The 115,343-nt window shown below is 60.8% G+C and carries 94 protein-coding genes and 7 pseudogenes (1 of these 101 cut by a window edge); 61 read left to right on the top strand and 40 right to left on the bottom strand.

What is annotated here, in order from left to right:
- Window positions 1–15: 15 nt before the first annotated feature.
- The gene (locus CP557_RS20560; RefSeq protein ID WP_097381890.1) at window positions 16–801 is read right to left on the bottom strand and encodes an SDR family NAD(P)-dependent oxidoreductase; all 786 of its coding nucleotides are present in this window, start codon (window positions 799–801) and stop codon (window positions 16–18) included.
- Window positions 802–925: 124 nt separating this feature from the next.
- Here CP557_RS20560 and CP557_RS20555 point away from each other — a divergent pair, with 124 nt between their 5' ends.
- The gene (locus CP557_RS20555) at window positions 926–1,309 is read left to right on the top strand and encodes a VOC family protein (protein WP_097381889.1); all 384 of its coding nucleotides are present in this window, start codon (window positions 926–928) and stop codon (window positions 1,307–1,309) included.
- Between the two features lie 213 nt (window positions 1,310–1,522).
- On the opposite strand, the gene CP557_RS20550 is transcribed toward CP557_RS20555, so the two are convergent.
- The gene (locus tag CP557_RS20550; RefSeq protein WP_097381888.1) at window positions 1,523–2,488 is read right to left on the bottom strand and encodes an asparaginase; all 966 of its coding nucleotides are present in this window, start codon (window positions 2,486–2,488) and stop codon (window positions 1,523–1,525) included.
- Between the two features lie 207 nt (window positions 2,489–2,695).
- Between CP557_RS20550 and CP557_RS20545 the strand changes: the two genes are divergently transcribed.
- On the top strand, window positions 2,696–4,045 hold the full coding sequence (locus CP557_RS20545) for a dihydroorotase (protein ID WP_097381887.1): 1,350 nt from the start codon (window positions 2,696–2,698) through the stop codon (window positions 4,043–4,045).
- Window positions 4,046–4,221: 176 nt separating this feature from the next.
- A complete protein-coding gene (locus tag CP557_RS20540; protein ID WP_097381886.1) occupies window positions 4,222–4,713 on the top strand; it encodes a VOC family protein in 492 nt (163 codons plus the stop codon).
- A gap of 91 nt (window positions 4,714–4,804) precedes the next feature.
- Here the strand turns inward: CP557_RS20540 and CP557_RS20535 are convergent, their stop codons facing one another.
- The 4 genes from CP557_RS20535 to CP557_RS20520 all read right to left on the bottom strand — a co-directional run bounded on the left by CP557_RS20535 (window position 4,805) and on the right by CP557_RS20520 (window position 9,440).
- On the bottom strand, window positions 4,805–5,221 hold the full coding sequence (locus CP557_RS20535; protein WP_097381885.1) for an EamA family transporter: 417 nt from the start codon (window positions 5,219–5,221) through the stop codon (window positions 4,805–4,807).
- A 106-nt stretch (window positions 5,222–5,327) separates the two neighbouring features.
- Window positions 5,328–6,596 (bottom strand): FAD binding domain-containing protein, encoded by a 1,269-nt coding sequence (locus CP557_RS20530; RefSeq protein WP_097381884.1) that lies wholly within the window; start codon window positions 6,594–6,596, stop codon window positions 5,328–5,330.
- 750 nt (window positions 6,597–7,346) lie between these two features.
- Window positions 7,347–8,051 carry a cyclase family protein gene (locus CP557_RS20525; protein ID WP_097381883.1) on the bottom strand — a complete coding sequence of 235 codons (705 nt, stop codon included), beginning with the start codon at window positions 8,049–8,051 and terminating at the stop codon, window positions 7,347–7,349.
- Between the two features lie 159 nt (window positions 8,052–8,210).
- Window positions 8,211–9,440, bottom strand: a complete 1,230-nt coding sequence (locus CP557_RS20520) for a LeuA family protein (protein ID WP_097381882.1) — start codon at window positions 9,438–9,440, stop codon at window positions 8,211–8,213.
- Between the two features lie 295 nt (window positions 9,441–9,735).
- Between CP557_RS20520 and CP557_RS22835 the strand changes: the two genes are divergently transcribed.
- The 3 genes from CP557_RS22835 to CP557_RS20510 all read left to right on the top strand — a co-directional run bounded on the left by CP557_RS22835 (window position 9,736) and on the right by CP557_RS20510 (window position 12,158).
- The gene (locus CP557_RS22835) at window positions 9,736–10,440 is read left to right on the top strand and encodes an aminopeptidase P family N-terminal domain-containing protein (protein ID WP_211290268.1); all 705 of its coding nucleotides are present in this window, start codon (window positions 9,736–9,738) and stop codon (window positions 10,438–10,440) included.
- Entirely contained in the window at window positions 10,395–11,075 is a 681-nt protein-coding gene (locus CP557_RS22830) for a M24 family metallopeptidase (RefSeq protein WP_211290267.1), read from the top strand. The genes CP557_RS22835 and CP557_RS22830 overlap by 46 nt, the downstream gene beginning before the upstream one ends.
- Window positions 11,076–11,267: 192 nt before the next feature.
- Entirely contained in the window at window positions 11,268–12,158 is an 891-nt protein-coding gene (locus tag CP557_RS20510) for a DMT family transporter (RefSeq protein WP_169924426.1), read from the top strand.
- A 75-nt stretch (window positions 12,159–12,233) separates the two neighbouring features.
- Here CP557_RS20510 and CP557_RS20505 read toward each other — a convergent pair whose 3' ends face one another.
- Window positions 12,234–13,409, bottom strand: a complete 1,176-nt coding sequence (locus tag CP557_RS20505; RefSeq protein ID WP_169924425.1) for an MFS transporter — start codon at window positions 13,407–13,409, stop codon at window positions 12,234–12,236.
- 200 nt (window positions 13,410–13,609) lie between these two features.
- Here CP557_RS20505 and CP557_RS20500 point away from each other — a divergent pair, with 200 nt between their 5' ends.
- From CP557_RS20500 to CP557_RS20490, 3 genes are all read left to right on the top strand, one after another.
- Window positions 13,610–14,236, top strand: a complete 627-nt coding sequence (locus tag CP557_RS20500; protein WP_097381879.1) for an MBL fold metallo-hydrolase — start codon at window positions 13,610–13,612, stop codon at window positions 14,234–14,236.
- Between the two features lie 68 nt (window positions 14,237–14,304).
- Window positions 14,305–15,093, top strand: coding sequence for an MBL fold metallo-hydrolase (locus CP557_RS20495; RefSeq protein WP_097381878.1), 789 nt, complete (start codon window positions 14,305–14,307; stop codon window positions 15,091–15,093).
- Window positions 15,094–15,317: 224 nt separating this feature from the next.
- Window positions 15,318–16,274 (top strand): NADPH:quinone reductase, encoded by a 957-nt coding sequence (locus CP557_RS20490; RefSeq protein WP_097381877.1) that lies wholly within the window; start codon window positions 15,318–15,320, stop codon window positions 16,272–16,274.
- Window positions 16,275–16,368: 94 nt separating this feature from the next.
- Here the strand turns inward: CP557_RS20490 and CP557_RS20485 are convergent, their stop codons facing one another.
- Window positions 16,369–16,587 carry a hypothetical protein gene (locus CP557_RS20485; RefSeq protein WP_097381876.1) on the bottom strand — a complete coding sequence of 73 codons (219 nt, stop codon included), beginning with the start codon at window positions 16,585–16,587 and terminating at the stop codon, window positions 16,369–16,371.
- Between the two features lie 488 nt (window positions 16,588–17,075).
- Between CP557_RS20485 and CP557_RS20480 the strand changes: the two genes are divergently transcribed.
- Window positions 17,076–17,624 carry a carboxymuconolactone decarboxylase family protein gene (locus CP557_RS20480; RefSeq protein WP_097381875.1) on the top strand — a complete coding sequence of 183 codons (549 nt, stop codon included), beginning with the start codon at window positions 17,076–17,078 and terminating at the stop codon, window positions 17,622–17,624.
- Window positions 17,625–17,820: 196 nt separating this feature from the next.
- Here the strand turns inward: CP557_RS20480 and CP557_RS20475 are convergent, their stop codons facing one another.
- Both CP557_RS20475 and CP557_RS20470 read right to left on the bottom strand, forming a co-directional pair.
- Entirely contained in the window at window positions 17,821–18,612 is a 792-nt protein-coding gene (locus CP557_RS20475; protein ID WP_097381874.1) for an SDR family NAD(P)-dependent oxidoreductase, read from the bottom strand.
- Between the two features lie 171 nt (window positions 18,613–18,783).
- A complete protein-coding gene (locus CP557_RS20470) occupies window positions 18,784–19,566 on the bottom strand; it encodes an SDR family NAD(P)-dependent oxidoreductase (protein ID WP_097381873.1) in 783 nt (260 codons plus the stop codon).
- Window positions 19,567–19,735: 169 nt separating this feature from the next.
- Between CP557_RS20470 and CP557_RS20465 the strand changes: the two genes are divergently transcribed.
- On the top strand, window positions 19,736–20,713 hold the full coding sequence (locus CP557_RS20465) for an amidohydrolase family protein (protein ID WP_097381872.1): 978 nt from the start codon (window positions 19,736–19,738) through the stop codon (window positions 20,711–20,713).
- A gap of 1 nt (window position 20,714) precedes the next feature.
- Here the strand turns inward: CP557_RS20465 and CP557_RS20460 are convergent, their stop codons facing one another.
- The gene (locus CP557_RS20460; RefSeq protein ID WP_097381871.1) at window positions 20,715–21,590 is read right to left on the bottom strand and encodes an NAD(P)-dependent oxidoreductase; all 876 of its coding nucleotides are present in this window, start codon (window positions 21,588–21,590) and stop codon (window positions 20,715–20,717) included.
- A 178-nt stretch (window positions 21,591–21,768) separates the two neighbouring features.
- Here CP557_RS20460 and CP557_RS20455 point away from each other — a divergent pair, with 178 nt between their 5' ends.
- The 4 genes from CP557_RS20455 to CP557_RS20440 all read left to right on the top strand — a co-directional run bounded on the left by CP557_RS20455 (window position 21,769) and on the right by CP557_RS20440 (window position 25,201).
- Window positions 21,769–22,197, top strand: a complete 429-nt coding sequence (locus CP557_RS20455; RefSeq protein ID WP_097381870.1) for a cupin domain-containing protein — start codon at window positions 21,769–21,771, stop codon at window positions 22,195–22,197.
- A gap of 595 nt (window positions 22,198–22,792) precedes the next feature.
- Window positions 22,793–23,476, top strand: coding sequence for an AzlC family ABC transporter permease (locus CP557_RS20450; RefSeq protein WP_169924424.1), 684 nt, complete (start codon window positions 22,793–22,795; stop codon window positions 23,474–23,476).
- Window positions 23,473–23,805 (top strand): AzlD domain-containing protein, encoded by a 333-nt coding sequence (locus tag CP557_RS20445; protein WP_211290266.1) that lies wholly within the window; start codon window positions 23,473–23,475, stop codon window positions 23,803–23,805. Before CP557_RS20450 ends, CP557_RS20445 begins: the two co-directional genes overlap by 4 nt.
- A gap of 199 nt (window positions 23,806–24,004) precedes the next feature.
- Window positions 24,005–25,201, top strand: coding sequence for an MFS transporter (locus CP557_RS20440; protein ID WP_169924423.1), 1,197 nt, complete (start codon window positions 24,005–24,007; stop codon window positions 25,199–25,201).
- A 55-nt stretch (window positions 25,202–25,256) separates the two neighbouring features.
- Here the strand turns inward: CP557_RS20440 and CP557_RS20435 are convergent, their stop codons facing one another.
- Entirely contained in the window at window positions 25,257–26,261 is a 1,005-nt protein-coding gene (locus tag CP557_RS20435; RefSeq protein ID WP_097381866.1) for an amidohydrolase family protein, read from the bottom strand.
- Window positions 26,262–27,269: 1,008 nt separating this feature from the next.
- Window positions 27,270–28,952, bottom strand: coding sequence for an acyl-CoA synthetase (locus tag CP557_RS20430; RefSeq protein ID WP_097381865.1), 1,683 nt, complete (start codon window positions 28,950–28,952; stop codon window positions 27,270–27,272).
- A gap of 434 nt (window positions 28,953–29,386) precedes the next feature.
- Between CP557_RS20430 and CP557_RS20425 the strand changes: the two genes are divergently transcribed.
- On the top strand, window positions 29,387–30,190 hold the full coding sequence (locus CP557_RS20425; protein ID WP_097381864.1) for an N-acyl homoserine lactonase family protein: 804 nt from the start codon (window positions 29,387–29,389) through the stop codon (window positions 30,188–30,190).
- A gap of 1,025 nt (window positions 30,191–31,215) precedes the next feature.
- On the top strand, window positions 31,216–32,025 hold the full coding sequence (locus tag CP557_RS20420) for an aldo/keto reductase (protein WP_097381863.1): 810 nt from the start codon (window positions 31,216–31,218) through the stop codon (window positions 32,023–32,025).
- 349 nt (window positions 32,026–32,374) lie between these two features.
- Here the strand turns inward: CP557_RS20420 and iolM are convergent, their stop codons facing one another.
- The 5 genes from iolM to CP557_RS20390 all read right to left on the bottom strand — a co-directional run bounded on the left by iolM (window position 32,375) and on the right by CP557_RS20390 (window position 40,009).
- Window positions 32,375–33,529 carry a scyllo-inosose 3-dehydrogenase gene (gene iolM / locus CP557_RS20410; protein ID WP_097381861.1) on the bottom strand — a complete coding sequence of 385 codons (1,155 nt, stop codon included), beginning with the start codon at window positions 33,527–33,529 and terminating at the stop codon, window positions 32,375–32,377.
- 121 nt (window positions 33,530–33,650) lie between these two features.
- On the bottom strand, window positions 33,651–35,393 hold the full coding sequence (locus CP557_RS20405) for a thiamine pyrophosphate-binding protein (RefSeq protein ID WP_097381860.1): 1,743 nt from the start codon (window positions 35,391–35,393) through the stop codon (window positions 33,651–33,653).
- Between the two features lie 232 nt (window positions 35,394–35,625).
- Window positions 35,626–36,645, bottom strand: a complete 1,020-nt coding sequence (locus tag CP557_RS20400) for a TIGR03557 family F420-dependent LLM class oxidoreductase (RefSeq protein ID WP_097381859.1) — start codon at window positions 36,643–36,645, stop codon at window positions 35,626–35,628.
- Between the two features lie 113 nt (window positions 36,646–36,758).
- Entirely contained in the window at window positions 36,759–37,997 is a 1,239-nt protein-coding gene (locus tag CP557_RS20395) for a mandelate racemase/muconate lactonizing enzyme family protein (protein WP_097382063.1), read from the bottom strand.
- A 512-nt stretch (window positions 37,998–38,509) separates the two neighbouring features.
- On the bottom strand, window positions 38,510–40,009 hold the full coding sequence (locus tag CP557_RS20390; RefSeq protein ID WP_097381858.1) for a CoA-acylating methylmalonate-semialdehyde dehydrogenase: 1,500 nt from the start codon (window positions 40,007–40,009) through the stop codon (window positions 38,510–38,512).
- A gap of 1,194 nt (window positions 40,010–41,203) precedes the next feature.
- On the opposite strand from CP557_RS20390, the gene CP557_RS20380 reads away from it, so the two are divergent.
- Window positions 41,204–42,223 (top strand): C-terminal binding protein, encoded by a 1,020-nt coding sequence (locus CP557_RS20380; protein ID WP_097381856.1) that lies wholly within the window; start codon window positions 41,204–41,206, stop codon window positions 42,221–42,223.
- A gap of 68 nt (window positions 42,224–42,291) precedes the next feature.
- Window positions 42,292–42,960, top strand: coding sequence for an O-methyltransferase (locus tag CP557_RS20375; RefSeq protein WP_097381855.1), 669 nt, complete (start codon window positions 42,292–42,294; stop codon window positions 42,958–42,960).
- 194 nt (window positions 42,961–43,154) lie between these two features.
- Here the strand turns inward: CP557_RS20375 and CP557_RS20370 are convergent, their stop codons facing one another.
- Window positions 43,155–44,255, bottom strand: coding sequence for a Gfo/Idh/MocA family protein (locus tag CP557_RS20370; RefSeq protein ID WP_097381854.1), 1,101 nt, complete (start codon window positions 44,253–44,255; stop codon window positions 43,155–43,157).
- A 206-nt stretch (window positions 44,256–44,461) separates the two neighbouring features.
- Between CP557_RS20370 and CP557_RS20365 the strand changes: the two genes are divergently transcribed.
- Both CP557_RS20365 and CP557_RS20360 read left to right on the top strand, forming a co-directional pair.
- The gene (locus CP557_RS20365; protein ID WP_097381853.1) at window positions 44,462–45,277 is read left to right on the top strand and encodes a sugar phosphate isomerase/epimerase family protein; all 816 of its coding nucleotides are present in this window, start codon (window positions 44,462–44,464) and stop codon (window positions 45,275–45,277) included.
- A 173-nt stretch (window positions 45,278–45,450) separates the two neighbouring features.
- The gene (locus CP557_RS20360) at window positions 45,451–46,524 is read left to right on the top strand and encodes a Gfo/Idh/MocA family oxidoreductase (protein ID WP_097381852.1); all 1,074 of its coding nucleotides are present in this window, start codon (window positions 45,451–45,453) and stop codon (window positions 46,522–46,524) included.
- Between the two features lie 182 nt (window positions 46,525–46,706).
- Here the strand turns inward: CP557_RS20360 and CP557_RS20355 are convergent, their stop codons facing one another.
- Window positions 46,707–47,711, bottom strand: coding sequence for a Gfo/Idh/MocA family protein (locus CP557_RS20355; RefSeq protein ID WP_097381851.1), 1,005 nt, complete (start codon window positions 47,709–47,711; stop codon window positions 46,707–46,709).
- 65 nt (window positions 47,712–47,776) lie between these two features.
- Window positions 47,777–48,502, bottom strand: a complete 726-nt coding sequence (locus tag CP557_RS20350) for a ThuA domain-containing protein (RefSeq protein WP_097381850.1) — start codon at window positions 48,500–48,502, stop codon at window positions 47,777–47,779.
- Window positions 48,503–48,613: 111 nt separating this feature from the next.
- Between CP557_RS20350 and CP557_RS20345 the strand changes: the two genes are divergently transcribed.
- Entirely contained in the window at window positions 48,614–49,693 is a 1,080-nt protein-coding gene (locus CP557_RS20345; RefSeq protein ID WP_097381849.1) for a glucose 1-dehydrogenase, read from the top strand.
- A 219-nt stretch (window positions 49,694–49,912) separates the two neighbouring features.
- Entirely contained in the window at window positions 49,913–50,710 is a 798-nt protein-coding gene (locus tag CP557_RS20340; protein WP_097381848.1) for an HpcH/HpaI aldolase family protein, read from the top strand.
- A gap of 88 nt (window positions 50,711–50,798) precedes the next feature.
- Here the strand turns inward: CP557_RS20340 and CP557_RS23345 are convergent, their stop codons facing one another.
- Together CP557_RS23345 and CP557_RS23340 are read right to left on the bottom strand one after the other, a co-directional pair.
- Entirely contained in the window at window positions 50,799–51,473 is a 675-nt protein-coding gene (locus CP557_RS23345; RefSeq protein WP_342746485.1) for a zinc-binding dehydrogenase, read from the bottom strand.
- Window positions 51,450–51,695, bottom strand: a pseudogene (locus tag CP557_RS23340) (alcohol dehydrogenase catalytic domain-containing protein); the annotation flags it as partial. The gene CP557_RS23345 and the pseudogene CP557_RS23340, both read right to left, overlap by 24 nt.
- 449 nt (window positions 51,696–52,144) lie before the next feature.
- On the opposite strand from CP557_RS23340, the gene CP557_RS20330 reads away from it, so the two are divergent.
- From CP557_RS20330 to CP557_RS20290, 9 genes are all read left to right on the top strand, one after another.
- Entirely contained in the window at window positions 52,145–53,518 is a 1,374-nt protein-coding gene (locus CP557_RS20330) for an extracellular solute-binding protein (RefSeq protein WP_097381846.1), read from the top strand.
- Between the two features lie 52 nt (window positions 53,519–53,570).
- Window positions 53,571–54,515, top strand: coding sequence for a carbohydrate ABC transporter permease (locus CP557_RS20325; protein WP_097381845.1), 945 nt, complete (start codon window positions 53,571–53,573; stop codon window positions 54,513–54,515).
- On the top strand, window positions 54,512–55,426 hold the full coding sequence (locus CP557_RS20320; protein WP_097381844.1) for a carbohydrate ABC transporter permease: 915 nt from the start codon (window positions 54,512–54,514) through the stop codon (window positions 55,424–55,426). Before CP557_RS20325 ends, CP557_RS20320 begins: the two co-directional genes overlap by 4 nt.
- Before the next feature lie 79 nt (window positions 55,427–55,505).
- Window positions 55,506–56,672: an ABC transporter ATP-binding protein gene (locus tag CP557_RS20315; protein WP_097381843.1), complete on the top strand. Its 1,167-nt coding sequence runs from the start codon at window positions 55,506–55,508 to the stop codon at window positions 56,670–56,672.
- Between the two features lie 143 nt (window positions 56,673–56,815).
- Window positions 56,816–57,748, top strand: a complete 933-nt coding sequence (locus CP557_RS20310; protein ID WP_097381842.1) for an EamA family transporter — start codon at window positions 56,816–56,818, stop codon at window positions 57,746–57,748.
- 299 nt (window positions 57,749–58,047) lie between these two features.
- Window positions 58,048–58,482 (top strand): universal stress protein, encoded by a 435-nt coding sequence (locus CP557_RS20305; RefSeq protein WP_097381841.1) that lies wholly within the window; start codon window positions 58,048–58,050, stop codon window positions 58,480–58,482.
- Between the two features lie 365 nt (window positions 58,483–58,847).
- The gene (locus CP557_RS20300; protein WP_097381840.1) at window positions 58,848–59,615 is read left to right on the top strand and encodes an IclR family transcriptional regulator; all 768 of its coding nucleotides are present in this window, start codon (window positions 58,848–58,850) and stop codon (window positions 59,613–59,615) included.
- A gap of 835 nt (window positions 59,616–60,450) precedes the next feature.
- Complete coding sequence (rdfA, locus tag CP557_RS20295; protein ID WP_097381839.1) at window positions 60,451–61,095, top strand: rod-determining factor RdfA; 645 nt, start codon at window positions 60,451–60,453, stop codon at window positions 61,093–61,095.
- Between the two features lie 84 nt (window positions 61,096–61,179).
- On the top strand, window positions 61,180–63,138 hold the full coding sequence (locus CP557_RS20290) for an archaea-specific SMC-related protein (protein WP_097381838.1): 1,959 nt from the start codon (window positions 61,180–61,182) through the stop codon (window positions 63,136–63,138).
- A 653-nt stretch (window positions 63,139–63,791) separates the two neighbouring features.
- On the opposite strand, the gene CP557_RS20285 is transcribed toward CP557_RS20290, so the two are convergent.
- Window positions 63,792–65,072 (bottom strand): MFS transporter, encoded by a 1,281-nt coding sequence (locus tag CP557_RS20285; RefSeq protein ID WP_097381837.1) that lies wholly within the window; start codon window positions 65,070–65,072, stop codon window positions 63,792–63,794.
- A 175-nt stretch (window positions 65,073–65,247) separates the two neighbouring features.
- Between CP557_RS20285 and CP557_RS20280 the strand changes: the two genes are divergently transcribed.
- Window positions 65,248–65,967, top strand: a complete 720-nt coding sequence (locus tag CP557_RS20280) for a helix-turn-helix domain-containing protein (RefSeq protein WP_097381836.1) — start codon at window positions 65,248–65,250, stop codon at window positions 65,965–65,967.
- A 239-nt stretch (window positions 65,968–66,206) separates the two neighbouring features.
- Here the strand turns inward: CP557_RS20280 and CP557_RS20275 are convergent, their stop codons facing one another.
- The 5 genes from CP557_RS20275 to CP557_RS20255 all read right to left on the bottom strand — a co-directional run bounded on the left by CP557_RS20275 (window position 66,207) and on the right by CP557_RS20255 (window position 70,629).
- Complete coding sequence (locus CP557_RS20275) at window positions 66,207–66,695, bottom strand: acyl-CoA dehydrogenase (RefSeq protein WP_097381835.1); 489 nt, start codon at window positions 66,693–66,695, stop codon at window positions 66,207–66,209.
- Window positions 66,692–67,687, bottom strand: a complete 996-nt coding sequence (locus CP557_RS20270; protein WP_097381834.1) for a ParA family protein — start codon at window positions 67,685–67,687, stop codon at window positions 66,692–66,694. Before CP557_RS20270 ends, CP557_RS20275 begins: the two co-directional genes overlap by 4 nt.
- A 689-nt stretch (window positions 67,688–68,376) precedes the next feature.
- On the bottom strand, window positions 68,377–68,904 hold the full coding sequence (locus tag CP557_RS20265; RefSeq protein ID WP_097381833.1) for a hypothetical protein: 528 nt from the start codon (window positions 68,902–68,904) through the stop codon (window positions 68,377–68,379).
- A 25-nt stretch (window positions 68,905–68,929) separates the two neighbouring features.
- Window positions 68,930–70,363 (bottom strand): sodium:solute symporter family protein, encoded by a 1,434-nt coding sequence (locus CP557_RS20260; RefSeq protein ID WP_097381832.1) that lies wholly within the window; start codon window positions 70,361–70,363, stop codon window positions 68,930–68,932.
- Window positions 70,360–70,629 carry a hypothetical protein gene (locus tag CP557_RS20255; RefSeq protein ID WP_097381831.1) on the bottom strand — a complete coding sequence of 90 codons (270 nt, stop codon included), beginning with the start codon at window positions 70,627–70,629 and terminating at the stop codon, window positions 70,360–70,362. The genes CP557_RS20260 and CP557_RS20255 overlap by 4 nt, the downstream gene beginning before the upstream one ends.
- Window positions 70,630–70,813: 184 nt before the next feature.
- Here CP557_RS20255 and CP557_RS20250 point away from each other — a divergent pair, with 184 nt between their 5' ends.
- From CP557_RS20250 to CP557_RS20235, 4 genes are all read left to right on the top strand, one after another.
- Complete coding sequence (locus tag CP557_RS20250) at window positions 70,814–72,490, top strand: class I adenylate-forming enzyme family protein (protein ID WP_097381830.1); 1,677 nt, start codon at window positions 70,814–70,816, stop codon at window positions 72,488–72,490.
- Window positions 72,487–74,058, top strand: coding sequence for an acyl-CoA carboxylase subunit beta (locus CP557_RS20245; protein ID WP_097381829.1), 1,572 nt, complete (start codon window positions 72,487–72,489; stop codon window positions 74,056–74,058). Before CP557_RS20250 ends, CP557_RS20245 begins: the two co-directional genes overlap by 4 nt.
- Before the next feature lie 176 nt (window positions 74,059–74,234).
- Entirely contained in the window at window positions 74,235–75,026 is a 792-nt protein-coding gene (locus CP557_RS20240) for an enoyl-CoA hydratase/isomerase family protein (RefSeq protein ID WP_097381828.1), read from the top strand.
- Between the two features lie 197 nt (window positions 75,027–75,223).
- Complete coding sequence (locus CP557_RS20235) at window positions 75,224–76,129, top strand: IclR family transcriptional regulator (protein ID WP_245853124.1); 906 nt, start codon at window positions 75,224–75,226, stop codon at window positions 76,127–76,129.
- 1,866 nt (window positions 76,130–77,995) lie between these two features.
- Here CP557_RS20235 and CP557_RS20225 read toward each other — a convergent pair.
- Window positions 77,996–79,423 (bottom strand): orc1/cdc6 family replication initiation protein, encoded by a 1,428-nt coding sequence (locus tag CP557_RS20225; RefSeq protein ID WP_097382062.1) that lies wholly within the window; start codon window positions 79,421–79,423, stop codon window positions 77,996–77,998.
- Window positions 79,424–80,482: 1,059 nt separating this feature from the next.
- On the opposite strand from CP557_RS20225, the gene CP557_RS20220 reads away from it, so the two are divergent.
- Window positions 80,483–80,848 carry a class I SAM-dependent methyltransferase gene (locus CP557_RS20220; protein WP_097381825.1) on the top strand — a complete coding sequence of 122 codons (366 nt, stop codon included), beginning with the start codon at window positions 80,483–80,485 and terminating at the stop codon, window positions 80,846–80,848.
- A gap of 90 nt (window positions 80,849–80,938) precedes the next feature.
- On the opposite strand, the gene CP557_RS20215 is transcribed toward CP557_RS20220, so the two are convergent.
- The 4 genes from CP557_RS20215 to arsN2 all read right to left on the bottom strand — a co-directional run bounded on the left by CP557_RS20215 (window position 80,939) and on the right by arsN2 (window position 83,978).
- On the bottom strand, window positions 80,939–81,184 hold the full coding sequence (locus CP557_RS20215) for a DUF7861 family protein (protein WP_097381824.1): 246 nt from the start codon (window positions 81,182–81,184) through the stop codon (window positions 80,939–80,941).
- Window positions 81,185–81,268: 84 nt separating this feature from the next.
- Window positions 81,269–82,081, bottom strand: a complete 813-nt coding sequence (locus tag CP557_RS20210) for an ABC transporter permease (RefSeq protein WP_097381823.1) — start codon at window positions 82,079–82,081, stop codon at window positions 81,269–81,271.
- Entirely contained in the window at window positions 82,078–83,106 is a 1,029-nt protein-coding gene (locus CP557_RS20205; RefSeq protein WP_097381822.1) for an ABC transporter ATP-binding protein, read from the bottom strand. The genes CP557_RS20210 and CP557_RS20205 overlap by 4 nt, the downstream gene beginning before the upstream one ends.
- A gap of 425 nt (window positions 83,107–83,531) precedes the next feature.
- Window positions 83,532–83,978, bottom strand: a complete 447-nt coding sequence (gene arsN2, locus CP557_RS20200; RefSeq protein WP_097381821.1) for an arsenic resistance N-acetyltransferase ArsN2 — start codon at window positions 83,976–83,978, stop codon at window positions 83,532–83,534.
- Window positions 83,979–84,088: 110 nt separating this feature from the next.
- Between arsN2 and CP557_RS20195 the strand changes: the two genes are divergently transcribed.
- From CP557_RS20195 to CP557_RS20170, 5 genes are all read left to right on the top strand, one after another.
- Window positions 84,089–84,766, top strand: coding sequence for an IS6 family transposase (locus CP557_RS20195; protein ID WP_097381719.1), 678 nt, complete (start codon window positions 84,089–84,091; stop codon window positions 84,764–84,766).
- Between the two features lie 705 nt (window positions 84,767–85,471).
- A complete protein-coding gene (locus tag CP557_RS20185) occupies window positions 85,472–86,545 on the top strand; it encodes a hypothetical protein (RefSeq protein WP_143825108.1) in 1,074 nt (357 codons plus the stop codon).
- 47 nt (window positions 86,546–86,592) lie between these two features.
- The gene (locus tag CP557_RS20180) at window positions 86,593–87,267 is read left to right on the top strand and encodes an IS6 family transposase (RefSeq protein WP_097381818.1); all 675 of its coding nucleotides are present in this window, start codon (window positions 86,593–86,595) and stop codon (window positions 87,265–87,267) included.
- A gap of 352 nt (window positions 87,268–87,619) precedes the next feature.
- Window positions 87,620–88,006: a hypothetical protein gene (locus CP557_RS20175; RefSeq protein ID WP_097381817.1), complete on the top strand. Its 387-nt coding sequence runs from the start codon at window positions 87,620–87,622 to the stop codon at window positions 88,004–88,006.
- Window positions 87,993–89,486 (top strand): ComEC/Rec2 family competence protein, encoded by a 1,494-nt coding sequence (locus CP557_RS20170; protein ID WP_097381816.1) that lies wholly within the window; start codon window positions 87,993–87,995, stop codon window positions 89,484–89,486. The genes CP557_RS20175 and CP557_RS20170 overlap by 14 nt, the downstream gene beginning before the upstream one ends.
- Window positions 89,487–89,496: 10 nt before the next feature.
- Here the strand turns inward: CP557_RS20170 and CP557_RS20165 are convergent, their stop codons facing one another.
- Entirely contained in the window at window positions 89,497–90,267 is a 771-nt protein-coding gene (locus tag CP557_RS20165) for a hypothetical protein (protein ID WP_245853123.1), read from the bottom strand.
- Window positions 90,268–90,525: 258 nt separating this feature from the next.
- On the opposite strand from CP557_RS20165, the pseudogene CP557_RS23520 reads away from it, so the two are divergent.
- Window positions 90,526–91,071: pseudogene (locus CP557_RS23520) on the top strand (RNA polymerase subunit sigma-70); the annotation flags it as partial.
- Between the two features lie 147 nt (window positions 91,072–91,218).
- On the opposite strand, the pseudogene CP557_RS20155 reads toward CP557_RS23520, so the two are convergent.
- A pseudogene (locus CP557_RS20155) lies at window positions 91,219–91,353 on the bottom strand (IS6 family transposase); the annotation flags it as partial.
- A gap of 36 nt (window positions 91,354–91,389) precedes the next feature.
- Window positions 91,390–92,223, bottom strand: a pseudogene (locus tag CP557_RS20150) (IS5 family transposase).
- Between the two features lie 457 nt (window positions 92,224–92,680).
- Between CP557_RS20150 and CP557_RS20145 the strand changes: the two are divergent.
- The 6 genes and pseudogenes from CP557_RS20145 to CP557_RS20120 all read left to right on the top strand — a co-directional run bounded on the left by CP557_RS20145 (window position 92,681) and on the right by CP557_RS20120 (window position 97,893).
- On the top strand, window positions 92,681–93,838 hold the full coding sequence (locus CP557_RS20145; RefSeq protein WP_097381814.1) for a Fic family protein: 1,158 nt from the start codon (window positions 92,681–92,683) through the stop codon (window positions 93,836–93,838).
- Between the two features lie 48 nt (window positions 93,839–93,886).
- Window positions 93,887–94,122, top strand: a pseudogene (locus CP557_RS23180) (transcription initiation factor IIB family protein); the annotation flags it as partial.
- A gap of 206 nt (window positions 94,123–94,328) precedes the next feature.
- Window positions 94,329–94,733 carry a VOC family protein gene (locus CP557_RS20135; RefSeq protein WP_097381813.1) on the top strand — a complete coding sequence of 135 codons (405 nt, stop codon included), beginning with the start codon at window positions 94,329–94,331 and terminating at the stop codon, window positions 94,731–94,733.
- A 31-nt stretch (window positions 94,734–94,764) separates the two neighbouring features.
- Window positions 94,765–95,718 carry a glutathione S-transferase family protein gene (locus CP557_RS20130; RefSeq protein ID WP_097381812.1) on the top strand — a complete coding sequence of 318 codons (954 nt, stop codon included), beginning with the start codon at window positions 94,765–94,767 and terminating at the stop codon, window positions 95,716–95,718.
- A 54-nt stretch (window positions 95,719–95,772) separates the two neighbouring features.
- The gene (locus CP557_RS20125; protein WP_097381811.1) at window positions 95,773–97,212 is read left to right on the top strand and encodes a pyridoxal phosphate-dependent decarboxylase family protein; all 1,440 of its coding nucleotides are present in this window, start codon (window positions 95,773–95,775) and stop codon (window positions 97,210–97,212) included.
- Between the two features lie 288 nt (window positions 97,213–97,500).
- A complete protein-coding gene (locus CP557_RS20120; RefSeq protein WP_097381810.1) occupies window positions 97,501–97,893 on the top strand; it encodes a winged helix-turn-helix transcriptional regulator in 393 nt (130 codons plus the stop codon).
- A gap of 304 nt (window positions 97,894–98,197) precedes the next feature.
- Here the strand turns inward: CP557_RS20120 and CP557_RS20115 are convergent, their stop codons facing one another.
- Together CP557_RS20115 and CP557_RS20110 are read right to left on the bottom strand one after the other, a co-directional pair.
- Window positions 98,198–99,220 carry a nuclear transport factor 2 family protein gene (locus CP557_RS20115; protein ID WP_097381809.1) on the bottom strand — a complete coding sequence of 341 codons (1,023 nt, stop codon included), beginning with the start codon at window positions 99,218–99,220 and terminating at the stop codon, window positions 98,198–98,200.
- A 30-nt stretch (window positions 99,221–99,250) separates the two neighbouring features.
- A complete protein-coding gene (locus CP557_RS20110; protein WP_097381808.1) occupies window positions 99,251–100,462 on the bottom strand; it encodes an MFS transporter in 1,212 nt (403 codons plus the stop codon).
- Window positions 100,463–100,785: 323 nt separating this feature from the next.
- Here CP557_RS20110 and CP557_RS20105 point away from each other — a divergent pair, with 323 nt between their 5' ends.
- The 6 genes and pseudogenes from CP557_RS20105 (at window position 100,786) to CP557_RS20080 (ending at window position 105,300) form a co-directional block, all read left to right on the top strand.
- Complete coding sequence (locus tag CP557_RS20105) at window positions 100,786–101,160, top strand: winged helix-turn-helix transcriptional regulator (protein ID WP_097382061.1); 375 nt, start codon at window positions 100,786–100,788, stop codon at window positions 101,158–101,160.
- A gap of 35 nt (window positions 101,161–101,195) precedes the next feature.
- Window positions 101,196–101,735: pseudogene (locus CP557_RS20100) on the top strand (VirB4 family type IV secretion system protein); the annotation flags it as partial.
- A gap of 212 nt (window positions 101,736–101,947) precedes the next feature.
- Window positions 101,948–102,679, top strand: coding sequence for a DUF4129 domain-containing protein (locus CP557_RS22825; protein WP_211290264.1), 732 nt, complete (start codon window positions 101,948–101,950; stop codon window positions 102,677–102,679).
- Window positions 102,651–103,292, top strand: a complete 642-nt coding sequence (locus CP557_RS20090; protein WP_211290263.1) for a DUF7269 family protein — start codon at window positions 102,651–102,653, stop codon at window positions 103,290–103,292. The genes CP557_RS22825 and CP557_RS20090 overlap by 29 nt, the downstream gene beginning before the upstream one ends.
- Complete coding sequence (locus tag CP557_RS20085) at window positions 103,289–104,575, top strand: DUF58 domain-containing protein (protein WP_097381806.1); 1,287 nt, start codon at window positions 103,289–103,291, stop codon at window positions 104,573–104,575. Before CP557_RS20090 ends, CP557_RS20085 begins: the two co-directional genes overlap by 4 nt.
- Window positions 104,575–105,300, top strand: a complete 726-nt coding sequence (locus CP557_RS20080; protein ID WP_097381805.1) for a DUF7519 family protein — start codon at window positions 104,575–104,577, stop codon at window positions 105,298–105,300. The genes CP557_RS20085 and CP557_RS20080 overlap by 1 nt, the downstream gene beginning before the upstream one ends.
- A gap of 1,243 nt (window positions 105,301–106,543) precedes the next feature.
- Here the strand turns inward: CP557_RS20080 and CP557_RS23175 are convergent.
- Window positions 106,544–106,790: pseudogene (locus tag CP557_RS23175) on the bottom strand (PadR family transcriptional regulator); the annotation flags it as partial.
- Between the two features lie 368 nt (window positions 106,791–107,158).
- Here CP557_RS23175 and CP557_RS20070 point away from each other — a divergent pair.
- The 5 genes from CP557_RS20070 to CP557_RS20050 form a co-directional block, all read left to right on the top strand.
- On the top strand, window positions 107,159–108,403 hold the full coding sequence (locus CP557_RS20070; RefSeq protein WP_169924422.1) for an ABC transporter substrate-binding protein: 1,245 nt from the start codon (window positions 107,159–107,161) through the stop codon (window positions 108,401–108,403).
- Between the two features lie 162 nt (window positions 108,404–108,565).
- Complete coding sequence (locus CP557_RS20065) at window positions 108,566–110,416, top strand: IucA/IucC family protein (protein ID WP_097381804.1); 1,851 nt, start codon at window positions 108,566–108,568, stop codon at window positions 110,414–110,416.
- 256 nt (window positions 110,417–110,672) lie between these two features.
- Window positions 110,673–112,040: a diaminobutyrate--2-oxoglutarate transaminase gene (locus CP557_RS20060; protein ID WP_097381803.1), complete on the top strand. Its 1,368-nt coding sequence runs from the start codon at window positions 110,673–110,675 to the stop codon at window positions 112,038–112,040.
- Window positions 112,037–113,551 carry a pyridoxal phosphate-dependent decarboxylase family protein gene (locus tag CP557_RS20055; protein WP_097381802.1) on the top strand — a complete coding sequence of 505 codons (1,515 nt, stop codon included), beginning with the start codon at window positions 112,037–112,039 and terminating at the stop codon, window positions 113,549–113,551. Before CP557_RS20060 ends, CP557_RS20055 begins: the two co-directional genes overlap by 4 nt.
- Window positions 113,548–115,343, top strand: the 5' portion of a protein-coding gene (locus tag CP557_RS20050) for an IucA/IucC family protein (RefSeq protein ID WP_097381801.1). Its footprint extends 4 nt past the window's final position; only the first 1,796 of its 1,800 coding nucleotides appear in the window; it begins with the start codon at window positions 113,548–113,550; the stop codon falls past the right edge of the window. The genes CP557_RS20055 and CP557_RS20050 overlap by 4 nt, the downstream gene beginning before the upstream one ends.

Genomic DNA, 115,343 nt, shown 5'->3' with positions numbered 1-115,343 from the left:
TACCGGAAATCCGAGTTACTTGTAGAGGCCTGCGGTAAACTCGACGCCGCCGTCGACGAGGAGGTCCTCGCCGGTGACGTAGTCCGCGAGATCCGATGCGAAGAAGAGACACGCGTTTGCGACGTCTCGAGGCTTTCCGACGCGGCCAAGCGGGATCCGATCGAAGTCGAACAGTTCGTCGCCGTGTTCCTCCATGACCTGTTCCGTCCGTTCGATTCGGACGAGTCCCGGCGAGATCGAGTTGACCGTGACGCCATCGGGAGCGAGCTCCGCCGCCATCCCTTTGGTTAGTCCCCGCACCGCGGATTTCGTCCCCGCATAGACGGTCATCGCCGGCACGCCGAGATCCGCGACGACGCTCGAGATATTGAGTATTCGACCGGATTCGAGCGAGGACTCCCTGACGGCTCGTCCGAACTCCTGCGAGAGGAGGAAGAGCCCGCGAACGTTGACGTCGAACATCGTGTCGACTTCGTCCGCGGTCATGTCGAGCGGGGGCCCCGCGATGTTCGCGCCCGCGTTGTTCACGAGCACGGACGGCGTCCCGAACTCGTCGACCGTCGCGTCGACGAGGGCCGCGATCTCGTCTCGATCCACGAGATTCGTCGGGACTGCGGCGGCACCGACGTCGAACTCGGTCCTCGCTCGCTCGGCTACCCGCGAAATCTCGTCCTCACTCCGTGCCGCGACGACGACATCAGCGCCCGCCTCCGCGAACGCGTACACGATTTCTTCCCCGATACCACGGCCGCCGCCGGTCACGATCACGGTGTCGTCGGATAAGTCCAGTTGGATAGTCATTTCGACCTACCTGCTCCTAGCGTTCACGTGTGTCTATAAGTAACGGTTCCCACGACGGATTGCCTGCTCTCCAATGCGGAGTGGTAACGAATGGTATAAGTGGATGTGCGGACACGTTCCCGGTATGCAGGTTATCCACACAGCCATCTGGACGACCGATCTCGAGCGAATGAAGGAGTTTTTCATCGACGAGATCGGCCTCGAGCATACGAAAGACTTCGTCGGCGACGACGGCGTGACCAACTACTACGTCGGCGGCGAGGACGGCGCGACGATCCAGCTCAAGCACGATCCCGACGAGGACACGACCGTCGACCCGAGCGGGGTCGCACACATCGCGATCTCCGTCGACGACAGCGAGGGGCTCGCCGATCGGCTCACCGAGCGAGACGATTGTCGGATCGTCGACGGGCCGAAAACCTTCGACGACGGGGTCAGCGAAAAGCGAATCGCGTTCGTGGAAGGCCCCGACGGCTACGTCTTCGAACTCGAGCAGACGCTCGAATAGGACCCCCTCTCGGGTCTCGCATCGTCGACTGACAGCCGAACCGCTATTTTGTCCCGCTGCGTCAGGCACGCTCCGAAGGGTACCGAGGACGGAATCCACCGGAGGCCGTCGGTAGCGGGTCCGCTTCGCGTCATCCGGTCTGCCGTACCGATGTCCTGGAGTGCCCGCGAACCGTCTCGCGGGCACGCCGTCACTGACGGACAGCGGACCGTCTCAGGGGCTGTCGAACGCGTCGGGCAACCGATCGGCCGCCAGCGCGACGATGGTCTTGATCCGCGTCTTCTGGAGGTTGCGCTCGCTGTAGTAGCAATCGAGTTCCCGAAGCGTCGCCTCGCTCCCCCGGAAGCCGTAGGTGTCGCGGGCGAGTCGGCCCTCCGGACACCGGGTCGTCGCGACGATCGGGACGGCTCGATCGCGAAGCGACTCGAGTGCCGGGATGATCGTCGGCGGGATGTGACCGGCACCCGTCGCAGCGAGACAGAGCGCCGCGCTGTCGGCCGCCGAACTGACGGCTGCCTCGGGCATATCGGCCGTGGCCGTGACGGCGAAGACGTCGTTCGTGAGCCGATCGGGATCGGGATCGAACGTCGGTTCCTCGCCCTCGGTCGACCGCCGCCAGGTCACTCGGTCCTCGTCGCGGACCGCGAGGGGGCCGAACTCCGGCGAGCGGAAGGTATCGACGTTCATCGAGTTCGTCTTCGTCACGTCCCTGGCGGCGTGGACGCGGTCATTGAACACGACGACCACGCCCGCGTCCGCGGCCGCCTCGCTCCGGACGGTCTGAACGCTCGCCAGGAGGTTTGCGGGGCCGTCGGGGCTGGCCAGGGACGGGTTGCGCATCGCGCCGGTGAACGCGACCGGCGTCGTCCCATCGTAACAGAGGTCAACGAAATACGCCGACTCCTCAAGGATGTCGGTCCCCTGGGTGACGACCAGTCCATCCACGTCGGGGTCGTCGTCGAGTTCGCGAATCAACTCGACGAGCTCGTACATCTGCTCGATCGTAAAGTGCGGGCTCGGCACGTTCGAGAAATCGTGCGTCTCGATGTCGACGGTCTCCTCGAGGCCGGGGACGGCCCCGACGAGGGTCGCTGCCGTGAGCTCGGGAGCGGCACCGCCACCGTCCGAGCTGTCGGTCGACGCGATCGTTCCGCCGGTCGAAATTACTGTGACGGCCATGCCCCGGCTTTTTGTGGCATTCGCTTAAGTTTTGTCACCGAACCCCGACTCCGGCCGTCCCGAGCCGGCAACGAACGGTCGGCCCGAACTGGCGACTGCGAGCGTGCCTGTACGATGGAGACGCAGTAGCGACAACAGTACACCCCACAGCGAAAACACCCACAGGTGAAAACACTCAATTACCTCGAGCGTGTTGGTGGTTCGTATATGACACACGATGTCACAGTGACGGGTGGAACCATCGTAACCGCCGACGACTCGCTCGAGGCGACGCTCCTCGTCGACGACGGGACGATCACGGGATTCGTCGATCCGGACACCGCCGTCGAGGCCGAACGGGTCGTCGACGCGGCCGGCAAACACGTGTTGCCCGGCGGGGTGGACCCGCACGTCCACATGATGGATCCGGGCGACACCGAGCGGGAGGATTTCCCGACGGGAACCGCCGCAGCGGCGGCGGGCGGTATCACGACCGTCGGCGAGCACCACCGAACCGATCCCACGGTGTTGACGGCCGAGATACTCACCGACAAACGCGAGTACCTCAGCGACCGCGCCCGCGTCGATTTCGGGTTGCTGGCCGGCGGCCATCCCGACAACGTCGACGAGATCGAGGGTCTCGAAGCCGCCGGGACGATGGCCTACAAGAGTTTTACCTGTGAAGTCCACGGCGTCCCCGCGCTGTTGAGCGATTACATGGCCGAGGTGTTCACCGAGGTCGAGCGCGTCGGCGGGATCAGCATGATCCACCCCGAGGACGAACGACTGCTCAACGCAAACGAGGAGCGAATCCGTGAGAGTGGCCGCGCCGACGGGAGCATCGTGCCGGAGTGGCGCTCGAAGGAAGCGGAACAGCTCGCCGTCTCGACGACCCTACAGATCGCGAAACAGACCGGGGTATCGCTGTGGTTCGCCCACCTCACTCATCCCGAGCTCGTCGATCAGGTCAACCACGCCAAGGCCCAGGGCGTCGACGTCTACGCGGAGACCTGTCCGCAGTACTTCTATCTCACCCGGGAGGACGTCGAGCGCGACGCTCCCTACACCATGTTCACGCCGCCCGCACGCGAGGAGAGCGATCGGGAGGAGATGTGGAACCGACTCGCGAACGGCGAGATCGACATGGTCAACGCGGATCACGCCCCGAGTACGAAAGCCCAGAAAGCCCAGGGAGAGGACAACGTCTTCGACGCCCCCTTCGGCATTCCGGGGGTCGAGACCGTCCTCCCGCTGTTGCTCAACGGCGCCAGCGACGGCAAGGTGACGCTCAACCGCGTAGCGGAAGTGTTCGCGACCAATCCCGCGAAGATCACCGACATCTACCCGCGGAAGGGGACCCTCCGCGTCGGGAGCGACGCCGACTTCGTCGTCGTCGACATGGACCGCGAGCAGACGCTCCGAGACGAGGACGTGGTTGCCAAGTGTGGCTGGACGCCCTACGACGGACTCACCGTCACGGGCGTACCGGAGACGACCTACGTCAGAGGCGAGCCGGTCGTCGAGAACGGCGAGATCGTCGGCGAACCGGGATACGGCAGCTTCGTCGCACGCCCATAGGCGGGCAGTCGGTTTACAACGACCACGACCCACCCCGTCGCTGCGACCGGCGGACGATCCCAGCGACCCCGTCCCGGCCGGCTCCCGTTCTCGAGCCCGATTCGTGGCGACGAGCGTCGATTGCCGGAAAACGTCAACACTTATATTTCTCCTAGTCGTGGGTAGTCCCACGTCCAATGAACGCTGCACTCAACCACGTGAGCGTCCTCGCACTCGACATCGACGAATCGGCCGCGTTCTACACCGACGTCCTCGGGATGGAACGCGTGCCGACGCCGAACTTCGAAGTCCCCGTCCAGTGGTTACAGACCGAATCCGGGCAACTCCACCTGTTCGAACGCGATATGGAGCCCGTCGGATCCTACCACTTCGGCGTCACCGTCGACGATTTCGAGGAGGTTTACCGCCGAGCGAAGGCGGAAGGGTTCCTCGCCAACTGGGACGACGGAACGGACGCCAGCCTGTACGGCCTCCCGGACGGAGCCGTCCAGCTGTACCTCACCGATCCGACGGGGAACCTCGTGGAAGTGGACTATCCGAACGTCGACGACCTCGCGGACGATATCGTCGAGGACGTCCTCGACCGAGAGGAGGTCCAGCCCCAGACCGGCGAGGCGAAGAACGCGGCGCTCGATCTCGCCCCGATGGCCGAAGACACGGCGGAGTGAGCGGTCGATACCGGGTCGGAAACACGGCGTTCGGCTCGGGTCGAGGAGGCGAAGAAACCGGATGCGGTCGACTCGGAAGCGAGAACGGATTCTACTCGAGGGAGAGGAGCACGATGGCGAGCATCGCCAGCAGCACGCCCATGGCACGTTGGATCGTCATCGGCTCGCCGAGAACGATGACGCCGATGACCGAACTCGTGACGAGAAAGAGGCCGAAGATAGGGGCAACGATGCTCACGGGGCCAAGCGAGAGTGCCCGAAAGAACGAGAGGATACTGACGGTGAGAAAGCCACCGGCGGCGAGGACGTACCAGCCGTGTGCGCCCGCGAGGGATCCGACGATCGGTTCCCGACCCCACAGGGAGAGGGCGAGTGCAGTCCCCGCGAGCATGCTCGCGGCAGCGAACGTCGCGACGGTGCTCGGGATTTCCCGCGTGGCGAGGTTCATCAGCGGCGGGACGAACGTATAGCCCACGAGTGCGATCAGCGTCCAGACGAGATAGCGCATAGTGGCACCTGTACTGAGATCTATACAAATCTTACGACGCTAGGAACGTGGCAACAGCGCACCGAACGGAACCGGAGACGGCCGAGGACGGGTCCGGGAGCGCCGGTTAGAACTGTCCGGTGTAGCGGTCCCCGCGCCGGCTCGCCTCCTCGACGAGGCGGTACCCCATCTCTACCTGGTCGGTCTCCCACTCGGCGAGGGCAGTCTCCAGGTCGTCCGTGTTGGAGATCGATTCGGCCAGTTCCAGGGCGTCAGCGGCGGCGTGTGCCGTCCCCGCCGCCATGTGTGGTCGGATGAAGAACGCGGCGTCCCCGATAACGCACACGTTGTCGAAGACGAGTTCGGGAATCGCGAGGTCGTAGATACACTGCACGAACGGTTCCGTCGTCGCCGAGACGAGCCACTGCAGCTGTTCGGGGAGGACGTCGCTCGCGATTTCGATCTGTTCGTCGTGGACTTCCTCGCGCATCAGTCCTGGCGGCAACGAATGGGACCGCTGTCGGCCCTGATCGTCGAGCAACAGGTTATCGAGGGCCTCACCTTCCTCGAACGGATAGTACCAGACCCAGTTGATGCGGCGCTCTCCCCGTTCCATCTCCCCGTTCGGACCGGGAACCGGGTACGTGAGGAACTGCGACTGCGGTGCGTGGTAAAGGTTGTAGATGTCGCCGAATCGCGTCTCGTACTCCGCTGGCACCTCGTCTTCGGGGACGACGCCCCGATAGGCGACGTAGCCGGCGTATTCGGGGCTGCGATCGGGCAGGAATTGCTCGCGAGTGTGGGACCGATACCCCTCCGCGACGATCAGCAGATCGCCCGTTTCGGTGGTGCCGTCCTGGAACGTCACCGTAACGCCGTCGTCGTCCTGGTCGACGTCGACGATCTGTTTGCCCATCCGATACCGATCGTCGGGCACCTCGGCACGCAGATTTCGGTAGACGGTATCCCACGACGTGGTATAGGTCGCACGTCCTTCAGTATCGATCGGCTCCCCCTCTCGATTCAGGTGCTGTGTACGGTTGGTTACCGTCGCCAACTCGTCCCAGTCCGCGATGTTTTGACTTTCGAGGTAGGCGAGCATTTCCGGGTGGGCGATGATTCCGGCACCCCGATCTTTCATCTTCCCCGCTTCCGTCCGTTCGTAAACGGTGGCGTCGTGACCGGCCTGGCGCATGGCCGTGGCGGCGAACAGTCCGCCCATCGACCCGCCGGAGATGATCACGTCGAGGGGCTCGTCGATCGACGCTTTGGTTCGGTCGCGGTCCTCGAGGGGAGGCAGCTCGTAGGCTTCCCGCATGACGTGTTCGTTATAATAAACGTGCCCGTCGTGGCAGACTCGCGCCGGGCCAGTGTAGTCGTAGATTTGATCAGCCATTGCCGATACACAACTTCTCGCTGGTATTAAAGGTGTGGATTACTAGCAAACGTACCGATTCGGCCGTCATCGACGGCGATCCCTCACTCGCTGGCCCACGCTGGTCGATCGCGAGTCAGCGGTGAGTGACTCGTATTCGATCATCACGTATCGATACGATCCGACCGAGTGACGAGCCCGTGGTCGGACGAGTCCCGAAATGCGGGACAGAAATGTAATCGACCGTCTCGATACCGTTGTGCCGATCGTTTCGGACCGGTGATAGCTTTGTGGGAAGTCATCCGAGAATGCCACGGAAACGGGCGCTATGGCCGACTGAGCCGTGGGTTACACAGGTCTTACCGATTCCGTCGGTCCGGGAGTCAGCAGCCAACCATGCATTTACATCAGTACGCTCGTAAAACCACTGCGTGCACTAGTCCAACAAATACCATATCGCGGGACGACATAATTCCAACAGGTTCGGGCCGTGGGGGTGGTATCCAGTGGTTGGGGAAAGAGACTGCACTCGAGGGATCGCCGGTTGGGGCGTATCGACACCGCGGTCGCTCTCCGGCAGTACCCCGCAGTCGGCGGTCCCCGGCAGTACCAGGATCCACTCGATCGGTCTCGACGAACGTCACATCCGGCGACGGCGAAGCATTTCTGTGCCCGCGAGAAGTTTCCGAGCGCCGTGGAAACCGTCCGCCGAACGGGATACGGGCGGCGAAAAACGGTGGCCGACAGTTCGAGCGACCGAGGGGCCGTCGCTCAGTCCTCGAGGACGGCGACTGGTCGGATCGGCGAGCCGGTTCCCTCGCGGATCGCGAGCGGGAATCCGATGAAGGTGAACTCCTCGCCGATCACGCGATCGATATTCCGCAAGTTCTCCATGTGCGGGACGTCGTTTTCGCGACACAAGGTGTGACACGGATACGTTGGATCGTCAGGCGTGTCGGGACTTGGCTGGTCGACGCCGAAATTGACGACCCCCTGGTCGATGATCCACTGGGTCGCGTCTTCGCTGAGTCCCGGATAGTTCTCCGCGTACTCCCGTGACGGATGCGTCCGATCGTAGTGGCCCGTCCGAATCAACAGCGTGTCTCCCTCGTCGACGGTCACGCCCGCGTCGTCACACGCCGACTCGAGGTCCTCGACGGTGATGTACTCGCCCGGATCACGGTGGGTGACTTCGATGGCGGTCCCCGGCGTGTGAAACTGCTCGAGGGGCATCTCGTTGATCGGGTCCCCCTCGGGGCTGAAGTGTCGAGGAGCGTCGACGTGGGTCGGTCCGTGGTCACACAACAGGAGCGCCTTGGTCTCGAAGGTAAACGGCGGCTCTCCGCCGACCTGCTTCTCCAGGGCGTGTCGGGCATCCTCGTGGGAGGTATCCGTCCACATGGCGGTCTTCTGGTGCGTATGATACACTGGCTGGTCCTGGTAAATCTCCTGTCCGAGGTCGATGTACGATGCCATACAGGTGAATGTTTCCGATCCATTATTAGTGTTGTTGTCAGTCACACCGGTCCCGAAGGAGGTCGTGGACCGAAACGGGTTCGAATCGAAACCGGTACTGGTGTCGTCAGGACGAATCCGCGGGGACGACGCTCGAGAGAACGGGACCCACTGTCGACCCTAGTTCTCCGGGTTGTACGTGTCGCGGTAGATATCGACGAATTCCTCGGGGGAGAGTTCCCGTTTCTCGCCGATGGACGTCCCCTTGATCGACTGGAGGATGTCCTCCTGTACGTCTTCGGGCGGGGCCTGCAGGCCGAGTCGGTCACACCAGTATTCGATCGTCGCCAGGCCGCTCATCTTGCCGATGGCGATCCGGGGTGCGTTCTGTCCGACGAGGTCCCAGTGATAGGGGTACATCGCCAGGGGCATCTCCTGTTCTCGAAGGCGGTTCCACCAGGCGGCGATGATACCCGCCTCGATGCCGAACTGGTTCTGGCCGACGACGGGTTTGCTCTCGTGGATATCGACGCCGCTCGCATCGGACGTCACCTCGGCGATCTCTTTGACCTGGCTCAGGTCGAGGTTCAGGTCGTAGTCGTACAGCGCCGTCAGCGCGGTTGCCACCTCCTCGAAGTTCGCGTTGCCCGAGCGCTCACCGAGGCCAGTGACGGTCGTGTGTGCGATTTCCGCGCCTGCCTGGATTCCCGCCAGGGTGTTGGCCACGCCGAGTCCGAAGTCGTTGTGAACGTGGATTTCGATCGGGATGTCGAACTCGCCGGAGACGAGGTTCACCAGCGACCGGGTGCCCGCGGGCGACAGCGCCCCGAACGTGTCGACGACGTTGAGCGAGTCCGCGTGCCCTTCCTCCTTGACCCGGCTGAGGATCGTAATGAGGTCGTCGGGGTCGGCACGCGAGGAGTCGATACAGAAGAACGAGACGTCGATTCCCTGTTCGTGAGCGTACTCCGTCGCTTCGATCGCGTACTCCAGAGCCTGCTCGTAGCTCCAGTCGTAAGCGTGTTCGATCAGGTGGCGCGACGAGGGAACCTCCATGACGACGCCGTCGACGTCGCAGTCGACGGCCACTTCGACGTCCTCTTTCACGCACCGAGTGAACGCGTAGACGTCGGCGTCGAGTCCCTCGTTGGCGAGTCGTTCGATCGCACGCTTGTCGTCGTCGCTGACGAGGGGGAGGCCGGGCTCCAAGCGATCGATCCCCATCTCGCTGTAGAGCTTCCCGAGTTCGACTTTCTCGTCCTCCGAGAAAACCACGCCCGGCTGTTGCTCGCCGTCTCGAAAGGTCGTGTCGTGGAACTTGATCTCGTCCGGCAGCTCCACGTCCTCGTTCCAGTTATGATGACTCGTCCAGTACTGGCTCGACTTATACGGTTCGCTGGCGTCTGGCATACATCCGACCCGTGGCGAAGGAGGTGTATAAATATTATGTCATAATTATGAGACATGCGCGGCGATAAGGGACGCCACGAACCGTACGTCGGAACCCCGGCCGAGAGTGTCCGTCCGTCCGGCATCACCGCCGACCGAGGGCACGGATATCACGGAGGGATCACCACCCGGCTGGGGGCGTGCGTTCGCCACCGTCGAGGACCGTCTCCGCCCGATGAACACCCCGACAGGAGGGTCGAGGTACTGACAAGAGCAAAGCTTTTATGTGCTTAGCCGAAACCACCGAGTGGTTACCATGGGTAGCAACGGAGAGGGTAGTGACCTTCGTACACACGACTTCATCGGAGAACCGCACGAATACAACCCGCGACGGCTGTTCAGCAAGACGGGGACGGACTACTGGGGCCAGGTCGATTTCGATCAGCTCCGAGAGGACCGACTCGCCAAGGCACGCAAGCGAATGGACGAGGAGGGACTCGGTTCGCTGCTGCTGTTTGCCGGCGAGAACATCCGGTACGTCACCGGGTCCTACCAGGGCAACTGGAAGTACAACATCTTCATTCGGTACGCGGTCCTGCCGAAAGGCGGCGACCCCGTCCTGTTCGAAACCGTCGGCAGCGACCTGATCCGTTCGGAGATGGACATGCCGTGGCTCGACGACGTCCGTCCCGCGATGACCTGGCGGTGGGCGGAAGGCGCAGAAGGAATGATGGCCGAGAAGATGGCCGAGGGCGTTCGCGAAGTGCTCGAGGAAAACGGCGTCGAGGACGAACCCGTCGGTGTAGACGCCTACGACCAGACCGCATACCACGCGCTGCAGGATGCCGGACTCGAACTCGAGAACGCGTGGTCGGCGATCAGCAAGGCTCGCGTCCGCAAAACGCCCGACGAACTCGAGCTGTTGAAGATGTCGGCCGCCTACGGCGACGGTGCAATGTGGCGGGCGATGAACGAGTGGACGAAGCCGGGGATCCCGAAAAGGAGATCACCGCGAAGGTAAACGAGTATCTCTACCGGAACGGCTTCGACCACGTCTACGACATCATCGTCGCCAGCGGTGGCCGGACGAACCCCTACGGTCGGTGGGCAACTGACAAGATCCTCCGACAGGGCGACCTCGTCATCGCCGACATCAACGCGGTCGGCCCCGGCGGCTACTTCATCGACTACGTGCGAACGTGGAAGGTCGATGCGGACCCGACCGAGGAGGAGATCGCCCTCTACGAGCAGTGTTACGATCAACTCTACAGCGCGATCGAGCAACTCCAGCCCGGCAACACGACGAAAGACGTCGCCGAACAGTTCCGGGAATACGACGACGACGAGTACGGCAGCGTGAGCATTCAGCAGGCGGCCCACTCCATCGGGATCTCGCTGTACGAAGGGATGTGGGTTTCCCGTGCCTACTCGCTCGACTACCCCGCCGAACTCGAGGAGGGAATGTACTTCGCGATCGAGACCTTCGCCGGTCACGAGGATCTCGACCAGACCGTCCGCCTCGAGGAGAACGTCATGATCACGGACGAAGGGCCGGTCATCACGACGCTGTGTGAACACCCCGACTACTTCACCGACCACTTCGACCACCGCGACTACGACTTCCTGCAGCGCCAGCCCGGACACGGCCCCGCATAATCGGCTTCCCGGTCGGTCCCCGGCAGGGAATCGATTCGGTTCGACCGTGGCGGCGTTCCACGACCACCGATCCGTTCTCACGGTTCATCGATTCGAGCGTCGGACAGCGACCGTGAGCGCTGAGCACGTGGCTCTCGAGTGCCCGCCTCATCTATCTCGAAAATCATGTATAGATCGAGTGTCGAAAGCGAAATGACAATGGATATCGGTATCGCGTTCGCGATCGTTGCTGCACTCGGGCTCGCCGTTCAGGCACTCACCGTGCGGGTTGCGACTCTCCAGGGACGATCGTCCGATGTCCTGTTCGTCGTCTTGGTCGTAAACACCGTTCTCCTCGCCCCGATAGCCGCCTTCTCGTCGCTCGATTCGCAACTGCCAGTTTCCGGTATGGCGGCGTTCGCCGTTGCCGGCATACTCGGGACGGCGGTCGGCCGGGCCTTCCTCTTCGAGGGCATCAAAACGGTGGGGGCCAGTCGTGCCGAACCGATAAAGGCATCTACCCCGCTGCACGCGACCGTGCTGTCGGTACTCGTCCTCGGTGAATCGGTCACCGGTCTACAGTTCGTCGGCGTTCTCACCATCATCGGCGGAATCGCCGTCATCACGTGGGACGGGTCGGCAGCGTCGAGAGCGACTCCTGAGGGCGTTCCCTGGACCGGACTCGCGCTGCCGTTTGCGGCCGCGTTTTGTTTCGGTCTGGAGCCGATCTTCGCATCGATCGGGTTCAGGGAAGGGGTGCCCCTGTTCGTCGGCCTCGCGGTTCAGGCTATCGCGGGACTCCTGGCGTACGCCGTTTATCTGACGTGGATCGGGTCGCTGCCGACGGTTGGACGGCTTCGAGCTGCCGATCTGCGGTGGTACGTGTTTGCGGGCCTCTCGAGTACGACGTTCATCTTCGCCTATTACGTCGGTCTCAGTGTCTCTACCGTCGGCGTCGTCGTGCCGATTATGCAGACGAGTCCACTCGTCGTCGTTTTGCTCTCGGTGATCTTCCTGCGAAAACTCGAGCGCGTCACGCCGACGGTCATCGCTGCCGCCGGAATCATCGTCACCGGTGGCGTGCTGGTCGCACTCGCCGGCTGAGCGAGGGAGTGCGTCGGACGCTTCACGCGGCAATTTACCCACGAGAAGGATTCACAGCTCGGCGAAACGCCGGCGTTAGCCGAGGGTGCTCGAGTCGACCGATTCCGGGCTCAGAAGTATCGCCACGATACCCACAAGGCCAAGCAGGATATTGAACGCGAACGCGGCGGACCACGAGATGGCGTTGATGAGCCAGCCGCCGACGATCGGTGCGACCAGCGCTCCGCCGATCGCGAAACTCGTGGCGACCGCGAGACTCGTCCCGGTGACGTTCGGCGGGACGATTTCCTGGATGTAGATGAAGTACAGTCCCCCGGCCAACTGCAGACTGAACCCGACTGACAGCAGGAAGAGCGCGAACACGGACTGAGTGACCGTTTGGGTCAGCACCGCAATGACCGGGACCGAGAGGAGAAACGACGCGATGATCACCGGCCGTCGACGGGTTCCGAGACGGTCCGAGAGCCAGCCACCGCCCGGACGCGCAACGATACCCATGAACGGGATCAGGGCCGCAATTCCCCCTGCTCCCGCCAGCGACAGTGCATGGACCTCGGCTGCGAACGTCGGAATCCAGGTGTTGAGAAAGAGATACATCGAATTAGTGCACAATGCGGCTAGGGAAATCAGGAGCACGGCCGGGTTGGAAAGGGTCTCCGCGAATCCACGGAGGGAGATGCTCTCCGCATCGTATGACTGGTCCTGTTGGATTCGTCGGAAGAGCAGATAACCCAGGAGCGTAATCGTCGCGTAGACCGGAAAGACGGCTTGCCATCCGACCCGTTCTGCGATGAGCGGCGACCCGAGTTGACCCAGTACGAACCCAACCGGACCGCTCGCGGTAAACGCCGTTACTGCCGTCCCTTGATATCGTGGCTGGACGACCTGTCCGACGATCCGGGCACTGGCGGTAAAGAGAACACCACCAGTTATTCCCGCGACGAATCTGACGGCGAGAAAGGACTGATAGCCGGTGAGAGCCGTCCCGACGAAAACGGCGGCGACGAACACCGCAACGCTCGCGAACATCAGGGACCGAACGTCGACCCGATCGATGAGGTATCCGGTCGGAAGCTGAAAGACCAGCCAGCCCAGGTAGACAACGCTAATCGAGAGTCCGGCGTCGGTTCTACTGATATCGAACTCGGACAACAGGAGGGGCAAAACGCTCGCCGGCGAAATGAGATACGAAAAGAACCCGGCGGAGATGAGCGAACACGCGAGGACGGAGAGGACGGCCGTCCTCTTCATACTGGGGCCTCCATGTGTTGGAGGCAGTCTCTCCTCCCCCGGCTTAAAACCATACGAAAGGGTCGTCGAAAAGGGCTCGTTTGCCCCTCTCGTCCGTGATACGAACGCGGTATGGCCGCCGCGACATCCGGCGTTGCGCTCGTAGTGTCCCCCATCATACATAAACAATTGTTTTATATTTGCGGGCGAAATAGCGGAGTGTGCCAACAGAAGTAGTCGACGGTGTGTTCGACATCACGAGCCTGGTAGAAGAGAGCGGCAAGCGATATCGCGTGTTCCTGTTCGCCGAAGGGACGCCGACGATACTCGATGCCGGATTAGCCCAATCGGCGGAGACCGTGATCGACGCCATCGACGACCTCGGCGTCGTCCCCGAGCGACTCATCATCACGCACGGAGACGGGGACCACATCGGCGGCTTCGACGCACTCGTCGACGAATACGACCTCGAGACGTGGGTGCCCGAACGGACGACGGCCGCGACCGAGACCGAGCCGACGCACAGGTACGGCGACGGCGACACCATCGGCCGCTTCACCGCGGTTCACGCGCCCGGACACGAACCGGACAATCACGCCCTCATCGACGAAGACGCCGGCATCGCGGTAATGGGCGATGCGGCCTCCGGCGCGGACCAGCGGGGGCTTCCAGCGGGCTACTTCCACCTACCGCCCGCCTACTACTCGAAGGACCTCAATCGCGCCGAGGAGAGCCTCGAGCGATTGCTCGAGTACGAGTTCGATGTCGGGCTCGTGTTCCACGGCTCGTCGGTCACCGAGAACGCTCGAGAAAAACTCGATCGGTACGTCAACTTCCCCGGAAAATAGCGCCCGCTTCGTCGTTCCGAACTGGGAAAAACGATCGTTTGAAGGGGCGGCCGGACGAACGACGGGGTATGGTAGAGGTAACCGTTCTCTCGGACAACACCGTCGCCGAATCCCGGCCGGTGGGATTGGTCGGCGAGTGGGGATTCGCGGCGGCTGTCGGCGACGTACTGTTCGACACTGGACAGTCGGACGCGGCGTACCACAACGCCGGACTGCTCGACTGCGAAACCCGATTCGACACGATCGTACTGAGTCACGGACACCAGGACCACACCGGCGGCCTGCCCGAGTTCCTCGTTGACGAGCCCACGGTCGTCCTCCATCCAGAGGCCTGGACGCCCCGATACAATCACGGCGACCACATCGGCCTTCCGTACGCTCGAACGAAGATCGAGCACGAGGCCGACGTCGTCGAACACCGAGACCCCCGAGAGGTGTCGTCGGGAATCTGGGCGCTCGGGGAGATTCCACGCGAGTACCCCGACAATCCAGCGGGAGAGAAACCCGTCGACGGCACACGGGTCGGAGATCACGTCGTCGACGACCAGTCACTCGCGATCGAAACCGACGACGGAGTGGGACTCGTCCTCGGCTGCTGTCACGCCGGACTCCGCAATACCGTCGAATACGCAGAAGCAGTGCTCGAGGACGACGTTCGAGCGATCATCGGCGGAACGCATCTCTCCGGAATGGATCGAGCAGACGTCGTCGAGACCACGGACTGGCTCGTCGAGAAACAGTCGGTGGACCTCGTGGCTCCGGGTCACTGTACCGGCTTCGAGGCGGAGTCGATCCTGCGATCGAAACTGAACGATCGGTTTCGCTCCATCGGCGTCGGGACGACGATCGACCTGTAACACCAGCGTTCCCACGAGTCGCCGTGTTCCTGACCCCTCCTCGCGAATTCACGGCGGAACGTCGCGACGGGACCCGTTTCGTATCCGATCCGAGGGTGTGACGGCTCGATGGTCGGTACGGACTGTTCGAATCGACAACCGAATGGGCTGGGACATCGGGCGGAGAGACGGTCCGTCGCAACGATATCTGTAGGATTTTATAGTTTGCCGACAGAGGATACCGTATGCGTGCTATTCGATACCACGAACACGGCTCACCGGACGTGCTACGGAGCGAGGAGATCGAACGACCGAGCCCGAAACGAGGCGAGGTGCTCGTCGCTGTCCGCGCAGCAGGCATAAACCCCGTCGACGCCAAATTTCGGGACGGAACGTATCCGCAGGGACCGCATCCGAAGATTCCCGGCTCCGACTTTGCCGGCGTCGTCGAAGCCGTCGGCGACGACATCGACGAGTTCGCGGTCGGCGATCGCGTCTTCGGGACGGGACTGGGTATCGACCGGCAGGGAACGTGTGCGGAGTACGCGGTCGCGACGACGACCCACCTCGCAAAGCTCCCCGACGGGATCGCGTTTACCGTCGGTGCCGGAATCGGCTTGGTCGGCGTGACTGCCTGGGAGGGACTGATCGAAACCGCCGGGCTCGCCGTGGGGGATCGCTGTCTCGTCCACGGCGGGAGCGGCGGCGTCGGACACGTCGCCGTGCAACTCGCGTCCGCAGCCGGTGCCTCCGTCGTCGCGACTGCCGCCGAGCAGTACCACGATCGCGTTCGAACGCTCGGCGCTGACACCGTTCTGTCGTACGATCGACCGGACCTCGCGAGTGCAATCGGCGATGCGGGTGCCCCAGACGTCGTTCTCGATCATCGAATCGATCAACACATCGAGTTGAACACCGAGATCGCCTCGCAGGGAGCGCGGATCGTCGCGATCGACAGTACGGCACCGGAACTGCGGTATCCGGATAGCGGCCTGGCTCGAGCGAAGATGCACACGTTACATCACTTCGCGATGATCTCGCTGTCGGACTACTCGTCGGCGCTGAAACTGATCGCACGCCTCCTGGAGTCGGGGAACGTCACCGCCGAGGTGGCACGGACCTACGACCTCGCCGACACTGGCCAGGCCCACCGCGACGTCGCCGAGACGAGTTTCCTCGGGAAGGCCGTCGTCGTCCCCTAGTCCCTCGAGTCGACGGAGGCCAGCAGGGGACGCCACGGGGGCAACGGGTGGAAGGCGGGCTTCGAGAATCACTCGAGCGGCGACAACCGTCGTGTTACTCCGTCGAACGTTCGCCGCGGTCCGGAAGGCTCCGGTAGGCGAAGTAAAAACAGGAGAGGGCGAGGAACGCGTTCCAGAGGATCACAGTCGTCGGCGATGCCGCCATCCCGAAAATCGTCCCCGAACCGGTTCCCAGGATAGCAGTAACGAGATTGCTCAATCCGAACAGTCCGACGAGGATCCAGAAAACGGTGTTCCATAGCGGTGAAACCATTACGCTCGATACTTGTACCTCCGGCGTCTTGAAGACTTGCATCCCTCCTCCGGCGTCTCGAAGACTTGCATCTCCGCTCCGGTGTAGACGACTCGTCACCCTCCGGTCGGAGGGGCGCGTCGTCCCCGAGCCAGCAGTAGTCGCGTCGGTCGCGCCGGTGGGTCAGCGATCGTTCGGGGAGTGTCCCGAAACCGCCATCCGCTCCGGACCGATCCCGACGAGCGACGCCGCTGTTCGGCCTCGAGTTCCTGCTGTGTCCCTATCCCGAAACGCCGGGAATCCGCATCAGCGACCACGGGCTCTACGATGTGGGCGAGCGAGAGCAACTGGACCTGTCCATCTGATCTCGCTCGCCGCCGTTCCGAAGACGGACCCACGAAACGACCTGTTTCGATCGATCGGAAACTGACCGAGACCGTGTCGTAACCGGAACCCGCACCTCCGCGGGAACGGGAAGGACTATTGGTTCGGATGCGGATGAGAGGAGTATGTCTCGAGTTCCGTACGTGACGGCAACGGACATCGATCCCGAGTATCGCGAACTCATCGTCTCGTCGCTCCAACCCGGAAAGACGTTGAACGTCTACAGCGCGGTCGGCAACAACGAACGGGTCCTGGAAGGACTCCGAGGGTTCCTCGGCGCACTGTGGAATCACTCCGGGCTCAGCGACCGGCAGCGAGAGATCGTCATCCTGACGACTGCCTCGGAAATAGCGGAGCCCTACGAGTGGCACCAGCACGTCGCTATCGCGACGAACGCGGGTCTCGTGGCCGAAGAGATCGACGCTATCGCTCGCGACGATCGCGCAGTCTTCCCGACGACGGAGCAAGCACTGATCGCGTACACGCGGGCCGTCGTTCGGGGACGCGTCACGGAGTCGCTCCACGAGGCAGTCGCCGAGCGGTTCGACGAGAACGCGATGGTCGGGATCGCAGCCACCGCAGCGGGATACCTCGCGCTCGGCCGTGTCATAGACGCGTTCGAGATCGAAATCGAGGCCGACGACGAGTTCGTCGGCTGGGAAGTCGACGACTGACTGGCGGGCGCTCGGCTCGCCGACCCGGAGCAGTAGTCCATCGCGTCGCCTGTGGCTCGATCGATTCGGCCCTGGATTCGAACCGTCGTCGAGCGGACTCGCACAACACTCCGTCCGTTGACAACACGTCGTCCGTTGAACCCTCGAGCCGAGAGGTCTCGGAACGGCCGATGGCGAGTCGAGCGGGTGACCGCGCTCACATCGTATAGGGAGATCGCGTGAGTTCCAACCCGCCGTCGACGAGGATACTGGTGCCGGTGATGTAATCCGCTAGATCGTACGCGAGGAAGAGACACGCGTACGCGATCTCCTCGGGCTCGGCCGGGCGATTCAACGGATGGTTCTCCAGCTGGTGGATCCGATCGATTTCGCCGCGTTCCTGTTTCTCCAACAGCTCCTCGATGCGGTCGACGCGGGTCAGTCCCGGAACGATCGAGTTGACCGTGACCCCCTCCTCGGCCATGGTCGCGGCGAAGCCGCGGGTCAGCGCGAGGACGCCGGCGTTCGTGCCGCCGTAGAACGTCATCGCAGGGATGCCGAAATACGCCGAGTTGCTCGAGACGTTGATCACCCGCCCCCGATCGGCGCTCGACGCGACGAACTGCTCCCGCCATCGCTGGGTGAGCAGAAAGACGGCTCGGAGGTTGACGTCCATCATCGCGTCGACCTCCTCGAGGGACTGCGCTTCGGGCGGGTTCGTGAGGTTCAACGCCGCGTTGTTGACCAGGATCTCGGAGCCACCGAACTCGCGGACCGTCGTCTCGACGAGGGTTTCGATCGCCTCGACCGATCTGAGATCCGTCGGAACGGCGAGTCCCTCGACGCCGTGGGCTTCCACGTCGGCTACCGTCTCCTCGATCTCCGACTCCGTGCGAGCCGCCGCGACGACGTTCGCACCTGCCTCCGCGAACGTCAGCGCGATCTCTTCGCCGATGCCGCGGCCGGCACCCGTGATGAGTGCCGTCTGGCCGGAAAGGTCTAACTCCATAGGACACCGTTTCCGACACTGTCGTATAGAGGTTACTGTCACGATAGTGAGTTTTCCGAAGGCGGAACCGAAATGACGTTCGACGGCCGGCACGGACGGAATCGACCCTCGAGCACGAACCGGTAAACGACGGGAGTCGCGGTTGTCGTCGAATCGAACGGGTGGCGACCCTTACTTGTAGAGGCCCGCAGTGAAGCCGACGCCGCCGTCGACTTTCAGCTGTTCGCCGGTGATGTACTCGGAGAGGTCGGAGGCGAAAAAGAGGCAAGCATCGGCGATGTGACGTGCCTCTCCGAGCTTCCCGAGTGGAACGCGATCGAGCGCGTAAATCTCGTCTCCCTTCCGCTCGATGAGATCGGCGATCCTGTCGATTTCGATCAGCCCGGGGATCACCGCGTTCACGGTAACGCCGTCGTCGGCGAGTTCGGCTGCCAACCCCCGGGTGATACTGTTCACGCCGCCGTTCGTCCCGGAGTAGAGCGTCATCTGTGAGACGCCGAGTTTCGACGTCAGACTCGAGATGTTGATGATGCGCCCCTGTTCGCGATCGCTCTCCCGGAACGCCTGGCCGAAGCGCTGGGAGAGCAAGAACAGGCCGCGAACGTTCACGTCGAGCATCGCGTCGACTTCCTCGAGCGACTGGTCGAGGGGCGGACTGGTGAGGTTCAACGCGGCGTTGTTGATGAGGATCTCCGGCGTTCCCCACTCCTCGAGTACCGTATCCATCAGCGAATCGATCTCGTCGACGTTCCGGAGGTCGGTCTGGACGGCCATCCCGTCGACGCCGTACTCCTCGACTCGTTCGACCGTCTCTTCGATTTCCGACTGCGTTCTCGCTACTGCGACGACGTCCGCGCCTGCTCGTGCGAACGTCGTCGCGATCGTTTCACCGATGCCGCGGCCGGCTCCGGTCACTATCGCTGTCTGTCCCGAGAGGTCTATCTCGACTGTCATACGACAACACGTACTTAGGGGGCCATCAAATAGTTTGCCTTTCGGTATCCCGTCACACGCTTTCGACCGAGAGTCACGGCCGGAAACCAGTGACGGAGACTCACTCAGCCCGGGACCGAACGGGGAACACAACGGTTATACGACGACATTCGGTATCTGAAACCGCGTTATGATACCACCGAACACACCCGACCACCACGTGATCGATTTCGGCGCCCACATCTATCCGGAGGAGTACCTTCCCGGATCGGATGACAACCCGGACGCGGATCTCAACGAGTTGCTCGGCCCGATCCATCACGATCCCGCCGTCTTGCTCGAGCGGATGGACGCCGCCGGGGTCGACGAGGCCGTCCTCTCACAACCCTACTACATGGGCGACGGCGACGCCGAACTGGTCGCCGAAACGAACGACGCACTGCTGTCGATGATCGACGCCGAAGATCGATTCTACGGGCTGGCCGCACTCCCCGTCGCGGCCGGCGGTGAGACGGCCGCCGCCGAACTCGAACGCTGTCTCGAGGCGGGCTACCACGGCGGCGCGCTCGAGACGAGTACGCAAGGGATCGAACTGACCGACGAGGAAGTCGAGCCCGTCCTCGAGGTGGCCGACGCGTACGACGCACCGCTGTTGGTTCACCCGAAAATCGACGACTCGATCCACCCCGATACCCTCGACGATACGTATCGACTGAACGCGGTCTTCGGGCGCGAAGTGGCGCTCTCTCGAGGGATCTGTAAGGCGATTCACACCGGGCTGCTCGATCGGTACGAAAACCTCGACCTGGTCTTTCACCACCTCGGCGGGAACATCGCAGCGATGCTCGGTCGCGTCCACCTCCACCACGACATCGGCCGCTGGCCGGGCCAGGAGTCGATCAAATCCTCCGCGGCGTTCAAACGGCAACTCGAAGAGCGCGTCTACGTCGATACCTCGGGCTTCTTCGGCTATCACGCCCCGGTCCGAACGGCCCTCGAGGAGTTCCCGAGCACGCAGCTGCTGTTCGGGACGGATATTCCCTACGAGCCGCGGACGGACGACGAACTCGAAGCGTTCGTCGCGACCGTCGAAGACGTCACGTCGTCGACGGACGCAACGCGAGTTCTCGGGCAAAACACGCTGGACCTGTTGGCGAACGTCGACTGAGCTACTCCTCGGAAAGCGCCTCCATGAGTATCGAGTAATCGTCCTCGCTGTGTCCCCGATCGATGGCGTACCGATATCGCCCGGCGACCATCTCCGAGACCGGGAGTTCGAACCGTTCTTCGTGGCCGAGTTCGAGTGCGTACTCGAGGTCTTTCAGCGCACCCTCGACGGTAAACCCCGGTTCGAACGACCCCTCGAGAACGTTCGGGAGCTTCGAAGCGAGGATCGACGACTGTGCGGCACCGCTGTCGATGATCTCGAAGAGTTCCTCGCGGCCGATCTCGAGTTGCTCGGCCAGCGCGAACACCTCGGCGGCGAGCGCGTAGTTGCCGTACGTGACGACGTTGTTGACGAGTTTGATCGCCTTCGCCCGGCCGGGCTCGCCGACGTGTTCGATCGAGGTCCCGATATGGTCGAGGGACGGTCGCAACCGCTCGAATCCGTCCTCGGTGGCACCGACGAGGACCGTCAGCTCCGCATCGCGTGCGGTCGACGGAATCCCGATGACCGGACAGTCGACGACCTCGACGTCCAGACCGCGATCCTCGAGGTCCGTCTGAATCCGTCGAACCGTCTCGGGTTTGACCGTGCTCATCTCGACGACCGCCATCCCGTCGGTCAGCGACTCGAGGATACCGTCGTCGCCGAAATACACCGCTTCGACGGTTTCGTTCTTCGGGAGGGACGTGAACACGATGTCGGCTGCGTCGACGAGTTCCGTGACCGACTCGGCGCTGTCCGCCCCGGCGTCGACCAGTTCCGCGACACGATCCTCGTCGATGTCGAAGACGATGACGTCTTCACCACCGGCCATCATGTTCTTCGCCATTTCCGAACCCATTCGTCCGATACCGACAAAACCCAGTCGTTCGGCCATACGTGAACACCTCTCTGGACGTATATAGTAGTTGTGAGTGAGCTTCCCACACACGGTCTCCGGCGGCGGAGAGTGGGTCGGATGGCCGCTCTCGGCTGGGTGTAACAGTGAGTCACGAGAACATGTAACATTCTTTTCGATTAAGTATATGCACGTGTGCTGTCAAACACCACACGCAATGGCACAGGACTTTCCGGACGTCGAACCGCAGGACTGGGTGATCACCGAAACGGAGATCCAATGGAGCATCGACGTCGAGAACATCCCCTGGGAGGACGATCCCCACATGGAGCTGCCGGAGGGTGTTAAAACGTATACGGTGAATTCGAACGAAGCGGAAGGGCGCGCGGACTTCTTCATCCGCTTTCCGGAGGGGTACATCGAACCCGAACACACCCATCCGTCGGCCCACGCGGTCATGATCATCGACGGAACGATGACCGTCCACGGCCACACGCTCACGTCGGGGGACTACATTTACGGACAGAAACTGCCACATGGTCCGATGGAATATCACTCGGAAGACGCCGATTATGGCTGTCTGGTGTTCGCATCGTTCGTCGGCGGCTCTCCCGCCCACGAGTGGGACGAAGATCCGAACGAGTGAGGTCGTCCCCGATTCCGGAACTGGCCGCGACGCTGGCGGCACCTTCGCGCTGAGTAACGGCAGCGGCTCCGTTTTCTGCTCGCGCCATCGTGAACGCGCAGCGGGAGTCACGACTCCCTCATCACGGAGTGTTATTACCGTCACTACGACCGATACGATAGCGTGTCAAACATCACAACAGTGGACCGACCGTCTCGAGAGGTGTCCCAGCATACGGAATTTTCTGTGTTCCATGCCACCACCACACAGAATAGAGACCGGGGCCTACGAGGAAAGCCATCGTCGGTGAACCGATTGGATTACGACCATACCATTGTAAACCAGCGGACCACCGCCGGTTCCGAGCGCTCGTAGCGACGGTCGCACCTCACAGAGGTGTTGCACATTTCGGGACAACAGGTCCGTCCCTGTCCACATCGTCAGTACGCTGGTGGGGTAGCCACTGAAAGTCGATGCACACCTGATCGCATGATGGCGTCGCGATCAGTGTCTCAATCGTTTCAGTGGCGACTGCAGTCATCGGCTCGACGGTCGTCCGACGGTGTAGCGATTTCAGAACGGAAGTTATTTCCACCGGGTGGGCGTCTCGAGAGCCGTGTCCGCCCGCCACGAATTCGCGGCTGGTGCACGGGATCTGCTCCCGGCACTCGTGAGTCTCTTTCCGATCGCCGTGATTATCGGGATTACCGCCGTCGAAACCGGTTTGACGACCCCACAGGCGATCTGGATGTCCGTCGGGATCTACACCGGCCTCGCACAGGCGGCGATGCTCGAGTTGATGAATGCCAGTGCTTCCATGGTGGTGATCGTCGCTGCCGGAGTGATCATCAATCTGCGGCTGTTGTTGTACAGTGCGTCGCTCGCCCCGTATTTCGACAGTCAATCGTTGAACGAGCGTATCTCGCTTGCATACCTCAACATCGATACGGTGTATGCGCTCTCCATTGCGACGTTCGAAAACGGCGGCACCGACGAAAAGGCGGCCTACTACGTCGGTGCCGGCGTCGCCTCGTGGGTCGTCTGGCAGTCTGGCACGCTCGTAGGGCTTTTCTTCGGGGGCATCGTTCCGGACGGCCTGAACCTCGAGTTCGCGATTCCGCTGCTGTTCATCGCCTTGCTCGTCCCAGTTCTCAACGACCGACCCGCGATCGGCGCGGGCGTAGCCGGCGGCAGTGTGGCGGTGTTCGCAGCCGGCCTTCCGTTCAATCTCGGCCTGATCGTCGGGACCCTCGCCGGGATACTGGTCGGCGTCTTCGGGGAGCGACGGTGGTCGACGTGAGCACGCCGATCTCTGCGGGAACGGTATGGGCGATCATCGTGACCGTTGCGGTCGTCACGTTCGGGTTTCGACTCTCCTTTTTCCTCCTCTTCAAACGGATCGACGAGGTGCCGCCGTGGGCCGAGCGCGTGCTCAGCTACGTTGCACCAGCGGTACTCGCGGCGCTCGTGGTGCCGGATCTCGTGTCTATCGACGGCGGCGTCTCCGTCGTGAATCCACGTTTGATCGCCGGAATCGTCGCCGGCTTCGTCGCGTGGCGGACCGAGAACCTCGCAGCGACCGTCGCGGGTGGAATGGTCGTCTTCTGGATCGCCCGCGGGTTCGCGTGAGTCACTCGAGCCGACGCCGAGGAGGAGGGCCCCGGGCTCGTCGAGCCTCGGGTAGAATCGAGCGAAATGACGGCTGGAGCGCCGGTTTTCGAGCGGGTCGCTCGACCCGGACGACTCTCGAACGATGGCTTCCCCGAGAGTCACAGCAATTTATACCGGATTGCGTTGCTTCTTGCCATCGGCTGATAAGGTGAGCGCAGTGAGCTATTTGAAGAGGATAGTCGGCCGACCGTACGGGGGCACGCAAAACGGGATCTTGGGGTTGATCGCGTTCGGCTGGTTTCTCACGCTGGGAACCCGATTTCTGTTACCCGCGATTCTGCCCCAGATCAGGGGAACCTTCGAGATCAGCAACACGACCGCCGGGTTCGCGATCACCGTCGTTTGGGTCGGGTACGGGATCATGCAACTTCCGGCCGGAGTGCTCGTCGATCGGCTCGGCGAGCGCCTCCTCCTGAGCCTGAGTCTCGCCCTGGCCGGGGTCAGCCTCGGTCTCATCGGCGTTGCGCCGGTTTTCGGCATCTTCCTCGTGGCGTGTGGGTCGTTCGGACTCGCAACCGGCCTCTTTGGCACATCGCGTGGCATCGCCCTCTCGCGGTTCTTCGAGCCCAATCCCGGTCGGGCGTTCGGCATCGCTCTCGCTGCGGGGAGCGTCGGATCGGCTGCGCTGCCGTTCGTCGGGAGTGCGCTCACCGATATCGCCGGCTGGCGGTTCGTGGTCGGGCTCTCGGTTCCGCTGTTCGTCGGGACTGCAGTGGGGACGTGGGTGACGATTACGCCACGCTCCCCGCAGGAAACCGAGGACGGCGAGTTTTCGCGTGGGGAACTGTCCGAATCGCTCCGACGGACGTTCACCGATCGAGCGGTCGTCGCGGGGTTTCTCGGCATGGTCGTGCTGCTGTTTACGTTTCAGGCATTGACGTCGTTCCTGCCGACGTATCTCATCGAGCAAAAGACACTGGACCAGGGGACGGCCAACGGACTGTTCGCACTGTTCTTTCTCGTCGGTGCAGGATTCCAGTTGCTCGGCGGTAGCGCAACGGACCGGTACGGAACCCGGCCGGTCGTGCTCCTCGTCGCTGCCGCCGCAGCGCTCACCATCGGTCTGCTTCCGTCGTTCGGGGGATTGCTCCCACTGACACTATTGATCGTCGTGACGTCCACCCAAGTCGCGGGCCCGTCGGTGATGAACCCGTATATCATCGACAACCTCCCCGACGAAGCGATGGGAACCACCTGGGGGCTGCTTCGAACCGTGTTTTTCGTCGTCGGGGCCACCGGCTCGACGGTCGTCGGCTGGCTGTCGGATCTCGGCCGCTTCGACGAAGCGTTCTACCTGCTGGCGGGCCTGACTGCCGTCGCCACGGCCATCTTCGCGCTCCTTCCGAAACGGTGAGCGTGACCCCCAGATCGGGGAGAACTCGAGCGCGTCTCCGCCTACCGAACCGGTTTCAGTCGACGTTGGCCAGCAGATCGAGCGCGTTGCCGCCGAGGATCCGTTCGGAATCCGGCGTTCCCGTTTCCCGTTCGATCAGCGTGACGTAGTCCTCGAAGTCCTTCGGCGTTCGCGCCTCGAAGGGGAAGTCGGTCCCGAAGAGCAGTTGCGACGTGGGGAACTGCATGAGTGCGCTCCTGAGAACGTTGTGATAGGCGTAGAACCCCGCCGTGTCGATGTAGATCCGGTCCTCGAGTTGGGCCTGGAAGGAATCGAAGTCCTTGACCTGGCCGCCGAGGGGCTCGCCTTTCCGGTCTGCCCACTTCTGTGGCGGAAACTTCTCGAGCATGAGCTGAGCGCGACCGAGCATCCCTGCGATGTTGCCGCCGTTGTGGTGGTAGACCAGGTTCAGATCCGGATGGCGGTCGAGGACGCCCGTGTGGACCACTTTCGCGATACTCGCGGCGAGTGCGACTTCGCGACCGAACGTCGCGTTCAACAGCCACGTATCGTCGAGCGCATCGGGAGAGAGCGAGTCGTTGAGTTTCGGATGGACGAGAATCGGTGCGTCGTATTCCTCGGCGACCTCGAAGATGGGCTCGACCGCCTCGTGGTGTGGTTCGATCCCATCCGAGCGCGTCTCGAGTGCACCGCCGTGGTAGCCCGCCTCGAGGCAGCGTTCGAACTCCGCGGCGGCGGCCTCGCCGCCCGCAGCCGTCGGAATCGAAGCCAGTCCGTAGTAGTTCTCGCGCCCGTCGATCCCCTCGAGGAGGACGTCGTTCGCGTGCCGCGTTCGGTCGACATCCTCGTGACCCATGTAGTACGGTTGGGAGAGAACGGCACCGTCGAGTCCGGCCTCCTCGTAGTGGCGAACGTACGTATCGAGGTCGCGATAGACCGGTTCGCCGATGTCGTCGTCCATGAACTGGTTGAAGAATTCGGTCTCCGGCGGGTCGTCCGGGTGGATGTGCGCACAGAAGTCGATGATCGTTGCGTCGGTCGTATGTACTCCTCGAGACATAGTAACAGGCGACGCAGCCGACTATCAAATAGTTTACCGTGTCGAACCGGCGGCACATGTCGGCGACGCGAGCGGCGCGGAAGGCGACGGAGATGGACGCGACTACTGCGGCGGCCGTGAGTACAGCCCATCGTAGGCGCGACCCGACTCAGTCCGTCGGAAGCCACCTTACAGCGGGCCATCGAACGGTTCGATCGACGTCCCGTCGATGTCACTCCGTCACCCCGCCAATATGACCCGAGTCGGTCAGAGAGACACCGATATCGATGTGAACGCCCATCGTGAAGCTCTTGTCGGAGCTTCGCACGGGAGCGTCGCGCAACTTCGGGTCTCGACCGGAACGATCGAGCGGAGCGACAACAGAGTACGATCGTTGTACCAACTACGACACAGTTGTTACTCGAGAGATTGTAAAGAGTTTAGTATATAGCCACATATCGTTTTTTAGATGTTTCCGGTCGTTTCGGTCCCCGATCCACATCGAGCACAACGCAATTCGAGGTGACGACTGTCGTCGGTGTCCTTCGACGAGCGACCGCGACGACAGCCCATGAGACCGTTTTCGAGCGACAAACACAAAATCGGACTGGTGGCAGTATCCGGACACATGTAGCAGATCGGATCCGAACCTAAAGGCAGCAGCACTGTCCGGACGGGGTCACACCGTACCGACCGTACGACGATCTGCTATCGCCCGTCGATGGCCGTCTACTACGGCTTGCTGTCGACCCGTCCTGGACGCCGGATTGTGGAGCGAGGGCGAACCCGCTCGAGCAAACATATAAAGAAAGATCAATATTCAAAATCGTAGTATATAGCCCGTTCGTGGTTCATCATATCACTATAAACAGTGACTAGATTCCTCCTTGCGCAACGACGGCCGGTTGGCGGACTCGGGAACCGATACCGATCGCTCTATTTCGTCCGTCTCGCCTGGTGCTCGAGTCTCCGAACGAAAACTCTGTATCGACGCGTATGGGACTCATACGCACCCGCAATCGCACCTTGCTACAGCCCTTCGCGTTCACGAAGCGACGCACGCCGAACCTTCCCCGTGGCGGTCGTGGGCATCTCCTCGACGAACTCGATGTCTCGAGGGTACTCGTATTTCGCCAATCGGTTGCGGACGTGTTGGCGGAGCGTCTCCCTGGTGTCGTCGGTGGGTTCGTAGCCGTCGGCGAGGACGACGAACGCCTTCGGGACCTCGCCGCGTTCGTCGTCGGGAACGCCGATAACGGCGGCGTCGGCCGCCGCTTCGTGACCGGCGATGCTGTCTTCGACCTCCTCGGGACCGATCCGATAGCCCGCCGAAATGATGACGTCGTCTTTGCGACTGACGAACGCGACGTAGCCGTCGTCGTCCATCCGACCGAGGTCCTCGGTGAGCAACCAGCCGTTCCTGACCTTCGCATCGGTCTTGTCGGGTTTGTTCCAGTATTCCTTGAAACAGACCGGGTTATCGTCGTAACGGACGGCGATTTCGCCAACCGAACCCCGGTCGACGGTCGGTTCCGCCGTGTCGGGATCGACGATCTCGATCTCGTGGCCTGGGCCCGGCCGACCCATGTACCCTTCGCGGAACTCGGTCAGTGCCGTACAGCCGCCGACGAGCAGGTTCGCCTCGGTCTGGCCGTATCCCTCGTGGACGGTCGTTCCGCCGAACGTGTCGTCGGCCCACTCGACGATCGACTGGCCGAGCGCTTCGCCGCCGCTGGCGATCGTTCGCAACGTCCCCACGTCGTAGCGGTCGGTGTCCTCGACCTGCATCATCATCCGAAGCGCCGTCGGCGGTGCGAAGAAGTTCGACACGCCGTAGCGCTCGATGATCCGGAACGCGTCCGCGGGGTCGAACTGGCCCCCATTGTACGCGACGACCGGTTTGCCGTAGTACAGCGCCGGGAAGACGACGTCGAACGTCGACGCGATCCAGGCCCACTCCGCCGGCGTCCAGAAGACGTCGCCCTCCTCGAGACGCATGTTTCCGAACGTGGTGATGAAAAGCGGCAAGTGCCCGAGGAGCAGCCGCTGTGCGTGTCGGACGCCTTTGGGATCGCCCGTCGTTCCCGACGTGTAGATGAGGACGGCATCGTCCTCGCGGTGGGTGTCGACGACGTCGAACTCCCGGTCGTAGTCCTCGATCGCGTCCCAGCAATCCGCTTCGCCCTCGTCGGGCCGCGGATCGACGTCGCCGACCGTCAGCGTCGTCTCGAGGGAGGGCACCGACTCGCGGGCCTCACGGAACGCGTCGACGTTCGACTCGTCGACGACCGCTGCGACGGCATCACAGTCGTCGAGTCGATACTGGAGCGCATCGGGCCCGAACAGCGTCGACAGCGGTACCGACATCGCACCCAGCTTCCAGGCCGCGATGTGGGCGAACACCGTCTCCGGCCGTTGTGGCGCGTTCACGCCGACGCGATCCCCTCGCTCGACGCCCTGATCGCGGAGGTAATTCGCCAGGCGATTCGTCACGTTCCGCAACTGCCAGAACGTGTAGGTGTCCTGATTGCCCGACTCGTCCTCGGCGAACAGGGCGACCCGGCCCTTGTCGTCGGCCCACCGGTCACAGAGGGAGGTGGCCATGTTGAATCGATCGGGCACCTCCCATTCGAAGGCGTCTCGCAACGCGTCGTAGCTCTCCCACTCCTCCTCGTAGAAGTGATAGGCATCCAGGCGGTTCTCGTTCGTCATGGGTTGATGTTTCGTGGCATGCGTTATTAATCACCCTGTTCTCGTGTCACACAGTGACAGCAGTTCGTTGTCGTCCCGATTATAAAAACGTCGGTGAGGGTCAGTGGCCATCCCGCCCTCGTGTCGAGAGTCGGGAAACGTGCCGTGGTATCGTTCCGCGACTACCGAATTTCGACGGGTGAGCCGTTCGATGCGTAATCAACAACTCGTGTTGCATACTATATCAAAGAACCAACATACATCTAAAATTGATGATTCCGGGGTCGAATCGCGAGTGCCACCGCACTGGGGAGTCGCGACCGTCGCAATTCCAAAGCGGTTCGATCGTCGTCCCAGTAGCTCGGCCGAAATCGGGGTACTCTTCCGCACGCCGGCGACGGTGAGAGGGGTCAACCAGTGGACAATTTTAATAATGATGCATGCAAACAAAAGTCATGGTCAATGCAACCATTTCGCTCGTCGATCGAGGCCACATTCGGACGGACATGAACTTCCTCATCGAGAACCACACGATGGGGTCGGCCGTCGACCGAAACCCGGACACGGAGATGATCGAAGGGCCGGTCTACAACCTCGTCATCGACCACCCCGAGGCGACGATCCTCTGGGATACCGGTTCACATCCCGATGCCGGCGACGGCTACTGGCCCGCGGAACTGTACGCGGCGTTCGAACACTACGATGCGGACGAGCACGCGCTACCGGACGCCCTCGAGGAGGTCGGCTACAGCCTCGACGACATCGATGCAGTCGTCCAAACCCATCTTCACCTCGATCACGCCGGGAGCCTCCATCGGTTCGCGGGGACGGACGTCCCCGTGTACGTCCACGAGGACGAGATGAAATACGCGTACTACAGCGCCAACACCGACGCCGGCTCGAGCGCGTACGTTCCCGCCGACTTCGATCACGATTTGAACTGGCAGATCGTTCACGGCGACACCGAAACCCACTTCGAAGACGTCGAGTTGCTCCACCTCCCGGGCCATACACCCGGCGTGATGGGAACGCGCGTCGACCTCGACGGCTACGGGACGGTCGTTTTCACCGGAGATCAGGCGTACACGCGAGCGAACTACTTCGACGAACACCCGATGGGTGGCGAACTACTGTGGAGCAAACGCCACTGGAAAGAGAGTCTTCGTCGCGTCCAGGAACTCGAGCGTCGGACCGACGCCGACGTCTACTGCGGGCACGACCCCGACGACATCGAGGAACTTCGGGCCGGCCTCCCCTGACCGAGCGCCACTGCTCTCCGAACGCGGATCCCCGGACGATCGCGCTCGAGCCATCCCTCCTTGGAGGACACGGATGCATCCGTGTCGGATGGGGAGGGTGCACTCGAGGCGGTTGGGTAGTATCACGTCAGCGGCGACAAGGGAACCGAACGAAATCATAGGTATAACGGTAGGAACGAGAAAGCATTCTATTTGTTATAATATTCGATCACGGATTTCGATCGGAATCGCGGCAGTGATCTCCCGACCTCCCCTGCTCGTCGCAACCTCGTCGACACGAGTTCGTGGCCTTCCGCAGCACCAAAATTTATATATCCTGCGTGATATGGTAACATGGAGGTGGGAGACGCCACGCTCGAACGATTCGCAACTGTCGATCGGTCCAGTTACCCACAGCGATGGCGGAATACGTGCCACCCAGTTCGTTCCGTTTCGGGTTTGTCATACCCCACGCGAAGCAACGGTTTCGAGCGCCACGGGGGGCGTGACCGCAGCATCGGTCCACACCGTACACCCGCCTTCCATCCCACTCGACCAGTATCCGTGAGAGGTGCGTGAGCCACTAGTCGGCTGGGCACTTCTCGCTTCGATCCGCTCGCTTCACACCGAGACCGTGTCCGATGGCATCCCACCGGTCGAGTGAATCGCCTCGACTGCGCCGTACAGTTCGATCGCATCAAACACCTCGTCGCGGCCAGCGATACGATCGCCCGACCACGAAAGAATCGATCCGGAGGACAGCCGTAATCGTGGGCGAGAACGCCACTCCGTCGCACAGAGTAGGAGAACCGACCGTCGGCGCTGCCGTCGTCACCCGCCGATTCGGACCTCTCGGAAGTGCCTCGAGAGGAAGACGGCTCGAGACCCAGACCGTGGGGACGCTCCCGATAGTTCTCGGCGACCGGCCGCGGAACGATATCGCGGCGAGCCAAGCGATCGTTGTTCAGTTCGCACAAGTTCGGAGAGCAGGGGTGTTGCTCCACGAGACGGGAAAGTATAAGGCCGACTCGCCTGTTGTGTCCGCTATGTTCGACCGAGAAGCCTACAGGCTTGGATTCGGGACGTACAGCCTCACCGGCGAGGACGGTATCGACGCCCTCGCTACGGCGATCGACTCGGGGTACCGGCACCTCGACACCGCTCGCCTGTACGGGAACGAAACCGAGGTCGGAACCGCCATCGAGACGGCTGCCGTCGATCGCGACGACCTGTTCGTCGCGACGAAGATCGCCCACTTCGAGGAACCGGAAAAGACGCCGGAGTACGTTCGAAACGGCGTCGAGGAGAGTCTCTCGCGGCTCGGAGTCGATACGATCGACCTGCTCTACCACCACTGGCCCCGCGGGGATGACGAGATCGAGACTGTATTGCCGGTCTTCAACGAACTCGTCGAAGCGGGGCACGTCGAGCACGTCGGCGTGAGCAACTACACGCCGTCCGATCTGGAACTCGCCGACGATCTCCTCGAGCCGTCGCTATACGCGGCCCAGGCCGAGATGCATCCGTTCCTGCCACAGGACGATCTCCGTGCGGCCGTTCGGGATCGCGATGCGTACTTCGTCGCGTATTCGCCGATCGCGCAGGGGGACGTGTTCGACGCGCCCGCGATCTCGGCGGTCGCTGACAAACACGACGTGAACGAGGCCGTGGTCAGTCTGGCCTGGCTCCTGTCGAAAGACGGGGTCGTTCCGATCCCGCGGTCGGAGACGTCGGACCACATCCGGAGCAATCGGGACGCACTCGACGTCGAACTGGACGACGATGATATCGAACGAATCGACGGCATCGACCGTCGTCTGCGGTGCGAAGACCCCTCCTGGATGGAGTGGGAATAACCGGGTCCCGTGTCGATGGTCCGCGTGGCGTGAACGGATCCGTCCTCGCGCTCGTGCTCGTTTTCGATCGTGATCGGTCCGTCAGAGCCGATTTCCGCGAGCGCTTCGCCGACGGCGCCGAAGTCGATGACTCCGTTTCCGAGATCGACGAACGACGCGAGGAACACGAAGAGGCCGTCCTACTGGACCGTCCCCGCGGAAGGATACGAGGTGCCTCTGGAAGTCGACGGTCGGGTCGCTGTCCTCGAGGTGGACGGACGCGATCTCGTCCGCGACCGTGGCGGTGATTCAGCAACGGGTGGTGCGTCGATCCAGTCACTGTGCTCGTCGGTCGATGGCCGCCGCGTCGCTACATCTCGATCAGCACTTTGCCGTCGACGCGCTCCGCGGCCCGCCGGATCGCTTCGTCGGCCGCCGAGAGATCGAACGTCGACGTGATCATCGACCGGTTGTCGAGGCGTCCAGCAGCCATCAGCCTGATCACTCGCGGGAAGACCTGCTGGCCGGTATGGCCCTCCGCGCCGTAAAGTTGCGCGCCGTTGCCCTGGTACCGCCGCAGCGCGATGTCGGGATCGGCACCGGCGTTGCTGATGTGGACCACGTTCGCACCCTCCGCCAACGTCTCCTCGATTGCGGGATACGTCTGGCCGACCGCGCCGGCGGTCTCGACGTGAACGTCGGCACCCTCCCCGTCCGTGATCGAGTCGATCGTCTCGACCGGGTCGCGCTCGATCGGACTGTACACGTGTTCGAACCCGAGTTCGCGTGCGATTGCACGGCGCTCGTCGGACGGCTCGAACGCGATCACGTTGCCCGCGCCGGCGGCCCGGGAGACGTTCATTCCGGTCAGACCGATCGGTCCGGCGCCGTGATACACGTGATGGTCGCCGGGCAAGATTCCGTCAGCGCGAACGAACAGGCCGTGGTACGTGATGGTGCTTGGCTCGATCGTCGCGGCGGCTCGAAGCGCCTCGTCGTCCGTCTCGTATGCCTCCCGAAGCGGTGAGACGTCCCAGCACAGTTTCTCGGGAACGGCGACGTACTCAGCGAACGCGCCGGGGATCGTGAAACCGAGCTGTTCGAAGTTCTCGCAGTGACCCTGGAACCCCTGCCGGCACATGTGACAGCGGCCACAGTAGTCCGTGACCTCCGCAGTGACCAGATCGCCCGCCTCGAACAGCTGGGCATCGGTACCCGTTCCGACGACCTCACCCACGAACTCGTGTCCCGTCACGTTCGGCAGCCCGAGATACGCCGAATAGTGCACGTAGCCGTCTTCGTCCGTCTCGACCATGGAAACGTCGCTCCCGCAAACGCCCGCATAGCGCACACGGACGAGTACTTCGTCGTCGTCGGGCGTCGGCCGTTCCCGTTCGGTGACCCGTAGTTCGGGGTTTCGCCACACTCGTGAGGCGTTCATCGCCTTCTTCGATTCACGTTCGTCGTCCGACACGTCGTACTCCGGCCGAGGGTCCCACTCAGCGTCTACTACGAGTGATCGCATACCATGGGGTTTACTGGTATCCGATATAACGATATCGGAGCACGTCCACACGGATACGGCCGAAAAGCGCGTTGCAAGCGGGAACGACCGACTCGTTGCCCCCGTCGACGCGATACCGCGGTCAGTCGTCCGTCTCGAGGTCAGCGAGGTCCCACTCGCCGGTGATGATCGCACCGGAGTCGGGGTTGTCCGGCTCGACGACCGCCTCGACGAGCGCGGGCCCGTCGTACTCGATGGCCTCCTCGAGCGTCGCGGTGAGGTTTTCGGGTTTGACCACGCGGTCGGTAAAGCCGATGCTAAACGCCTCGGCCATCTTCACGAAGTCGACATCGTTCTCCCTGTCGAACTCCGTGTCGAGGACGCGATCCCAGCCGTACTTGTCGACCTGTAAATTGCGGATCGACTTCCAGCCGTTGTTGTTGACCACGAGCCAGGTGACATCGATGTCGTGTTCGACCGCACAGGCGACCTCCTGATTGCACATCAGGAAGCTGCCGTCGCCCTCGATGTCGACGACCGGCCGGTCGGGTTCGGCGAGTTTCGCGCCGATCGCGGCGGACACGCCAAAGCCCATCGTCGAGAACCCGCCACAGGAGATGTTCGTCTGCGGATCGTAGACGGGGAACTCGGGGTTCGTTATCTCCTGGGGCTGCCCGGCGCTCGAGACGATCATCCCCTCGCGGGGCAGCGCCTCGCGGAGACTCGCGAGCGCGCGGGAAATGCTCATCGGGACGTCGTCGGTGTGACGCTGTTCGACCTGTTCCTGCCAGTCGGCCCACAGCCGCTGGATCTCGTCGTAGTAATCGTTCCCGTCGATCGGTACTTCGTCGACGCGGTCGGTAACCGCGTCGTGGAGTTGATCGGTGACGACCTTGGCGTCCCCGAGAATGCCGACCTCGACGGGGTAGTTCTTGCCGATCTCCGTGTTGTCGATGTCGACGTGGATCAGCTTGCTCGGCGGGATCTCGAAGCTGACGCCCTGTTCGAACGAGGAGGTATGCAGGTCGGAGAACCGACAGCCGATCGCGAGCACGACGTCCGCGTTGCTCGCGAGTTCGTTCCCGGCCGACGATCCGATCCAGCCTGCGTACCCGACGAAGAGTTCGTGATCCTCCGGAATGATCCCCTTGGCCTGAAAGGTCGGAATGACGGGTGCCTTCAGATGTTCGGCCAGCGCCTGGACTTCGTCCCAGGCCTCGCCGAGCATACAGCCACCGCCGGGGACGATCACGGGCCGATCGGCGTCGGCGAGCAGGTCCGCGGCTTCGGAGACCGATTCGGGGTCGCCGCCCGGTCGACTGTGCGTTCGCGTCTCCTCGGGGTCGGGGATCTCGACGTCCGCAGCGGCCCCCTGGACGTCCATCGGAACGTCGACGTGGACGGGACCGGGGCGGCCCGTCACGGCGATCTGAAACGCGCGCCGGAGGATCCGCGGGAGGCGTTCGACGTCTCGAACGACGAAGCTGCGCTTCGTCACGGGCTCCATCACGCTCGGGAAGTCGCCCGGTTTCTGCCGGTCGAGTTCCTGCAGGATACCCTCTCCGTACTCGTGGGTCTGGGGCGCGCCGGTGAAGATGACCATCGGAATCGAGTCGACGTACGCCGTCGCCGCGCCCGTCACGGTGTTCGTCGCACCCGGCCCGATCGACGTGAAGACCGCGAGCGGGTCGCCCGAGGCGCGGGCGTAGCCGTCCGCGAGGTGAGTCGCACCCTGTTCGTGTCGTGGCTGAATGACCTCGACGTCGGAGTCGTTGAACGCGTCGAGGAGGTTCGTGCTCCCGTGCCCGGGAATGCCGACCAGATACTCTACGCCCTCTTTTTCCAGGTACTTGGCGATGATCTCGCCACCAGTAAGCGTGGGCATACTCAATGGATTACCACGGTGTGCCATAAATATTCGCCCTCGCATGTCGGTCTGATGGGGCGCTGACAGACCGACATCACGGAGCGGTCGTGGTCCCTCGCGTGGAGCAGGACGCTCGTGGCTACTCCAGGGATCGAGACTGGCCGGTACTCGGACGGACTCCCGTCAGTCAATGCCGGCCCGGTCGGACGCGGGTCGGGGCTGGACCGGGGTACAGTGACGGCAGCCCGTATTACAGCGACGGAATGACCTCGTCGTTCATCACCTCGAACAGGCGGTCGGGTTCCGGGCTGGTGTTGCCGACCGCGATCCGATCGAATCCCATCTCGGCGTACTCCTCGAGTTGGGCCGCGATCATCGAGGGATCGTCGGCGATCAGGAACTTCTGTTCGATCTCTTCGCGAGTTGCCTTCTCCCCTTCCGCCTCGATATCCCTCGGGTTTGCCATTGCCCGGTCGAAGACGTTCTGGGTCGTCGCCCACCACGGTCGGGTGGCCTCGAGAGCGCGTTCGTAGTCGGGGTGATACGACGCGGTCACGAGGAGCGTCGTTTCGATCGCGTCCGGATCGTTCCCTTCCTCCTCGGCGTACCGGCGGATCGCGGGGTAGAGGCGGTCGGTGTACTCCTCGCCTTTCTTGACGGTGATGAACCCGTCGGCGTACCGTGCCGCGAGTCGAGCAGTACTCGGCCCGTTGGCCGCGATGTGGAGCTCCGGGGACTCCTCGGACATCGTGTACAACCGTGCCTCGTCGAGGTCGAACCGCTCACCGTCGTAGTCGACGAACCCGTCCTCGTCGATCCGCTCCCGAACGGCGTCGCTGACCCACTCCTCGTCACCCCAGAGCGCGCGGATGATCTCGATGGCCTCCTCGAGTCGATCGCGACGCTCCGGATACTCGGGCCAGTCGAACCCGAGTGGCGTCTCGTTCATCGCTTCGCCGGTGGAGAGACCGAGCAACACCCGGTCGTCGTGGAGGTGCTGAAGCGTGGCGAACGCCTGTGCGATCATGCCGGGATGGTAGTGTCCCGTCGCGGGCGTGACGCACGTGCCGATCGGACCGTCGATTCGCTCCGTCGCGGCTCCGAGCCAGGACCACGCGAACGCCGATTCCGCGTCCGTGTGGAACCACGGGTGGAAGTGATCCGACGTCCAGACGGTGTCGTACCCCCCGTCCGCGGCGTGTTCCCCGTACTCCAACAGCGTCGACGGGTCGTACTGCTCCTGGTGAGCCATGTAGTCGATTTCTACCATCGTCGAGTGGTGCTATGAAGGACCGCGCATTAGGTTTTGTGCTCGGTCGCCGACGGGACAGGTAGCCACCGGAAAAGCAGCCGCGAATCGCCGCTCGGAGTGCAGTGATCGCGTCAGGACCGCGTCTTTCGGTGTTCCTCGACGGCATCCCAGTCGAGTTCGATCCCCAGCCCCGGCCCGTCGGGGACCGTGAGCCGGCCGTTCTGGATGAGGGGCTCGTCTCGCGCGACGAGATCCTCCCACCATGGCACCTCGCGAGCGTGGTACTCGAGGGCGACGAAGTTCGGGACCGTCGCGCCGACGTGGGCGGTCGCGACGGTCGCGACCGGGCTCCCGATGTTGTGGGGAATGAGCGCCTGATAGTACGCCTCGGCCATGTCCGCGATTTTCTTCGTCTCGGCGATCCCGCCTGTCTTCGGGACGTCGGGTGCGAGGAAGTCGACCGCTTGCTCCTCGATCAGGTCGCGGAAGCCGTGGCGACCGTAGCGGTTTTCGCCGGTCAGCAGCGTCACGTCCGTCGACCGTTTCAGTTCCCGCATCGCGTCCGTGTTCTCGGGCGGGAGCGGATCCTCGACCCAGGCGAGGTCGTAGGGCTCGATGGCACGACAGAGCCGCTCGGCGGTTTCGGGACTGAAGTTCCAGTGAAGATCGACCGCGACCTCGGCGTCGTCGCCGACCTCCTCGGTGACGGCCTCGACGATGGATCGCTTGTGCTCGATCTCCGGCGGGTCGAAGTGCCTCGAGAGCGTGTCGATGTCCCGGCCGGAGGGGACGTCGAGATCGAATTTGACGGCGTCGAAGCCGTCGTCGACGGCCAACCGCGCGGCCTGTGCGTACGCCTCGGGTTCGTAGGTCGCCTCTTCCTGTCCCTCTTCGGCCGAGGAGACCATCGCTTCCCCGGCGTGACAGTCGGCGTAGACCCGGACTTCCTCGCGGGTTTTCCCACCGAGCAGCTGGTAGATCGGCTGATCGAGGAGCTTCCCGGCAGCGTCCCAGAGCGCGATCTCGACGCCGCTGATGGCGATCGTCCCGACGCCCCACTGCGAGCCACGGCCCGAGAGGCTCCCGCGCATGAGGTTGTAGAGCCGTTCGACGTCGAGCGGGTTCTCGCCGACGAGCACGGGGCGGAGGTAGTCCGTGACGATCTCGTGGACGCCGGGTGAGGGGTAGGCCTCGCCGATCCCCGTCACGCCCTGATCGGTCTCGAGGGTGACGATCGTCCACGGGAAGTTGCCGTCGATGACGAACGAATCGATGTCGGTTATTTCGGCCGTCGGGCCGTCTCGTGCGGGCGTCTCGTCGAAGTCGGTCCACATCGTTGCTGCGAGCGTGGAAGCGAAGTCCTCGTACATGATCTGTTTCAAATGTCAGTGTGTTCGATCGCGCAGTCGTCCGTCCGTCTCAGTTCGAACGGTTCGATTCCTGGAATCGCGGACCGCGGCCGCGATACCCCGGCCGTACGTCCGGACCGACGCGCCAACGGGCATCGTGTCGGCCTCACTCCGTGTGGCCGGTATGGAGCAGTGCAACTCGCGCCGAACCGTTACAGGGCTGTGACGCGGTGCCGGGACGCTCGAGTCACAGCCGCCGAGTGCGAGTCGCATTATCAATGGGATTGCGGAGACGCGTGTTATAGTTTCCGGTAACTGAGAAACGGTCCGCATCGGGCCAGCGGGTCCGAGACGGAGCGATCGACTGGGCCATAGATCGAGCATCGGGCTCCGTTCGCGGTATTCGAAAGGGGATGACTCCCGCAGCGGCGATGAGAGCGGTCACCGAACGCGGGAGTCCGTGCGCGGTACGTCCCGACGAACCGGGCGGGTTCCGCCGCGGGCAGTTTCTGCGTGTCGGGACCCTCGAGGCGTTAGCTATACCAGCGTTCGATCTGGACGGTCTTCTCGGTGTAGAAGCCGACCGCGTCCTCGCCCTGGGCGTGGAGGTCGCCGAAGAACGACGCCTTCCGGCCGCCGAAGTGGAAAAAGCCCATCGGCGCACAGACGCCGACGTTGATGCCGATGTTCCCCGCGTCGACTTCGTACTTGTACTGGCGGGCCTCCCCTCCGGCTTCGGTGTAGATCGACGACGCGTTGCCGTACTTCGTCGAGTTCACCATCTCGATCGCCTCGTCGAGGTCGTCGGCCGACGCGAGACACAACACCGGGCCGAAGATCTCCTCCTGGGCGATCTCCATGTCGGTCGTCACACCGTCGAGGATCGTCGGACCCAGGAAGTGACCGTTCAGGTCCTCGTCGGGGTGTTCGAACTCCCGGCCGTCGAGCACGAGTTCGGCCCCCTCCTCGAGGGCGTTGTCGATCAACTCGAGGACGCGCTCGCGCGAGTCGGCCGTAATCAGGGGGCCGACATCGGTCTCCTCGTCGATCCCGGCGCCGACGGTCAGGTCCTCGGCGGCGTCGATCAGCCGTTCGCGAAGCTCTTCGGTGACGTCGCCGACGCCGACGACGACGTCGTTGGCCAGACAGCGCTGGCCGGCGTTGCCGTAGACCGAGTCGATGACGTTTGGCACCGACTCCTCGAGGGCAGCGTGTTCGGTGACGACGGCGTAGTTCTTGGCACCGCCCTGGGCCTGGACGCGTTTGCCGTGCCGGGCGGCCGTCTCGTAGACGTGCTTGGCGACGGGGGAACTGCCGACGAAGGAGACGCCGGCGACGTCGTCGTGTTCGAGCAGCGTGTTGACGGTCTCGACGCCGCCGTTGACCAGGTTGACGACGCCGTCGGGGAAGTCGACGGCGTCGATCGCCTCGAAGATGAGTTGCGAGCTCAGCGGAACCTTCTCGCTGGGTTTGAGAACGAACGTGTTCCCGGTCGCGACGGCGTAGGGAAGGAACCACAGCGGGATCATCGCGGGGAAGTTGAACGGAGTAATGGCCGCGAAGACCCCCAGGGGCTGGCGGACGGCGTACTCGTCCATCCCCGAGGCGATGTCTTCGACGTTGCCGCTGCCCTCGCGCAGCATGTTGGGCATCCCGCAGGCGACGTCGACGTTCTCGATGCCGCGGTGGACCTCCCCGCGTGCCTCCGCGAGGGTCTTCCCGTGTTCGTGGGAGAGCGCGGTCGCGATCTCGTCGACCCGCGCCTCGAGTTCGGTTTTCAGCTCGAAGAGGTACTGGACGCGGTCGACGACGGGGGTCCGTCGCCAGTCCTCGAACGCCTCGTCGGCGGTCCGAACGGCCTCGTCGACGGTCTCGGCCGTCGAAAACTCGACCGTTGCGAGTTCGTCCCCGGTCGCGGGATCGACGACCGGTTGAGAGTCACCGCCCGACGGCGTGGTCCACTGGCCGCCGACGTAGTTGTCGACATGGTCACGGATCGCTGGTGACGCAACGTGCTCCTGTTGCTCGGACATACGAGTTATTCGTCGAGGCAGGCGCACAAATACGTTACGTTCGTTCCGACGCGGCTGACGCCATCGGGCTGCGAGCGCCGTGTTCGATCCGCTCCGGAACGCCACCGCCCGGCCGTGTGATCCGGCGACAGGGGCGTCCCGTTCCGTTTGACCGTTTCAAACCGAATGTCCGTCTGCGAGTCATGACCGGAGAAACGCATGGCCCGCAATTCGGCGTATATCGGTTCGACTGGCCGTTCGTGATCGACGAAGCGATACCCGAGGTCGTTCTCCCGCAACTCGCGCCCGAGCAGCGATTCCGGGAGCACGTCTCGAGACGGGTGGCCTACCCGCACGTCGAACGCTGTTCTCCGTGCATGCCGTCGATGGGAGTCGAACAGCATCGTTGGAACGGACGACTAATGCGGTGACGACGAGAAACCACGCTCGAAGGCCCGGCACAACCCCCACGAACGCGACAGCACGCGATTGCAGGAATCACGGCCGGGGTCGGTCGATCGACGAAACGAGTCGCCGCCGTCCGACGACGCGACTCGAGACCGAACGCGTCGTCGAGAACGAGTACCGGTTCGGTCCCCACGAGATCGAACCCGGACCGAGAAGCGTCCCCAGACGGCCGTCGTGGCCGACGAACTACCCATCGGAGCAGTTCGGATCGCGTCGGCCGGGAGCGAAAGGGCGTTCCGGCTTCTTCTCATCGACTGTTCTCATCGACATGTGTTCTTCGCGCGTGCGCGCTACGGGAACAAATCGACGTGCAGTCAGCCGAGTTTTACCCTCGTTTGTGACTCTCAAACGGGGTAGTAGGGCACTCGAAATCGCCCAGTGAGGAACCGACGCTGTTCCCGGATATTCCGACCGTAGAGGCGTCTTACGGGCCATTTAGCTCGTCGGGTTCCGTGGATCGACTCCGTATCAGCGACCGCTGGCACCCATCAATTTACATTGGTATGCATGTAACTAGTTCGTCGAACGCGCGCGGCGGATCGCATTCGGCGAAACGCGTCGCCTCGCTTCCGACGGAAGCCGTTTGCATCTCTCAAACGCACCTCGTCGGTCTCGGCCGAAAGGAGCCAGTAAACCGAATCCGTCTCAGCGGCCGAGTCGGTACTCGATCGGGGCGCTCCCGTCCGGCGGTGACGGGGGAGACGTAGAAACTTATTTTGAGGTGGATCACCGAGGGGCACGGACAGTATGACCCGAGGCTCTGGAGACGCGACCGTCGGCGTTACCGCAGGGAGCGCGTTCGACCTCAGCGTCGAACGAGAGGTGTTCAGGGGAACCGACGTGACCCTCCGACCGGTCGACATCGAAACGACCGAGGACCTGATCGCGGAACTGGCCGACGTCGACGCCGTCCTCGACAGACTGCTCGCAGCGCCGTACACGGCCGACGTGATCGACGCGCTCGAGCAGTGTGCGGTCGTCGCTCGCTGTGGTATCGGCGTCGACGGAATCGATACCGATCGCGCCGCCGAGCGGGGGATGTACGTCGTCAACGTGCCGGAATACTGCCAGGACGAGGTCTCCGAGCACACGATGTTGCTGTTGCTCTCCCTCGAGCGGACCCTCACGGCGTACGATACCGCCATGAAAGACGGGGTGTGGGCGCAGGACGTTACGACGCCGCGGATTCACCGACTCCGTGGACAGACGTTGGGACTCGTCGGATTCGGAACGATCGCACGACTCGTGGCGGAGAAAGCCGCCGCGTTCGGAATGGACGTCGTCGCGTCCGATCCGTACGTCGATGCGGAACGGATGGAGCAGGCGAACGTCGAGAAAGCAGCCCTCGAGGAGGTACTGGACGTCGCGGACGCCGTCTCGTTACACACACCACTCGTCGAGGAGACGCGAGGGATGATGGACACCGCCGCGTTCGAACGAATGAAAGAAACGGCGGTTCTCATCAACGTCGCTCGTGGCGGTCTCGTCGTCGAGAGCGACCTCGTGACTGCCCTTCGGGAAGGGGAGATCGCCGGTGCCGGGCTCGACGTGTTCGACGAGGAACCGTCGAGCCAGGGCGGGGACTTCCCACCGTTTACGAGTCCGCTCCGCGAGTTCGACAACGTGGTTCTCACGCCCCACGTCGCGTGGTTTTCACAGGAGGCGAACGACGAACGGCGACGAAAAGCGGCCCGCGACGTTCGCCGCGTTCTGAACGGCGAACCGCCCCTGAGTGCCGTCGCCGAGCCACACCAACGCACGGACTGAGCGATCGTATTCGACGGCTGATAGCCCCTTTGCATACAATTAAGCGGTAACAGAAGCATCCATCCAGCATGGGACACGTTCTGGCAGCCGAGATCGAACGATTCGTCCGGACGACGGCACCCGATGAAGACGCGGTACTCGAGGAGATGGCCACTTACGCCCGTCGGCGACAGTTCCCCGCCGTCGGACCCGATGTCGGAGGCGCGCTGCGGCTCATCGCTCGACTGATCGACGCGCGACGAATCTTCGAGTTCGGGTCCGGATACGGCTACTCGGCGTACTGGTTCGCGGGCGCGTTGCCCGCCGACGGAGAGATCGTGCTGACCGAAGTGAACGAGAACGACCTCGAGGACGCCCGGACGTTCATGGCTCGCGGTGGCTTCGACGACGTGGCCCGCTACGAACTCGGGGATGCCCTCGAGACGATCGATCGCTACGACGGACCGTTCGACGCGGTGTTGCTCGACCACCAGAACGACCGGTACCTGGAGGCGTTCGAGGCGGTTCGGAACGACCTGTCGCCCGGCGGCGTACTGATCGCGGACAACGTCATCGGCGCCGACGAGGTCGATCTCGAGTCGTTGCTCGCGCTCGTCCGCGACGAGAACCCCGGCGACGTCGACCGGGACACCAACGGTATCGGCGAGTATCTCCGCGCAGTCCGGAGGGCGCCGGACTTCGAGACCGTCGTCCTCCCGCTAGGGGAGGGGATTTCGGTGAGCGTGCGACTCGAGTGAATCCGGGAACGGACCGACGCCCGGACCGGGCCGGAGCCCGATGCGTCGGTCGTCTCGAACACCGGAGTCCGTGAAAACGTGTCGCTCGAAAAGGGGCGACCGCGCCGGTCACCCAGGGTCGGGACTGGTTGCGGGGAGTGCCCGGCAGCGACGTCGGTACCGAACGACTGGCTCGACCGCGGTGGTGCCATCGTCTATGGCACCGTTACCCACGTTCCGGATCGGTCGCTCTCCACGATCGCGTCGACGACTTCCTGGACGGCATACGCGTCGGCGAAGTCGGGAGCATAGGACGACCCCTCGTCGATCGCGGAGAGGAATTCGTAGTTTTCGTGGACGAACGTGTGTTCCCAGCCGATACCGTGCCCCGCGGGCCACCACGCGTCCATGTACGGATCGCTGGACTCGGTCGCGCTTATCCGCTGGAAGCCACGGTCGTGTTCGCGTTGCAGTTCGAATTCGTTGAACCGTTCGACGTCGTATCGGACCGCCCCCTTCGAGCCGATGAGTTCGATCGCGTTCGTATTCTTGTGTCCCGTCGCCATCCGAGACCCCTCGAGAACGCCCTGCGCACCGTTCGCGAACTCCAACAGTGCGCCATAACTGTCGTCGGTGGTAACCGGCGACCGATCGCCGGTTTCCGGAACCGGTCGCTCGTCGGCGAACCGCGTGAGCGTCCCCGCGACCCTGTCGATATCGCCGACGAGCCACCGTGCGAGGTCCAGCGTGTGTGCCCCGACGTCACCGACGGTACCGTATCCCGCGACGTCGGCGTCGTTGCGCCAGATCCACGGGTCCTCGGGATCCGCCTGAAAGTCTTGCAGATACTGTCCGCGGAAGTGACGGATATCGCCGATAACGCCATCGGCCACGAGGTTGCGAATCGCCACCAACGCCGGAACGTACCGATAATTGAACGCACAGCCGGCCACCGCGTCCGTCGTCTCGGCGGCCGCCACCATTCGGTCGGCCCCCTCGAGCGTCGCGGCGAGGGGTTTCTCGCAGAGAACGTGCGTATCGGTCTCGAGTGCTTCGATCGAGGGCTCCGGGTGGAGGGTGTTCGGCGTCAGATTGTAGACCACGTCGGCGTCGGCGACCGCCTCGCGCCAGTCGGTCGTCGTTCGGTCGAACCCGTACCGATCAGCCGCGGCTTCCAGCGCCGGTTCGTCGCGACCCGCGATGATGTGCCTGTTCGAGGCCGGCGCATCCGGAAAGAACATCGGGAGTCTCGCGAGCGCGTTCGCGTGTGCGGTTCCCATCAGGCCGTAGCCAATGAACCCGATGTCGTAGGTCATCGGCGGGCGGGATCTCGCGAATCGCTCTCGCTGCCGCGCGATCGATGCGGGTGAAGGGATGAGACGGTGTGGCTCGAATCTACTGCCATGTCCGCTCAGGGATTTCTGGAGAGCCGTCAAAAAGGTACCTGATCGATGACCCCGTCTTCCGGGGTCGCCGGGCCGTCCCAAAAACTATTTCTCAGTGTGGTGCGAGGTGGGGAAACATGGGTACCGGGTATGTCGCGATCATGTACGGTGCGGAATCGATCGAAGAAGCGTTCGGCGATATCGCCGCCTGCCAGTACGACGGCGTCGAGCTCAAGATCGACAAGATCCGCGCGAACGGAGCTGAAACCGTCGGTCAGTGGCTCGAGGAGTACGATCTGGAGCTCTATCTCGCGATGAGCGAGTGGATCGAAAGCGAGGAGGCGGTCCAGCGGACGGTCGACAACATCCCGATGGTGGCCGATCTCGGCGCCGAGTTCGTCGGGCTGTTGCCGCCACAGCGGGGCCGACACGACAGCGACACCGTCGAACGATGGCTGTCACGGATCAGTGACGCGGCCGTCGAGGCCGGGGTGCGGCCACTCGTCCACCACCACGGCGCGACGGCCGTCGAGCAGCCCGACGAGATGCGCCACTACCTCGACGCCGTCGATGGGCTGGAGCTCCTGTTCGACACCGCTCACTACTATCCCTACGGCAGTAACTACCCCGAGGGGGACGTGACGGACGGGATCGACCGGTTCGCCGACGACATCGCCTACGTCCACCTCAAAGACGTCGATCCGGTCAAGGAATTCGCAGCGAACCGCGATGCGCTCACGAACGCCGATTTCCACCTGGACAACGTCATCAACTACTTCCGGTCGTTCTGCGACCTCGGAGCGGGAATCCTCGATTTCGATGCCGTCTTCGAAACGCTCTCGGCTGCGGGATACGAGGGGCACTACACCGTCGAAATCGAGAATCAAACGGAGCGACCGCTCGTCCACGCCAAGCAGAACTACGACTACTGGTCGACCGTTCGGAACTCGTAACCGCGATCGCATTTTCGAGGAAGAGAGTCGCCCGAGGAAGGCTCCGTCTTCGCGACGCCGACTGCGCTCCGACGGAGTGGCTCCGAAGAGCGCCTCGAGGACCGCTCCGTCGCCGGAGACGGAGGGATCGGTTCACCGGAAGTTATAACAGAGACCCCGAAAACAGTTCCACTATGCAAGTTGGAGTCGTCGGCTGTGGACTAGTCGCGCAGGTCATGCACATCCCCTACCTGGCGGAGATTCCCGAGACGGAGCTCTGTGCGTTCGTCGATGCGGCCGAAGACAGAGCACAAACGCTCGCCGACAGGTACAACGTATCGAACGTGTACACGGACCACGAGGCGCTCCTCGAGGACCTTGGAGACGACCTCGACGCGGTCGTCGTTCTCACACCGTCGCACACGCACGCCGACATCGCGGTCGACGCGCTCGAAGCTGACATCGACACGCTTGTCGAGAAACCACTCGCGGCGTCCCTCGAGGACGCAGAGCGGATGGTCGAAGCCGACGACGCGTCCGACGCGACGGCGATGGTCGCCTACATGAAACGGTACGACCCGTCGTACGAACGGGCGCAGTCGGCCATCGACGGCCTGGAAGAGATCGACCTCGTCACCGCCTACGACGTCGATCCCGATCACTACCGGATCGTCAACGAGGTGTACGACCTGGTCGACGGGAATCCGCCCGAGGACCTGATCTCGGAGAGCATCGCGGAGCGCCAGGCCGCGATCGAATCGGCCATCGGCACGGACGACGAGTGGCTGGCCGACGCGTACGACTTTCAGCTCGAACACGTCTGTCACGACATCAACGCGCTGCGCGGGCTGTTCGGCGACGTCGAAACGATCGATCACGTGGACATCTTCGCCGACGGGCGGTACGCGACGGCACACCTCACCTACGAGGACGACGTCCGCTGCGTGCTAGAGACCGGCGACTCGGACCGCAAGTGGTTCGAGGAGTACATCCGCGTCGACGGCCCGGACGGGGAAGTGACGCTGGACTTCTCGAACCCGTTCATCAAGAACACGCCGACCGAGCTTCGAGTCAAGCAGGGAATCGAGGAGCTCTCGGAAACGGTCCACACGCCCTCCTACGAGGAGAGTTTCAAACGCGAACTCGAATACTTCGTTGGCTGCGTCGAAGCCGATGCCGAGGTCAGGACGACGTTCGCCGAGGCGCGCGACGACCTCCAGGTGATCGTCGATATCTTCCGAACGTATCGCGGAGAGACGCCGCGATAACGACCCCCGTTCGGACCGTCCGTTCTGCAGTAATCGAGGGTCGCAACGTCCGGAGCACGTGGGGAGTCGTTCGCGTCTCCGTTACCGGGAGCGAAGCGAGAACTCCTGTCTCGAGTGGGACGCTTTCGGTTCAGTGAACGCGTCCACCACCGTGGGCGGCGGGCATCGCTCCCGCGGCCGTATTAGAGATCGACGTCGACCGGGTCGTCCGTCCGCGCCGACTCGTAGGCCGCTTCCGTGACTGCCGTGGCGCGAAGCGCGTCCCGCGGCGTCGCCGGCACCGGTTCGTCGCCCTCGATCGCAGCTACGAAGGCGTCGAGTTTCGACCGCGGGTTCTCGTACGCGGAGTCGCGTTCGCCGATGTAGGGCTCGGATTCGGAACCGTCCTCGTCGATTTCGGTGATCGAGCGACGCCCCCACTCGCGGCCCTCGATTCGGATGCCGCCCCGTTCGTCCCAGCCCTGTAATCGTTCGGCAACCCGTGGCGTGTCGGCGTGAAACGACAAATGCGCCGTCTGCCCGCCCTCGAACTCGATGGTTACGGTGGCGCGGCTGTCGACTCCCTCACGCTCGAAGTCCATCTCCGCCCGAACGGTCGCCGGCGTTAATCCGGTCGTCCACAACACGGCGTCGACCACGTGATTCCCGGTATCGTAAATGAACCCGCCGCCGCTGAGCGACGGTTCCATCCGCCACGTGCCGACGTTCGGGTCGACCCATCCCTCGACGATCTCCGCGCTGATGAACGAAGGGGCCGAACCATCGGGTTCCCATCGCCGTTTGGCGTAGCGGTACTCGGGTTCGACGTGGCGCTGATAGCCGACCATCACCACCTGTTCCGTGTCGTCAGCCCGGTGAACGAGGTCCCGCGCCTCCTCGAGGTCGGTCACCAGCGGCTTTTCACAGAGGACGTGACAGTCCCGATCGAGGGTGGCGAGGAGTTGCTCGTAGTGGAGCGTATGGGGGGTGGCGATGACGAGCGCATCGAGGGCCTCTTCCGCGAGGAGTTCCGCGAGCGTCTCGTACCTCGCGTCCGCGGGAACGTCGAGGGTCTCGCCCGCTTTCCGCCTGCTCTCGTCGCTGACGTCGCTCAGCGCGACGAGCGCCGCGTCGGGCTGGCGTCTGATCTGCGTGCCGAGCATCGTTCCGAGCCCGCCAGTACCGAGGACTGCCATCTGATAGCACATGAGAGAACGGTTCCGATGCACACGAATAAGCGTACCGCTGGACGCGGTCGGGAACGCGGACGGGATTACTCGAGGGGTTCGAGCGGGTCAGTGACGTGTTCGGTTTCGGTACGTGACGGCGGCGTATCGGCGGGCTGGGCCCATTCGACCGCATTGTGAAGGATCCGGCGGACCTCGGGTTGATGGTACACCGGGAACGTCTCGTGACCGGGACGGAAGTAGAAGATCTTCCCGTTCCCGCGGCGGTAACAACAGCCGCTTCGAAACACTTCTCCCCCTTCGAACCAGCTGATCGTCACGAGCGTGTCCGGCGCGGGCACGTCGAAGCGCTCGCCGTACATCTCGGCCTCCGGAATCTCGACGGACTCGTCGATGCCGTCGACCACGGGATGGGACGGCTCGACGACCCAGACCCGTTCTTTCTCGCCGGTCTCCCGCCACCGAAGCGTTCCGCTCGTCCCCATGAGCGCCGCGAACGGTTTCGACTCGTGGCTGGAGTGAAGCGGCACGAATCCCATCCCGTCGAGTACCCGTCGTTTGATGCGCCCGACGACATCGTCCGCGACCTCGTCGTGGTGGAGATGGCCCCACCAGACCAGCACCTCCGTCTCGTCGAGGACGGCTTCGGTCAGCCCGTGCTCCGGGTCGTCGAGCGTCGCGGTCCGAACGGTGTGGCCGTACGCCGAGAGGGCGTCGGCGAGCGCGTGATGAATGCCGTCGGGATAGACGTCCTTTGCGGGGCCGTCTTCTCGCTCGTGTCGATACTCGTTCCAAATGGTAACGGACACCATACGCGAACGGATGAAACGGGGAATCAAAAACCTACGTATCGATCCGGCTCGTTCGAGACCTCACGGTCGGGGGAAACCATATATACGGCCCGGGGAAACTACCGAGCGTACATGGAGGCTGTCGCACTCTTTCCGGACGGGCCGGAGCTACGCGTCATCGAGACGGACACACCGTCACCCGACGACGGTGAAGCACTGATTCGAACGCTCGCGGTCGGGATCGACGGCTCGGACAGACGGATCGCCGCCGGCGAAATCGGTGGCGACGTTCCCGAAGGCGACGATCACCTCATCATCGGGCACGAAGCGGTCGGCGTCGTCGAAGACGCGAACGGAACCGAACTGACGGACGGCGAAATCGTCACCCCGCTGGTTCGCCGTCCGGTCGACGAGGGGTCCCGGTTCGCTCGGAACGGTGAACTCGACATGGCACCCCCGGGAACGTTCCACGAGCGCGGAATCATGGGGATGCACGGGTACATGGCGGAGTACTTCACGAGCGAACCGGAGTACCTCGTCTCCGTTCCCGAGTCCCGCGCTGCGTACGGGTTTTTCGTCGAACCGACGAGTATCCTCGAGAAGTCCCTCGACCAGACGTTTACCGCACGGTCGGCGTTCGACTGGCGACCCGAGAGCGCGTTCGTGTTCGGGAACGGGAACCTGGGACTGCTCGCACTCGCCCGCCTCGAGACGGGCGAAGAGTTCGCTCGGACGTACTGTCTCGGACGGCGTGACCGGCCGGACCGAACGATCGACTTCATCGAAACGGTCGGCGGCACGTACGTCGATTCCCGCGAGGTCTCCGTCGCCGACTTCACGGCGGAACACGCGCCGGCCGATTACGTCTTCGAGACGACGGGGTACCCGAAACACGCCGTCGACGCGGTCCACGCACTGGCCCCGAACGGCGTCGCGACCGTGCAAGGGATCCCCGGGGGGTCGGCCTCGTTCGACATCGACTGCGGTGAGTTACACTCCGAACTCGTTGTCAGCAACAAGGCGCTGCTCGGCGTCGTCAACTCTCGCAAACCGCACTTCGAGGCGGCGGCGGAGTGGCTCGCCGAGGTCCCCGAATCCGTACTCGATTCGCTCGTCACCGGACGGTACGGGCTCGACGGGCTCGAGGAGGCGTTCGCCGACTCCCCCGAGACGCTGAAGTCGGTCGTCGCGTTCGATCGGGAGGTGAACTGAGGGTGAGAGCGCGCCGTTCGGGCCGGTTTTCCGTCGTGTATCCCGTGACGGCCGACGGGATCCTCGGCCCGCGACGGCAGCGGTGCAATGAGGAATAAGTATTTATGTCTGTTTCACAAATCGTCTGGCACGCTCGAAAGACCACGCGAAAGGAGTCACCGGTGGCTGCAGTAGATTTGCCCTCGAGTAGGCTCCCGGAAGCGACGGAGACCGAGAACTATGACAATGCTCAAGCAAAAATTCGACACTGCGACGGATGTCGTCGGGGCATGGCTCTCTATTGGCCACCCGACTGTCGCCGAGGTAACGGCTGCCCAGGACTTCGACTTCGTGCTTATCGACACCGAACACACCCCGTTAGGGCTACAGACCGTCGAGAACATGTCCCGCAGCGTCGACGCTGCCGACGGAGACACGGAGACGATCGTTCGCGTTCCATCGAACGACCCCGTTCGGATCAAACGAGTGCTCGACATCGGCGTCGCCGGCGTGATGGTCCCGATGGTCGAATCGGCGGCCGAGGCCGAACGGGTCGTCGATGCCGTCAACTATCCACCGAACGGCATCCGCGGTGTCGCCTCCGGCCGTGCGGCGGAGTACGGAGACGATTTTCAAGAATACGTCACCGAAGCGAACGGTTCGATTCTCACGATCGTCCAGATCGAAACCCAGAGCGGCCTGGACAACGCCGCCGAGATCGCCGCCGTCGAGGGAATCGACGCCGTGTTCGTCGGCCCGGCCGACCTTTCGGCGAATCTCGGGATCTTCGGCCAGTGGGAGAACGACCGACTCACGGCAGCCATCGAAACGGTTCTCGACGCCGGAGCGGAAACGAACACCCCGGTCGGGACGCTGGTCGTCGACCCCGCGGACATCGAACTCCGCGTCGACCAGGGCTTCGATTACCTCATCGTCGGGAAGGATACGTCGCACCTCTCGTCGGCCAACGAAGCGATTCGACAGCGCTACGAGACGGCCGTTTCGCGACAGGCAGGTACTTCTTCGACGGAAGACTGACAGCCGGCTTCCGGGCGGTCGGACGGAGATCGATACTCGAAACGAGACTCGCGCCGTCGATGAGGACCGTCACCCGATTACCGTTCGTTCACGGTTTGACCGGTATTTTGATGTGTTCCGTTTCGGGATCGATCAATTCCTCGTAGCCGTCCTCGACGATATCCTCGAGCGGAATCCGATCGGTGACGAAGGCCTCGGTATCGATCGTGCCGTCGGCGAGCGACTGGATGATCGCGTCGAATTCGCTTCGGAACGACCGCGGTGGGAAGCCATAACAGAACGTTCCCCTGACTTCGCGCTCGTTCAACACGATATCGTCCAAGTCCGTGGTGATCTCGTCGTCGCTGAGGCTACCGACGGTGATGGTCCCGCCGCGGCGCGTGCTCCGGACCGCCGCATTGAACGCCGGTCCGATTCCGGCGAATTCGAAGGCGGCGTTCACTCCTCCGTCGGTCGCCTTCCTGATAGTCTCGGCAGCGTCTTCCGCGAACGGATCGATCGCGGCATCGGCGCCGAGCCGCCGTGCGACCTCACATCGGTTGTCGTTTGGCTCGGAGACGAAGATTCGTTTCGCCCCCGCAGCGTCGGCGGCGTCCAGCGCCATGAGGCCGATCGGCCCACAGCCGAAGATCGCCACCGTGTCGCCCGCCTGCATACCCGAACGGCGGACGGCGTGAAGACCGACCGCCAGGGGTTCGACGAGCGCGCCCTCCCAGCGTTCGACACCGTCAGGCAGACCGTGAACCTGTTGTGCCGGAACCACGGCGCTCTCGGCGAATCCACCGGCCCCGGTCTCGAGCCCGATCGCGACGGTATGAGTACAGTGATTGTACTCCCCGTCTGTACAGTACACGCAGTCGTAACACGGGATGTTCGGGTGTACTGCAACCGGATCGCCGGCCTCGAGCCGACGCACGTCGTCACCCACCTCGCTGACGACGCCACTGAACTCGTGACCGATAACGATCGGACGACTCGCTCCCGTCGTCGGGTGCTCCCCGTCAGGAACGAAGTCCGGATTCTCGTACTCGAGGAGATCGGACCAGAATCGGAAGAAACGAGCGGGTCGTCATTCCATCGGGTGAGAGCGCATCTACGACGGATGCTGACCGGCCAAGATGGTCATCGGACGGAGCCGATCGCCACCCGTTCGTCGAATTCGTCGTCCCGGGCCGGAAGTCGACCACGGGCCAGGGGGAGGATCGTCGAAGAACGGTCAACCGGCACCTCGAGCGGCCGCTGTCGCCATCTCGAGACGAGCGGCCACCGCCAGCTATGATCGTGTATCGGCATTTCTCGGCTCGTTTCGGAGTTCGAAGGTGGAATATTACGATTCTAACGGAATATATCAATCGGGTTTAGAACTATTATAATGCATATGTCTTGTTGTACTTCCCAAATGATTTATTAGGGTGGATCATACACGGTAGTAGTATGGCGCACAATGACAAGCCATACGGGACTGTAGAGGGCCGTCCGGATGGAACTACGGGGTCAGCAACCCGCCGGAGATTCCTCGCGGGCGCGGGATCTGCGGCGACTGCAACGGCGTTGGCCGGTTGTTTGGGTGGCAGCGGTGACGGCAACGAAAACGAGATCTCCGTCGCGTTCGTCTCCGGGGAGGGGGAGTTGTTCGAGAGCCTGGTAGACGAGTACATCGAAGACGACACCGGGATCACGGTCAACGTGGAACTGTTCCCGTACGCGAACTTGTTCGAGAGAACGCAGAGCGTCCTCTCGACGCAAGGGAACGAGTACGACATTCTGTGTGTGGACGATCCGTGGTTCCCGCAGTTCGCCCCGGACCTCGATCCGATCGAACAGTGGCTTCCGGAGGGCACGCCGGACGATCAGCTCCTCGACACCGTCAAAGACATCGCCACGTGGCCGACGCCGGGGGCCCCGGACATCCCATCGGCGGAAGGCCTCGAACAGCAGCGCCGGGGGCAGGTCATCGTGGGGAACGCACAGTTGTTCGCCTACAACGAGGCGCATTTCGAGGAGGTCGGCGCCGATGCACCCGAAACCTGGGGAGACGTCTACGAAGCCGGTCAGCAAATAAGCGATCAAATCGACGGGACGGACGGGTTCATCATCCGTGGCAAACGAGGGAACCCCGTGATGGCGAATTTCTTCGCACTCGGGAACGCCATCGGCGGACAGATGTTCGACGACGACTGGGGATACAACTGGGCCGGCGAGGACGGTACCAGTGCAGTGGATTTCTACATCAACGATCTGAAATCCATCAGCCCGGACGGCGTCACCACCTTCGACAGCGACGCGGTTCTCAACTCGCTGTCGGACGGCTCCGTGGCACAGGGGCCCGCGTGGCCCGCGGCAGCGTCGAATCTGCTGGGCGAAGACTCCGCGGAGGCGGACAACCTCGCGTTCACCCCGATTCCGAAGGGGCATATCGGCGCCCAACAGAGCGCGCCCACACAGGGCAACTGGATCATGGGTATCAACAGCTACATCAGCGACGCGAAAAAGGAGTCGGCCGGAGAGGTCATCCAGTCGGCCATCTCGAAGGAAGCACAGGACAGCTACGTCGAGCTCGGCGGCGTCCCGTTCCGCCACGACACGTTCGAGGACAACATGGACGCACAGCCGTGGTTCTCCGCGCTGTACGAGAGTCTCCAGACGGCGCAGTGGCGACCCCGAACGCCGCTGTGGTCGGAAATTCAGGTCGAACACGGGACGCTCCTCAACTCCGCCCTCGCCGGCGACATCTCCGCCGAGGAGTGTACGCAGCAGGCACAGGAAACCCTCGAGGAGATTCTCGACGGGTCCGGGTACTACGGATAACCGAACTGGGACTCAATGATCACAACTGACCCCACCGGAGACCATCGAAACCATGGCAACTGAAACAGGCGAGGAATTACCGGCTTCGGAGAGCGAGTTCTTCGGAGCGGAGGACTCGACCAAAGAGCGGGTGCTGCTGTGGATCGACGACCGCCTCCGATGGCTGATGGCGCTTCCGGCAGTACTGATTCTGTTCGCACTGACGTTCTACCCGTTACTGCGGGCGTTGCAGATGTCGACTCAGCGGTTCCTTGCCACCGGAACGGAGTTCGTCGGGTTCGAGAACTACGTCGATCTCGCGAGTAACGATGCGTTCCTCAACTCGTTGGCGGTGACGGCGAAGTTCGTGGTGATAGCGGTCGGCGTGGAGTTCTTCCTCGGGTTCGCTATCGCCCTGCTGTTGAATAAGAAACTCAAGCTCCGGGGGCTGTGGCAGACGCTGATCCTCATCCCGATGATCATCTCACCGACGGTCATCGGCCTCATCTGGCGGCTGATGTACGCGCCAAACGGGCTTCTCGATTACATGGCGACGCCATTTACCGGTGGAGCCAACGTCGGCTGGATAAGCGAAACCAGCGTCGCGCTGTACTCGGTCATCCTGACCGACATCTGGCAGTGGACACCGCTGGTCGTGTTGGTGTTGTTCGCCGGTCTCCAGTCGGTTCCCGACGACATCAGCGAAGCGGCCGTCATGGACGGTGCGTCCCGAACCCAGCGGTTCCTGCACATCACGCTCCCGTATCTCACGTCGCTGATCGTGCTCGTGTTGATCATCCGGGTGGTAGACGCCCTGCGCGTGTTCGCGAAGGTGTTCATCCTCACCCGTGGTGGCCCCTCGAGTGCGACCAACGTAGTCAGTATGGAGATGTACCGGACGGCGTTCCGATTCAACAACTTCGGCGAAGCAGCCGCGATGGCCGTGACGTTGCTCGTGTTAGTGATAGTGCTGGCAATGAGCTTCGTCAAAATCGCTAACGTGGAGTTCGGCTCATGACAGTCAAAGACGATACACCCGTGGAGGTGCCCTACGAGGAGCCTTCAGAGTTCGAACAGCTATACGAACGACTCACCGAGACGGGGATCACGAAGGGCATACTATACGGGGCGCTGGCCCTGTTTCTGGCCTGGACGCTGTTTCCCGTCTACTGGCTGGTAACGGCGACGCTGAAAACGCGAGAGACGCTGCTTACGTTCCCGCCGCAGTGGATTCCGCTCGACGCCGAGTTCGGAAACTTCGTGCAGTTGTTCACACAGCGCCCGGAGTTCGCACAGTTCATCTTCAACAGCGTCGTCGTGACGACGATCACGACGATCATCGCAACGTCCATCGGCGCGATGGCGGCGTACGCGTTCGTGACGTTCGATTACCCGTACAACCTGGACTTTCACCTGCCGTTCTACATTCTCTCGACGCGGTTCATGCCGCCGATCGTGACGATCATTCCGCTGTTCGTCATCTTCCGGAACTTCCAGCTCGTCAACACCCTTCCCGGACTCGTCCTCGTCTACTCCATGTTCAACATCCCCTTCGCCGTCTGGATGATGAAGGGGTTCTTCGAGGAGGTCCCCGACAGCCTCGTCGAATCGGCGATGATGGACGGACACACGCACCTGGGAGCCTTCTTCAAAATCGTGTTGCCGCTGGTGACGCCGGGGCTGATCGCGTCGGCTATCTTCACGACGATTATCACGTGGAACGAGTTACTGTTCGCGGTCATTCTCACGTTGAACGCGGACGCGATGACGGCGCCGGTCGGCCTGGCATCGTTCGTCACGAAGTACAACATCCAGTGGATCAACATGAGCGTCGGGGCGACCATCGTCCTCTTGCCCGTGTTGGTGTTCGCGTTCGTCGCGCGCCAGCAACTCGTCAGAGGATTCAGCATGGGGGCGGTCGGCAAATGACGCCGACATATCGCTCCCTCGAACCGCACGCCAAGCAACCCGCCAGCAGGAGTACGACTGCTACCAGGAGGATCCAATCATGACGAAAGTAGAATACACCGACGTGACGAAAAAATACGGCGACGAGCTCGCGATCGAGGACATCAATCTCACCGTCGATGACGGGGAGTTCGCCATCTTGCTCGGTCCCAGTGGCTGTGGCAAGACGACGACGCTTCGCTGTCTCGCCGGGCTGACGGAGCCCAGCGGGGGCACCATCGAGATGGACGGGTTCGACGTCACCGACGTCCACCCGAAAAACAGGAACGCCGCGATGGTGTTCCAGAACTTCGCGCTCTATCCACACATGACCGTGCGGGAGAACATCGGGTACCCCCTTCGGGTCCACGGAACCGACAAGGAAACCCGCAAGGAGCGCGTCAAGGAGGTCGCCGAGACCCTCGAGATTCCCGAACTGCTGGATCGGGACATCGACAACCTCAGTGGCGGCCAACAACAGCGCGTCGCCCTCGGCCGGGCGATCATCCGTCGCCCGTCAGTGTTCCTGATGGACGAGCCCCTGGCCAACCTCGACGCAAAGCTGAAGATGAGCATGCGGTCGCGAATCAAAGTGCTCCAGCGTGACCTCGGAATCACGACGTTGTACGTCACCCACGACCAGGAAGAGGCGATGTCGCTCGGGGACAAACTCGTCGTGATGAACGACGCCAATATTCAGCAGATCGGTTCGCCGGACGAGGTGTACCACGAGCCTGTGAACCGGTTCGTTGCGGGCTTTATCGGCAGTCCCGCGATGAACTTCATCGACGTGACGATAGACGACGAGGGGGTCGTTCGAGCGACCAGGGCCGACGAAGACTTCGCGTACCGCCTCGAGCCCGATATCGCGGACCGGTACAGCGACTACGACGAATTCGTCCTCGGAGTTCGTCCGCAGTACTTCACGGTCAACACCGAACCCGTCGACAACGCCATTCGCGGCGAAGTCGAAGTAACCGAACCCCAGGGCGACGAACAAATCATCGACATCATCGTCGGTGACGAGGACGGTGAGAGCGTCGACCTCACGGTGGTGGCTCCCAGTACCGTCGCAGCCCACCGCGGTGACGATGTCTGGCTCACGGTCGACGATACACTCGTTCACGGATTCGACCAACAGTCCGGTGATCGCATCGGCGAGATCGATACAGTCGCCAGGACGAAAGCGTCCGAAACGGCCGCCGAACGGACCTCGAAGACGGATTGATTTCCGGGACCAGCGAGGACGAATTCTTCGCTGACCCAGCATACGTCGCTCCCTCCTGCACTCCGAGTACCGGTTGACGTGTACGCCATCATCGACAGGGTTAACACCGATCACTGTGTTCGGTCTCGACCAGAGAGGAACCAATGATAGCGCTGGAACTCAGTGCCGGCCTCGCGCTCCTCGCAGCGATCTGTTCGGCCTTTCAGGCGATCGCGGTCGAATACGGTCTCGATAGCAGTGACGTCACCGGCCAGCGGTCACCAGCGCTCGTGGCTGCCGTCGTCAGTATCGTCGTCAGCGTCGTCGTTTTCTGGACACTGCTCGCCGTTCGTGGCGTCTCGATCGATGGCATCGCCGTCGGGGACGTCGCCCCGTTCGCCGTCGCGGGGCTGGCCAATCCGGCGGTGTTTCGCCTGCTCTACTTCAGAAGTATCGACCGCATCGGCGCTCGGCTCTCTGCAGCCGTCGTCAGCGCGAATCCCGCCGTCGCCGCACTGCTCGCACTGCCGCTTTTCGGGGAGCCGTTTACCCTCCTCACGGGGATCGGACTGGCGTGTATCGTCGCCGGCGGGATCGTCCTCCAGATACTGGGCAACAGCGCGACGGCCGAGACGGACTTGCTCGTCGACGAACTCGCCGATGTACAGCCACGGGACATCGTCGTTCCGGGCATCGCGATGGCCATGCTCGGGATCTCGTTCGTCCTCGTGAAAATCGGACTGAACCGCCATTCGGATCCGTTACTGGGAACTGCGATCGGTCAGACGGCCGCGCTCGTCGCGTTCGTCGTCCTGTTTGGCGTCTCGAGCGAAACGCGACTGAAGCTACGCATCCGCAGCCGAACGGCCCTCCTCGCGTTTACGCTCGCGGGCGTCTTCGTCGCCGGAAACTGGCTCGCGTGGTTCTCGGCGCTTCAGCTCGGAACGGTCGTGACCGTGGTCCCGCTCTCGAATACCTATCCGCTGTTTATCGTCGCCATCTCCTATCTCCTCGCGCGACAGGTTCCGAGGTCCCCCCGCGTTATCAGCGGGATCGTCTTCATCGTCATCGGTGCGACGCTGATGCAATTGGCCTGAGACGGTCCCCTGTACCGATGTGTCGAGCCAACCCCAGGGCGGCTCGTGGGTGCGCCGTCACTGACTGCCAGGAGCCCGTATGAGAACGCGCGAACGAGACGGCAGGATCTCCCCGTTTCCGCGGGCCGGCTCGAGATGAACGCGTCGACGCCGATTACGATCCGTTCGGGATCGAACACGCGGCCGGAGCCATGGAATCGAGACTAGCGATCGGTGTGCCAGGAGCGGAAGCGCACACCGTTCGACCGCGAAACCGACACAGGATATATATCACTGGACACCAACGGTACGATCGAACGATGTCCGTAGACACGATTTTGGTAGCAGTACGGGATGTCGACGACCAGACGCCGTTGCTCGACGCGGTTGTCGACGTCGCCACCCCGACAGACGCATCGATCGTCCTGGCGAGAGCCTACGACGAGGAAGAATTCGAGAAGCGGGTCGACGAACTGGACTTCGACGGGAGCCCGTCGACGGACGAGGTCGCCCGGCGGAGTCAATCCGTGCGAGACGCTGCTCGCGTCCTCCAAGACGCGGACATAGAGCACACGGTTCGTGGCGTCGTCGGCGAGGCGGGCACCGCGTTCGTCGAACTCGCTGACGTGCTCGATCCGGATTTGCTGTACGTACAGGGGAAAGGACGCAACCCAACGGGGAAAGCGTTGTTCGGGAGCACGGCCCAGACCGTCCTCCTCAACGCGCCGTGTCCGGTGACGTTCGTTCGGTCGTAGGCTGCTACTCCAGGTGCGGCCTGGGGAGCGCTCGACCTCGAGCGCGTCCGCGACCGACTCGCAGCCGACACCGGGCCGCCCGGTCCCCTGAGGGGCTCGGAAACGGTGAAATCGACGAATAGCCGGAGTTACCCATCGCTGTGACCCATCGACACCCACGTCGTCGACAGCGGTACGAACAACTGGCAGAGTGACCCGGCGATCGGATCGATACGCGCCCACGAATCGCCGGGCGCGGATCGGCGCCGAGCGGGACTCCCCCGACCTCGATGCGGCCAATCGATGCAGGGCGTTTGAACCGGTCAAACACCGGCCTCGTTTGCCACATGCAAACAGTTTAGTGACTCCATATGCTAACTTCCACCATGTCGGAAACGACGAAACCCCGAACGATTCAGGCAGTGGGGATCACCCTCGAGATCATCGATTTTCTTCACGAGAACGATAGTGCCCGCATCACGGAAATCGCCGCCGAACTCGGTCGATCGAAGGGGACGATCCACTGTCACCTGGCGACGCTACTCGAGAACGAATACGTCGTCAGGAACGGGGAGGAATACCAACTCAGCCTCCGATACCTCCACCTCGGCGAGGGCGTAAAGGACCGACTCGGAATCTACGACGTCGTCGCCGACGAAGTAGACGAACTCGCTTCGGAGTGCAACGAGTTGGTGCAGTTCGCGATGGAGGAACACGGCCGCGGGGTGTATCTCTACAAGAAAGGCGGCGACCAGGCGGTCCAGACGGCATCGTCGGTCGGGAAGCGTGAGTATCTCCACTGTATCTCGCTTGGCAAAGCCATTCTCGCTCATTACCCGCGCGAACGCGTCGAGAAGATCGTCGATCGGCACGGATTACCTGGCTACACGGACCAGACGATCACCACTCGCGAGGAACTCTTCGAGAACCTCGAGACGATCCGTGAACGCGGGCACGCCTTCGACGAAGAGGAGAAAATCGAGGGGTTGCGGTGTGTCGCCGCGCCAGTGATGGGGACGGACGGGCAGGTTCTGGGTGCGATCAGCATCTCCGGCCCGTCACGTCGAATGACCGGCGACAGATACCGCGAGGAGCTCCCGAACAAGGTTACCCGCTCCGCGAACGTTATCGAAATCAATTCGAAGTTCTCGTAATTCCTCGAGCCATCTGTTTGAGAGGGTCAAACGGTTTCACCGGCGGGGTTCGCGCTCGGCGGGAGCCGTCCGTGCGCCCCCGTTCGGTCGATATACCCGCCGATAGAAGGGTTTCACTCGCGTTGGCGGCCCTCTGCTGCGGTGACGGCGCGCAGGCGCATTCAAATTACATACATACACGTGTAAAAATGTCGCTGTCAGGCACTCTCAATGAGCGAGACGTAGAAACGTTCGACGAGACGTTCGCGAACGTCAAACGACAGATGGTCGTCCCCGAATCCGCGGGTGGATCGAGCGAGCGCGCATGTCACGATCGAACAGTAGTGACCAATCTGTTGCGTCCCTGAATCGGTCCCCGTTTCGGTCCCAGGTGGTACGGATGACGACGGCTGTACGCCGGTCAGACGGGAGCAAACACGTCGAACGGAAACTGCTACTCGAGTCACGTGGTGACGAGCGGGGGCCAGCAATTCGCTCTCGTCGATTCCGTTTCCCGGCAGGATGGGGGTTCCTGAAATCACTCGTCCGATCCGAGAGACGAACTGAACGAGCCGATCCCGGCCGAGACTGCACCGCTGTCCGTCTCAAGTATCACATTCGAGAGTACTCACCCGATTTGTGACGTTCAAACCGTTTGTAACGTTCAAACGCCGAGTCGGTCGTTAGGTTCGGCGGAAACCTCGTCGCACGACCACCGCGTCACGGGAGGCGGGACCGTCTCCGTACGGCGGAACGCGGGCCGGCAGCTACCGAACGGCGCAACGTCTTACACTGGTACTCATGTAAATATATCGGCATGCGAAACACCTTTGGGCCAAGGGGCCGGAGGTTGAATATGGCCAACCGAAACGACGTAGCGACTTCCAGTTCGACGTGTGGGTGTAAGATCGGACGAATGGCGGACCAATACGAACTGGATCGGCTCGACGACGACCTCGTCGCGTACTGGACCGGCGATGCGGACGAACAGTACAGTACTCGTGCCCTTGCAACAGTTGTCAACCAACGGATACTCGAGGCAGCGCTTAAGCAAGCAGATATTTCATTTAAAGAGGGAGAGATCGAAAACACCTATCGGTTGCTCACCGACGACGATGTGAGCAGCGGCGTCCAAGTAGAGACCGAGAACGAACTCGAACGCGACGGTGTCGCCGTCGACCAAGTCAAATCCGACTTCGTCTCCCATCAGACAGTCTATAACCATTTGACGGACTGTCTCGATGCGTCGCTCGACTCGCCGAGCGACGAAGAACGGCTCGAGCAAAGCGGGGAAAAACTCGGTGCGCTCCAGAACCGAACGGCGGCCGTGACGACGGATACGATCGAACGACTTGACAACAACGACATCATCGACATCGGCGGTTTCAACGTCGTCGTCTCCGCGACCGTGACCTGCGAAGAGTGCTTTCAGGAGTATACCGTCCGGGAACTTCTCGACAACGGGTCCTGCAATTGCGATAGTGATAGCGAGAGAAGATAATCGGAATAATGACAGCAGTGATCGGCTGAACGGGTTTCACTCGAAGCGGAAATACCTATGTAGCATGAGTACGAACCCGCTGTCATGGAAAGTAGCTTGGACGCAGAGAACCGAAATCGGCCGTCGGAAGTGTCGCTCTCGGTCGAAAACATCGGCGGTATCGACGAGACGGAGGTTTCCCTCAGCGACGGTGTAACCGTTCTCTCCGGGCGGAACGCGACCAACCGGACCTCGCTGTTACAGGGAATAATGGCAGCGCTCGGAAGCGATCACGTGAGTCTGAAAGCCGACGCCGAGGAAGGGCGTTCCGTCCTCGAGTTCGGCGACGAGACGTATCACCGGACGCTTACGCGTCGAAACGCGACGGTCAAGACCGATGGCGACCCGTACCTCGACGACCCGGAGATCGCCGATTTGTTCGCGTTTTTGCTCGAGACGAACGAGGCTCGACAGGCCGTCGCCCGCGGGGACGACCTCCAGGAGTTGATCATGCGGCCCGTCGACACGGACGCGATTCAGGCCGAGATCAAACAGTACGAACGACAGAAGCGAGACCTCGACGAACAGCTCTCGGAACTGGACGACCTCGAACAGCGATTGCCCTCGCTCGAACAAAAGCGAACCCAGCTGACGAACGAGATCGAGACGCTGCAGGAAGAACTCGAGGAGGCCCAGGCGGAACTCGAGGAGACGAACGTCGACGTCGAAGAGCGCCGCGAGGAACAATCCGAACTCGAGACGAAGTTAGGGGACCTACGCGGGACGCGAGCCGACCTCGAACGCGTGCGTGACAAGGTCGAAACCGAACGTGAGAGTATCGAGGCCCTCGAGACGGAGCGAGAAGAGGTCCAAGAGCGTCTCGACTCGCTGTCGACCGACGACGACGCGGACATCGATCGGATCGAAGCAGAGATCGAGATGCTCCAGGAGGAAAAGGACGAGCTCACCGAGGAGATCTCCCAGCTCCAGAGTACGATCCAGTTCAACGAGCAACTCCTCGAAGAATCGGGGTCGGTGTTGCCGACCACGGACCAGGGTGACGATGGCGCCGTCACCGACCAGCTGCTGGCGGATTCGGAGACGGTCACCTGCTGGACCTGTGGTTCGTCGGTGGCTCACGAGCAGATCGAGACGACCATCGAGCAGCTTCGGACGACGCGACAGGAGCGACTCGAGGCACGGACCGAGGTGAGTTCCGAACTCTCCGAGCGACGGGAACTGCTCTCCGAAATCAACGAGAACCGAAGCGAGTACGAGCGGACGACGCGCCGACTCGACTCGATCGACGACGAGATCGAGCGGCGAACCACTCGGATCGAGGAGCTGACGACCGAACGGGAGGAGTTGACCGATCAGATCGAATCGCTCGAAGCTGAAATCGAGGAACTGGAGACCGAAGAGTACGGCGACGTCCTCGACAAACACAAGGAAGTCAATCAACTCGAGTTCGAACTCGAACGCACGGAAAACGAACGCGACGAGGTCGAAGACGAGATCGAATCGATCGAGACCCGTCTCGAAACGCGCACGGAACTCGAAACGCGTCGCGAGGACGTCACCGACGAACTCACGAGCCTTCGAACCCAGATCGATCAGATCGAGGCGGACGCGGTCGAGGCGTTCAACGAACACATGGCCAATCTCCTCGAGAGACTGGAGTACGACAACCTCGATCGCATCTGGATCGATCGAACGACCCGCGAAGTCCGCGACGGTCGCCGAACCGTCACCAAGTCCTCGTTCGATCTCAAGATCGTGCGGAGCACCGACGACGGTGCGGCGTACGAGGACTCGATCGACCACTTGAGTGAGAGCGAACGTGAGGTGATCGGGCTCGTGTTTGCGTTGGCGGGATATCTCGTCCACGACGTGTACGAGACGGTTCCGTTCATGTTGCTCGACTCGTTAGAGGCGATCGACGCCGAACGGATCGCTGCACTCGTCGAGTACTTCGAATCCTCCGCACCCTACCTCGTCGTCGCGTTGCTGGACGAAGACGCACAGGCGCTCGAGGGGAACCACGACGTCATTACGACGATTTGAGAGGGACGAGAGCCACTCGCGGCTGCACTTGGGGAGACGCCACGGCTCAGAGCTCATGGATCTCCGACTCGTTGTCCGGATACCGATAGATCGGCAGCGTCGCGTTGGGAGTCGACCGCTAGCCAAATATCTGTGGCAGATATCTGTAACAGGTATCTGTAACAGAGGTACGGAACTGCGGGACGACTGGTCGAAGTATCGACGGCCGCACGGTCGGGGCCGACCAGGTGACGACGTGTCCTCGACGGACGCCTCCGGAGGGAGGGCTCCGGCCGAGAACCTGGTACGCCTGGAGCCGATTCTGAATCCTATTTCGCTATATTGATTGCGAGTTGCTTTCACCTCCACAGTTTCGGAGGAGAGCCTAGTTGTGGGTCGAATCTGCGTTGACTCGTGGTTCTTTCACCGCTCGAAAGTCGATTCCGAGCGCTCGCGGACGTCCCTGTCGGGAGAGTGTGAGAGATCTCGCGAATTCTAGCACTGCTGAATGGTGTTGCTACTCCCGGGTAGCGGACTCAGCGAGGACTTAGCCGGTTAATCAGGTTTCTCGCTGGCGATGAGGGTGAGCATCTCCTGCGAGCGGGTCACTTCCTCTCCGAGTGCGACTGCGAGATCAGGATCCGATTCACGGAACTGATCAAAGCGCGTCGTGTTCAATCGTCGGCCGCGCTGGCCGCCGGTTGGGAGACACGTGGTTGGCTCTCGATCAGGATCGACAGGAACGCACCGCCGAGCAGGAGCGCGGCACCGCCCCAGAACGCAAGTTCGTAACTCCCAGTCGTATCGCGGATGAACCCCCCGAGGAACACGCCCGTCGCGGCGAAGATCTGGTGAAGGAGCCACGACATCCCGAGGATCCCGCCCATAGCGTTCGTCCCGAAGTGATCACCGATGATGCCGGTCACAGTCGGGATTACCGGGAAGGAGGCGACACCGTACACGACTGCGAACACGTACAGCTGCCAGATACTCGTCGAAACGGCGAGCCAAGCGAGCGAGATCCCCCGAAGCACGTGGAGGGCAGCGAGCATCCGACGCTTGCCGACCCGCTCGGTGAACTTACCAGTCACCCACATTGAGACGGCACTCGCGCCAGCGGCAACCCCGAGCAGCTGCCCGCCGAGCGCAACGCCACCGCCGAGGTCGGTCGCGTAGTTGGGTAGGTGAATCGTCACGAGATACAGGGTGAAGCCACACGAGCAGAAGCTCAGGCTGGCGAGCCAGAAGTTCCGATCACGGAGCGCCTTCTTGAACGGTACGTTCGCGGACGAAACAGCCAGTACCGACCGTGCGTCGGTCGTTTCGTCCGCGATCCCATCCGGATGCTGGCCGATATCGGTGGGATCGTTCTCGACGACGAGCAGGACCGCCGGCACGACGACCACGAGCATGAACAGACCGAGCCCCATGAAGGCTTCCTGAAAGCCAGCGATAGCGATCAGGAAACCCGCCAGCGGGAGGATCACCAGTTGCCCGATGTTGATGCCCATCGAGCTCTTGCCGAGCATCTCCGAGCGGTCCCGGACGTACCACTTCGAGACGAGGACCGAATTCGCCATCGAGCTACAACCCGCGAAGCCGACCGCCGTGAGCACGCCGTAGTACAGGAAAAACTCCCAGACGGTGGTAATCGTGGCCGACAGGAGGAAAGCGACGCCCATCAGCGCCGCGCTGCCGGCGATGACCAGCTTGGGGCCGATCCAGTCGATCAGCCGGCCCATCACCGGCTGGAACAGCCCCCAGGTAATCATGTTCACAGAGACAGCTAGGCTCAACAGCGACAACTCCCATCCATAGGCTCCGGTCAGTGGTTCGAAGAACTGTCCCGCACTCAGATTCAGCCCGAACGCGCCCATTAACGCGAGGAAAGTCACGCCGACCACGTAGGGGCCGAGGAACGTCGAGTCGTCACGTCTGATTGTTCCGAATTGCATCGTACATCCGACCTGAAGATGAGAGTGGCATTAGAATCTGATTTGGTATCAACCAAGAATGGCAAAATTTGTCGGTGTCACTCAGACGTGTATTCGGTTACAGCGTGTTTTTTCTCCATGAACTAACCGACCAGAAGTCGCAATCTAAATAACTTGGTTAGTACCAATTAAGCGTGTGCGCGAATTCGTGTTCACGGTCACCTACGACCGCGGTGCGGATCCAATCGCCGACATCTTCATCGACCATCCCGATGTGATGTCGAAGTCGCTGACCTGTACTGTCACCTCGGATAGCATCTGGCATCTCGACCGTATTACGGGCCCAGAAGACGCGCTACAGGCACTAGATGGGGTGTTTCTGGACCCGGCCCACTGTAACGAGTGCCTCGACGCTGAACACTGTCAGACCAGCTGGGAGTACGAGGTCCTCTCACGGGGGACCACCTCGCGAACCGTTTACGCATACGGGACTGAGGCCGACGACTGCCACTCGATCCCCCATCTCGCAGCCACGCACATCGGCGAGGGACTGCTTTACGATACGAAACGGCAGGGCGACCAGTATACGTGGCGAATTCTGATGCCCGACGACGCCAATGTGGGCGAACTGTACGATGCGATTCAGACCGAACTACGGGACGGCCTCCGTCTGACGCTGGATCACCTGTCCGATCCGACCCACTGGGGCGATGATGTCGTCTCTCTCGCCGACGTGCCGTACGAACAACGGGAGCTGATCAAGGAGGCGGTCGCCCGTGGGTACTACGAGACCCCCCGAGAGATTACGACCCAGGAACTGGCCGACGAACTGGGGCTCCCACAGTCGACGGTGCAGTACCGCCTTGCTCGCGCCGAAGCATGGCTTGCGACCCGCTTTGCAAAGGAACTCATCTGAACGAGGAATCCCGCTAGTTAGGAGAAATTGTCAGTCTTCGCTCTTTTTATAACTGATCGAGCAGATTATTGGCTCCCAGAAGAAACCACAGTGTCTCATTTCTCCGTAGCCGTCGATGAATAGAAGGCCCGCATCGTTTCCGTCCTCCGAGGTTGTGTTCACCTCCCGTCCCCGAGGGCCACGAAACCCGGGTCGCAGTACGCAGCCACCGATGAAACGGAAAACGGACAGCTCCAGTGTCAGTCGAGCGCCCCGAACCCCTCGTTGCTCATCAGTTCGGCAACACGCTCGGGGTGTTGAAACGCCGCGAGAAGAGCGAACTCTCGTGCATCCGTTTTTGCGATTTCGTTTGCATCGAGGTGTGCCGCGAGCTCGCTCCGAAACTCGGCTTCCCGATCGGCGACCTTGTCTCGGACGTGAATCTCGAGACGGGTATCCCGCTCGTCTCCGACGTTACTCCGCCGGACGAAGTACGGATACTCGTTCGTCGGGGTGTCGGAGGCTCTCGGCTTCTCCGTCGTGACCCGGTTCGACTGCGGTCGGTCGGACGTCCCGTCTGTACTGTTCGGTGACGTCTCGGGGGGTGAGGAAGCGGCCTCCGTCGAGGAGGGGTCGGGATCGGGCCGGGTTCCGGTACCGGTTTCGTCCTCGGAGTCGGACGAGTCCGGTTCGGGATCCTCGTCACCCCCGAAATCGAGGTTACCGGAGCCGGATTTGAAATTGGTCACGCGGTCGTCACCTCAGTTGGCTCGTCCGGTCGGAGATCGATTATTCGAGTCTCCTTATCTCGAACATCGAGTTCCAACACGGGGTCGACGTCGGCGTCGAACGTTTCGGTCGCGATGAACCGGGCGAGTTCGTACAGGTTTCGTAGCGTCTCGATTTCCCTCTCGCGGACTCGCCGTCGGCCGGGTTCGCTCACCATGGTTCCCTCTTTTTCGAACGTCTTCCATCGCTCCTCGACGACCTTGAACGCGGATCCCCTGGCTTCCCACATCGCGTCCATCAGACTTTCCCGATTGCCGATCGTGACTGGCGTTGCAAACGCAGCCGTGTTTTCGAACTGTCGCTGGTATTGTTGATGTGCGTTGGTCTGACCGACGCCCGAGGGGACGACACAGGAGAGCCCGATCTCGATATCCAGTTGGCGCTCCATGTTCCCGACGAGTTCCTCGAGGCCGTCCAAGCTCAGGTTCCCTTTGCCGGCCGGTTTAACGGGGGCGACGAGCGTACGCAGCGCGAAGATCGCATTGTAGAGGAGATCCTCGGCGCGTGCGTTTGGGTCGATAAGAACGGCATCGTACTCCTCGTGGAGTTCCTGTTCCTCCCAGAGGAGATCATACAGGAGTTCGAATCGGGGATATTCGTCCCGGCTGATGTTTTTCATGCCGGTTTCGTAGGAGATCTTCTGCTCGAGATTCGAGGTGAAATCCCCGAGCATATCGTGGCTCGGGACGATATCGACGCCTTCGGCCGTCGATTCGATCAGGTCGTCGAAATTGCCATCCGGCATATCGAGGATATGCTTGACGAGGTTGTCCGCATCCGGATCGCTCCGGTGTTCGCCGGCATCGAAGAGGCTGGTCAGGTTGCCCTCCTGTGGATCGAGATCCAACACGAGCGTGTTCTGGCCCATTCGTTCCAGTGCGACCGCGAGATTGGCCGTCATCGTGGTCTTGTACGTCCCACCTGATTCGGAGTAAACTACGGCCGTTATCATGTAACTCAGCGTTGTGGGCGATGGAACATAAATCTATGTCAGACGATACAGCCAGATGTTCGTATTACATATCTGTACAATACGCCTGTAACAGACGTCTGTAACAGAGGATGTCAGCTATAGAATATATGATGTCGATTAGGACATATATGAGAGTCCTAGTTGGTCTATACTAGTGTTTCAAAATCATCGGATATACATCACAGAAGTCTATTACAGGTGTCTGTGACAGATATCTATGGCAGACGTATGACACAGAAGCGGCGAGAACAGACGTCGGATACGGACAGCCTGAACCGCCACCTCGCTGTAACAGTCGTCAATGACAGAAGTACATTACAGACATAACAGAGGACAAGTACAGACGTGACAGAGGACAAGTACAGACGTGACAGAGGACAGATACAGACATGACAGAGGACAAGTACAGACGTGACAGAGGACAGATACAGACATGACAGAAGGATGGCCGTCTGTTACGGGTGGAACAGGAAGAGAGATGTCTGTTACAGAAAGTCGGGGCAGATAATACATCAGGACGACTGCAACAGCTGAAATCGATTGCAGGGCCGGCCGTCGCCAAGAGTTCGGTCATCAAGAGGGTGCCGGGTACAACGATACTGAAAATGGGCTCTCCGAACCAGACGGATGAATTCGGAGCGAACTGTCAGTAGCGATTTCGGCTTTCGTCAGGTTTCCGAGGGTGCTTTGCTAGTAACGTCTTTTTGATACCAGTACCGCCACTTCGTTCGGATCTTGTACCGCTGGAGGAACGCGAATCGGAACTGTGGATGCCCGGCGAGTTCCCAGGGATCGTACTCGAGCCTGCCTACGAGTTCAGTCATGATCCGAGCGAGTCCGCCGGTGGTTTCTCGAGTCACCGGTGAGACCTGAACGAGACAAACACCGGCTGTCGCTTGGTCACGAGTTTCCGACCGTGAGAGAACCGCCAGCGCGGCTCGAGCGACAGGATCCGCCGTCACAGACAGGACGACAACGTCGGCCTCGAACGGGTCAGTAATCGTGATTCGGATCACTCGCGACTCGGACCCGTAGACCAATCGTTCCGTATTCGAGGCTTCGTCGTCGGTAACGTGGAACGTGATGTCGCGATCGTCGAGGATTGCGATGACCGTCTCGGCGAACGTCTCTTTGGAACAGCGACAGAACGTTCGCCATCGATCGCCAACGAGGACCCACTCGAGGAGTCGATTCATGATTGAACGGAGATGGAACGTGGGTTCACCAGCCTGTCTGTTCGTGACCGAGCGCGTCGCGAAGGCGTTCGACCTCCTCCGGGGAGGGGGCCTCGGTCAGTATCGAGACCCCGACGGTCGCGACCAGAGAGAGCGGCAGTGCGATCAGGATCGACGCAAACAGCGGAACGAGAAGCCAGAAAACGACGTAACTCAACAGGCCAACGACCATACCGGCGAACGCCCCCGTTTTCGTCGTTCGTTTCCACCAGATACCGAGCACCAGCGGGAAGAAGAACGCCGCGGCCATCATGGCCGTTGCATCGGTGTACAGGACGACGAGGATGTTCGGCGGATTAAGTGCGGCGATGCCGATCGCGACCAGCCCCATGCCGACGGTCGAGAACGAACCGACACGGACGACGCTCGCCTCGGAGGCATCGGGATTGAGGACGGTTCCGTAGATATCGTTCGCGATCGACGCCGACATCGCTAACAGCAGTGCATCGGTCGTCGACATCACTGCTGCGAGGATAGCCGCGGCGACCAGTCCGGCGACGATCGCCGGAAGCAACGATTCCATGACGACGATAAGCGCGAGGTCCGGATCCGCGAGGTTCGGATCGATGTCGAGTGCCACCGAGGGAATGATGTAGAACGCAATGAGGCTAAAGACCGCGTACAGTATCGCGACCCAGCTATAGGCCGTTTTCGCCGATCGAGGACTATCCGCCGAGAGGACTCGCATGACGATGTGGGGTAAGATCGCGACCGTCGACAGCCAAATCACGAAGAACCCGATATACGATGCGGGATGCATGTCCGCCACTTCGAGGAGACCGGGAGTTGCCGAAGCGGGTGCGGAGATGGAGCGGTCGTAGTATGCGAACCCGAGTCCAGCCATCACGAGCATGAGTCCCCATATCAACACGCCCTGTAGGACGTCGGTGATCGTAATCGCCCACATCCCACCGAGTGAGACGTAGGCGATAAAGACCAGTCCGATACCGATAACCGACGGAACGTACCCGATGTCGAGGAGGTACTCCGTCACGACTCCCGCCGCTTTCAGCTGTGCCACGGTGTATAGCGTGAACGCAAAGATAACGACGACCGGAACCAGGACGTTGATCCGCCAATCCCGGTAGAGGAAGTCGAAGATATCAGTGATCGTATGTGCGTCAACCCGGCGCATCGGTTTCGCGACCAGGATCGCCGCGACGATGAAGCCGACGACGGAACCGGTGATCGCCGTCCAGCCGAACGGCAGCCCGTACGTGTACGCGAACCCGATCGAACCGAGGAACGTCCCACCGCTCGCGAACGCCGCAAAGATCGCGAACGTGTTCACCACCGTTCCGATCTCTCCGCCCGCCGACCAATATTCGTCTCCCGATCGAGCATCCTTGAAGTAGTATCCGATGGCGAGGATCAGCAGGAAATACGCGAGGACGATCGCGAGTTCGCTCGCTTGCGTCATGATCGCACCTCCTGACGGCGTTCTCCGTAGTACGTCGCAGTGACGAACAGGCCGCCGAGGACGACCATCACGAACGGCTGACTGAGGAGCAGCCACGGATAGCCAAGGAGCGTCCACTCCGCGCCGAGGAGGAACGGGCCGTACGTCGCTCCCAGCGCGAGACCGGTGACGACGAGCATCGCTGTCGACAGACGATCCAGTCGGAAGAACCCTGCCGATTGGGGCGCATCATCTTCTCTCCGGTTGGGTTCGTACTGTTCGGACATCTACTGTCATGGTATGGCACACCACTATATAATCATTGTGAATGTCAGTCTTCGACCAACGTTCCACCACCGCTCGCGAGGTGAGGGTCGAAACGACGGCTCGGACTCCCGGACGGACTCGAGAAGCGGGGAGCGGAGTTGTCACACCAGAACACTTATCAAACGTTTCTATCGATGTTGTGGTATGGGAAGCCTGGACACACTAGACGGCAGACCCATCGAGGACGTAACGATCGATAGTATGCTCCGAGACCGCGCCGAGCGGATCCCCTCGGAGACGGCGCTAATATACGGGCCCGACGACCGACACGTCACCTACCGGGAACTCGATACGACCGCGAACCGAATCGCCAACGGCCTCCAGGAACTGGGTGTCGAGCACGGGTCGAACGTCTCGCTGATGGCCGCTCATCCGCTCAAAACCTTGTTCGGCATGTTCGGTATCAACAAAGCCGGCGGCGTCTATTCGCCGATCAACTTCGAATACGAAGGCGAGACGCTCTCCTACCAGCTCAACGACACCGATCCCGACGTGCTCGTCCTCGAGGACCGATACCTCGAGCGTATCGAGGCGGTCCGAACCGACCTCGAGACCGCCCCCGAACTCGTCGTGATCGAAACAACCACCGAGACGCCGGAGACCAGCCTCGAGACGACGGCCTTCGCCGACCTTCGAGACGAGCCTGCCGACGACCCCAACGTCACCGTCTCGTGGGACGATACGGCGAGTATCGTGTACACGTCCGGGACGACGGGCATGCCAAAGGGTGTCGTCATCCCCCATCGCTGGATTTTCGCGAACTACATCGCGCCCAAGCGTGCGTTTCTGGGTTCCGAAGACGTCGTCCACACGTCGCTGCCGTTGTATCACATCGGTGGCGTCTATGCGGACGTCGTCGCCGGCTTGATGGCCGGCGGGAGCGTCGCGCTGTGGGATCGGTTTTCCCCCCAGGAGTTCTGGGATCGCATCGCCGAGTACGACGCCACGTCAGCAACCCTGATTTCGGTGATGATGCCGTGGCTACTGAACGCGCCGGAAACGGACTCCGACCACCGGAACACGCTCAGCAAGGTCCACATGCAACCGCTTCCGGAAGAGTACGAGGCCATGGCCGAGCGGTTCGGCTTTGACGTGGTGACGGTTGCCTTCGCCCAGACTGAGACCGGATCACCCATCGTCGGCGTCATTCGAACCGACGACCACGGTGGCACCCCGGAGGACTACCGGATCGGGTACACTCCCGACGAAGTGGAGGAACGCGCCCGTGAGCTGAACCTGCCGGTCGTCGAGGGGATCGACGAAGAGCGATACATGGGTCGCGTTCGCGAGGACATCGTCGACGTCGCCGTTCTCGACACCCGCGGCCGTGAAGTCGGACCAGGCGAGGTCGGTGAACTCTGCGTCAGACCGAAACAGCCCGGGTTACTCCTCAAGCGATATCACGCGAAACCGAACCGCACGCTCCAGGCGATGGAAAACCTCTGGTTCCACACCGGCGACGCCGCGTACCGAGACGATGCAGGGAATTACTATTTCGTCGATCGGCTCGGTGACGTCATTCGTCGGCGTGGTGAGAACATCTCGTCGATGCAGATCCAAGACGCAGTCGCGACTCACGAGCAGGTCGAAGCAGCAGCCGTGTTTCCGATCCCAGCGCCCGAAGGTGGCGAGGACCGGATCGGACTCGCTGTCGAACCACGAGCCGATGTCGATATCACCCCGGCGTCCATCGCTACCCATCTCGATGGTCGGCTTCCCGAATTCATGCATCCGGACGAGACCTACATCGTCGACGAGATTCCCACGACGGAGACGAACAAGATGCGAAAGGTCGAACTCAGGGAGCAACTCCTCGAATGACTGACGATGACCCCTTCGAAACGGTTGCCGAGGCGAAGCGATCACTATCCGACGACGCCCGCGAACGTGCGATAGCGTATCAACACGACCTCGACAAGTTGAGTGCTCGAGAACGCATCGACTACCTCCTCGACGACGGGACGTTCGAAGAGATCGGACGCCTCGCGTCGCCGATGCCGACGACACCCGAAACGACCGACTGGGAACGAGAAGACGCTCCCGCTGACGGCGTCGTTACGGGGTTCGGAACGATCGATGGACGGAACGTGGCCGTGTTCGCGACCGACTTTACCGTGAAAGGAGGGTCGATCGGGCACGCTGGCGGTCGGAAGATGAAACGGGTCAGTGAACGCGCGTTGGACCGTGGATTACCGCTGATCATGCTCCACGACGGTGGCGGACACCGGATCCAGGAAGGACTCGATGGAGCGCCGTTCGCTCGAGGAGACAACGGGTTCTCGAGCCTACAGACGGCGCTGTCGGGATGGGTTCCCGTGGTCTCCGCGATGATGGGGCCGGCCTTCGCAGCGCCGACGAACTTCGCTGCCCTCTCGGATTTCGTCTCGATCGTCGAAGGAACGGGAACCATGGGCGTCGCCGGCCCGTCGCTCGTGAAATCGGCACTCGGCGTCGACGGCAGTAAGAACGAACTCGGAAGCGCACGATTCCAGACGACCGAAACCGGAATGGCGGACCTCGCCTGCGAAGACGACGAAGCTTGCCTCGACGCGATTCGGACGTTCCTCTCGTATCTCCCGCGAAACGCCAGACGCGAGCCGCCGACGGCCGATCCGAAGCCACCGACCGATGAAGCCGTCGAACGGCTGCGAGACATAATCCCCGCGAGCGCACGGAAGGGGTACGACATCTACGCCATCATCGACGGAATCGTCGATCGAGAGTCGACGTTCGAACTCAAGCCAACCTACGCTCGCAACATCGTAACCACGTTCGCGAGGCTCGACGGAAACTCGATCGGTGTCATCGCGAACAACCCGCGTTTCAAAGCGGGGACGATCGATACCGCAGCCTCGGAGAAGGCGTCTCACTTCGCGTCGCTGTGTGACGCATACGGGCTCCCGATCGTTACCTTGACCGACGTTCCCGGAATCTTGCCCGGGCCGGACTCGGAACAGGAGGGGATCGCCCGTCATTCGGCGAAGCTTCCGTTCGAACTGGCGCGTGCGACCGTCCCGATAGCGAACGTCGTTCTCCGCCGAGGGTACGGATTCGGATACGTGGCAATGGGCGGCGGCCGCTCGCTCGACTCCGAGCTGACGGTGTTGTGGCCGACTGCCGAACTCGCAGCGATGGGTATCGAGGGTGCCGTTGACATCGCCTATAGGCAGGAAATCGAAGCGGCGGACGATCCCGAATCCCGTCGACAGGAGTTGATCGAGCGGTTCGAAGCGCGAACTGACGCAGTCCGCGCCGCGAGTCGCGTCGGTATCGATGGGGTCGTCCAACCGGAACAGACTCGCGATCGAATCCGCCGGGCGTTCGAGCGAGCGACCGAACCTCGTGACGCTGAGTGGCCCCCGAAAAAGCACCCGATCAATCCGATCTGAGCCGACTCCGCTTGATCTGGACGCGCTCGACGATCCACGCGCCGGTAGCTGCGACGGAAGCGCCGTCGAGACGGGATCGATCGGAGGTTCGCTCGCGGGGATCACACCGCCCATCTCTCGCGGTGAATCCTTTTCGCACTAAACACTTATATGGGAATTCAGTATAGATGGTGTGTATGCAGGAGATCGGTGACGGGAACGTACTGGTTAGTATCGAGAATCACCGCGCGGACGTCATTTTGAACCGTCCGGACCGGCGAAACGCGATGAATCAAGCCCTGTTGCGCGATCTCAAAACGGCGCTCGAGAACGTCGACGCGAACGACGACGTTCGTGTGATGACGCTGCTCGGCAAGGGCGACGTCTTCTGTGCCGGGATGGATCTCGAGATGATGAAGCAACGCGGTGAAGACGACCGCCCGGAGTTCGAGATGGGACTCGACGATATTACGCATTTCATCGACGAGATGCGGATTCCCTCGGTGGCCAGTCTCAAAGGAGCAGCAATCGCCGGCGCGTTCGAGCTGGTTCTTCCGGTCGACTTCAGGGTGATCAGCGAGGATGCGAAGTACGGCGTCATCGAAGTCAAACTCGGGTTGTTCCCCTCGGGCGGAGCGACCCAGCGGCTGCCGCGGTTGGTCGGACTTTCGAAGGCGAAAGAACTCGTCCTCACGGGGGACTACATCGATCCGAGCGACGCCGAACAGTGCGGTCTCGTTCACGACGTCGTCTCGGGTCGGGATGCGACGGATCAGCGCGCTCGAGAGCTGGCGGATTCGTTGGCCGAGAACGCACCACTCGGGATGGAATACGGTCGCCAGATGTTGAATTCGGCACTCGAAATGCCACTCGACGAAGGCCTCGAACTCGAAGGGGAACTCGGGGAGAAATTGACGCGGACCGACGATTACACCGAGGGATTCACTGCACGCCTCGAGGATCGTGAACCGGAGTTCGAGGGGAACTAGCTCCTCTCGCCTCGGTGGGAATTGGGGCGCGAACGGGCGGGAGTCGCCGAATTAGGGAGGCGGCGACGAATTCGTCGAGATGAGAGAAGGCGTTGCAGATCAGTCCACGCCCGGAGAGAAAGCGTTGAAACTCAGCAACCGCCCCGCTTACGACGGAGCGGCCAGCACTCGGTTCCAGGCCGACAGCAACAACCAGGGTGGACCCCGGCCGGACAGCGGCGAACGGTGTATCACTCGTCTGCTCTCGAGCTGTCTCATTTCGTCTCGGCACAGTCCCGTCCGATAGTATCGGATACATTTATGTATTGTACGATTACGTATCCATTATGGGGTCACACAATCCGAAAACGAAACAACTCAAGTCCGTGAAAACCACGTTTGAGATAATCGAATACCTCAAACAGAACACTGCTGGAAGCGTAAACGAGATCGCGGAGGAACTGGAAGCGCCGAAGAGTACGGTTCACAGCCATCTCACGACGCTCAATCAGATCGGGTACTTGGTAAACGACGCCGGGACGTATCGGTTGAGTTTTCGGTTCGTACACCTGGGGAGAACGATAGAGGAATCGAACAGACTGCGACGGATCGTACAGCCCACCGTCGAAACCCTCGCCGAAGCGACCGGCGAACAGGCGTATTTCGCCGTCGAGGAAAACGGGCTTGCGACGAACGTCGTGATCGCAGAGGGGGAGCACGCGATTCAGCGTGAGTTCTTGCCGGGGGGACAGGCTCGAATGAGTAATACTGCCACCGGGAAGGCGATCCTCGCCTTTCTCCCACCTGAGCAGGCCGACGATATCGTCCGACAATGGGGGATGCCCGCTCGCACTCGAAAGACGATAACGGACAGAGACGAGTTACTCGACGAACTAGAAGCGATCCGAGAGGACGGTATCGCGTACGCGCGAGAAGAAAGCGTCAAGGGACTGCTCGAAATCGCGAAACCGATTCTGTCCGACGACGGAACTCCACAGGGAGCCATCGAGATCGCCGGTCCGATGAAACGGTTGGAGAACGAAGAGTATCAGCGAACGCTCATCGAGGAAATAGAGAAAGCCGTCAACGAAATCGAAGTCAATTTTCTCTCGGCCGAACTATAGCTGACGACCGTAGTAACGACCGCGATATCACGGAAATCGGTCATCCTATCCCCCCTGCACAGGGACACCACTTTGGGAGAGTCGTCGTCCTCGAGAGAGCAGTCGTCCGTCCGAGATTGTCGGAGTGGGGGATCCGTCCGATCGACGGTAGTAGCCACTCGAAATCACCCCGCACCTGGTCGCACGACAGCGTTGGACCCGCGTGTCAACCGTCTTTAGACCTGTCTGTCGATCGGTTTTCGACCTGTCTATCGATCGGTTCAGTGGCGACTATAGAAGTAAGACCGACTCGTGAAACCGGAGTTCGGCTCGCTCTCGGGGGACCCCCGCCTGATAGTAGGTCTCCGACGAGCAGGTCACCGGCCGCCGTCTCCCGTCGAATACGATTCGATCCATCACATTACAGGAAGAGAATGATTTTACGAACATATGAATGTAAGGGACAGGCGGAATACACCTCGAAAGTCGGAGTCACCTCCGGCGGACTCGAAAGCGGCGGTTTCAACGGTTGGTGGAAGGGATCGAGGAAACGAAATCGCGGGGGACAAGATCTAGGGGACGAGACCAAGAGAGACAGGATCGGGGCGACGTTGTGGAGCGAGAAAGAACGCTGTAACGGTTTATGTCGATAATGCGATATCAATCTCGTTTTGTACTACCACTTTCGGATACTGTATCTATTATTGATTTTTCGGATCGATTCGGGCGCGGTCCGCTGTTCATAATCGGGCTTACAGGGGAAGACTTCCAGTCCGAAGAGGTGCCGAGCGCAGAACACGGTGAGGTCGACGAAACCGGACTCCAACTCAACGACGAGCAGGAGTGGCTGTACATGTCGTCGATCCAGGAACGAGCGAATCACACCATACAAAGCCTGTCTCGATGTAATTAGTCTCCTTCGGGAAAGTACTCTCCTCACTGTTCGACTACCAGTTACGTAAGAAGTACGACATCGACGACGGTCCGAGAACGGCGGGACAGTTCTCGAGGACAGGGAGGACGCCTGCATCCTGGGAACGCCGTCTTTCCCGGTTATAGTGTGACATCACTGAAGGACGATGCCGTCGCCACAGCCTCGGTGCCAGCTCCGGACGCCATGGAACCCACACCGACGTCGAACGTATCCTTTGGGAGGAAAACCGTAGAACTCTTGATTTCTCGAGACGTTTCAACAACGCTAAAATAGAAACCGTAAACGAGTGGCCCGACTCCGTTACCCCGCACATGGGGCCGGCCACGCTGAACGTGGCGACGGGCAGTGCATCAGTTTATCCACACTGCCGTGGAGAGTTTTTCGTATCACCGAAACGAGTGGATCAGGTTCTTCAGACATCGATCCCGTTTCTTCGTGAGAAACGGCATCCTCCGATCCTCGAGCGAGATAGCGTCCAGAAAGCCCGTGACGAGCGTCCGCTGACTCCGCAAAGACATCGCTGCGACCGCCGGAGTAACAGCGACCGCGATCTCATCCCTCGTTGTGGTGTAGACCACCGACAGCGGTCCCGCGATCAAACAGCAATAACGCCGCTCGACGGCGATTCGACAGCGCTCGCTCCGGACGGAGGAAAAACACTTCGATAGAGGTGTCTCCCGGTCTCAATAATTGAGACACATCGGAAGATGAGACGGTCGGATGCCCAATAATAAACAGCGTTAAACCTGCAGAGAATGTCTTTCGGTGGTTTACTATTTTTGCCGTTGTAGCCGCTATTAACGGTATATACACATCGATAACGGTGTGTGGAAACGGAGAGGGTATGCGACAGGGACTGATAGTAAAGAGGAAGGATGGCGGTAGCGAGGACGCCGTCGAAACACCGAAATCGAGCGGCGATAACGAGAGACGCGACACCGACCGAAGAACGGCTACGTCTCGTTTCGAACCTGTGCTTTGACGACGCTCGTCACTTCACTCGTAGAGACCATCTCGATACGCGAATCTTCCCGAAGCGTTTCGAGAATGGTTTCGGGTCGTTCGCCGAACTGAAACTCGAGAAACATTCCGGAACTGGGGCCGTGACTCCGTCGTTCGAAGTCGACGAGCGAGTAGGTCGTCATCTCTTTCATCTTGTTGACGTAGGTTTCCTGGTGATATTGGTCGGCGTCGATGACGTCAGTGAGGTATTGATACACACGATACCCGGTCGTGCTCCGTGCGCATTCGTCGTCCGTCTCCGCAGCAACGGCGGCCGTCGCGTAGAGACAGAGCTTCTTTTGTGTACTGATGCCACGAACGACCTCGAGGACCCGGTTTTTCTCGACTTTGTCCTGGGCCTCGCGAACGTGTTCCTCACGGACGTGCTCGTCGCCTTCGCGTTCCGCGAGTTCGCCGGCGACACGCATGAGATCGATCGCCTTACGAGCATCGCCGTGGGTCTGTGCCGCGAAGGCCGCCGCCAACGGGATCACGTCCTCCTCGAGAACGTCCTCGTAGAACGCATCCCGACGGCGACGGAGGATCGACTGCAGTTGGTTCGCATCGTAGTCGTCGAAGTGGACGTCCTCGGGCGTAAACGAACTCAAGGCACGGCTCCCCACGGATTCCATCATTTTCGTATCGTTCGAGATCGCGACGACCGAAATATACGCGGTGAGTTCGTTGTTGGCTCCGGCTCGAGAGAGTTGATAGAGAAGTCGAGAGAACGCCGGCTCCTGTTTGTCTCGTCGACCGACGAGCATGTCGAGTTCGTCAAGGACGAATACCGCCGAATCGAAGTTCTCGTTGACGATGCGATAGAGTTCGTCCCACTTTTCTTTCGTCGCGACGCCGTGTTTCGGTACTTCAACGGCAACGTCAGCCTCGTCCGCAGCCTGACTCGCTAGTTCGTAGACGGCAACGCCGAGCGTATCGAGGTCCTGGCAGTTGACTTCGATCGTCCCGAACTGGATGTCACGTGTCTCACAGATCTGGCTAATGTTCTTACACACGGCTTTCGTGATGAGGGATTTGCCGGTGCCCGAAGGCCCGTAGAGAAAGAGGTTCGGCGGCCGGTTGTCGCCGAGAGCAACCCGAAGCATCTTGGTCACTTCCTGGAGTTGGGCGTCGCGACCGACGATCCGATCTTCCTCGACGATGTGGTTCGGGTCGAGAAGCGACCGGTCACGAATGAGTCCCTCCTGTTGATCGAACTCCAGCAACATGTCCTCGATCGATCGAGATTCGCCGTTCGGCACGGATTCACTCGGAGACGAAGACGGCTCGGACCCGGGAGAATCCGACGAGGAGGTAGCCTGCTCCATCGGTTCATCCTTCGATCTCCCCGCCTCGTCTCGAGGATCGTCGAAGTCGTCCATACGATGGTCCATACAGAGCGGAACCAAAAGTGTTGCCACCTCTATCGATGTGTATTTCCCCGATTAACTGGATTTGCAGTACCAATTCCACACGATTACCGAGCGGTGGAGCCGTGCTAGTAACGACGGCCGACGAAGTGTTGTGGCAGTGACCGGCGTGGCGGTGGGCGGTAACCGGCGTGACAATGGGCGGTAACCGGCGTAGCGATAAGCGGCCCGGGTGAGACAGACACCCCTCTATCGATGTGTTTTATCTGGGGATGGAGAGGGGAGACAATGTCGATCGATCGGCTGATTCTTCAGATGACACAGAGATTCCGGGTAGTGAGCGTCATAGACCGATGGTTTATGGCGTTTCTCGAGTTGAGAGGCGTCTCATATTTGAGGATGACGAGATAATGGATTGAAAACCAGGATGGAACACATCGAACACATCGATAGAGGTGTGTGTGAGTGTGTTTCTAGAAAGCTAGAAGAAGGAAGGGAAAGGAGGCTGACCGAGTTCCAGTGATTAGCTCTCTTATCGTCTCTCCGTCGTGAAATCCCTCGATAGTCGCCTTCTCCGTCGTTCGTCTCCGCCGCGTACCCCCCTCACCCTCGTGCTCTCGAACACATCGATAGAGGGGTGTCTGTCTCCCCTTCCCCCATCTCCTTTTTGTTCATCGTGACTACTCCGTCTCGGAGTTCTCTCCAGTTCGTCAATCCTTCCTTCTTCCCGCAGTTCGTCGGTATCCGCCAGTATGGTTTCCAGCGGCCGAACCATCTCTGTCGAACACGTCTCGAGGGAGTCATCTATCGAGTCGACACATCGATAGAGGGGTGTCCTGTCAGGACCCGTCGGTCGGTGGCTTCTGGTACGTCGCGTGTGTATGTTGCAGTGTGCATGTTGCAGTGTGCATGTTGCATGTGGTAATTCCGCATGTACACATCGATAGAGGGGTGTCCAGAGACACACTCAAAAACAGCGGGTACTGAGACCGTCTATGCATCCACTTCGAGCGGTGTTCTCCGATGTCGGACTCGGCGCCCCTCGAGTTTTCCCTGGTCGATATTTAGGCAATGATACGCGAGTACTACCGAGATAAAAGGGCTCCCGAGAACGTCACCCTCGTGACCAGCGGCGTGAGCGACCGTCCCTTCGACACCGAGACCGTCGACGCTGCTCTCTCGACGATGATCCGCCACGAGTTCGTCAGCGCGATGACCTCCTATGACCTCGCACCCGACGACGCACTCGCCGAGACTCACCGCGTCCTCGAGCATACGGGGCGTCGCGTTCTCGACTGGATCCGGCGAACACTGCCCGCTACCCGACAGCGCTACACCGTCGCCGAAACGACGGCTGCCATCAGGGCCATCGCCTTCCGTTTGGAGTACGAGGACGGCCGATCAAAGCCGTTCTTCTTGACCGGGGCGCTCGAATAGCCTTCGATCGGATTCGAATCGGTTTCGGTTCAGTTGGCTCTCCAGTATCAAGTGACTTTCCAGTCCGTGAGTCGAGCGCGAACCAATCGGTCAGCCGCCGTGTTTTCGATACCAGACTCGAGCACCGACCGGGGATTCACCCGCCTCGAGATCCAATCGACGGCAGACGAGGTCCCGGATCGCGACCGTGACCATGAGTTCGACCGACTCTCCGTCGTCAGGTTGTACCTTGAAGACATAGTGTCCGTCCCGTTCGCCGATGCGTTCGACAGTACCGACGGACCACCGTTCGATGTCGTGTGTCGGTTTTCGTGCGTGGATTCGGTCGTGGCTCACGTGTAGGCAATGGTCAGTCAGACGGTTGAGGGTAGTGGCTTTCCACATCACTGGGCTCACTGACCGGCCACCTGGGTGTGTCCGTCAGTAATCGCCCAGGACGCCGAGCCGTCTCGCACGACGGGTCGCGTACTGAAAAACGGCATACCCGACCGCAACGTATCCCGCGGCAACGACGAGCAACAGCGCTAGTTCACCCGGTGAAAACTCCCAGAGGCGGGTTCCGTCGATCATCGATCGTTGGAGGAGGGCGCTACCGTGAGCGAGAGGAAGGAATCGCATCCAGCCCAAGTCGAACGCGGGCGCGGAGATCAGTACGATGAATCCGAACTGGAGGAGATTCAGCCAGTTGCCGATCTGCTTGTAGAGAACGGTAACGCCACCGGCTGCGAGGCCGAGTCCGAGCACCGAGATAATACTGAGCGTCGCGACGAGAACGACCGTAAGGAGCGGTAACTCGAGTGATGTGCCGGTGACCCCGATCATCACTGCCAGAATTATCGTCGAGGTGATGAACGTGCGGACGATCTTCGCGACGCCTTTCAAGAGCACGACGGGGGCGAACCCGAACGGAGACATCACGTGGCGCTCGAGGGTCCCCCACTGGACTTCGCTCCCGATATCGTTCGATATCGCGGAGTACGCGCCCACCGACAGCGTCCACAGGAAGTAGCCGACGATGATCCCTTCGATCGAATCAGTGAGCGCTCGTCCGGCGATCATCCGCCCACCGTAGAAGAGAACGCCGAAGAAGAACACCGAGATAACGATGCCGCCGATTGCGTTCGCCGGATAGCGGACGAAAATCAGGAATTCACGGGAGAGAACGGCCCGTGCGAGCTGATAATATCCTGCTTTCCGTGGCGTGTCGGTCGCGTTCTGCTGGCGTGTCGTCATCGTTCCTCCCGTTCGATCGACAGGACGTCGACGAACACGTCCTCGAGGTCCGGTTCGATCGTCTGCACACGCTCGAGCGTTACGTCCGCGGCGTGAAGCAGGTCCATCAGTTCGTAGAGACCGTCACTGTCCGTCGTGACTTCGATTCGGGTATCGCTCCCGCGTGACTCGACGCTGATAGTGTCGAATCGACGTTTCAGGGTCGAAACGATCGACGGCTCGAGATCGCTGCTCGTGAGCCGGATGCAGTGTCGATTACTCCTCTCGAGCAGAGCGTCGACAGTGTCGTCCGCGATGAGCTCTCCCTTCGACATAATGAGGACGCGGTCACACACCGTCTCGACGACGTCCATATCGTGACTACTGAGAATGACGGTCAGCGACTCTTCCTCGACGAGACGCCGTAACTCCCGCTGGAGGGTGCGTGAACTTTCGATATCCAAGCCCAAGGTTGGCTCGTCGAGAAAGACGACGTCTGCTCCCCCCGCGAGGACGCTCGCCAGCGAGACCTTCTGTTTCATGCCGCGAGATAACTCCCGGACGGGAACGTCCGCTTTGGCAGCGAGTCCCAACTGTGAAAGGAGTCGGTCGTGGCGGTCACGTACCGATTCCGGATCGACGCCGCTGATCGTGGTGAAGTATCGGAGGTTCTCACGGACGGTCAACCGCCAGTAATCGTTTCGCGCTCCTTCGAGCATCGCATCGACGGATCGGTACGCTTCGCGCGGTCGGTCGGATCGGTCGACTCCCCCGATCCGAACCGTTCCCGCGTCGGGCAACACCATCCCGAGGATCGATTTGATGAGCGTCGTCTTTCCTGCGCCGTTCGGACCGAGCAGACCCACTATCGAGCCGGTTTCGATCTCGAGGGTGACGTCGTTTACGGCGGTGATCGCGTCCGGCCCGTCGCCGAACTGCTTTCGCAGACCGGTGACGGAAACGGCGACATCGCGAGCGTCCACCGCCGATTCACCGCCACCGGACGGGCCCGCACGCCCTGATTCGGCCCCCGCATCGACGGCCATCTCCTCGAGCGGTAATCCGCCGGAGCCCCCTCTCAACAACCGCTCATCGAACGGAGTACGACCCCGATCACTGTCTGTGGGCCGACTGTGTTCTCGCTCGCTCACGGGTCTCCATTGGCGCTCGCGGACTAAGTCTCTGTCTGCAGCAACCGAAGGCGCTGCCTTCACGGCGTCCTACGGGACGGTACTCGAGGGGTGAAGCACAGTGAACACTTTCATTTCTTCACATCTCGACCCTGTGAATTCAGCTGCTCGGTTCTGGGTCGGTCGACCGCGTGAAAACGACTGGAGCGGTTGATGGTTTGACGCTGTTCTACAGCTGAGCGAGACGAGTGTCTCGGGGCTTGACCCCGAGGCGGTCCACGTCTCGATCGCTGTCACCCGAGCGAGGAACGACCTCGGTATACCTCCAAGATCAGTTTCAATTACTCGAGACGTTTCTGCAGACAGGTGGCCGTCGATGGGCAGAGGTCGTCGAACTCGGTGGTTCGCTGAATCGCGGGTGGCACAGCGGTTCGATCGATTTCCGTGTAGCCACGGTCCCCGAAGAACTCGGCAGCGGTCGTCGTGAGCAAATACAGGGTTTCGACGCCGTCCGCTTTTGCAGTGTCCTCCAGGGCCTCGCAGAGTGCGGTTCCGAGGCCGTTCTCGCGAGCCGATCGCTCGACGACGACCGACCGGAGGAGAGCGTCGGTCCCGTCCATCTCGAGGCCGCCAATACCGATGCGATCGTCGCCGTCGTACCCGACGTAGAAGCACTCGGGTTTCGACCGGACGTCCTGGGACGGCAAGTCGTTTTTCGCCAGTAGGGTTTCGATGTAGGGCAGCGTGCTATCGTCCGCCTGCCGGAGCGAAAGCGGTTCATCGCCCATATTATCGCCTGCCATCGGTAGCGGCTAGTAGTTTGTCATGATGTCCAGGATGGCACTGTCTAGTTGCGTCAGTTTGAGAAATGAGCAGGTCGTTGAGTGAATTGGCTAAGATGCTCGCAGACCTGCTCAGCGAGAGCTATGCGACGGATTTAGAAGAATCTTGGGAGAACGAGCGGACGGCGACGCCCGTCAGGGCGTTCGCCGTCCGCCTCCACCAGACTGGTTGTTCGCTTCGGGAGACAACAACGATTCTCGCTGAATTAGGCGTTGAACGTTCTCACGGAGCGGTTTGGAACTGGGTTCATCGGCTGTCTGACAGTGGATGCGACCCGCCGACGGCGACGCCGTCGCGGGTCGCTGTCGACGAAACTGCTGTCAAGATCAACGGCGAGTGGTCTTGGTTGTATGCTGCAATAGACATCGAGACAAAAGTAATTCTCGACGTTGCGTTGTTTAGTCGACATGGCACCGATTCGGCGGCTGCGTTTCTGCAGAAACTCCGCGAGAAACATGATCTCTCCGAGGCTGAGTTTCTCGTCGATCAATTTGGCTATCGGACTGCCCTTTCCCGAGTCGGACTGAGCGGTCGGGTCAACTATACCGACCGAAACCTCATCGAAAAGTGGTTTCATACCCTCAAAATGCGCATCGACCGGTTCCATAATTCATGGGTGGGCAGTCGGTCAAGCGTCCGAGAGTGGCTTGAACAGTTCGTGCATTACTACAACCACCAAAGACCGCATCAAGCTCTCGATGGAAAAGCGCCAGTCGAGGTGATCCAGAACTAGACAGTGCCCGTCGACCGGTTCAACTCGTACAAAGGTGGCAGTCGAGGGAAATACACACTCGAGTATTTCGAGGACCTCTGGGAGATGGAATACACTCCCGAGTAGCTGTATCGCGCAGTGTCCCCACGAGAGAGCCAGATGAGGACACCTCTTGTTCTAGTGAGCGCCGGACCAGCCCAAGCCCCGCCACCCCACCCTCCGCTCCCGGCCTCCCTCCGGTCGGCCGGCAGCCACAACCGGAGTCACAGCTTTGGGAGTGGTGTACCCAGAAACAAGACCGCTGTCGCGACGCAGTCTGTTTATTTTCCCCCTGGAGGGGCGGAGGACACACCAAAACAAGTCCCCAAGCACCAATGTCTGAAGAACGTACCCTCACGGCCCGTGAACGGCTTCGCATTCACCTCCGCGAAGCCCGCCGCACGACCGACTCGCCAATCGTCGAGGCACAGTTAACGGCTGCTCTGGACGCTTGGAACGACCTGCCGCCGACACCTCTGCGGGAGTGTCCCGTCTGTGGGAAGGTCGGGCTTCCAGAGCGGATTCGCAATCACGAGTGCGACCAGCCGAATCAACTTTGTATGAGTGAGTAAGGGTGATTCAATAATCAATCCGAGATCGTTGGGCTGCTCGCCGCCAAAAGTGGGACAGTCGATGAGGGCTATGAACTACGGATATTTATTCTGCTGGCGGACCAGCCTTGATACAATGAGTTCGGGTGTTTTCCTCGAGAACCTCCGCTACATCTCGTCTCTGGGGCGATATAACACCGAACGGCGCCCAGTCATACGGCAATATTTTGCCAATCGTATTTCGGATAGCGAATTTACCTACGAGAAACTCGATGTAGCCGAAATCAGGGAGTTCGCCAGCCAAAAACAATCGAGGGCAAAGGACACCAGTCCCGATTTCGAGGAAATATTCGAAGAGTCGCTTCTTACACTTCCAGAGGATATTAACTCCCAAGATTTCCAAAGGCATCTACTGTTCCGATACAGCCATCTCGAAGAGCCACTATCCGATCAGGATGAATTTGCCATTTCTGATCTGCTCTCGTTCGAAGCATTACTTCGGGATACGATCTTGGAGGAGTCCGAGCCGATCCTGTCTGATTTGAACCGATTCGAATCGAAGGAAGACTATGCTGATTTCTCGAATATCGAAGAACCGAGCAAGCAGTTCCAGCAAACGTGGAATCGGAGGGTTACACTCAGCCGAAAGGAGATAATTAAGTCGTTCGTAGAGGGGACTCTGCCTGACGATCCAACTATTGATCCAAGCCGTCATCAGGAACGAATCGAAACAGCTCAGGATATTCTTGAGTTCCTTTCACATTCGGGGGAGAACTCTCCACTGGACTTCTTTTCGAATCCTGTATTCCAAGTAAAGGAGTCGGAGGAGCGTAAGATCGTTGTCCCCTTCCCTGAAGTGTTGTTGACTACAGCACAATACCGTATTGAGGAGTACGTTGGGCAGTTCAAACAGGTCCAAGCAGTAGAAAACCGAGAGAAGGGCGGTGTCGTTGAGGAACTAGCTCAAGAACTACTACAACAGATACCCAGTCGAAACTTCGTCAAGGAGTTCGAGTATATCCATGACCCCAATCCTGGAGAAGCAGATGGACTTCTCTTTTTTGAGGATTCATATTGGGTGGCCGAAGTAAAATCCCATCCCATCTTTCGGAAGATTCCGAATCGTGTAGAGCTTATCAAGAGCCGATTTACACAGAAGGTGACTCAGGCTGCCGATCAGATACAGAATACCCTGGGCGGCACCGTCTAGTTAGCGCGGTTTGAGAAGTGAGCAGGTCGTAGAGTTGGTTTGGAACAATGCTCGCAGACCTGCTCAACGAGAACTACGCGGCGGAATTTGATGAATGTTGGGAGCGTGAGCGGACGGCGACGCCCGTCAGGGCGTTCGCCGTCCGACTCCATGCGACCGGTTGTTCGCTTCGAGAGACACAAGCGATTCTTCGCTCACTTGGCGTTGAACGTTCTCATCAAGCAATCTGGAACTGGGTGCATCGGCTGGCTGACAGCGTACCAGACCCGCCGACGGCTTCGCCGTCGCGGGTCGCGGTTGACGAAACCGCTGTCAGGATTAACGGCGACCGATCTTGGGTGTACGCTGCAATAGACCTCGACACGAAACTCATTCTCGATGTAGCGCTCTTCGGACGGCGAGGCACCGATCCAGCTGCTGCGTTTCTGCATGGACTCGCCGAAAAACACGATCTTTCCGACGCTGAGTTTCTCGTCGATGGTGCTGGCTATCTAACTGCCCTTGCTCGATTAGGGTTGAGCGGTCACCTCGACTACGTTGATCGAAACCACATCGAAAAGCGGTTTCATACCCCCACCATGCGGATCGACCGCTTTCATAACTCATGGGTTGGCAGTCGGGCCAGCACCAGAGAATGGCTTGAACAGTTTGTCCACTACTATAACACACAGCGACCGCACCAGTCACTCAACAAACAACCGCCAGCGGAGGTGCTAAACTAGACAGTGCCAAGTGAACGGAAAAGAAAGGAGAATGAAGAAGTCATCGAAGAGTTCAATCGATTGTGATCTTCTGCTGAAGAAGAGTTAGGAGAAACGACCCACCACGAACGCTAATTGCATAATCACAGTTTTCAGAAGGTGAGCGATAGTTCGGGGGAGGTTAAACCATTCACTCTTGGTCCGAGAGATGCCCAGCGGGACCCTAGATCGAAATTCACCGAGGTCTCGACTGTGGTTCCCAACCAGCTAACGGAGACCGGAGATAGCCTCTCGTGGAATGCTATTTTATTGACTGGCGGGGTGTTTCTTTCACTTCGGAAAATATTTTGTCAATAGGGATTCAACCGATGCTATGAGCAATCGTAAGTATTACGCGAAATTCAAAGGGGTGCAAGACGGGGTCGCTAGATTTCTCTTTTTTGTGGGAGATCAACCCAAATCTACATTTCTGAAGTCTGAGGAAGAGATCCCGGACAATATAGAGTCTGGGTCCTTCGTGCACGCTGACTTGGAAGCAGACGATGGCTCATCTATCGATTTCGAGCCAGCGGCGTTCGATGAGAGTCAAGTCGTGCTCCGTGGTCCTGCACCAGAGAAAACGGCAGAAATGAAAGACCGACACGAAGAGGCGAGAGACCATCACGAGAAGGCGAAAGAAATCTCCAGAAAGCAGAAGGAAGCAGGTGAGAAGGGGCCATGGAGCACCGGTAGTCCAGGTGATCGAGATGCCGAAGAGTGAGCAGGCGACCGATGAAACTAAGATATACAGCTTAGATGTCGGACAGGCGGACGCAAAACTGATCGTGACACCAGAGGACGAACGGATACTCGTTGACGCTGACGAGGGAAAAATCGTTGATGCGCTGGACAAAGTCTTCACGCAAGAATTATCGGTCGATAACGATGGCCAAAAACGGATCGATCACTTCGTTGCGACACATCTTGATGGAGATCACGTGCTTGGGCTACAGTATCTTAGTGACGCGGGATATACTCTCGAAACTGCCTCGAAACCTGATCCAGAGCGGTACGCGGTCGGAGACGGAAAAGGACACGTTGACGAAGATATTTCGCTCCAAGTGAAAGAGGTTCTAGAAGAAGATCACGGTATTACTGAGGAAGACACAGCATATCTCAACATCGGAGACTACATGCGGACTGGTTCAACGAAACTGGAAATACTGGCTCCGCCATCTGCCGAAGAAACCGAATTTAAGAGCCCAAAAACCGGACGATCACGGAGCATTCCACCCAAGCGAGCAAACGAGAACAGTCTTGCGATAAAAGTGACAGACCCTCTCGGTGGATCGACACTGTTGATGGGCGATATCGAAGATAAAGGAGGTCACTATGGAGAGGACTGGCTCGTGAGACAACACGAGGACGGTATTGTTGACTTGCAATCAAACGTGCTGCATCCAGGCCACCACGGTTCGGATAATGCGACAAAAAGCAGCTACAAAGAAACTAAAAACGGTAGTTTTCTGGGAGCGGTCGACCCAGAGTCGGTAGTTATCTCTAGTGCTCTTCGGAGTCAATTCGACCACCCACGTGATGCTGTCCTCGAGCGTATGGATGAAGAAAATGCTTCTGTCTACTGGACGGGTGTTCATGGAACAGTTGAGCAAACCGTCAGTGGTGACGACATCGTGTCAGAAGCCGGTATAAGTGGTTTATCTGCAGCCGACGTCCTGACATTGAAATACTACGCAAAAGCCAATGACGTGACTCAGGAAGATATCGCTGCTCTTGAAGAAGGCTCAATCTCTGCTGAGGATCTTCCGCGAGACACGCCAGAGCTCGCGTTCAAATCTGACTATTTCGAGACTGCATCCAAAGCGTTTGAGACGATTCGACGCTACCCCAAAGATGCCGAGACACTCACCCTCAATCGCTTCCCCAATGCGATGAGCACCGAATACGTAAGCGTCGACGAACACGGAGCCGAATCATCTGTCGCAGAAGGCAATGCGGATGATCTGTCGCAGAAGGCCCAACAAGTGAGCCGATCAATTGGAGCTGCCACTGAGGCGTCTCTAGAAGACATCCGAGAGCAGCGTCAGAAAGCGCTCCAGCGACTCGCTGATACGTCCCCACAGTCGATGTCTCGCTCTTCACAAACGGCGTCCACAACATCGGATCAGTCTACCTCACAAATCCACACCGGAACGAAGCGATCCGGGCAATCAGAAGAATCTGATAAGCGAGGCCGAAAATAAACCAAGTCCATTACCTGATCCGTGACTGAGCCAGCCGGTACGTCTGCTTAGAGATATCGAGTCTGAGCGAGTGTTTGTTATGAAGATATTCGAGTAGTTGGCTTGCTTTCGGATCGTGATCGAACGCCTCTGGATCGTGGAGCGCAGCTGTCAGCATGATCTCGTAGAACCGTTCACCGACGTCGTCGTCATTCGGAAGAATGATCGAATCCAGTTTGTCTGTACGGAATTGCACGTAGGGGTCAGCGAATCGGTCCTCTGGATATTCACATGGAATTGCCGTGATGGCCGTCGCCGCGGCAATCCCGACGTGGGCATCGGTTGTCTCCACCAACACTCGTTTGAGCACGTCCGCAATCGCCAGCGTTGATGATTCGTCAAGCCCTTCAGCGTGAGCGAGCGCACGACAGCCATACACTTTTGCGAGTCGACCACCGTCGACGATTCTGGTGAGCAATAAATCCAGGTCAGATTCCACGATATCAGGCTTTGTCTCAGCCAAGACAGCGATTACCTGCATTGCATGGCCAGCAACGGTCCCACCGGACTCTACTGGTCGCGTGTCAGCCAGTAACTCTACGAGGTCTGTACTGTGGCGTTCAACTTGTTCAGGTCTTTTCGAAGCAACCTCAGCTAAGAGTTCTAACGCCGAAACAGCTTCTTCTACGCTCCCATTCTCAATGCTCGTCCACCAGTTTTCGATTTCAGATTGGTCTATTCTTTGAGTTTCTGTCCAGCTTTGAAGCTGTGAGATCCGATCAGTCTCTTCCTCTTCTTCCACACCATCAGTCATTAGTACAGGGTAAGAAACAAAGATATGTGACTCTATTCAGTGAACTAGTGACGGCACTTCCGAATATCTGGGACGTGCTCGACGATGAATCGTCGATCGAAGTACGTACAGCAGCTTCAGGAACTGCCTCAGAACAGCAGGGAGCAGCAGAACCAAACTGGGTAATCGACACTCAGCTATAGTAGCAACTGAAAGTCATTGCACACCTGATCACACGACAGCGTTGCGATCAGTGTGTAAATCGTTTCAGTTGCTACTATAGAGGATGCAGGGTATTTTCAGTATAATGACGCGACGATCGCGTCCGCGAGGCGGCTCGAGACCTACTGGCCACGAGTGCCGCGTGAACCCACCATCCATCGAGGAGGCCTACGTCATCCCACAGTTCGGTGACTGGCTGTTCGCATTCACGCGGATCGACGCCGTCTACGTGTGGACCCAGGGCAGCTACCATGTGGGTCGCGAGCCAGACGACTATCCGCTCTTTCTTGCCGTCCTCGAGGCGGACATCGACGCCTGGCAGCGTTTTTCCGAACAGTTTGGAAACCGACAAGATTTGAGCGCCGACCGGAAGACTCGTTTGAAGGCCCTCTCCAAGTCGTCCTCGATGAGCGTTCCGTGCTCAACCCCGACCACGTCGAAGGATATCCAGTCATCTCTCGGCGCGAGACGATAGCATTCATGCGGGAGCATTATGCGACGTTTCAGTCAGCACTCGCTATGCTCGATCGCATATACGACGATCTCGATCTCGACGTTGCCTACCGTGAGTCAGAACGGGAACGGTTGTGAGCTTGCGCTTCCCGCATTCCGGCTCAGTGACAGGTATTTCCGTTAATTCGGCTCTGGCGCGGTTGCGTACAGGATATGTTTCTGGCCCGATGTGACTGTGACAGATTCCTAGGCGTAGTGACTGACGCTCCTCCAAAAGCATCGTGTTCAGATAAGCTGATTCCATGCGAAGTTGACCGATCTCAGCCACTCGTCGGCTGTTTCTGCGTTGGCGTTGCTAAAACAGATAGTTCTCCGTTTTACTTCTCTGAAGACACGTTCGACAGCATTCCGATTTCCATGTATTTGGCCTTGTTTAGACGCGTAAGATCAGTGGTGTTAGAGCCTCACAGCTTTCTCACTGTTTCTGACGGCGGCCTTTAGGACGAGTTCACTGAACTGTCCTAACCACATTCTAGCCCGATACGTATCACTGAAAATATATTTAAGTACGAAGAAAACCGCTTCGACGATCGGCCGGCGGTGATAGATGTTCTCATCGCGGCGAGCGTTGTGTGCTTTATCGAGTGCGTAGAACTCTCGATGTTTGATCACCGGGCGGATTCCAGCATCCCTGAGTTCGTGCCGGAGCGCGTTCCAGTCGTCGCTTTTGTCGGCGGTAATCGTGGCGAGCTGGATGGGTTTCTCGTGGGTACCTATCGTCCAATTTGTGTGTCGTGCGGCTGTTTCATCGAGCAATGAATGTCGAGAGCGACGTAGGTATCGCAATCGATGAGCGCTGTCGTCTTGATATCGTCAAAATTGTAGCCGACCCAGAAGACGTAGTGACGGCTGGCTTGGTGGCGTTTGAAGCCGGTTGCCCTGTGGATTCGCCTGAACGTCGCCGAGTTCGTGCAGCGAGACGGACAGCCGCAGCAACACCCGCCAGATCCGCATTGTCAGCTCCCGTTTCCGTGTACAAACGGTTGTGAAATCCGGTAGCTGATCCACCGCAAGGTCAAGTTTCGCGGCGATTCTGGGCATCTCATGCAGAACGTCGAGCAACCGGCGGTACGGCTGGTTCAGGTACTCTCGAAGGCAGTGAATCGAGACAATCACCCAGTCAGCATAGCCGCCGTTACCTTTCCTGACCGCCGGTGCTAGCTCGCCAGTGACAGCGTTCTGGGACAAATCGACACATCGGTCGGTAGACCGGGCGAGTTGAGACGGCATACTCGCCGCTTCCTCACTCACCTCCGCATAATCCTAGTCAAGACGGCAACTGAGCAGCGTCTAAACGTGGCCCGCACCTTCTATTCAGCACGACTCTGTCAATATCTCTAGAGGGTGGCAAGTGTCAGCGTCAAGTCTGCATCTCTACTTACCGTGAGTACTGTGTCCGCGAATCCCGTCTTCGCAGACAATTCACCTCGAGATCGAGACCGAATGCTGTACTGATACCCCCATTCTTCAGGGTTTGTTTGGCCAACTGTGAGAATCGGAGACAGTGATGAGACTCAAGTCGTGGCCTCAACGTGAAGGTGAGCGCACAGGGTTAAGTGAAGATCAACGGCAGGCCGTGTTCTCCAAAATTCCCGGCCGTATTTTGAGCAAACCCGTTTCAGATACCAGAAATCAAATCGGTTTAAGAGCGACATGATTAACAGGCCGGAGTTCGTGGTATATTCAAATGCGGACTCGAGACCTTCCGGAAGAGGCACCCGGGCACTATCGCGAGTCTCATCCACACCCATATTACATCCCGGACAAGCTCCCCCTCTCGACACGGATCGATGTCGACGACGAACTCATGGAGCTTATCGCCGATGCCTCCTTTCAGCTCGGCCGAATCGACGGTATCAGCCCGGCTGTCGATTTCTCGCCGGTTCTCTACACGTCCCTCGTCCGACTTGAGGCAGTTGAGACCGCCGAAATAGAAGGGGCCGATGTTGACGTGGACGAGGTATACGCCCATCACACGCGGACCAGCGGAGATGAGAACGTCGATGTGAGTCGGGACTTGCAGGAGGTCCTGAATGCCGAACACGCCCTTCAAAAAGGATTCGACGCCATCAAACAGGGTGAGCCGATAACGCTCGAACTCCTCCAGTCGCTCCACGAGTTGCTCCTCGAAAACGTTCGAAACGAAGGTGAGGTCGTAGGAGAATGGCGGACGACTGATGTCCATCTTCCTTCTCCGTACGCCAGTCAACCTCCGTTCGTTCCCCCGCCGCACCAATCGGTTCCCGAGCTTATGCACTCTCTGGAGGTGTATATCCAGATGGGCGGCCAGTATCACCCGCTCGTCGATCTCGCGATTACGCATTATCAGTTCGAGACGGTTCATCCCTGTGAGGACGGGAATGGCCGGCTTGGCCGCATTCTCATCGTCTTGCAGCTCTGCGCTGAAGGATATCTGAGCGAGCCGTATCTCTATCCGAGTGCCTACTTCAATCGCAACAAGCAGGAATACGTCGAGAAGATGCGCGCTGTGAGCGAAACCGGGGACTGGCGCGACTGGATCACGTTCTTTATCGAAGGAATCGAGGTACAGGCGCGGGACTCGTACGAGCGGACACAGAAGCTGATGGAACTTCGGCGTGACTACGAACAGCGGTATCCACACCAAAAAACGAGTCATCGCCTTGCGAGAGGCGTCTTCGATGTGCCGTACTTCACTGCCAACGATGTCCAAGATGAGTTTGATGTCAGTCGACAAACCGCGTATAACGCCATCGAGGAGTTAGTATCCGACGGTATTCTCGTTGAGACGACTGGCAACCAACGGAATCAGGAGTACAAAGCGATCGATATTTTCGACATCCTCGAGCGAAGGCCGGATCACTAGCTCGGAGACCGTGGGTTCATTACCGCTACGTCGTCGAGCGGAACCGCTGCGGGTGTCCTCGAGTGCCCGGACGAGATCCGACAGCGGGCCCGAACCCCCGCGGAGCAGGCCGAAGAGTACGGCGTGACGACGGGCGTCCATCCGGCCGGGTTCGCAGCGGCCTGCCTCTACAAGGTCGCGAGGAGAGGCGATGGCTGACGCAAACGGATGCGGCCACAGTAGCTAACGTCTCGACGGCGACAATTCGGACTCACCGCGATATGCTGACCGGGATGGTGGGATAACCGCTGCGCGCTGTCCTCCCCAAGGTGAGTGACCTCATTGATGAATGAACTGGAAGGTACTGATACGCCGGGAGGATTATTCGTGATTTTCGGATCGACAGCCGTTTCGCTTCTCGTCGATGGTGGGTGGTTAGCCTCGTGTGACCTGCTCAGACACAGATTGCCTGAACTATATTCGACAGACGGTTCTATATCAATCCAGAACAATGGACGCACGACGCATCGACCACGTTCACCTCCGGATTCCGGAGAACGAGATCGAGCACGCAATCGAATTCTATCAGGGTCATCTCGGATTCCCACTCGAAGGATTCGAGGACTACGAGGAAGGCGACACGCCGATTTTCCACTTTCGGCTCGCACCAGACACAATTATCCACGTCAGACCGACCGAGGAGTTCGTCCACCCCGAGCGAGAGAACTTCGACCACCTCGCAATCATCCTGGACGAGGACATCGAAGACGTCAAGCAAGAACTCGAGGACGCCGGTGTCATTATCGAGCGAGAAGGCACGCCTGACGGGGCAACCGGTGAAGCCCCAGCAATCTACGTTCGCGATCCGTTCGGCTACCTTATTGAACTCAAAGAACCCGTATCAGAGACAGCGTAGTCGACTCACGCCCACGACCACCACAGAACACATGGGACGCCTCATCGACGGCCACTGGAAGACGTCTGACGAACTGACTGAAAACGACCAGGATCGGAGTGACGACGGAGTCCGAGAGCGCATCTCTCCTGACTCACAATACCCTCCGGAATCGGGACGCTATCACCTGTACATCGCCCGGGCCTGTCCATGGGCCCACGGCGCTGTCTTAGTGCGGAACCTCCTGGGACTCGAAGACGTCATCTCGATGGACGTCGTCGACCCGTACCGCGGCGAGGGGGGCTGGCAGTTCACCCCTGACAAACCCGGCTGTACGCCGGATTCCATCCATGGCTCGGACTACCTCCACGAAGTGTACACGGCAGCCGACCCAGAGTACACGGGCGGCGTTACGACGCCAGTTCTCTGGGACCGCGAGACAGAGACTATCGTCAATAACGAGTCCATCGAGATCATGGAGACGCTCGCGACGGGCTTCGCCGACCGGAGCGACGAGTACGACCTGTATCCAGCAGGGAAGCGCGACCAAATCGACGCGGTCGTCGAGCAGATATACGAACCGATCCTCCAGGGGGCGTACACCGCCGGCTTCGCGGACTCGCAGGACTCCTACGAGCAGGCGGTCGAGACGATGTTCGACGCCCTCGACTACTGGGAGGAAATCCTCGACGACCAGCGATTTCTCGTCGGCGAGTCGCTCACCATCGCGGACCTTCGACTGTTCCCCGCGCTCGTCCGGTTCGACCCCGTCTACTACATTCACTTCAAATGTAACGTTCGGCGTCTTGTCGACTATCCCAACCTCTGGGGATACACGCGCGACATTTATCAACACGAGGGCATCTCAGAGACGGTTACCCTCGATCACATCAAGAAGCACTACTACCGGAGTCATACGGACATCAACCCGACTGGATTCGTCCCAGTCGGACCGAATATCGATTTTACGATCCCTCACGGTCGCAAACGAACGGTAAGTGAGTGACATCGGTCCAACGAGTCCCTATATTCGAAGTCACTGGAGAGAGAAGGGGTCCATATGAATCGTTCCAACTCGCCCGAAACGGGATTCATCGATCCGAGTGGGGCTAACGCCGAAGCCATTCGGGATCTCACCGAGGACGTGCTCGATCAGCTCCTCGGACAGCTCGGAGCGGCCGAAAAGCGGTCGCCGTTACCTGACGAGTCGACCGCCCTTACGGGAACGATTCCAGAATCGCCACGGTCCCAGACCGACCTTCTCGACGACCTCGAGACGATTGTTGCGGGATCGATGAACCCCGCCCATCCGGGATATATCGGTCATATGGACACGATGCCGACTACGGTGTCGGTACTGGGTGACCTCGTCGCATCGGCGGTCAACAACAATATGTTGAGCGTGGAAATGTCGCCAGTATTCTCGGAACTCGAGGTCCAGTTGACCGAGACCATCGCCAGCGAATTCGGCCTCGGCTCCAACGCCGGCGGGGTCCTCGCCAGCGGGGGGTCACTCGCGAACCTACATGCCCTCTCGGTCGCTCGGAACAAGGTATTCGATGTTCACGAGGGTGGGCTCGCCGGACTGGATGGTGAGCCGGTGTTGTTCGCGTCAAAGGTGGCACACACCTCCCTACAGAAAGCCGCGATGCTACTGGGGCTCGGGACCGACGCCGTCGTCGCCGTCGAAACGGACGCGAACTCTCGAATGAAGCCGAGCGCGCTGAACCAGGCAGTCGAACAGGCCGAACATAACGGTCGCGTGCCCTTCTGTGTCGTCGCGACTGCTGGCACAACCACGACCGGGAACATCGATCCGCTCCCGGCGGTTCGTGATGTAGTCGACGAACATGACCTGTGGTTCCACGTCGACGCGGCCTACGGCGGGGCCCTCGTCTTCTCTGAAGCCAAACGGGACCGACTTGATGGAATCGAGGAGGCCGATTCAGTGACGTTCAACCCCCAGAAATGGTGTTATGTTGCGAAGACGTGCGCGATGGCGTTGTTCGCCGATTCGGACGTCTTGCAGCAGGATTTCAGGGTTGGGGCGCCGTATATGCGCGGCGACGATGCGATTCCGAACCTCGGTGAACTGAGCGTCCACGGGACCCGGCGGGCGGAGGTTCTGAAACTTTGGCTTACCTTCCAGCATCTCGGTCGTGAGGGACTCGGACAGTTGATCGACGAGAGCTATCGCCTGACGGCTGTGATTCGCGACCGCGTCGCTGACCAGGATGCGCTGGAGTTGGCCAGCGAGCCAGAGATGAACCTCGTCTGTTTCCGTGCCGCGCCCGATTGGTGTCCACCGGACGAGCGAGATACACTCAACGGACGGCTCCAGCGCTACCTGCTCTCCAAACAGGACGTCTTTGTCTCGCTACCGACCTATCGGGACACACGGTGGCTCCGAGTCGTCCTATTGAACCCGTTCACAGACAAAACGACGCTTGATCGACTGTTCAACGGAATCGATTTGTTCCTAGAGGCTGAACGACCGTAGCCCACTGGAGATGACTTCATGACCCATACGTATCCCTACTTCCCGATTCAGCCATTCCAGTTTACCCCCGTCTAAATATAGAAGTCGCGCTACCAACTATAGTAGCAACTGAAACGATTTACACACTGATCGCAACGCTGTCGTGCGATCAGGTGTGCAATGACTTTCAGTTGCTACTATAGTACAAAGACGCAAATCACTTGCACAGCCGGTACGCTCACCAGTATCTGAGCGGCACAAGGCGATCCAAGACAAACGCTTACATTGGGAGACTGCCGGATAGCTGGTATGGTTCCAGAGTCCGACGAGGATATCGATGAAAACCTCCGAGAGGTTCGCGAACTCACGCCAAACGCGTGTGCAGGCGTCCAGTCGCTTGATCAGTTCGGGACCAAGTGGCGGCTTCGAATTCTGTACAACCTGTTCGATGGCGACCATCGATTTAACGAGCTGAAACGAGCATCCGGGGCGAGTTCGTACACACTCTCGCGAGTCCTCGAATCACTCGGAGAGGACGGGATCGTCGATCGCCGTGTCGAGGAGGGCCCACCCGTCGAGACCCACTACAGCCTGACTGAGAAAGGCGCGGCACTCGAGCCGGTGTTCGATGCAATCGACGAGTGGAATGCTGATTGGGTCGGTGAGACCGACACAGAACCCACTAGAACACCTGACGTTTGACTTCCTCCTCGGTAGTGGGGAGGCGATCACGAGTCCCCGGGAACGCATTGCCTGTGAGTTCTCGAAATCCGTTCTCCGCTACGTCCAGCCACCTCGGACAGACTGGTCTGGGTTGACCGGGCCGATGGAATGAGTCTCTTCAGCTATAGTAGCGCCGTTCGCCCTCGCTGGGAGTGCCATGCAACATTCTACGATGCTCCATGAGGGTCAACTGAGCGGAGCCAAACTCACAAGCCGATCTACGGCGGCTCCCAGTCATCTGTATTCACGGGGCCGAAAAATTGGGAGGTAAACGCTGTCGGTATCAGTCGAACGCGGCGGCCGCCGCAGCCGTGTCCTCGAAGAACTGGTACTCGATGATGGCTCCGTCTCGAACGGCACACCTGAGTGCCCAGTCGCTTTCGAAAACGTTCCCCGTCGAAGTGATCCGGTGTTTGAGGTGGCCTGCCGCAAAGACCGTCTCCTGCTCACTGACCAACCAATCAACAGAGAACGCCTCGGTGTCGGTGTCGCCGCCGAGTCGCTCGAGGAATTGTTGGAGCCCGTCTCGCCCGTGGTACGTGCCGTACCAGGGGACGGATTCGGGCCCAGTCGCGACAATCTCGATATTCTCGTGGGCGAGGGCCAAGACGTGATCGAGGTCGCCAACACCGAACGCGGTGAAGAATTCGTCTACGATACTCTTTGCATCAGTTGGGGTAGATGAAGTCATGGTTGGTGTAGGTTCGTGGGTCGTTTGTCGGTTATTCGAGTTCGGTACCATGGTTTGCTCGGCGAACCAGTCGTCGTGAAGCCACTGTTCGGTCTTCCGGCGGCTCATCTCATCGTTCCAGATGACGTCCCGTTCGAACGTGACCACCTCGTTACCGGGACCGACGATCACCCAGGCATATGTGCCCGATTGGTCGCGACATTTCACCTTCATCCCGGTGACGACGACATCGTGGCCGTCGACCGTGATCGTCTCATCGTGTGGCTCGATCCACAGGACATCGAGTGCTCCATGGAGATCGGGCGCGGCCTCCGCGATGAACTCCTCGAAGACGGTCCGTGCAGTCTCTCTATCGGGGATATTACGCTCAGCGAACCGTTTCTCCATGCGTGTCATGCCCAGGAGAGACGATCGCTCCGCGTCAACGACGAAACTGACGTGTTCGCCGCCGAGGTCAGCGTTGCTCCCGTTTTTCCGGGCGTGTCGGAAGCGCCAAACAGGGCGCTCATCCCGGGTCACTCGGCGAGCGTCCACGAGGGTGTAGTCCGACGGAACCGGGACAAGCATCGTTGCTGTTTCGAGTGCTTCGGTATCGTACGATGGTTGCTGTGTCATTGGTGGTAGATCGTGTGTTTGATGGTGTAATTACGGTGCGGTGCCTGCAGTTGAGTCGTCCGCGAACTGTGGCGGAGTGCCCTGTCGACCGAGCGTGAAGACGCCCCCAGCGAGAACCAAGACGAGCGCTAGTGAGCCGGAGAGGCCAGCGAACCCGATCGGTTGCAGGAACGTCGCGGCGAGCGGACCGAGACTCGCGCCGATGAACAGGATGCACGTGTACAGTGCCACGGCTGCGCCGCGGGCCAAGGCGGCAGCCTCCCCGATGAAGTCGATGAGCGAGGGGACTGCCACCGCGATGCCCGTGACGAAGACGAGACTCCCGATGACGAGCACGGCCAGCGACCCCACAACGGCCTCAAGCCCGAGCCCACCAGCAGCGAGGCCGAGACCGCCGATGACGACGCGGTCACTCCCGTAGCGGGTGACTAGCTGTCCGGCAAGGGGTGAGCACACCATGCCAGGAACGCCAGCAACGTGCACGAGCAGGAACTGTTCTGGACTGATGCCGAAAGTCGTCTGGAGGTGCGGCGCGAGCGCGCTGTACATCCCGACGAACGTGAACAGCAGGGTAAACGCAGCGAAGTAAGCTGCGAGGAGGACTCGATTCCGTAGCAATCGTCCCATCCGTGCGTATACCGTCCGGAGACGGGTCGCTGACTCGCCCGCCGCACGCTCGCTGTGTGGGAGTGTATAGACGAGGACAACGAAGACGCCATACATCGCGGCGAGTCCCCAGAACACCCACTGCCACCCGACGGCCAACGTTACGGCGTCGGCGTAGACCTGCCCAGCGATCCCAGCCACGAGGAAGCCAGTCGTCACCACGGCAATCCCGGTGGCATGCGTCGACGCTGGGAGGACTTCGCCAAGATACGCGAGGGCGGCAGGGGCGAACGTGGCGGCGGCGATTCCCTGTACAACCCGTAAGCCGAGAAGAACCTCGTACGACGGACTGAACCCGACCGCAAGTGTCGCAAGCGCAAGCACGAGTAGGCCGGGAACCATGATCTCCTTTCGGCCGTACCGATCGGAGAGCGGTCCGAAGACGAGAAAGCCCGCGGCGTACGCGAGCCCAAAGGCAGTACCCAACCACGACGCTTGGGCCTGGGAGACACCGAACAGGCGTCGCATCGTCGGGAAGAGCGGAATCGCCACGTACAACTCCGAAACGACAACGAGCCCGGTCAGTGCCAGGATCGCGACCGTCGTCGGCGCATCGAGCCGGGTACGCACGGTCATGACTGCCACCGGTCCTCCAGTACTGGATTCAGGAAATCGTCCGGAACTGGCCGTCTAAGCGGCCAGGATGAGTCGTTCGTCCGCTCGTGTCGATGGTCGTCTGGGTCTGACATCGGCAGCCTCGGCTATGATGACCGCGCTAATAAACAGTCAAGTTAGTTACATAGTACCGGGTTCGATCGGTCGCACCGGGTATGTGAATTCGTACCGATTCCCGACGGAAGGAAGTTTGACCCTCAAAGCTGTGGAGGTCGGGGCTCAGGCTGCGGTATCGCCTTTCACTCACCGCTATGCTTTTGAGTGCGAAAATCGCACTAAAGGCCATGTCTGACACTCCCGAAGACTCAGAAGCGACGGAAACCGAGACACTGGTTGACGCGGGGAAAGACAAGTACCTCGGCGTACAAGAGAAACGGGAATTGTTTACCCTCCTCGGCAGAGCCCATACGATGGAGATCATCCACGTATTCGTCCGGGAACCTGGCCCATGGCGGTTCAATGAATTGCGCAGGGTGTTAGATATTTCACAGAATACGCTGTCGGCACGGCTCAGTGAACTGCTCGAAGCAGAGTTGCTCACTCGGCAGTCCTACGACGAAATCCCACCGCGAGTCGAATACCAAGCAACGCGGAAACTCATCGATCTGAAACCGATGTTTCAGCACCTCTCTGAGTGGGCCGAACAGTACGATCACTAAACATCTCGATTACCAATTCGCAGCGCTCAGTGTTACTCCTCGAGGGCGACACCACAGTCGTCTATATCGACCTCGGTCAGATCGAAGGCAGCGCGTCGGGGATCGATCGCCAGCCGTTCCTGATGCAACTGTTGCTGTCGACGGTCTACCAGCAGGCGAAAAACACCCAACAAAACGTCGAACTCGCGATCGACGAAGCCCACTACCTCTTTGCGGACCAGGCCAATCTCGATTTCCGCGAGACAGCGTTCCGTCACCAACGCCACGCGGGGCTTTGGATGGTGCTGTTCTCCCAAACTGCTCAGGAATTCTACGAAACTGAGCAGGCGGAGAAGATCATCGGCATGTGCCCGATCAAGGTTCTCCACAAGCACCCTGAATTGGATGATCGGACAGCCGACAAGATCGGCCTAACCGAAGAGCAGCGCCGGTACGTCAGGGGTGCCGATGCCGGGAAAGAAGATCTCGGCTATCGTCAGGCACTCGTTCGCGTCGAAGAACACGGGACGTACCCGCTGCAGATCGTCGCTGACGACTTCGAGAAACGAGTTATCGACTACGACCCAGAGGAGCAAGAGTCCAAATTCTTAAAATGGAAGCGCGTTGATGATACCATCAAACCGACTATGAACGCTACGAATGCCCCTCCACTGCTCTGCCCTCGCTCGTTCAGTCGGCCGACGGTACCGCCCGACTGTTCCAAGCGCCTCCGTGCTGCACCGACCGGCCGCTCGCGCTGGCAGCATATCGGACAAACGACGATCTCCCCCTATCGCCCCGTTCGTCGATGAAACGGCCAGCAACTGCTTCCCGGGACCGCCTGCTGTCTGTGATTCTCATCGCCCTCTGTATGGGACTTCTGGGTGTCGTCGCAAGCACACTCACGGCTTCGGTATCAACTACGGTGGCTCCCAAACCGCCGTCATCGACACCACCATCCGGCATCTCACTTTTCGCCCTTCTCTACCAACTCCTCAACCAGATCCTTGCGCCCTTCGGTATCTCCCTCGGCCCACACCCGGGCCAGTTCTCCGGTGATTCCCTCCTCGGGCTGGTATTCATCGGCCTCCGAGCCCTCTACCAGTACCGGCTCCTGATCATCGCGATAGCGTTTCTCTTTACGGTCGTTGGCCTTCTTTATCAGTATTGTTACCATCTCGCCGTCCCCCGACCCCTCCAGCCGACGAGCGAGTCCGCTGAGATAGCCACGGAACCCTCGTCGACAGCGACCCCAAGTGCTGGCTTGTCGCCCGAGACACCCTCGGGATCGGTTCAAGCGGCCTGGGTCGCGATGATTCGCCGTGTCGATGCCGACGTCGATAAGCCGTCGTCGCGAACGGCAATTGAATGGCAGCAGATCGCGATCGATGCAGGTCTACCGCCCGATGCTGTCAAGACGATCACCGCAACGTTCCGTGAAGTTCAGTATGGAGACGCCAGCGAGACAGACGCTCGCCGCCACCATGTCCGGGTCGCGCTCGAGCGACTCGATGAGCATCAGGAAGCCACATATGGATAACCCCTCACGTGTCGCTCTCCGCCGCTGGATAATGCTTACAGCGCTCGCCCTGATCGCTATTGCTGTCCTTCTCGTTGGTCTCGCCGCCGTTTCCCCCTCACTACGCAACGCGCTTCGCCATCCCCGGGATGATATCTTTCTCATTACCGGGTTCCTCGTCGTCGCTATCTCCGGCGGGTCACTCCTTCTCCTCCCGGTGGATGAGATCGCCGAGGACGACAACACTGATGCATACGAGCCCGAAGTCACGCCCGAGATTCCATACGCGGGTGCAGACCTCGAGCCGCTAATGACGGGTCCGTTCTTTGAACGCCACATCTCTCCTTCCGAACAGCGGGAAATCCGGACCCGGCTCCGAGAAACCGCTACTCGCACGATTCGCCGACACACGGGGGCCGCAATGAGCGAAACGAGAGACACCATCCAACGTGGTGACTGGACGGAAAACGCCGTCGCCGCGTGGTTCCTCGGTGAGACGTCCCCACCTCGATCAGTTCGCCTCTACGCGCGTCTCTCTGACGAACTCGCGTTTCGGTACGGCGCTCGCCGAACCGTCCACGAAATTATCGCCTACGAACATCATCACGAAGACACGGAGGAACGTACACCGTGACAGCGGTTGAGCGGACGCACCGTTGGCGAGCGGCATACGCGTTCACCCTGTTCACGAGTACGTCCGGGTTGTATCTCGAAGATCCGCTAGTCCTGCTGACGTCGCTTCTGGGAGTCGCGTATGCAGGCTACCCCCTCCTCGTCGGCCCACCAACCGTCGATCTCGACCTATCACGAACAGTATCGGCCGAGACGCCCAGCCACGGCGATTCCGTGACAGTGACCGTCTCTGTGACGAATACCGGATCGGCGACGCTCGCTGACCTCCGGATCATCGATGGCGTACCGGCTCTCCTGGCGGTCACCAATGGGACGCCACGACACACGGCCACCCTTCGCCCGGGAGCGACGGCGACGTTTCAGTATACAATCGCCGCGAAACACGGGAGCCACCGCTTCACTCCAGCGACGGTGATCGCTCACGATATCAGCGGGAACGTGCGCGTCGAAACCGAGGTCGCTGCCGGTGAGCCGACGATGATGCGTGAGGGACGGACACTCGAGTGTACGGTTGACCTCCGGGCGTTCCAGTTGCGTCGCCAAGCTCGACAGTTTCCCGGGCAAACGCCCACGGGTTCTAGTGGAGACGGGCTCGAGTTCCAGCAGACGAGATCCTATCAACGGGGTGACCCAGTGAACCGAATCGATTGGAAGCAGTTCGCTCGGAGCGGCGATCTCACAACAGTCGAGTTCCGTGAGGAGCACCGGACAGCCGTCGTACTCTGCATCGATGCGCGACCGGAAGCGATGCGAGCGGCGGAACCGACGGACCCACACGCGGTCGCATACTGTGTCGCTGCTGCACGGCAGGTTCTCTCGACGCTCGAGCAGCGGAGTGACCGGGTTGGTGTCGCCGTCTTTGGAACCGAGTTCGACTGGCTCGCGCCGAGTGCGGGCCACCAGCAGTACACACACGCGGAACAACTACTGCTCTCTAATAAATACGACCGGCCAGCACCGATCGACGACCAGGACGCCACGGGTAGATCGACGGCTCAACTCCAGCAGTTACTCGCGCAGACCCGGGAGAACCTCGAGGTCGTGGTGTTTTCGCCGTTGGTCGATGCGTTCGGAGAGACTGCTGTGCAGCAACTGGACGCGAACGGACATGCAGTAACAGTAATCAGTCCGGACGTGACGACGAAGACGACTGCCAGTGCGGAGTTTGCGGGGATCGAGCGCACGAATCGCGTTCAAGCGCTCCGAAATCAACGGGTGCCGGTCGCGGATTGGTCGCCCGAGAAGCCGCTATTCTGGCCTGTCGGCCACCACAGGGGGAGCTAATGGGGCCCTCATCTATCGTGAAGCAGCCGACATATGCGGGGGGCGCGTTCGCCGTACTCGCCGCGGCCTGCGTGACCGGCGTGCTTGCAAGTCGATCTGTTCAGGTATCGATCGCTGGTGTCGAAACTATCGGTTCACTCCTGTTGTTGGGAAGTGGTGTCGTTCGACGTCGTGGTTATCGCGTTCTCGGCGGTAGCCTCGTGGTTGGTGGGAGCGGTATCGTCTGTCTTGCACTCGGCCTGAGTTTTCTGGCGCCGGGTGGTCCATTCGAGCGGCTCTCCTTCCTCGGTGGAACGGTCGCGATGGCTTGTGTCGTACTGGGCGTGTTTCCGCTGTACCGATCCTGGACGCGGCCTCTCGTCGGAATCGGTGTCGCACTCTTCAGTTGCAGTCTTGTCGGCCTCGCGTGGGCCACGAACATAGGCGGGCCCCGGTTATTGCTAGGAGTGGGGCTGACGATTGTCACGTGGGATGTTGCCGAACACGCGATTACGCTTGGAGATGACGTCGGACGGAGTGCGCGAACATACACCGTTTCGGTCACTCATCTGGCGGGGAGTCTAGGAGTTGGGTTGGCTGCCGGGACGGTCGCGGTGGCCGTCTCCAGTGTGCAGCTACCACCGATTCCGATTGCTGCGCTCGCGTTGCTGCTAGGGGCGTTCCTGTTGTTGCTGTTCGTTCTCTTCCTGGGAGATAGTGAGTGGCTGTCCGGGAGGAGAGATTGAGCACCACACGACAGCGAGAGGAGATACTCTGCAACACCAAGTCAGCTACAGTGGTGTGGTGACAATAAACCCGATTCGATCGGCGGTAATTCCAACTGAAAGCCCATTTCCCGACTCCGTTTCCGTCCACCGATATGTGTTTTCTACCGGCTGTGTTGAATCGCCATACGGCGGTGGATTTCACCGTTCGATGGCCCGCTTGATATAGTAGCAACTGAAACGATTTACACACTGATCGCAACGCTGTCGTGCGATCAGGTGTGCAATGACTTTCAGTTGCTACTATAGTATGTCCGACACACAGCAGGGCGATTTCCCAAAACTCCCGAGTACAGGTGAAGGCGTTACCGGAGGTCCCCACCCATATCCTGGATAGACGTTAGAAACGGTCTGTTGAATACAGAGCGTCGGTCTATCGACCGAGTGCGACGAGAATCCCATAGATTACGATCCCACCGCCGAGAACGAGTCCTCTAATCCATCTACCGCCAGTGTCCGCACTCACGACGCTGATAGCAAGAGTCCCGAGCCCACAGAGCACCCAAAACAGTCCAGTCCAGTAGTTGTTCAGTTTGGCGAACAGTGGCAATATCCGTGGGGCGAATACGGCCGCAATACCGATTAGTACGAATACACCGCCCGCTACAACTCCGCCAGTATCGACTGGGTTCTCATAGAATACGAATACGGCTATCGCTAACAGACCGAGAATAACATACGAGAGGCCGTTCCACAGTCCTCCGACGTCCAATCGGTCACTTTCGGTCATTGCTGGCTCTGAGAGGGATACCGCTGACAAGGAACGCTCGTGCGACGATCAGATTCGTATCTGATCTCCCACTTGAAATGATCGATACGCAGGTGTCGTGGGTAGTAGTAACACGATGAACGATGGCTGAAAAGAGGGTTTCAACGGTGCCGAATCGTAGCACCAACGACTGTTCATTACAGCGATTCCAAGTGGATGGGAATCGGCCAGAAATTGATAACCGGCGATCCGAATAACACGATGTCGCGTGGGTGAGCGCGACATCGATCCAATCATCTACCGACCCTTGCGACGGCTCAGGCGGCGGGCACCACCCACCCGTCGCCGGACCGTCGCTGTTTAAGTTTCGTGTTACCGAACGGTGCGCGTTCTCCGGCCCGATTTTGATACGTATCTGTGGCATAGCAAATCCCTTGATCTCCCACGCGACAAACCAACACCGAGTGCGACGAGACGGACACCCCCAACCGGATTCCACTCGCGCCGGGCCTCGAGTCCGCGTTGATCACGTGCTGTGATCGTGTCGGAGTTCGTCCGGCGATCGACCTGGCCGTTCTCGACGAGCCCTTACGACATCGTCGAGATTTGGATACAGACGCCCATGAGGAATCCCTTTTTGGTAGCACTTCTCGAGCCCATCTTTGATCGCGAGGCCATGTGGTTCGTCTTGGCCGGCGATCACGTACTGCGGGTTACGCTGGAATGCAGTGAGATCGTACATGTATGAACGTGCGCATATTGACTGATGACGGTTCCGGACGGACCGGAGTACCGACAACTGGCAGTTGCTCTCGCCGGTCATCGACCCGTTCGCAGTTCCCACGTTGGCTTTCCCCTGAACGTATCGGGGTTCTCAGCAGGAGCAGCATGATCCTGATTCGTCGATAGTGACGCAAGTCGTGCGAGCCGGTGTGCCTTCCGTGGATCAGATAGAGCATATTGATGCCATCTTATTTTCATCAGGTCCACAAATTCGCAATAAATTGGTGGTAGTCCCGAGGCTCCCGTCGGTCGAAGCCGTTCGAGCCAGCAATTTTAGGCCGGGCTAAAACCAAAGGATATTTATTCCTTTAGGCTGGCCTAAAATTCATGGCAGAAGCTGAAAGAGACGGGAATCGATCGACCCGGAGAGAGTACATGAAAGACGGGACCGCGCTGCTGGCCGCCGGTTCGCTCGCAGGTTGTTCTGACCTCTCGGGTGGGGTCGCCGAATCGGACGAAACTCAGACACAGGCTGGTCGGTCCTATTCGGGGACGATGGCGCCGGTCGGCGAACTCAGACTAGAGTCGAAACCCGAGCGCATCGTTGGCGGGTGGGGATTCGAGGAGGACATCTTGACTGCACTGGGGGAGGCCGACAAGCTCGTCGCCGCCGAAGGCAACCAGTTCTGGTTCACCGGGTTCTACGATCAGCTCCCAGGCGTAGACGTGCCGGATCCCGGATCGTTAGATCTGGTCCGGACGGACGACTGGTCGCTCAAGACGGAGTTTCTCTACGAACTCGACCCGGACCTGTTCGCCGTCGACCCAAACCGGTTCATCTCGTACTACGGCGCCGACGAGGACGACATCTCCGAGATCGAAGATTCGATCGCGCCCTTCTTCGGGAACGCTAGCCGCCGCAAGCGCGGCGACGACTGGCCGACCTGGCCTGGCGATGAGCCCTACGCCTACTACGATATCCCCGAACTCGTCAGCCGGTATGGGGATCTGTTCGGCAAGTCCGAGACGGCCACAGCCATCAACGACCGCTACCGGACGGCGCTGGAGGACATGCGATCGCGCGTCCCGCCCGAGTCCGCGCGTCCGAGCGTTGCGTTGCTCAACGCACAGATCAACCCCGACACGGAGGGGTTCTTCCGCGCTTACAATCCCGAGACTGCGATCGACAAGACGTACGGGAAGAAACAGTACCGGGATCTCGGGCTCGTCGACGCCTTCGAGGGCGAGTACGGCGGCCAGGCCGGAATCCAGATCGACTACGAGGCGCTGCTCGAGGTCGATCCCGACGTGATCGTGTTCCACTTCGGTGTCAATTACCGCGACTGGAACGACGACGATGCTCTCCGAAAGACCGTCGAAGGGATGCGCGACAGCCCACTGGGACAGAAACTCACCGCCGTCCAGGAGGACGAACTCTACGTCGGCGGCTCGGCGTACCAGGGCCCGATCATCAACCTCTTCCAGACCGAGATGCTCGGGAAACAGCTCTACCCTGACGAGTTCGGTGAGTGGCCTGGCGAGGTCACCGCCGGCGAACTCCCGGAGATCCCCGAGGACGAATGGCTGTTCGACCGCGAGGAACTCGCCGATATCGTCTCTGGATCGAACTGATCCGACGAGTCACACTGGGGTGCTCGTCGCGCAGGTCTTTTGTGCAACGTGATTTGCCAGTCCGTGTGCCGTTCGTTTCTGCCGAAACTACCGGCCGACGCCGCCGCGCTCGAGGGTGAGGGGAACGCTTATTATGTTTTAGGTTGACCTAAATATCAACGGATGGTATCTCATAGAAAACGAGAGGCCAGTCGTGGCGTCTCGAGTACACAGGTCGAGCGGCTTCGGACGACGCTCCAGGCGGAGCGCTGGCGGAGTGTCGATCAGGAACTGTTCGCGAAGATGCTCGCGGAGTTTATGTACGAGAGACTGCTCGAACCCGATGAATACGCCGTCGACAGCGACTGGCGGACCTACCGCCTGGCTTTCGGCGACGTCAGCTACGAGTTCCGCGCAAAAGAGCGGGTGTTCGACAGCTACCGTGTCGACCCGGACTCTATCAGGAAACGGGTCGGCGACGGCGAGTGGACGGAGGCAACCGACGCGATCCAATTCCTGCTCGACGCTCGCGAGACCCTGGGGATCGACGACCAGACGGCGAGCTACCTCGTCCGGGAGTACAACAACACCCTCCTGGCTGACACGCACATCGACGCCGACGACGCCCCCGACGACGTGGAGAGTATCGTCGACCTCGACGCGATGGAGGTCGAAGGCGAGATGCGGGGCCACCCCTGGTTCACAGTCAACAAGGGACGTATCGGATTCGATTACGGGGACTACCTCCAGTACGCGCCCGAGAACCAGACGCCCCAGTCACTCCAGTGGGTCGCGGTCCGGCAGTCGGAGGCGACGTTCGCGAGCGTCGACGACCTCGAGTACGACTCTCTGATGGAGACCCACCTCGGCGATCACGTCGGCGAGTTCGAACGGACGATCGCAAATCAGGGGCTCGAGCCCGCCGAGTACTACCTCATGCCAGTTCACGAGTGGCAGTGGCAACACACGCTGGCCCAACTGTTCGCGCCTGCAATCGCGGCAGACGAGATCGTCCCGCTCGGATCCGGGCCCGACACGTACCTTCCCCAGCAGTCGATCCGGACGCTGACGAACCGTTCGGACCCGACGAAACCACACGTCAAGGTACCGATGCGGATCCTGAATACGATCGTGTACCGCGGTCTCCCGGGCGAGCAAGCCCTGGCCGCTCCGCGCGTGACCGAGGTCGTCAAGGGGATCTGCGATCAGGATCCGTTCCTCAGAGACGACTGCGACCTCGTCCTGCCCGGAGAGATCGCGAGTATTAATTACGAGCACCCCCAGTTCTCACAACTCTCCGCCGCACCGTACCAGTACCAAGAACTGCTGGGCGCGGTCTGGCGCGAGAGCGTCCAGTCGCTCACGACAGAGTCCGAGCAGGCGCTGCCGCTCTCTGCGCTGTTACATCGCGACGTCGACGGTTCGCCAGTCGTTTCGTCGCTCGCGTCTCGAGCAGGTCTCTCGCTGGCGGCATGGATCGAGGAGTTCCTCGATGTCCTCTTCCCGCCGCTGTTGCACTACCTGTACAAGTACGGGCTGGTGTTCATGCCACACGGGACGAACGTCCTCTTGATTCACCGGGACGGTCAGCCGGTCCGGATCGCCGTCAAGGACTACGTCGACGAAATCGCGCTGAGCGACGAGCGCCTTCCCGAGGCATCAGTGATCCCCGACGACCTGTACGATCACCCCGAGATCCTCCATCAAAAGGAACCAGAGGCGCTGTGCCAGCACATCTTCGGCACCGTGTTCATCTGTGTTCTCCGGTACGTCTCTGATCTCCTCGAACGGGAGGTCGGGTACGACGAGACCGTCTTCTGGCGACAGGTGCGCGACAGCATCGAACGGTACCAGTCGGCTCACCCGGATCTAGAGCCCCGCTTCGACCGCTTTGACCTGTTCAAACCCGAGTTTACCCGCCTCTGTCTGAACCGCGGCCGCTTGACCGATTACGAGTATGCCGACGGCCCCGAGCCACCGGAGGTGACCGCCTACGGGACTGTGACGAACGCGCTAGCCGAACTCAACGACTGATCCGGTGATTCAGGGCGCGCTTTGCGTCTGATCGCCTGCTGGTAGGTTACTCGCTCCGCCGCCTGTGCGGTCGCGTTAGCTCCGTGTGTACGCAATATCTTGCCCATTTCACATCTATAATCAGATTACATTAAAATTTACTAGTAATCTGGTATATACCAGTAGTTTTTTATTTTTAGGCTTGCCTAAAACAATTGATGGCGAAAGATACCACGCTGCTCGGAAGCATGGCTTCCCGGGCCGGAGGTGATCGCGAGTGAACTACGCCGACTCGACAGCCGACCAGTTGCTCGCCCAGCAGGCGAACCGTGAATCGAGCGCACGGACGTATCCGCGGTATCTCCCGTTGGCAATCGAGGAGGCCTCGGGAATGACGGTCGTCGACGTCGAAGGCAACGAGTACTACGACTGCCTCGCGGGAGCGGGGACACTCGCGCTGGGGCACAATCACCCGGCCGTCGTGGACGAGATGGAGCGCATGCTCGCGGAGGGGCGAGCGATCCACACGCTCGATCTCACGACACCGGAGAAAGAGCGGTTCGTCGACACGCTGTTCAGCTGTCTCCCCGACGAACTCACGGACACCGCGAAAGTCCAGTTCTGTAGTCCCGCCGGGACCGACGCCGTGGAGGCGGCGCTGAAGCTCGTCAGGACAGCCACCGGCGACCGACCGATCCTCGGGTTTCAGGGTGGCTACCACGGGATGACCAGTGGCGCGTTGAGTCTCATGGGCAACACCGGACCGAAAGAGCCGCCGGGATTGCCATCGGCGGTCCATCACCTTCCGTACCCCTACACCTACCGATGTCCGTTCGGGGAGGGCGGTGACGAGTGCTGGCGAACCAGCGTGCAGTACGTCAAACGAGTGCTCGAGGATCCCGCCAGCGGCGTCGTCTCGCCCGCCGGGATGGTCTTCGAATCAGTCCAGGGCGAGGGGGGCGCCGTCCCCGCGCCGGCCCCGTGGATGCGAGAGATCCGCCGTCTCACGGACAAGCACGACGTGCCGCTGATCGCCGACGAGATCCAGACGGGGCTGGGACGCACCGGTGAGCTGTTCGGATTCGAGCACGCCGACATCGTTCCCGACGTCGTCACCGTCTCGAAGGCCGTCGGCGGCGGGTTGCCCCTCGCAGTCGTCGTCTACGACGAGGAACTCGACGAATGGGAGCCGGGGGCCCACGCGGGGACGTTCCGCGGAAACCAGCTCGCGATGGCCGCTGGGACGGTGACAATGCAACACGTCCTCGACAACGACCTCGACGAGCACGCCGCGGCGATGGGCGAACGACTCCGTGAGCACCTTGAGGAGACTGCCGCAATCAGCACGGCAGTCGGTGACGTCCGGGGACGCGGCCTCATGCTCGGCGTCGAGTTCGTCGATCCGACCGCCGACCCCGGCCCGCAGGGACACCACCCGCCTAACGGGGATCTGACAGAACGTGTGCAAGCCGAGGCGTTCGATCGCGGCCTCATCATCGAGACTGGCGGGCGCGACGGCGCGACTGCCCGGTTCCTCCCGCCGCTGGTCATCTCCCCGAAGCAGGTCGACGATCTGGCCGAGATTTTCCACCGTAGCGTTCGCGCGGCGATCGACGCCGACGAACGGACGGAGGTACTCGCATGAACGGCGAGAAGTCTCTCGACGGAGAGGAGCGTTTGGACCAGCCGCCGCTCGACGACGCGTTCCTCGGGAGCGACGCCGGGAGCGCTGCCTACGCAGCCGCGACCGACGCGGCGACGCGCGCTGTGGTGACCGCGACCAACCGCGCGACGCCCTACTCGGGGGCCGATCCCGACGCGCTCCGCGACCGGTTTGCCGACCGGCGTGTCCTCCCCGAGAGTGGACAGCCCGTCGAAGAGACGCTGGCAGAGGTCACTGACGACGTACTCTCGGACGTCGTCGGTGTCTTCGACCCGGGCTGTGTCGCACACCTCCAGTGTCCGCCCACGATTCCCGGACTCGCGGCGGAAGTGCTCGTCGCGGGGACGAACCAGTCGATGGACTCGTTCGACCAGGCGCCGGCGCCGTCCGTCTGCGAAGAACGCGTCGTCAGTGAGCTCTGTGACCTGGTTGCGTTCCCTGCCGGCGCCGACGGCGTGTTCACGAGCGGCGGCACGCAGTCGAACTTTCAGGGACTGCTCCTGGCCCGGGCATGGTTCTGTCGCGACCGGTTCGACCGTGACGTTCAGGCCGAGGGACTGCCCTCCAGAGCCGATGACCTCCGCGTCGTCACCTCCGAGGCAGCTCACTTCACGGCTGCCCAGGCCGCAGCGCAGTTGGGCCTCGGCGAGGACTGCGTCGTCGAGGTGCCAACCGACGACAGCTACCGGATGGATCTGGACGCGCTGGATTCGACTATCGCCGACCTTCGCGCGGACGGCACCCGACCGTTCGCGCTGTTCGGGACTGCCGGGACGACTGATCACGGCGCGGTCGATCCGCTGTCGGAACTCGCCCGCCGCGCAACTGAACACGACCTCTGGTTCCACGTCGACGCCGCCTACGGCGGGGCGTTGCTGCTCTCCGACCGCGAGCGGGCCACACTCGACGGCATTGCGCAAGCGGACTCCGTCGCGGTCGACTTCCACAAGCTGTTCTACCAGCCCATCAGTTGTGGTGCCTTCCTGCTCCGCAACGGCAGCCGGTTCCGGTTACAGGACCGCAATGCGGCGTATCTCAACCCCGAGACCGACGACGAGTCGGGCATCCCGAACCTCGTCGGGAAGTCCCTCCAGACGACCCGTCGATTCGATGCCCTGAAACCGTATGTGACGTTCCGGACGCTGGGACGTGAGCGCCTCGCTGACTGGGTCGAGTACGTCGTCGATCTCGCGACCGCCACGAGCGCCGACGTCCGTGACCACCCCGACCTCGAACTGGTGTGTGAACCACAGCTGAGCACCGTCCTGTTTCGATATCGACCCGACGAGGGCGACCCCGACGAGATCAACCCGGCCATCCGCGGTCGCCTGCTCCGAGACGGACGGGCCGTGATCGCCCGCACGGAGGTCGACGGAGAAGCGACGCTCAAGTTCACGTTGTTGAACCCGCGAGCGACGCGTTCGTCGCTCCGTGGGCTGCTTGAATCGGTCGTCGAATACGGCACCGAGATCGAACGAGAGAGATCAACATGACACGACACGACGACTCCGCGCGCGAGATCGCGCGCCACGCTACGACACACAGTTTCCTGAACTGCTACTGCCACGAGACCGGTACCGGGCAGTTCCGGCCAGGTGACGAGACACCGATCGACGCCGACGGGATCGTTCTGCACTGTCCCCTCGAGGAGCAGGGCGTCGATCTGTACGCACCAGTCGCGCACCGCTCGCCGACTGGACGTCACCTCTTCGAGACGCCAGTGCGTTACCGCGTCGAGGGGCAGATCCACGACTGTGATTACCTCACGCTCGCGACGCTCCTGACCAAAGAACTCGAGTTGACCCGCGGCGGCGACGCCGACAGGGACGAACTCCTCGCCCGAGTCGTCTCGAGCTGTCGGGCCGTCGAACGGTTCGTCGACGCCCGTCGAGGAGACGAAGCGCTCACCGATCCCGGGGCAACGTTCCGCGAGGCCGAACAGTCCCTCGTATTCGGCCACCTCATGCACCCGACGCCGAAGAGCCGCCGCGGGATGGGCCGGGATGGGCCACGTTACGCGCCCGAACTCGGCACGTCATTCCCGCTGCACTACGTCAGTGCCGAGTCGGCAGTCGTCAGCCAGGACTCCACGCGCGAGCACAGCGCCGCTGAGTGGGTCGAATCGGCGCTACGAGACGACCCGGCCGTCCCGGAGGCAGTCGTCGACCGGCACGTCGACGACGGGCGCGTACTCATCCCGCTGCATCCCTGGCAGGCCAGGTACCTGTTCGACCGGGAACCGGCACAGCGCTGGCTCGAAGACGGGCGTCTCGAGTCGCTCGGACCGATTGGACGCGAGTTCGCCCCGACCTCGTCTGTTCGGACGCTGTACGCGCCGGAGTCGCCGTTCATGGTCAAGGGCTCGCTGGCAGTCAAGATCACGAACGCCGAGCGGACGAACAAGCGTCCGGAACTCGACCGCGGCGTCGCCATCTCGGAGCTGCTGGACACCGAACTCGGGGACGCGATCGACGATCGATTCCCCGATTTCGACGTGATTCGGGACCCGGCTTACCTGACTGTCGAGACGGACGACGGGAGCGCCGAGTCCGGGTTCGAGGTTGTCCTGCGGGAAAACCCGTTCTACCCGGACGGCGAGCAGCAGGTGACGCCGATCGCCGCGCTGTGTCAGGACGGAATCACCGGGCAGTCCCGCCTCGAGCGAGTCGTCCGCGACATCGCCAACAGCGACGGACGAGCCGTCGACGTGGTGAGCGTCGACTGGTTCGACCAGTACCTCGAGACGGTGGTCCAGCCGGTTCTCTGGCTGTTCCTCGACTGGGGACTCGGGCTGGAGGCCCATCAGCAGAACACGGTCCTGAAACTGGACGATGACGGCTATCCCGCCCACGGATTCTACCGCGACAACCAGGGGTACTACTTCCCGGAAGGCGCCTACGATCGGATCCACGATGTCTGTCCCGGCGTCGGCGAGCGGGCCGACACGCTCTGCCCGGACGCCGTCGCCGACGAGCGGATCCGTTACTACGTCGTCCTGAACAACGCGTTTGGCGTGATCAACGCCTTCGGGACAGCCGGCCTCGTCGACGAACGTCGTCTGCTCGGGGTCCTCCGTGACCGGCTCGAGTCGCTGCAGCGGTTCGATCGTCCGTCGTCGTCCCTGCTCGACCCGCTCCTCGAGTCCGAAACCGTCCCTCGCAAGGCGAACCTGCTCACGCGATTCCGCGGGCTCGACGAACTCGACGCCCCCTCGCTCGACGACCAGTCGGTATACGCCTCGGTGCCGAATCCACTGGTCCGGGAACTCGAGCAGGAGGTGGTCCG

The organism is Natrinema ejinorense, from assembly GCF_002494345.1.
GTDB classification, from domain to species: Archaea; Halobacteriota; Halobacteria; order Halobacteriales; family Natrialbaceae; genus Natrinema; species Natrinema longum.
This window is presented reverse-complemented; position numbering and strand designations above follow the sequence as displayed.

Bases quoted from the DNA above. Each gene is read 5' to 3' on its own strand.
- CP557_RS20560 (WP_097381890.1), bottom strand. From the start codon at position 801: ATGACTATCCAACTGGACTTATCCGACGACACCGTGATCGTGACCGGC.
- CP557_RS20555 (WP_097381889.1), top strand. From the start codon at position 926: ATGCAGGTTATCCACACAGCCATCTGGACGACCGATCTCGAGCGAATG.
- CP557_RS20550 (WP_097381888.1), bottom strand. From the start codon at position 2,488: ATGGCCGTCACAGTAATTTCGACCGGCGGAACGATCGCGTCGACCGAC.
- CP557_RS20545 (WP_097381887.1), top strand. From the start codon at position 2,696: ATGACACACGATGTCACAGTGACGGGTGGAACCATCGTAACCGCCGAC.
- CP557_RS20540 (WP_097381886.1), top strand. From the start codon at position 4,222: ATGAACGCTGCACTCAACCACGTGAGCGTCCTCGCACTCGACATCGAC.
- CP557_RS20535 (WP_097381885.1), bottom strand. From the start codon at position 5,221: ATGCGCTATCTCGTCTGGACGCTGATCGCACTCGTGGGCTATACGTTC.
- CP557_RS20530 (WP_097381884.1), bottom strand. From the start codon at position 6,596: ATGGCTGATCAAATCTACGACTACACTGGCCCGGCGCGAGTCTGCCAC.
- CP557_RS20525 (WP_097381883.1), bottom strand. From the start codon at position 8,051: ATGGCATCGTACATCGACCTCGGACAGGAGATTTACCAGGACCAGCCA.
- CP557_RS20520 (WP_097381882.1), bottom strand. From the start codon at position 9,440: ATGCCAGACGCCAGCGAACCGTATAAGTCGAGCCAGTACTGGACGAGT.
- CP557_RS22835 (WP_211290268.1), top strand. From the start codon at position 9,736: ATGGGTAGCAACGGAGAGGGTAGTGACCTTCGTACACACGACTTCATC.
- CP557_RS20510 (WP_169924426.1), top strand. From the start codon at position 11,268: ATGACAATGGATATCGGTATCGCGTTCGCGATCGTTGCTGCACTCGGG.
- CP557_RS20505 (WP_169924425.1), bottom strand. From the start codon at position 13,409: ATGAAGAGGACGGCCGTCCTCTCCGTCCTCGCGTGTTCGCTCATCTCC.
- CP557_RS20495 (WP_097381878.1), top strand. From the start codon at position 14,305: ATGGTAGAGGTAACCGTTCTCTCGGACAACACCGTCGCCGAATCCCGG.
- CP557_RS20490 (WP_097381877.1), top strand. From the start codon at position 15,318: ATGCGTGCTATTCGATACCACGAACACGGCTCACCGGACGTGCTACGG.
- CP557_RS20485 (WP_097381876.1), bottom strand. From the start codon at position 16,587: ATGGTTTCACCGCTATGGAACACCGTTTTCTGGATCCTCGTCGGACTG.
- CP557_RS20480 (WP_097381875.1), top strand. From the start codon at position 17,076: ATGTCTCGAGTTCCGTACGTGACGGCAACGGACATCGATCCCGAGTAT.
- CP557_RS20475 (WP_097381874.1), bottom strand. From the start codon at position 18,612: ATGGAGTTAGACCTTTCCGGCCAGACGGCACTCATCACGGGTGCCGGC.
- CP557_RS20470 (WP_097381873.1), bottom strand. From the start codon at position 19,566: ATGACAGTCGAGATAGACCTCTCGGGACAGACAGCGATAGTGACCGGA.
- CP557_RS20465 (WP_097381872.1), top strand. From the start codon at position 19,736: ATGATACCACCGAACACACCCGACCACCACGTGATCGATTTCGGCGCC.
- CP557_RS20460 (WP_097381871.1), bottom strand. From the start codon at position 21,590: ATGGCCGAACGACTGGGTTTTGTCGGTATCGGACGAATGGGTTCGGAA.
- CP557_RS20455 (WP_097381870.1), top strand. From the start codon at position 21,769: ATGGCACAGGACTTTCCGGACGTCGAACCGCAGGACTGGGTGATCACC.
- CP557_RS20435 (WP_097381866.1), bottom strand. From the start codon at position 26,261: ATGTCTCGAGGAGTACATACGACCGACGCAACGATCATCGACTTCTGT.
- CP557_RS20430 (WP_097381865.1), bottom strand. From the start codon at position 28,952: ATGACGAACGAGAACCGCCTGGATGCCTATCACTTCTACGAGGAGGAG.
- CP557_RS20425 (WP_097381864.1), top strand. From the start codon at position 29,387: ATGGTCAATGCAACCATTTCGCTCGTCGATCGAGGCCACATTCGGACG.
- CP557_RS20420 (WP_097381863.1), top strand. From the start codon at position 31,216: ATGTTCGACCGAGAAGCCTACAGGCTTGGATTCGGGACGTACAGCCTC.
- iolM (WP_097381861.1), bottom strand. From the start codon at position 33,529: ATGCGATCACTCGTAGTAGACGCTGAGTGGGACCCTCGGCCGGAGTAC.
- CP557_RS20405 (WP_097381860.1), bottom strand. From the start codon at position 35,393: ATGCCCACGCTTACTGGTGGCGAGATCATCGCCAAGTACCTGGAAAAA.
- CP557_RS20400 (WP_097381859.1), bottom strand. From the start codon at position 36,645: ATGGTAGAAATCGACTACATGGCTCACCAGGAGCAGTACGACCCGTCG.
- CP557_RS20395 (WP_097382063.1), bottom strand. From the start codon at position 37,997: ATGTACGAGGACTTCGCTTCCACGCTCGCAGCAACGATGTGGACCGAC.
- CP557_RS20390 (WP_097381858.1), bottom strand. From the start codon at position 40,009: ATGTCCGAGCAACAGGAGCACGTTGCGTCACCAGCGATCCGTGACCAT.
- CP557_RS20380 (WP_097381856.1), top strand. From the start codon at position 41,204: ATGACCCGAGGCTCTGGAGACGCGACCGTCGGCGTTACCGCAGGGAGC.
- CP557_RS20375 (WP_097381855.1), top strand. From the start codon at position 42,292: ATGGGACACGTTCTGGCAGCCGAGATCGAACGATTCGTCCGGACGACG.
- CP557_RS20370 (WP_097381854.1), bottom strand. From the start codon at position 44,255: ATGACCTACGACATCGGGTTCATTGGCTACGGCCTGATGGGAACCGCA.
- CP557_RS20365 (WP_097381853.1), top strand. From the start codon at position 44,462: ATGGGTACCGGGTATGTCGCGATCATGTACGGTGCGGAATCGATCGAA.
- CP557_RS20360 (WP_097381852.1), top strand. From the start codon at position 45,451: ATGCAAGTTGGAGTCGTCGGCTGTGGACTAGTCGCGCAGGTCATGCAC.
- CP557_RS20355 (WP_097381851.1), bottom strand. From the start codon at position 47,711: ATGTGCTATCAGATGGCAGTCCTCGGTACTGGCGGGCTCGGAACGATG.
- CP557_RS20350 (WP_097381850.1), bottom strand. From the start codon at position 48,502: ATGGTGTCCGTTACCATTTGGAACGAGTATCGACACGAGCGAGAAGAC.
- CP557_RS20345 (WP_097381849.1), top strand. From the start codon at position 48,614: ATGGAGGCTGTCGCACTCTTTCCGGACGGGCCGGAGCTACGCGTCATC.
- CP557_RS20340 (WP_097381848.1), top strand. From the start codon at position 49,913: ATGACAATGCTCAAGCAAAAATTCGACACTGCGACGGATGTCGTCGGG.
- CP557_RS20330 (WP_097381846.1), top strand. From the start codon at position 52,145: ATGGCGCACAATGACAAGCCATACGGGACTGTAGAGGGCCGTCCGGAT.
- CP557_RS20325 (WP_097381845.1), top strand. From the start codon at position 53,571: ATGGCAACTGAAACAGGCGAGGAATTACCGGCTTCGGAGAGCGAGTTC.
- CP557_RS20320 (WP_097381844.1), top strand. From the start codon at position 54,512: ATGACAGTCAAAGACGATACACCCGTGGAGGTGCCCTACGAGGAGCCT.
- CP557_RS20315 (WP_097381843.1), top strand. From the start codon at position 55,506: ATGACGAAAGTAGAATACACCGACGTGACGAAAAAATACGGCGACGAG.
- CP557_RS20310 (WP_097381842.1), top strand. From the start codon at position 56,816: ATGATAGCGCTGGAACTCAGTGCCGGCCTCGCGCTCCTCGCAGCGATC.
- CP557_RS20305 (WP_097381841.1), top strand. From the start codon at position 58,048: ATGTCCGTAGACACGATTTTGGTAGCAGTACGGGATGTCGACGACCAG.
- CP557_RS20300 (WP_097381840.1), top strand. From the start codon at position 58,848: ATGTCGGAAACGACGAAACCCCGAACGATTCAGGCAGTGGGGATCACC.
- rdfA (WP_097381839.1), top strand. From the start codon at position 60,451: ATGGCCAACCGAAACGACGTAGCGACTTCCAGTTCGACGTGTGGGTGT.
- CP557_RS20290 (WP_097381838.1), top strand. From the start codon at position 61,180: ATGGAAAGTAGCTTGGACGCAGAGAACCGAAATCGGCCGTCGGAAGTG.
- CP557_RS20285 (WP_097381837.1), bottom strand. From the start codon at position 65,072: ATGCAATTCGGAACAATCAGACGTGACGACTCGACGTTCCTCGGCCCC.
- CP557_RS20270 (WP_097381834.1), bottom strand. From the start codon at position 67,687: ATGATAACGGCCGTAGTTTACTCCGAATCAGGTGGGACGTACAAGACC.
- CP557_RS20265 (WP_097381833.1), bottom strand. From the start codon at position 68,904: ATGAATCGACTCCTCGAGTGGGTCCTCGTTGGCGATCGATGGCGAACG.
- CP557_RS20260 (WP_097381832.1), bottom strand. From the start codon at position 70,363: ATGACGCAAGCGAGCGAACTCGCGATCGTCCTCGCGTATTTCCTGCTG.
- CP557_RS20255 (WP_097381831.1), bottom strand. From the start codon at position 70,629: ATGTCCGAACAGTACGAACCCAACCGGAGAGAAGATGATGCGCCCCAA.
- CP557_RS20250 (WP_097381830.1), top strand. From the start codon at position 70,814: ATGGGAAGCCTGGACACACTAGACGGCAGACCCATCGAGGACGTAACG.
- CP557_RS20245 (WP_097381829.1), top strand. From the start codon at position 72,487: ATGACTGACGATGACCCCTTCGAAACGGTTGCCGAGGCGAAGCGATCA.
- CP557_RS20240 (WP_097381828.1), top strand. From the start codon at position 74,235: ATGCAGGAGATCGGTGACGGGAACGTACTGGTTAGTATCGAGAATCAC.
- CP557_RS20225 (WP_097382062.1), bottom strand. From the start codon at position 79,423: ATGGACGACTTCGACGATCCTCGAGACGAGGCGGGGAGATCGAAGGAT.
- CP557_RS20220 (WP_097381825.1), top strand. From the start codon at position 80,483: ATGATACGCGAGTACTACCGAGATAAAAGGGCTCCCGAGAACGTCACC.
- CP557_RS20210 (WP_097381823.1), bottom strand. From the start codon at position 82,081: ATGACGACACGCCAGCAGAACGCGACCGACACGCCACGGAAAGCAGGA.
- CP557_RS20205 (WP_097381822.1), bottom strand. From the start codon at position 83,106: ATGGCCGTCGATGCGGGGGCCGAATCAGGGCGTGCGGGCCCGTCCGGT.
- arsN2 (WP_097381821.1), bottom strand. From the start codon at position 83,978: ATGGGCGATGAACCGCTTTCGCTCCGGCAGGCGGACGATAGCACGCTG.
- CP557_RS20195 (WP_097381719.1), top strand. From the start codon at position 84,089: ATGCTCGCAGACCTGCTCAGCGAGAGCTATGCGACGGATTTAGAAGAA.
- CP557_RS20185 (WP_143825108.1), top strand. From the start codon at position 85,472: ATGAGTTCGGGTGTTTTCCTCGAGAACCTCCGCTACATCTCGTCTCTG.
- CP557_RS20180 (WP_097381818.1), top strand. From the start codon at position 86,593: ATGCTCGCAGACCTGCTCAACGAGAACTACGCGGCGGAATTTGATGAA.
- CP557_RS20175 (WP_097381817.1), top strand. From the start codon at position 87,620: ATGAGCAATCGTAAGTATTACGCGAAATTCAAAGGGGTGCAAGACGGG.
- CP557_RS20170 (WP_097381816.1), top strand. From the start codon at position 87,993: ATGCCGAAGAGTGAGCAGGCGACCGATGAAACTAAGATATACAGCTTA.
- CP557_RS20145 (WP_097381814.1), top strand. From the start codon at position 92,681: ATGCGGACTCGAGACCTTCCGGAAGAGGCACCCGGGCACTATCGCGAG.
- CP557_RS20135 (WP_097381813.1), top strand. From the start codon at position 94,329: ATGGACGCACGACGCATCGACCACGTTCACCTCCGGATTCCGGAGAAC.
- CP557_RS20130 (WP_097381812.1), top strand. From the start codon at position 94,765: ATGGGACGCCTCATCGACGGCCACTGGAAGACGTCTGACGAACTGACT.
- CP557_RS20125 (WP_097381811.1), top strand. From the start codon at position 95,773: ATGAATCGTTCCAACTCGCCCGAAACGGGATTCATCGATCCGAGTGGG.
- CP557_RS20120 (WP_097381810.1), top strand. From the start codon at position 97,501: ATGGTTCCAGAGTCCGACGAGGATATCGATGAAAACCTCCGAGAGGTT.
- CP557_RS20115 (WP_097381809.1), bottom strand. From the start codon at position 99,220: ATGACACAGCAACCATCGTACGATACCGAAGCACTCGAAACAGCAACG.
- CP557_RS20110 (WP_097381808.1), bottom strand. From the start codon at position 100,462: ATGACCGTGCGTACCCGGCTCGATGCGCCGACGACGGTCGCGATCCTG.
- CP557_RS20105 (WP_097382061.1), top strand. From the start codon at position 100,786: ATGTCTGACACTCCCGAAGACTCAGAAGCGACGGAAACCGAGACACTG.
- CP557_RS22825 (WP_211290264.1), top strand. From the start codon at position 101,948: ATGAAACGGCCAGCAACTGCTTCCCGGGACCGCCTGCTGTCTGTGATT.
- CP557_RS20090 (WP_211290263.1), top strand. From the start codon at position 102,651: ATGAGCATCAGGAAGCCACATATGGATAACCCCTCACGTGTCGCTCTC.
- CP557_RS20080 (WP_097381805.1), top strand. From the start codon at position 104,575: ATGGGGCCCTCATCTATCGTGAAGCAGCCGACATATGCGGGGGGCGCG.
- CP557_RS20070 (WP_169924422.1), top strand. From the start codon at position 107,159: ATGGCAGAAGCTGAAAGAGACGGGAATCGATCGACCCGGAGAGAGTAC.
- CP557_RS20065 (WP_097381804.1), top strand. From the start codon at position 108,566: ATGGTATCTCATAGAAAACGAGAGGCCAGTCGTGGCGTCTCGAGTACA.
- CP557_RS20055 (WP_097381802.1), top strand. From the start codon at position 112,037: ATGAACGGCGAGAAGTCTCTCGACGGAGAGGAGCGTTTGGACCAGCCG.